At 62.9% G+C, this 114,948-nt stretch carries 107 protein-coding genes (1 of these 107 only partly in view); 53 read left to right on the top strand and 54 right to left on the bottom strand.

The window, feature by feature from the left end:
* On the top strand, positions 1-16 hold the end of the coding sequence (locus tag DM806_RS10790; protein ID WP_179043232.1) for a UrcA family protein. It extends 254 nt beyond the left edge of the window; 16 of the gene's 270 nt are visible here — the last part of the coding sequence; its start codon lies off the left edge, out of view; it ends in the stop codon at positions 14-16.
* Between the two features lie 61 nt (positions 17-77).
* On the opposite strand, the gene DM806_RS10785 is transcribed toward DM806_RS10790, so the two are convergent.
* Positions 78-251: a hypothetical protein gene (locus tag DM806_RS10785; RefSeq protein WP_179043231.1), complete on the bottom strand. Its 174-nt coding sequence runs from the start codon at positions 249-251 to the stop codon at positions 78-80.
* On the opposite strand from DM806_RS10785, the gene DM806_RS10780 reads away from it, so the two are divergent.
* On the top strand, positions 244-837 hold the full coding sequence (locus tag DM806_RS10780; protein ID WP_179043230.1) for a hypothetical protein: 594 nt from the start codon (positions 244-246) through the stop codon (positions 835-837). The two genes, DM806_RS10785 and DM806_RS10780, sit on opposite strands and share 8 nt — an antisense overlap.
* A 24-nt stretch (positions 838-861) precedes the next feature.
* Positions 862-1,431 carry an OsmC family protein gene (locus DM806_RS10775; RefSeq protein WP_179043229.1) on the top strand — a complete coding sequence of 190 codons (570 nt, stop codon included), beginning with the start codon at positions 862-864 and terminating at the stop codon, positions 1,429-1,431.
* Between the two features lie 84 nt (positions 1,432-1,515).
* On the opposite strand, the gene DM806_RS10770 is transcribed toward DM806_RS10775, so the two are convergent.
* The 14 genes from DM806_RS10770 to DM806_RS10705 form a co-directional block, all read right to left on the bottom strand.
* On the bottom strand, positions 1,516-2,151 hold the full coding sequence (locus tag DM806_RS10770) for a hypothetical protein (RefSeq protein ID WP_179043228.1): 636 nt from the start codon (positions 2,149-2,151) through the stop codon (positions 1,516-1,518).
* 217 nt (positions 2,152-2,368) lie between these two features.
* Positions 2,369-2,749 (bottom strand): PaaI family thioesterase, encoded by a 381-nt coding sequence (locus tag DM806_RS10765; protein ID WP_179043227.1) that lies wholly within the window; start codon positions 2,747-2,749, stop codon positions 2,369-2,371.
* Positions 2,746-3,174, bottom strand: coding sequence for a PaaI family thioesterase (locus DM806_RS10760; protein WP_179043226.1), 429 nt, complete (start codon positions 3,172-3,174; stop codon positions 2,746-2,748). Before DM806_RS10760 ends, DM806_RS10765 begins: the two co-directional genes overlap by 4 nt.
* 14 nt (positions 3,175-3,188) lie before the next feature.
* The gene (locus tag DM806_RS10755) at positions 3,189-4,367 is read right to left on the bottom strand and encodes an acyl-CoA dehydrogenase family protein (protein ID WP_179043225.1); all 1,179 of its coding nucleotides are present in this window, start codon (positions 4,365-4,367) and stop codon (positions 3,189-3,191) included.
* The gene (locus DM806_RS10750; RefSeq protein WP_179043224.1) at positions 4,364-5,422 is read right to left on the bottom strand and encodes an acyl-CoA dehydrogenase family protein; all 1,059 of its coding nucleotides are present in this window, start codon (positions 5,420-5,422) and stop codon (positions 4,364-4,366) included. The genes DM806_RS10755 and DM806_RS10750 overlap by 4 nt, the downstream gene beginning before the upstream one ends.
* 261 nt (positions 5,423-5,683) lie before the next feature.
* Positions 5,684-6,169 (bottom strand): Lrp/AsnC family transcriptional regulator, encoded by a 486-nt coding sequence (locus DM806_RS10745; protein WP_179043223.1) that lies wholly within the window; start codon positions 6,167-6,169, stop codon positions 5,684-5,686.
* Entirely contained in the window at positions 6,166-6,645 is a 480-nt protein-coding gene (locus DM806_RS10740) for an Lrp/AsnC family transcriptional regulator (protein ID WP_256869232.1), read from the bottom strand. Before DM806_RS10740 ends, DM806_RS10745 begins: the two co-directional genes overlap by 4 nt.
* Before the next feature lie 8 nt (positions 6,646-6,653).
* Positions 6,654-7,958, bottom strand: coding sequence for a spinster family MFS transporter (locus tag DM806_RS10735; protein WP_179043222.1), 1,305 nt, complete (start codon positions 7,956-7,958; stop codon positions 6,654-6,656).
* A gap of 10 nt (positions 7,959-7,968) precedes the next feature.
* On the bottom strand, positions 7,969-8,727 hold the full coding sequence (locus DM806_RS10730; protein ID WP_179043221.1) for an SDR family NAD(P)-dependent oxidoreductase: 759 nt from the start codon (positions 8,725-8,727) through the stop codon (positions 7,969-7,971).
* 1 nt (position 8,728) lies between these two features.
* Positions 8,729-10,261 (bottom strand): amidase, encoded by a 1,533-nt coding sequence (locus DM806_RS10725; RefSeq protein ID WP_256869231.1) that lies wholly within the window; start codon positions 10,259-10,261, stop codon positions 8,729-8,731.
* A gap of 4 nt (positions 10,262-10,265) precedes the next feature.
* Positions 10,266-11,345: a Rieske 2Fe-2S domain-containing protein gene (locus DM806_RS10720; protein ID WP_179043220.1), complete on the bottom strand. Its 1,080-nt coding sequence runs from the start codon at positions 11,343-11,345 to the stop codon at positions 10,266-10,268.
* Between the two features lie 17 nt (positions 11,346-11,362).
* Positions 11,363-12,232, bottom strand: coding sequence for an amidohydrolase family protein (locus DM806_RS10715; RefSeq protein ID WP_179043219.1), 870 nt, complete (start codon positions 12,230-12,232; stop codon positions 11,363-11,365).
* Between the two features lie 14 nt (positions 12,233-12,246).
* Positions 12,247-13,896: a class I adenylate-forming enzyme family protein gene (locus DM806_RS10710; protein ID WP_179043218.1), complete on the bottom strand. Its 1,650-nt coding sequence runs from the start codon at positions 13,894-13,896 to the stop codon at positions 12,247-12,249.
* Between the two features lie 12 nt (positions 13,897-13,908).
* Positions 13,909-14,781, bottom strand: coding sequence for an SDR family NAD(P)-dependent oxidoreductase (locus tag DM806_RS10705; protein WP_179043217.1), 873 nt, complete (start codon positions 14,779-14,781; stop codon positions 13,909-13,911).
* Between the two features lie 363 nt (positions 14,782-15,144).
* On the opposite strand from DM806_RS10705, the gene DM806_RS10700 reads away from it, so the two are divergent.
* Both DM806_RS10700 and DM806_RS10695 read left to right on the top strand, forming a co-directional pair.
* The gene (locus tag DM806_RS10700; protein ID WP_179043216.1) at positions 15,145-15,918 is read left to right on the top strand and encodes an SDR family NAD(P)-dependent oxidoreductase; all 774 of its coding nucleotides are present in this window, start codon (positions 15,145-15,147) and stop codon (positions 15,916-15,918) included.
* A gap of 172 nt (positions 15,919-16,090) precedes the next feature.
* Entirely contained in the window at positions 16,091-18,634 is a 2,544-nt protein-coding gene (locus DM806_RS10695) for a TonB-dependent receptor (RefSeq protein ID WP_179043215.1), read from the top strand.
* A 217-nt stretch (positions 18,635-18,851) separates the two neighbouring features.
* Here the strand turns inward: DM806_RS10695 and DM806_RS10690 are convergent, their stop codons facing one another.
* From DM806_RS10690 to DM806_RS10675, 4 genes are all read right to left on the bottom strand, one after another.
* Entirely contained in the window at positions 18,852-19,607 is a 756-nt protein-coding gene (locus DM806_RS10690) for a glucose 1-dehydrogenase (protein WP_179043214.1), read from the bottom strand.
* 24 nt (positions 19,608-19,631) lie between these two features.
* The gene (locus tag DM806_RS10685; RefSeq protein WP_179043213.1) at positions 19,632-20,150 is read right to left on the bottom strand and encodes a nuclear transport factor 2 family protein; all 519 of its coding nucleotides are present in this window, start codon (positions 20,148-20,150) and stop codon (positions 19,632-19,634) included.
* 63 nt (positions 20,151-20,213) lie between these two features.
* Complete coding sequence (locus DM806_RS10680) at positions 20,214-20,978, bottom strand: SDR family oxidoreductase (RefSeq protein ID WP_372859481.1); 765 nt, start codon at positions 20,976-20,978, stop codon at positions 20,214-20,216.
* A gap of 198 nt (positions 20,979-21,176) precedes the next feature.
* Positions 21,177-22,640 (bottom strand): FAD-dependent oxidoreductase, encoded by a 1,464-nt coding sequence (locus DM806_RS10675; RefSeq protein WP_179043211.1) that lies wholly within the window; start codon positions 22,638-22,640, stop codon positions 21,177-21,179.
* 134 nt (positions 22,641-22,774) lie between these two features.
* Between DM806_RS10675 and DM806_RS10670 the strand changes: the two genes are divergently transcribed.
* Positions 22,775-23,857, top strand: a complete 1,083-nt coding sequence (locus DM806_RS10670; protein ID WP_179043210.1) for a helix-turn-helix transcriptional regulator — start codon at positions 22,775-22,777, stop codon at positions 23,855-23,857.
* 5 nt (positions 23,858-23,862) lie between these two features.
* Here DM806_RS10670 and DM806_RS10665 read toward each other — a convergent pair whose 3' ends face one another.
* Positions 23,863-24,495: a TetR/AcrR family transcriptional regulator gene (locus DM806_RS10665; protein ID WP_179043209.1), complete on the bottom strand. Its 633-nt coding sequence runs from the start codon at positions 24,493-24,495 to the stop codon at positions 23,863-23,865.
* A 172-nt stretch (positions 24,496-24,667) separates the two neighbouring features.
* Between DM806_RS10665 and DM806_RS10660 the strand changes: the two genes are divergently transcribed.
* The 9 genes from DM806_RS10660 to DM806_RS10620 all read left to right on the top strand — a co-directional run bounded on the left by DM806_RS10660 (position 24,668) and on the right by DM806_RS10620 (position 35,722).
* The gene (locus DM806_RS10660) at positions 24,668-26,827 is read left to right on the top strand and encodes a TonB-dependent receptor (RefSeq protein WP_179043208.1); all 2,160 of its coding nucleotides are present in this window, start codon (positions 24,668-24,670) and stop codon (positions 26,825-26,827) included.
* 56 nt (positions 26,828-26,883) lie between these two features.
* A complete protein-coding gene (locus DM806_RS10655; RefSeq protein ID WP_179043207.1) occupies positions 26,884-27,660 on the top strand; it encodes an SDR family NAD(P)-dependent oxidoreductase in 777 nt (258 codons plus the stop codon).
* A gap of 4 nt (positions 27,661-27,664) precedes the next feature.
* Positions 27,665-28,822: a tyrosine-protein phosphatase gene (locus DM806_RS10650; RefSeq protein WP_179043206.1), complete on the top strand. Its 1,158-nt coding sequence runs from the start codon at positions 27,665-27,667 to the stop codon at positions 28,820-28,822.
* A 76-nt stretch (positions 28,823-28,898) separates the two neighbouring features.
* On the top strand, positions 28,899-29,732 hold the full coding sequence (locus DM806_RS10645) for an SDR family NAD(P)-dependent oxidoreductase (RefSeq protein ID WP_179043205.1): 834 nt from the start codon (positions 28,899-28,901) through the stop codon (positions 29,730-29,732).
* A gap of 173 nt (positions 29,733-29,905) precedes the next feature.
* Positions 29,906-31,051 carry an LLM class flavin-dependent oxidoreductase gene (locus DM806_RS10640; RefSeq protein ID WP_179043204.1) on the top strand — a complete coding sequence of 382 codons (1,146 nt, stop codon included), beginning with the start codon at positions 29,906-29,908 and terminating at the stop codon, positions 31,049-31,051.
* A complete protein-coding gene (locus tag DM806_RS10635) occupies positions 31,048-31,827 on the top strand; it encodes an SDR family NAD(P)-dependent oxidoreductase (protein WP_179043203.1) in 780 nt (259 codons plus the stop codon). Before DM806_RS10640 ends, DM806_RS10635 begins: the two co-directional genes overlap by 4 nt.
* Complete coding sequence (locus tag DM806_RS10630; protein WP_256869230.1) at positions 31,827-32,264, top strand: nuclear transport factor 2 family protein; 438 nt, start codon at positions 31,827-31,829, stop codon at positions 32,262-32,264. The genes DM806_RS10635 and DM806_RS10630 overlap by 1 nt, the downstream gene beginning before the upstream one ends.
* A 73-nt stretch (positions 32,265-32,337) precedes the next feature.
* On the top strand, positions 32,338-33,249 hold the full coding sequence (locus DM806_RS10625; RefSeq protein ID WP_179043202.1) for an NAD-dependent epimerase/dehydratase family protein: 912 nt from the start codon (positions 32,338-32,340) through the stop codon (positions 33,247-33,249).
* Positions 33,250-33,370: 121 nt separating this feature from the next.
* Complete coding sequence (locus DM806_RS10620) at positions 33,371-35,722, top strand: TonB-dependent receptor (protein WP_179043201.1); 2,352 nt, start codon at positions 33,371-33,373, stop codon at positions 35,720-35,722.
* Positions 35,723-35,799: 77 nt separating this feature from the next.
* Here the strand turns inward: DM806_RS10620 and DM806_RS10615 are convergent, their stop codons facing one another.
* Positions 35,800-36,288 (bottom strand): Lrp/AsnC family transcriptional regulator, encoded by a 489-nt coding sequence (locus DM806_RS10615; RefSeq protein ID WP_179043200.1) that lies wholly within the window; start codon positions 36,286-36,288, stop codon positions 35,800-35,802.
* Entirely contained in the window at positions 36,285-36,767 is a 483-nt protein-coding gene (locus DM806_RS10610) for an Lrp/AsnC family transcriptional regulator (RefSeq protein ID WP_179043199.1), read from the bottom strand. The genes DM806_RS10615 and DM806_RS10610 overlap by 4 nt, the downstream gene beginning before the upstream one ends.
* A gap of 281 nt (positions 36,768-37,048) precedes the next feature.
* Between DM806_RS10610 and DM806_RS10605 the strand changes: the two genes are divergently transcribed.
* Positions 37,049-38,017, top strand: coding sequence for an aldo/keto reductase (locus DM806_RS10605; RefSeq protein WP_179043198.1), 969 nt, complete (start codon positions 37,049-37,051; stop codon positions 38,015-38,017).
* Positions 38,018-38,041: 24 nt separating this feature from the next.
* On the opposite strand, the gene DM806_RS10600 is transcribed toward DM806_RS10605, so the two are convergent.
* From DM806_RS10600 to DM806_RS10565, 8 genes are all read right to left on the bottom strand, one after another.
* Entirely contained in the window at positions 38,042-38,998 is a 957-nt protein-coding gene (locus DM806_RS10600) for an alpha/beta hydrolase (protein WP_256869229.1), read from the bottom strand.
* A 5-nt stretch (positions 38,999-39,003) separates the two neighbouring features.
* Positions 39,004-39,885: a sugar phosphate isomerase/epimerase family protein gene (locus DM806_RS10595; protein WP_372859477.1), complete on the bottom strand. Its 882-nt coding sequence runs from the start codon at positions 39,883-39,885 to the stop codon at positions 39,004-39,006.
* 61 nt (positions 39,886-39,946) lie between these two features.
* Positions 39,947-40,990 (bottom strand): 4-hydroxy-2-oxovalerate aldolase, encoded by a 1,044-nt coding sequence (gene dmpG, locus DM806_RS10590; RefSeq protein ID WP_179043195.1) that lies wholly within the window; start codon positions 40,988-40,990, stop codon positions 39,947-39,949.
* Complete coding sequence (locus DM806_RS10585) at positions 40,987-41,934, bottom strand: acetaldehyde dehydrogenase (acetylating) (protein WP_179043194.1); 948 nt, start codon at positions 41,932-41,934, stop codon at positions 40,987-40,989. Before DM806_RS10585 ends, dmpG begins: the two co-directional genes overlap by 4 nt.
* Positions 41,935-41,946: 12 nt before the next feature.
* Positions 41,947-42,741 (bottom strand): fumarylacetoacetate hydrolase family protein, encoded by a 795-nt coding sequence (locus DM806_RS10580; protein ID WP_372859476.1) that lies wholly within the window; start codon positions 42,739-42,741, stop codon positions 41,947-41,949.
* Positions 42,738-43,238, bottom strand: coding sequence for a flavin reductase family protein (locus tag DM806_RS10575; RefSeq protein ID WP_179043193.1), 501 nt, complete (start codon positions 43,236-43,238; stop codon positions 42,738-42,740). The genes DM806_RS10580 and DM806_RS10575 overlap by 4 nt, the downstream gene beginning before the upstream one ends.
* On the bottom strand, positions 43,231-44,046 hold the full coding sequence (locus DM806_RS10570) for an alpha/beta fold hydrolase (RefSeq protein ID WP_179043192.1): 816 nt from the start codon (positions 44,044-44,046) through the stop codon (positions 43,231-43,233). Before DM806_RS10570 ends, DM806_RS10575 begins: the two co-directional genes overlap by 8 nt.
* Positions 44,047-44,057: 11 nt before the next feature.
* The gene (locus DM806_RS10565) at positions 44,058-45,254 is read right to left on the bottom strand and encodes an acyl-CoA dehydrogenase family protein (protein ID WP_256869227.1); all 1,197 of its coding nucleotides are present in this window, start codon (positions 45,252-45,254) and stop codon (positions 44,058-44,060) included.
* 309 nt (positions 45,255-45,563) lie between these two features.
* Between DM806_RS10565 and DM806_RS10560 the strand changes: the two genes are divergently transcribed.
* Genes DM806_RS10560 through DM806_RS10470 form a run of 19 tightly spaced genes read left to right on the top strand, consistent with a single transcriptional unit; the run spans position 45,564 to position 62,865 of the window.
* Positions 45,564-46,481: a VOC family protein gene (locus tag DM806_RS10560; protein ID WP_179043190.1), complete on the top strand. Its 918-nt coding sequence runs from the start codon at positions 45,564-45,566 to the stop codon at positions 46,479-46,481.
* A gap of 4 nt (positions 46,482-46,485) precedes the next feature.
* Positions 46,486-47,364: a CoA transferase subunit A gene (locus DM806_RS10555; RefSeq protein ID WP_256869226.1), complete on the top strand. Its 879-nt coding sequence runs from the start codon at positions 46,486-46,488 to the stop codon at positions 47,362-47,364.
* Positions 47,365-47,378: 14 nt separating this feature from the next.
* On the top strand, positions 47,379-48,167 hold the full coding sequence (locus DM806_RS10550) for a CoA-transferase subunit beta (RefSeq protein ID WP_179043188.1): 789 nt from the start codon (positions 47,379-47,381) through the stop codon (positions 48,165-48,167).
* A complete protein-coding gene (locus tag DM806_RS10545; RefSeq protein WP_218647454.1) occupies positions 48,167-49,072 on the top strand; it encodes an enoyl-CoA hydratase in 906 nt (301 codons plus the stop codon). The genes DM806_RS10550 and DM806_RS10545 overlap by 1 nt, the downstream gene beginning before the upstream one ends.
* Positions 49,072-50,160, top strand: a complete 1,089-nt coding sequence (locus DM806_RS10540; protein ID WP_179043186.1) for an NAD(P)H-dependent flavin oxidoreductase — start codon at positions 49,072-49,074, stop codon at positions 50,158-50,160. The genes DM806_RS10545 and DM806_RS10540 overlap by 1 nt, the downstream gene beginning before the upstream one ends.
* Positions 50,161-50,172: 12 nt before the next feature.
* A complete protein-coding gene (locus DM806_RS10535) occupies positions 50,173-50,922 on the top strand; it encodes an enoyl-CoA hydratase family protein (RefSeq protein ID WP_179043185.1) in 750 nt (249 codons plus the stop codon).
* On the top strand, positions 50,922-52,067 hold the full coding sequence (locus tag DM806_RS10530) for an acyl-CoA dehydrogenase (protein ID WP_179043184.1): 1,146 nt from the start codon (positions 50,922-50,924) through the stop codon (positions 52,065-52,067). Before DM806_RS10535 ends, DM806_RS10530 begins: the two co-directional genes overlap by 1 nt.
* A gap of 14 nt (positions 52,068-52,081) precedes the next feature.
* Positions 52,082-53,113: an acyl-CoA dehydrogenase family protein gene (locus tag DM806_RS10525; RefSeq protein WP_179043183.1), complete on the top strand. Its 1,032-nt coding sequence runs from the start codon at positions 52,082-52,084 to the stop codon at positions 53,111-53,113.
* Positions 53,106-54,257 carry an acetyl-CoA C-acetyltransferase gene (locus DM806_RS10520; RefSeq protein ID WP_179043182.1) on the top strand — a complete coding sequence of 384 codons (1,152 nt, stop codon included), beginning with the start codon at positions 53,106-53,108 and terminating at the stop codon, positions 54,255-54,257. The genes DM806_RS10525 and DM806_RS10520 overlap by 8 nt, the downstream gene beginning before the upstream one ends.
* Position 54,258: 1 nt before the next feature.
* On the top strand, positions 54,259-54,882 hold the full coding sequence (locus tag DM806_RS10515) for a phenylacetic acid degradation protein PaaY (RefSeq protein WP_179043181.1): 624 nt from the start codon (positions 54,259-54,261) through the stop codon (positions 54,880-54,882).
* Positions 54,879-55,322 carry a nuclear transport factor 2 family protein gene (locus DM806_RS10510; protein ID WP_179043180.1) on the top strand — a complete coding sequence of 148 codons (444 nt, stop codon included), beginning with the start codon at positions 54,879-54,881 and terminating at the stop codon, positions 55,320-55,322. Before DM806_RS10515 ends, DM806_RS10510 begins: the two co-directional genes overlap by 4 nt.
* Before the next feature lie 2 nt (positions 55,323-55,324).
* The gene (locus DM806_RS10505) at positions 55,325-56,230 is read left to right on the top strand and encodes an SDR family oxidoreductase (protein WP_179043179.1); all 906 of its coding nucleotides are present in this window, start codon (positions 55,325-55,327) and stop codon (positions 56,228-56,230) included.
* The gene (locus DM806_RS10500; RefSeq protein WP_179043178.1) at positions 56,230-57,306 is read left to right on the top strand and encodes an acyl-CoA dehydrogenase family protein; all 1,077 of its coding nucleotides are present in this window, start codon (positions 56,230-56,232) and stop codon (positions 57,304-57,306) included. The genes DM806_RS10505 and DM806_RS10500 overlap by 1 nt, the downstream gene beginning before the upstream one ends.
* On the top strand, positions 57,303-58,094 hold the full coding sequence (locus DM806_RS10495; protein WP_179043177.1) for an SDR family oxidoreductase: 792 nt from the start codon (positions 57,303-57,305) through the stop codon (positions 58,092-58,094). The genes DM806_RS10500 and DM806_RS10495 overlap by 4 nt, the downstream gene beginning before the upstream one ends.
* A 3-nt stretch (positions 58,095-58,097) precedes the next feature.
* Positions 58,098-58,556 carry a MaoC family dehydratase gene (locus tag DM806_RS10490; RefSeq protein ID WP_179043176.1) on the top strand — a complete coding sequence of 153 codons (459 nt, stop codon included), beginning with the start codon at positions 58,098-58,100 and terminating at the stop codon, positions 58,554-58,556.
* Between the two features lie 6 nt (positions 58,557-58,562).
* The gene (locus DM806_RS10485) at positions 58,563-58,937 is read left to right on the top strand and encodes a steroid Delta-isomerase (protein ID WP_179043175.1); all 375 of its coding nucleotides are present in this window, start codon (positions 58,563-58,565) and stop codon (positions 58,935-58,937) included.
* 3 nt (positions 58,938-58,940) lie between these two features.
* Complete coding sequence (locus tag DM806_RS10480) at positions 58,941-60,143, top strand: acetyl-CoA C-acyltransferase (protein WP_179043174.1); 1,203 nt, start codon at positions 58,941-58,943, stop codon at positions 60,141-60,143.
* Positions 60,143-61,303: an acyl-CoA dehydrogenase family protein gene (locus tag DM806_RS10475; protein ID WP_179043173.1), complete on the top strand. Its 1,161-nt coding sequence runs from the start codon at positions 60,143-60,145 to the stop codon at positions 61,301-61,303. The genes DM806_RS10480 and DM806_RS10475 overlap by 1 nt, the downstream gene beginning before the upstream one ends.
* The gene (locus DM806_RS10470) at positions 61,300-62,865 is read left to right on the top strand and encodes a FadD3 family acyl-CoA ligase (protein ID WP_256869223.1); all 1,566 of its coding nucleotides are present in this window, start codon (positions 61,300-61,302) and stop codon (positions 62,863-62,865) included. Before DM806_RS10475 ends, DM806_RS10470 begins: the two co-directional genes overlap by 4 nt.
* Positions 62,866-62,957: 92 nt before the next feature.
* Here the strand turns inward: DM806_RS10470 and DM806_RS10465 are convergent, their stop codons facing one another.
* The 3 genes from DM806_RS10465 to DM806_RS10455 are packed head-to-tail and all read right to left on the bottom strand — an operon-like array spanning position 62,958 to position 65,639.
* Positions 62,958-64,031, bottom strand: coding sequence for a DUF1214 domain-containing protein (locus DM806_RS10465; protein WP_256869222.1), 1,074 nt, complete (start codon positions 64,029-64,031; stop codon positions 62,958-62,960).
* 22 nt (positions 64,032-64,053) lie between these two features.
* Complete coding sequence (locus DM806_RS10460) at positions 64,054-65,127, bottom strand: alcohol dehydrogenase catalytic domain-containing protein (RefSeq protein WP_179043171.1); 1,074 nt, start codon at positions 65,125-65,127, stop codon at positions 64,054-64,056.
* Positions 65,124-65,639 carry a nuclear transport factor 2 family protein gene (locus DM806_RS10455; RefSeq protein WP_179043170.1) on the bottom strand — a complete coding sequence of 172 codons (516 nt, stop codon included), beginning with the start codon at positions 65,637-65,639 and terminating at the stop codon, positions 65,124-65,126. Before DM806_RS10455 ends, DM806_RS10460 begins: the two co-directional genes overlap by 4 nt.
* Before the next feature lie 118 nt (positions 65,640-65,757).
* Here DM806_RS10455 and DM806_RS10450 point away from each other — a divergent pair, with 118 nt between their 5' ends.
* Complete coding sequence (locus DM806_RS10450) at positions 65,758-67,899, top strand: oxidoreductase (RefSeq protein ID WP_179043169.1); 2,142 nt, start codon at positions 65,758-65,760, stop codon at positions 67,897-67,899.
* A 104-nt stretch (positions 67,900-68,003) separates the two neighbouring features.
* Here DM806_RS10450 and DM806_RS10445 read toward each other — a convergent pair whose 3' ends face one another.
* Both DM806_RS10445 and DM806_RS10440 read right to left on the bottom strand, forming a co-directional pair.
* Positions 68,004-70,400 (bottom strand): TonB-dependent receptor, encoded by a 2,397-nt coding sequence (locus DM806_RS10445; protein WP_256869221.1) that lies wholly within the window; start codon positions 70,398-70,400, stop codon positions 68,004-68,006.
* Between the two features lie 285 nt (positions 70,401-70,685).
* Positions 70,686-71,204 (bottom strand): SRPBCC domain-containing protein, encoded by a 519-nt coding sequence (locus DM806_RS10440; RefSeq protein ID WP_179043168.1) that lies wholly within the window; start codon positions 71,202-71,204, stop codon positions 70,686-70,688.
* Positions 71,205-71,389: 185 nt separating this feature from the next.
* On the opposite strand from DM806_RS10440, the gene DM806_RS10435 reads away from it, so the two are divergent.
* The 6 genes from DM806_RS10435 (at position 71,390) to DM806_RS10410 (ending at position 78,757) form a co-directional block, all read left to right on the top strand.
* Entirely contained in the window at positions 71,390-73,003 is a 1,614-nt protein-coding gene (locus tag DM806_RS10435; protein ID WP_256869220.1) for a GMC family oxidoreductase, read from the top strand.
* Positions 73,004-73,020: 17 nt separating this feature from the next.
* Positions 73,021-73,815, top strand: coding sequence for an SDR family NAD(P)-dependent oxidoreductase (locus tag DM806_RS10430; protein ID WP_179043166.1), 795 nt, complete (start codon positions 73,021-73,023; stop codon positions 73,813-73,815).
* Positions 73,816-73,838: 23 nt separating this feature from the next.
* Positions 73,839-74,693 carry an SDR family NAD(P)-dependent oxidoreductase gene (locus DM806_RS10425; RefSeq protein WP_179043165.1) on the top strand — a complete coding sequence of 285 codons (855 nt, stop codon included), beginning with the start codon at positions 73,839-73,841 and terminating at the stop codon, positions 74,691-74,693.
* Positions 74,694-74,737: 44 nt separating this feature from the next.
* A complete protein-coding gene (locus DM806_RS10420; protein ID WP_179043164.1) occupies positions 74,738-75,274 on the top strand; it encodes a nuclear transport factor 2 family protein in 537 nt (178 codons plus the stop codon).
* A 72-nt stretch (positions 75,275-75,346) separates the two neighbouring features.
* The gene (locus DM806_RS10415; RefSeq protein WP_179043163.1) at positions 75,347-77,617 is read left to right on the top strand and encodes a TonB-dependent receptor; all 2,271 of its coding nucleotides are present in this window, start codon (positions 75,347-75,349) and stop codon (positions 77,615-77,617) included.
* Between the two features lie 66 nt (positions 77,618-77,683).
* The gene (locus DM806_RS10410; RefSeq protein ID WP_179043162.1) at positions 77,684-78,757 is read left to right on the top strand and encodes a helix-turn-helix transcriptional regulator; all 1,074 of its coding nucleotides are present in this window, start codon (positions 77,684-77,686) and stop codon (positions 78,755-78,757) included.
* 79 nt (positions 78,758-78,836) lie between these two features.
* Here the strand turns inward: DM806_RS10410 and DM806_RS10405 are convergent, their stop codons facing one another.
* On the bottom strand, positions 78,837-79,700 hold the full coding sequence (locus DM806_RS10405) for an SDR family NAD(P)-dependent oxidoreductase (protein WP_179043161.1): 864 nt from the start codon (positions 79,698-79,700) through the stop codon (positions 78,837-78,839).
* Between the two features lie 13 nt (positions 79,701-79,713).
* Positions 79,714-80,793, bottom strand: a complete 1,080-nt coding sequence (locus DM806_RS10400) for a Rieske 2Fe-2S domain-containing protein (RefSeq protein WP_179043160.1) — start codon at positions 80,791-80,793, stop codon at positions 79,714-79,716.
* A gap of 507 nt (positions 80,794-81,300) precedes the next feature.
* Here DM806_RS10400 and DM806_RS10395 point away from each other — a divergent pair.
* Together DM806_RS10395 and DM806_RS10390 are read left to right on the top strand one after the other, a co-directional pair.
* Positions 81,301-82,089 carry an SDR family oxidoreductase gene (locus DM806_RS10395; RefSeq protein ID WP_179043159.1) on the top strand — a complete coding sequence of 263 codons (789 nt, stop codon included), beginning with the start codon at positions 81,301-81,303 and terminating at the stop codon, positions 82,087-82,089.
* A 198-nt stretch (positions 82,090-82,287) separates the two neighbouring features.
* Positions 82,288-83,430: a sulfotransferase family protein gene (locus DM806_RS10390; protein ID WP_179043158.1), complete on the top strand. Its 1,143-nt coding sequence runs from the start codon at positions 82,288-82,290 to the stop codon at positions 83,428-83,430.
* Positions 83,431-83,524: 94 nt separating this feature from the next.
* On the opposite strand, the gene DM806_RS10385 is transcribed toward DM806_RS10390, so the two are convergent.
* On the bottom strand, positions 83,525-85,213 hold the full coding sequence (locus tag DM806_RS10385; RefSeq protein ID WP_179043157.1) for an FAD-binding protein: 1,689 nt from the start codon (positions 85,211-85,213) through the stop codon (positions 83,525-83,527).
* A gap of 174 nt (positions 85,214-85,387) precedes the next feature.
* Here DM806_RS10385 and DM806_RS10380 point away from each other — a divergent pair, with 174 nt between their 5' ends.
* Positions 85,388-86,149, top strand: a complete 762-nt coding sequence (locus DM806_RS10380) for an SDR family NAD(P)-dependent oxidoreductase (RefSeq protein WP_179043156.1) — start codon at positions 85,388-85,390, stop codon at positions 86,147-86,149.
* Between the two features lie 299 nt (positions 86,150-86,448).
* Entirely contained in the window at positions 86,449-87,180 is a 732-nt protein-coding gene (locus DM806_RS10375; RefSeq protein ID WP_179043155.1) for an EthD domain-containing protein, read from the top strand.
* A 325-nt stretch (positions 87,181-87,505) separates the two neighbouring features.
* Here DM806_RS10375 and DM806_RS26970 read toward each other — a convergent pair whose 3' ends face one another.
* From DM806_RS26970 to DM806_RS10360, 4 genes are all read right to left on the bottom strand, one after another.
* Entirely contained in the window at positions 87,506-88,936 is a 1,431-nt protein-coding gene (locus tag DM806_RS26970) for a TonB-dependent receptor (protein WP_256869239.1), read from the bottom strand.
* Positions 88,884-89,990 carry a TonB-dependent receptor plug domain-containing protein gene (locus DM806_RS27250; RefSeq protein ID WP_256869219.1) on the bottom strand — a complete coding sequence of 369 codons (1,107 nt, stop codon included), beginning with the start codon at positions 89,988-89,990 and terminating at the stop codon, positions 88,884-88,886. Before DM806_RS27250 ends, DM806_RS26970 begins: the two co-directional genes overlap by 53 nt.
* Before the next feature lie 84 nt (positions 89,991-90,074).
* Positions 90,075-90,971, bottom strand: coding sequence for a FecR family protein (locus DM806_RS10365; RefSeq protein WP_179043154.1), 897 nt, complete (start codon positions 90,969-90,971; stop codon positions 90,075-90,077).
* Complete coding sequence (locus DM806_RS10360; RefSeq protein WP_179043153.1) at positions 90,971-91,546, bottom strand: RNA polymerase sigma factor; 576 nt, start codon at positions 91,544-91,546, stop codon at positions 90,971-90,973. Before DM806_RS10360 ends, DM806_RS10365 begins: the two co-directional genes overlap by 1 nt.
* Before the next feature lie 124 nt (positions 91,547-91,670).
* On the opposite strand from DM806_RS10360, the gene DM806_RS10355 reads away from it, so the two are divergent.
* Positions 91,671-93,176 (top strand): alkaline phosphatase D family protein, encoded by a 1,506-nt coding sequence (locus tag DM806_RS10355; RefSeq protein WP_179043152.1) that lies wholly within the window; start codon positions 91,671-91,673, stop codon positions 93,174-93,176.
* A 98-nt stretch (positions 93,177-93,274) separates the two neighbouring features.
* Complete coding sequence (locus DM806_RS10350; protein ID WP_306294751.1) at positions 93,275-94,054, top strand: enoyl-CoA hydratase-related protein; 780 nt, start codon at positions 93,275-93,277, stop codon at positions 94,052-94,054.
* On the opposite strand, the gene DM806_RS10345 is transcribed toward DM806_RS10350, so the two are convergent.
* Positions 94,055-95,386 (bottom strand): spinster family MFS transporter, encoded by a 1,332-nt coding sequence (locus tag DM806_RS10345; protein WP_218647452.1) that lies wholly within the window; start codon positions 95,384-95,386, stop codon positions 94,055-94,057.
* A gap of 221 nt (positions 95,387-95,607) precedes the next feature.
* Here DM806_RS10345 and DM806_RS10340 point away from each other — a divergent pair, with 221 nt between their 5' ends.
* From DM806_RS10340 to DM806_RS10330, 3 genes are read left to right on the top strand one after another with little or no spacing between them, the layout of a single operon-like run.
* Positions 95,608-96,807 (top strand): CaiB/BaiF CoA transferase family protein, encoded by a 1,200-nt coding sequence (locus DM806_RS10340; RefSeq protein ID WP_256869218.1) that lies wholly within the window; start codon positions 95,608-95,610, stop codon positions 96,805-96,807.
* A 28-nt stretch (positions 96,808-96,835) separates the two neighbouring features.
* A complete protein-coding gene (locus DM806_RS10335; RefSeq protein WP_179043148.1) occupies positions 96,836-98,374 on the top strand; it encodes an acyl-CoA synthetase in 1,539 nt (512 codons plus the stop codon).
* A gap of 23 nt (positions 98,375-98,397) precedes the next feature.
* Positions 98,398-99,711, top strand: coding sequence for an amidohydrolase (locus DM806_RS10330; RefSeq protein ID WP_179043147.1), 1,314 nt, complete (start codon positions 98,398-98,400; stop codon positions 99,709-99,711).
* A 48-nt stretch (positions 99,712-99,759) separates the two neighbouring features.
* On the opposite strand, the gene DM806_RS10325 is transcribed toward DM806_RS10330, so the two are convergent.
* The 9 genes from DM806_RS10325 to DM806_RS10285 all read right to left on the bottom strand — a co-directional run bounded on the left by DM806_RS10325 (position 99,760) and on the right by DM806_RS10285 (position 110,919).
* Positions 99,760-100,164 (bottom strand): nuclear transport factor 2 family protein, encoded by a 405-nt coding sequence (locus DM806_RS10325; RefSeq protein WP_179043146.1) that lies wholly within the window; start codon positions 100,162-100,164, stop codon positions 99,760-99,762.
* The gene (locus DM806_RS10320; protein ID WP_179043145.1) at positions 100,161-102,347 is read right to left on the bottom strand and encodes a 3-hydroxyacyl-CoA dehydrogenase NAD-binding domain-containing protein; all 2,187 of its coding nucleotides are present in this window, start codon (positions 102,345-102,347) and stop codon (positions 100,161-100,163) included. Before DM806_RS10320 ends, DM806_RS10325 begins: the two co-directional genes overlap by 4 nt.
* A gap of 37 nt (positions 102,348-102,384) precedes the next feature.
* Positions 102,385-103,587, bottom strand: coding sequence for an acetyl-CoA C-acetyltransferase (locus tag DM806_RS10315; RefSeq protein WP_179043144.1), 1,203 nt, complete (start codon positions 103,585-103,587; stop codon positions 102,385-102,387).
* Positions 103,584-104,648, bottom strand: coding sequence for a CaiB/BaiF CoA transferase family protein (locus DM806_RS10310; RefSeq protein ID WP_179043143.1), 1,065 nt, complete (start codon positions 104,646-104,648; stop codon positions 103,584-103,586). The genes DM806_RS10315 and DM806_RS10310 overlap by 4 nt, the downstream gene beginning before the upstream one ends.
* Positions 104,649-104,656: 8 nt before the next feature.
* On the bottom strand, positions 104,657-106,822 hold the full coding sequence (locus DM806_RS10305; protein WP_179043142.1) for a TonB-dependent receptor: 2,166 nt from the start codon (positions 106,820-106,822) through the stop codon (positions 104,657-104,659).
* A gap of 108 nt (positions 106,823-106,930) precedes the next feature.
* Positions 106,931-107,839 (bottom strand): SMP-30/gluconolactonase/LRE family protein, encoded by a 909-nt coding sequence (locus DM806_RS10300; RefSeq protein ID WP_179043141.1) that lies wholly within the window; start codon positions 107,837-107,839, stop codon positions 106,931-106,933.
* A gap of 23 nt (positions 107,840-107,862) precedes the next feature.
* Positions 107,863-108,630 (bottom strand): SDR family NAD(P)-dependent oxidoreductase, encoded by a 768-nt coding sequence (locus DM806_RS10295; RefSeq protein ID WP_179043140.1) that lies wholly within the window; start codon positions 108,628-108,630, stop codon positions 107,863-107,865.
* A 16-nt stretch (positions 108,631-108,646) separates the two neighbouring features.
* On the bottom strand, positions 108,647-109,912 hold the full coding sequence (locus tag DM806_RS10290) for a hydroxymethylglutaryl-CoA lyase (protein ID WP_256869217.1): 1,266 nt from the start codon (positions 109,910-109,912) through the stop codon (positions 108,647-108,649).
* Entirely contained in the window at positions 109,909-110,919 is a 1,011-nt protein-coding gene (locus DM806_RS10285) for a phosphotransferase family protein (protein ID WP_218647450.1), read from the bottom strand. Before DM806_RS10285 ends, DM806_RS10290 begins: the two co-directional genes overlap by 4 nt.
* A 110-nt stretch (positions 110,920-111,029) precedes the next feature.
* Between DM806_RS10285 and DM806_RS10280 the strand changes: the two genes are divergently transcribed.
* On the top strand, positions 111,030-112,193 hold the full coding sequence (locus DM806_RS10280) for an acyl-CoA dehydrogenase family protein (RefSeq protein ID WP_179043139.1): 1,164 nt from the start codon (positions 111,030-111,032) through the stop codon (positions 112,191-112,193).
* Positions 112,194-112,281: 88 nt separating this feature from the next.
* A complete protein-coding gene (locus tag DM806_RS10275) occupies positions 112,282-112,803 on the top strand; it encodes a MarR family winged helix-turn-helix transcriptional regulator (RefSeq protein ID WP_256869236.1) in 522 nt (173 codons plus the stop codon).
* Here the strand turns inward: DM806_RS10275 and leuD are convergent.
* Together leuD and leuC are read right to left on the bottom strand one after the other, a co-directional pair.
* On the bottom strand, positions 112,794-113,399 hold the full coding sequence (gene leuD, locus DM806_RS10270) for a 3-isopropylmalate dehydratase small subunit (RefSeq protein ID WP_179043137.1): 606 nt from the start codon (positions 113,397-113,399) through the stop codon (positions 112,794-112,796). The two genes, DM806_RS10275 and leuD, sit on opposite strands and share 10 nt — an antisense overlap.
* A gap of 109 nt (positions 113,400-113,508) precedes the next feature.
* Positions 113,509-114,948 (bottom strand): 3-isopropylmalate dehydratase large subunit (leuC, locus tag DM806_RS10265; protein WP_179043136.1); only part of this gene is annotated, 1,440 nt, incomplete at its 5' end.

Raw genomic sequence — 114,948 nt, 5'->3', positions numbered from 1 at the left:
CTATCGCAGGATGTAGGTTTCGCAGTTCGCGCCATGTCCTCCGTTACCGGTCCAGCTGTCAGCGAGCATTCCGATCATCAATCCAGGAAGGATCGGATGGCATTTTCCGGCGAGGCGGACAGGCGCTGGAGATCGTTGAACCATTCCACCTCGGCCGGCAACGCGGCAGGGAAGAAGAGGGACGAGAAAAGCTGACGAAAGGCAGGATTATTCCGGCCCCAGCCGGTCCGCGTCAGGGTTATCATGGCCAAGCATATTCACCTGTTCCGCCGGTTCCGTACCGCATTCCTGCGCGGTTTCGGGCAGGAATGCGCGGTGATCGGGCCGGCGGACGCGATCGGGGCCACTGTGCTGGCGCATGATCCGCTGGCGGTGGCGCTGCTCATTCTGCAGCTCGAATGGATGACCCAGGCGCATTATCTCGACTCGGTTCGCGACGATGGCGAGCTGGAGCCGCTGTTCAAGAGCCTGCTGCGCCACCACTGGATGGAAGAGGCGCAGCATGCCAGGCTCGACGCGCTGATGGTGGAAGCGCTCGGCGAAGGGCGGTCCGAAGCCCAAATTCATGCGGCCTTCGACGGCTATTGCGCGATCGGCGCCTTTCTCGATGATGGGCTGCGCGCGCAGACCGAGATGAATATCGTCGCGCTGGAGCAGCGGACCGGACGCGCCGTGCCCTCCCACATCCGTGCAGCTCTGGTCGCCCAGCAGCATCAGGCCGCACGCTGGACCTTCATCGGCTCGGGCATGGCGCATCGCAGCTTCCGTGCGAGCCTCGCGCGGCTCTCCCCCACATTGATCGGCCGGCTGGACGCCATCGCGCCGATCTATTCCTGAACCGGATTATCAAGGAGAATGACGATGAACGAGACCATCCAGATATCCGCCTCGTCCCTCAACGGTATCGATCTGTCGGCGCTTGCCGCATTTGTCGATCAGGTGAAGGCGGATCCGGCGAAAGCTGCCGTTCGCTTTCGTGTCACGACGCGCTGGTCCGGCCAGACGCGGAGCGAAACGACCGTGGAAGGCTACGAGCTTGGCGGTCAATTTATCGAGCGGCGCTTCAAGATGACCGCCGACGAGCCTTTGGACCTGCTGGGCACCGACAGCGCCCCCAATCCGCAGGAACTGCTGATGACGGCGCTGAACGCCTGCATGGCGGTGGGCTATGTGGCTCAGGCTGCAGTCCACGGCATCCAGCTCGAACGGCTGGAGATTGAAACGAGCGGCCGGCTCGATCTGCGCGGCTTCCTCGGTGTGGATGACACCGTGGCGCCCGGCTATCGCCAGCTCGACTATACGGTGCGGATCGGCGGCAACGGCACGGCGGAGCAGTTTCACGACATCCACCAGGCCGTGATGAATACCTTGCCCAATTTCTTCAACCTGAACCAACCGATCTGCATGAACGGCAGGCTGGAATTGGTCTGAGCAAATTCCGTTCGCTCCCGCCCGTTCCCAGGTGCGGGAGCGAATATGAAGCCATGGCTTCAGCACATGCACATTCTCAAATGATTATGCGATGTCCGACTGAACGGACGACGAACCGGCTTGGGCGCGTTCAGACCGTGCCTGCTCGATCCGCTCATAGGCGCCGCCCATGAGGCGCGTCACTTCCTCCTCGCTCAGCACATATTGCGGCTCATAGCTCAGACCGCGCTGGCGACTTTTCTGCCATTGGTCGACATAAAGAGCCTTGTTCGGTCCGAACACCAGATCAATATGGCGACTGAGGCTGGCTGGCCCGAACCGGGAATAGGCGGTCCGAAAGATCGAGATGTCGGCGATATGGGGACCGATCATCACCCAGACATGCCCGTGCCAGTCGGGGTTGGGCGAGCCGAAAATAACGTGGCCGTCAAAGGGCATCCGGTCGCCGAAAACCGGTTCGCCCTCGACGCACAACGTCCCGGCAACAACCTGGACGGGCGCCGTCAGCACGCGTTCGAGTTGTACGGCAAACGCTGCGCTCATCAGCGCACTGGCGTTCGGCACCAGGGGAAAGACATCCAGAAGGCGGACCGCGCATGCGGCAATCCCGGCGCGATCCGTGTCGCTCATCCCGTAGGATTTGAACGCTTTGGCGGCGGCCCAGCCATGGGTAGCGGCAACGAGTCTGCCGAGATGTACGAGGTCTTTTGCTGTCGACATTCCGCCTCCTAGCGTCGCCCCGTTGACGAAGCCAGCCCATCGCTTTCCCAAAATCGACTTGCGCGGGGGGCAATGGACGCGGAGCCTGCTCGACAGTCGCGCGACGCGCACCGGTAAGTTACACCCCTTCCAACGGGTGTCTATTACAGACGCCGATCCCAGCACAGCGCTGGTCAGCATATGCTGCGCATATTGAGCAGCCCTGGAACAACCATGCCTACCCGCCCAGCAGCAGATGCATCCGTCCGGTGGCCATTGGCCGATTCCTGTCCGCCTGCCAACAGATGGCGTCGGCATGGACGATGCGACGACCGACACGGCTGAGCCGCGCCTCCGCAAAACTGTCGATCATCAGCCCTCCGCGCAGGAAGTCGAAGCTCATGTTGATCGGCTTGGGCCGTCCGGCGGCGTCACCCCGGTCCTGCGCGATCGCGTCCAGACAGGCAAGTTCCAGCAGGCTGGCGATGACACCACCATAGAGGAAGCCCGGCCGTCCCTCCAGTTGCGCGGTCGCGGGCATCCGAAGCGCGACCATGCCTGGTTCGGCGGCCATGCTCTCGATGCCCAACATCTGCGCATAGGGCGTCCGGGCGATCATGACGTGCCGGTAAAGAAGAAACGCGCCGTCGCAAAGGCGATCCGGCTTGCCGCATCGCCATCATGCACGTCACAGCGGATGAAGGCGACCTTGTGTGTCACATGATGGCAGGTGGCGCGCGCATGCAACGCCTGCCCGGCGCGAGCCGGTCGAAGATAGTCGACATGCAGATCCAGCGTGGCCATTGGCCGCCACTGCCGCGTCCGCGCAATGATCGCCGCGCCTGCGGCCGCATCGATCAGCGAGACGATCGGTCCCGACGCTACCAGCCCAGCCTCGGGGTCCATTAGGAAGCCGGGCGCGAAAGGACAGGCCAGTTCCGCCCAGTCCGATCCCCTGTCCACCGTATATATGCCAAGCAGGGCATGATGCCCGCGCGGCGGCAGGTGTTTCAGCCGTTCGAAGGGATCTTCATCCTCCTCCATCACGCCTCGGACTTTCAGACCGACCCGCGCGGTTCGCGCGGCATGCCCAGGCCCCGTTCCGCGATCAGGTTACGCTGGATCTGATTGGTACCGCCATAGATGGTGTCGGATCGCGAGAAGAGGAACAGATTGGGCAACGTGTCCCATTCATAATCCCGATGGTCGCTTATCTCACCCTCCTGCCCCAACACGTCCATCGCCAGTTCGCCAAGGTTCCGACGCCAGCTCGCCCACTGTATCTTGTAAGTCAGCGCTGCGCCATCGATCCTTGCATGGTCCGTCTGCGACAGCATCCGCAGTGCGCCATAGCGCATCAATCGCAGGCCGATCTCGGCCTTCGCCAGGCGCTGGCGGATCAGCGGATCCCTGGCCGCGCCATTGCTCCGGGCCGCCGCGATGATCTCGTCCAGCTCGTTGCGGAACCCCATTTGCTGACCCAGCGTCGAAACGCCGCGCTCGAACGCCAACAGGCCCATGGCGATGCGCCAGCCGTCACCGACCGCACCGATCAGGCTGTCCGCAGGGCAGCGCGCGTCGGTAAAGAATGTTTCGTTGAACTCCGCATCGCCGTTGATCTGGCGAATGCCCCGAATGTCGATGCCGGGCTGATCGATCGGCATCATCAGGAAGGTCAGCCCCCTTGGTCCCTGCGATCCTTCTTCCGTGCGGGTAACAACGAAAATCCAGTCGGAAATATGGGCCAGGCTGGTCCAGATCTTCTGGCCGTTGACGATCCACTGATCGCCCTCCAGGCGCGCTTTCGTGCGCACGCTCGCCAGATCCGACCCGGCATTGGGTTCGGAAAAGCCCTGACAGAAGATGGTCTTGCCCGCCGCGATGCCGGGCAAAAAGCGCTGCTTCTGTTCTCGCGTGCCGAATGTCAGGATGGTCGGCCCTGCCAGTTCGATGCCGATATGATTAACCCGCCCCGGTACGCCTGCGCGCGCATATTCCTCGGCAAAGATCACCTGCTGCGCCAGCGTTGCATCGCGTCCACCCCATTGGCTGGGCCAGCCGATGCAGGACCAGCCATGCGCGGCGAGCTGCTGTTCCCATTCCTTGCGCCGTTCCGGGCTGCCGGTCAGCTTGGTGACACCCCTGATGTCGCGAAATTCGCCTGCCATCTGGCCGCCCAACCAGTCCGCGCATTCCTGCCGGAACAGTTCATCCTCGGGAGAAAAACCGAGTTTCATGCTGCTTCTCCCAAAATCATCGCGGCAATTTTCTCACGGTGCCAGTTGCCGCTGCCCAACATGGTCTGGAGCGATCGCGCACGCTTGAAAAAGAGGTGCGCGTCATGCTCCCAGGTGAAGCCGATGCCTCCGTGCAGCTGGATCATGTCCCCGGCGCAGCGGAAGAAGGTGTCGGCGGCGAAGCTCTTGGCGGCGTGGACTGCCATGTCCGCCTCGCCCGCTCCCTCGTCCACTGCGCAGGCAGCCCAATAAACCGCCGAGCGTGCCTGTTCGATCTCGATCATCATGTCGGCCAGCCGATGCTTATAAGCCTGGAAGGAGCCGATCGGGCGACCGAACTGAATCCGCTCCTTGGCATAGGCGACGGTGCGGTCGAGGCAGGCCTGCGCACCGCCCAGTGCTTCGGCTGCCACCACGATGAAGGCCGCACGCTGTGCCGCACCCAGCGCCGCGCCCGGATCGGGCAAGATCTCGCCCGGCGCGTTTTCCAGCATGACATGGGCGAAGGGACGGGTCTGATCCATGCTAGTCTGCGCCGTCACGGTAACGCCCGGCGCATCGGCGCGGACCATCCACATCTGGCGCATATCGGTGACGACGAAAAGATCGGCGATCGCGCCATGAGCGACGAAGCGCGATCCGCCGGTCAGCCTGCCGCCGCTCGCCAGCATCCTGTCGTCATGGAAATAGCCTGCGATCCGATCGCCTGCGATCAGCGGCGGCACCCATTGCGTCCGCTGAGCTTCGCTACCGCCCGCCGCGATCGCCTGTCCCGCCAGCGCCAGACTGCCCAGCATCGGCAAGGCCGCAACTTGGGCGCCCGCCGCTTCGGCGACGATCGCCAGTTCGACCAGGCCCAGCCCCGCGCCTTCTGCACTTTCGGGAATGCCGATACCCGACAGAGCCAGTTCCCGGCAGAAGGCACGCCACAGCGCGAGGTCGATGCCCTCGCCGGCCATCGCCCTGCGCGTACGCTCGCTCGTCGCATGTTCCGCGAAGAAGGCACGGGCCGTCTCTGCGATCATCTGTTGTTCGTCGGTAAATGCGAATTCCATCTCGGGTCGCCCTCAAATCCAATATGGGGCCTTGCCCTCGCAAGCCGTTTCGCCGCGCAGGACAAACATGATGAGCCGACCATGGGTCCAGCACATCCAGCTCCTATCATCGGCAGAACAGCAATATTATCTCGCTGAATCTTTCCGCCTGATATTGTGCTATATCATGCAAAAATCAGTTTCAAGCGATCATTTGCGTAATTTTGCAATTTATCAATTACGCATATTGCCGCCAACACCATGCCCGGCGCGGCACCTCGGTCAAATGGCGCCGTCCATCGGCGCATCGGTGATCCGCACTACCCGGTTGCTGAACTTCACCGTCCTGACCGCCAGCGATGTTTCGACATGTTGGACGCCGGGCATCTGCAATATCTGCCCCGACGCCATGGCGTGGAGATTGTCCAGATCGTCGTATAGACAAGTTGCCATGATGTTGAACGGCCCCAGCACGATCATCACGGATTTGACCAGCGGAATATGCGCGATATCACGGGCAATCCGACGCGCCTGACTCACGTCCGCCTGCACCGCGACAAAGGCGATGTTGGTCGCCTTTTCCAGTTTCAGGCCGGTTAGCGCGGTAAAGGCAATCAGCCCATCCTGCTGCAAGCGCTTGATGCGCCCCCGCACCGTGCCCTCGTTGACGCCCAGATCGCTGGCGATCTTGCGGTTGGAGACACGCGCGTCCTGCGCCAGGATAGAAATCAGCTGGTGGTCCAGCTCGTCCAGGTCGGGCCTGCTCATGCGAGCCTCCTGCTGTCGATCGGTGCAGTGTCGAGGCCATATTTGACGATGTCGAGGCCGATCGCCGGGATCATGGCGCGGACGCCGGGCACCTGCGACAATTTGTCAGCAATGAGCGGCGACAGCTCATCCATGTCGCGCAGCGTCAACAGCAGGCTGATCTCGTAACGGCCGGTGACGAGATGGACCGCAAAGACTTCGCGAAAGGCGGCCAGTTCCTCCGCCACGTCGAGCGCGGGGCGGCCGCTGACCTCTACAGCCAGATGGATGAGAACATGAAAGCCGTGGACCGCGAAGTCGGATACGGCGACAACGCGCAACATGCCCGCATCCTCCATCCGGCGGATGCGGGTCGACACGGTCGATGCGATCAGATTCAGGGACTCGGCAATCTGCTGGTTCGTCGCCCGTCCATTTTGCCGCAACTGTTCGACAATCCTGCGGTCAGTTTCATCGAACGCGAACATGTCACTCATAGACGGCTTCAATCCCTTTCCGTTGCCGGTCTTGCCAGCAAAGGGTCGGCAGGTCGAATCGAAAGCGCGTCGTGCAATGCCGACCGATCCCGCTCAACCCATCCACTCGCGGCCCAGCCGAGCAGCGCGGCCAGGAAACCGAAGGGAATGACGATGCTGAGCGCCATGCGCAGCGCAGCGGCATCATGCCCCATCATTTCGCTCAGGGCGCCCGCCGCCCATGGACCCACAAAAAAGCCGAGCAGCGTCGTCACCGCCAGAAACAGCGCCGTCGACGCCGCCCTGATACGCGGCGGCAGCATATATTGCAGGCTGGCGAGGAAACCGACCGACCAGCCGCCGCCCAGCAATCCGGCGGGGATAGCCGCCAGTCGCGCCAGAGTGAAGCTTCCCGCCCAGGTCGCGAACAGGATGGCGCAGGTCGCCGCGCCCAGCGCCAGGGCCGAAAGGCGCGCCGGCCAGACCATGCTGCGCCGTGCCAACCGGTCGGACAAGGCCCCGAACAGCAACATTCCGACCAGTCCCGATGCGCCAAAATTCAGTGCAAAGGTCGATTTTACCGCCACGGGATCAAGGCCATAGCTGCGGGTAAAAAGCTCCGGTCCCCAATAGCCGAAGGCGACCCCCGACAACACGCCAAAGCCAAAGGCGAACATCATGCAGCAATAGGCTGGACTGCGGACAAGGCGATGCGCCAATTGGCCGAAGGGTATGGCGTCGACCGGGCCTTCCCCGCCGCCGCTGCAGCGCGGTTCCCGGATCAGCAACAGCGCACAAAGACCCAGCATCAGTCCGACCGCGCCCATGCTGTAAAAGGCCATGCGCCAATCATGATGGGCAGCGATCGCGGGGCCACCCGCCTGGCCAGCAATCTGCCCGACATAGGCCGCAAGGCCCAGGATCGCGAAGGCCAGGCCACGCCGCTCGGGTCTGAAATAATCGGACAACAGCGAATAGGCTGGCGCGACGAAGGCTGCCTCCCCCACGCCGACCGCGACGCGCGCCAGAGTCAGGCCGATCGGTCCATGGGCAAGCCCGGTGGCGATCGTCGCCCCGCTCCACAGCACGCAGCCTGCCGCTATGATCTGGACGCGCGATGTGCGGTCCGCCAGTCGTGCAAAGGGCACGCCAAGGATGACATAAAGCAGAACAAAGGCCGGCCCCATCAGCATTCCGACCATCGCGTCGCCAATACCGAACTCAGCCTTGATCGGCCCGATCAGCCCGGTGATGAGGTAGCGGTCGGCATAGTTGACGATATAGATCAGCAACAGCGTCGCGAGTACGACCCAGGGATTGGATGCAGGACGCATGACCCTTCCTTCAGTCACGCAGCAGTGACCCGCCATTGACGTGCCACAGCTGTCCGTTGACCCATTCGCCATCGTCGGACGCAAGAAAGGCGACCGCCCCTGCGATATCGTCCGGCTGGCCAAGGCGGCGGTGCGGCAAGCCCTCCAGCATCGACCGGACATAATCGTCGGTCAGATGCTGGGCTACGGCTTCCGTCAGGACCAGGCCGGGGCAGATGCCATTGGCGCGGATGCCCAGCTTGCCGAATTTCCGCGCGACATGGCGGACCAGCGCATGGAGGGCATTCTTGGTCATGGGATAGGCGACCTGCAAGGGATTGCCCGAAATCGCTGCCCCCGATGACGTGTAGATCATCGCCCCGCCGCCTCGCTCGATCAGTATCGGCAGAGCCGCCTGGGTCGCGAGGAAATGGCTTTTCGCATTGATGGCGAAAGAACGATCGAGCACCTCCTCACTGCAATTGAGTATATCGATATCGCCATCGGTGCCACCCGCCAGATTTGAGTGATAGAAGTCCAGCCGACCGAACTCGGCCAGCGCAGCCTCGACTATCGCGGCCTGCGATGCGGCACTGGTTCCATCAAGCGGCACGCCGATAGCCTTGCCGCCTCCCTCGCGAATGGCATGGGCGGTTTCGCTCGCCCAGTCGCCCATGATGTCGCCGATGACGATGCAGGCGCCCTCAGCCGCCAGCCGCCGCGCCGTCGCCGCGCCAATCCCGCGCCCGCCGCCTGCGACGATCCCTGCCTTGCTTGCCAATCCTCGCATCTTATTCTCCTTGCAGCGCCGGTCGCCGGTCTTGCCACGGCGTCGCCTTTTCCAGCTGTCCAGCCAGCCGGAACAAGGTCGCCTCGTCCCCATAGCGGCCCATGAACATCACGCCGATCGGCAATCCCGTCGAAGACATAGCGAGCGGTATCGACATGGCGGGCTGCCCCGTCATGTTCGCAATCTGGGTGAAGGGCGAGAAGGCCGCCGTTCGCTGTCCCCAGGCCATGAAATCGACGTCGGGCGTCAGGTTGATCCGGCCCAGTTCCAGCGGCGGGGCCGCCAAAGTGGGCGAGAGGATCAGGTCATAACGCGCCATGAATTGCGCCATGGTGATGGCGGCGGCTTGCAGCGCATTGTTCGCGCGCACGACATCCATGCCCGCCACCTTCTCGCCATAGCCGACGAAGCCCAGCGTGATCGGCTCCAGCACATCCGGGCCGATGGCGATGCCGGTCGCCCTGGCGCGATCGAGCATGTCCGCCGCGACCGACGCGCCGATCAGCGCGAATCCCGCCGCACCGATCGCCGCCATATCCAGCTTGGGCGCGGCTTCCTCGACATGATGACCCAGACTCTCGCACAGTCTCGCGGCCTTTCGCGCGGCTTCGATGCATTCAGGATCGACCGGCGATCCCGCCGGCGCATTCAGCATCAGCGCGATGCGAAGCCGCCCCGGCGCCTTACCGACCTGCGCCAGAAAACTCTCCGCCGGCGTTGGCGCAGCGTAGCGGCTGCCCGGCTCCGGTCCCTGCGTCGCGTCGAGGATCGCCGCGGAATCCCGCACGCTGCGGGTGATGGCGTGATGGACCGACAGTCCGCCCCAGCCTTCGGTGCGGGGCGGTCCCATCGGCACGCGGCCCCTGCTGGGCTTCAGCCCGAACAGGCCGCAGCACGACGCCGGGATGCGGATCGATCCGCCGCCGTCCGTCGCATGGGCCGCCGGTAGCACGCCCGCCGCCACCGCCGCCGCCGCGCCGCCCGATGATCCGCCGGTTATATGGCCGGGATTCCACGGATTGCGCGTGTCGCCCGTCAGCTTGTTCTCGGTCGTACCGGTGAGGCCGAGTTCCGGCACTGTCGTCTTGCCGAAGATGACGAAGCCGGCCTTCTCGATCCGCCGAACCAGTTCGGACGTCACCTCAAGCTTGTAGCCCTTGAAGAAGCGGCTGCCATTCTCCGTCGGTAGCCCGGCGATATAGGTGTTCAGATCTTTGAGCAGCCAGGGCACGCCGCTGAACGGTCCCGGCGGCAAGCCCCGCGCGATCGCCGCGCGGCCATAATCATAATGTTTCTGGGCGAGGAAGTTGAAGCGCGGATTGAGCGCCTCCGCCCGACCGATCGCTGCCTCCAGCAATTCGCCGGGCGAAACCTGCCGCTTGCGCACCAGTTCCGCCAGGCCCATGGCGTCATGGCTGTCCAACGGATCGCTCTGCGTAGCCGCAACCGCCCTCGATGCGCCCACCATACCCAGTGCTGCCACGCCCGCAACGACCTCGCGGCGGGTGACGCCCGCTTCCTCTGTAATCGCCAAGGCCTCAATCCTTCACATAATAGCGCTGATAATATTTGCGGAATTGGGGGATCGGGCCGTCGCCATCGCAGATGATCGGATTGGGTTCGAACTTCTGCCGGTCCCATACAACCTTGTCCTGATCGAACTGCTTGCAGATGTCGCGAATGATTGCCTTGGCAACGCCTGCCCGTTCGCCCTCAGCCTGCGCCTTGGGCTGGGTGAAGCAGAAGCGGACGTGGACATGGTCCAGTTCGACTGGCGCCAGGCAGGCCATCAGCAAGGTTTCGGAAATGCCGGTGAAGCGCGTCCAGCTCTGCCCCGGCCCCATCGTGTCATAGCTGATCAGGCCATCGACCTCGCCCCAAGGTGTGCCCATTTTCGCCTTGACGTCCGCGCCCCGGCCCCATTCGCCCCAACGCAGTTCGCCCAGCGGCACATTGGCCGTGCCGTGGATGAAGCGGAAATGGGCGACATCCACGCCATTTTCGGCCATATTCTGGATCGAACCCCAGACATTCCATTCATGCACCTCGAAATCGGTCCAGTCGGGATCGCTCGCCTCCGGCAACACGGCGACGTCGAACAAAGGCGCTTCATCCTGTGGATGATACCAGGCCCAAATCCAGCGATTGACTTCGCTGATATGCCAGTTGCGGGTACATTTGCGCTTCACCTGTGGCGGGATGACGCGGGCATACGGAATATCCCTGACCGCTGCCTCATCGCCATCATAACGCCAGGCGTGAAAGGGGCATTCCAGCAGATTGCCATGCACCTTGCCGCCATGGCCCATATGCGCGCCCAAATGCTTGCAATAGGCATCGAGCATGCGCACCTTGCCATCCTCTCCGCGCCAGATGGCGAGGTCTTTCGAAAAATAGCGCAGCGGCTTCACCTCTCCCACCGAAAGTTCGGACGAGAGCAGGACCGGATACCAGCCAAAGGGAATGCCGATGTCGAGATTGCGTTCCTGAATGGAAGCGCGACCTTCCACCTCGGCCAACCGCCAGTCGGACAGATCCTGTCCTTTCAGTTTTTCGAGGATCTGCCAGACGGCGACGGGAGGCGTGCGCGCGTCGGTCGCGGCTTGCGGTTCGATCATGGAAACTCTCCGTCCAGTTATTTGAGGTCAAAGACCTTGAGCGCGTTCTCGCGCAGGAATTTCGGCCAGACATGCCCCTTGAACGGGACATTCTCCATATCGCTGAAGATGCGTTCGAGGCTGAGGCCCATCGGGAAATAGCCGGCATAGATGATCTTGTCTGCGCCTCGCGTATTGGCGTAGTCGATGATCGCCTTGGGATAATGTTTGGGTGCGAAGGCGCTGGTCGAATAATAGAGGTTCGGCCATTTCAGCATCAGCTTGACCGCCAGCTCTTCCCACGGCTCCGCGCCATGACGCATCACGACCTTCAGATCGGGGAAGAACCAGCAGACCTCGTCCAGATGTTCGACCCTCTGCGTCTCCATCGGAATACGCGGCCCCGGTATCCCGGCGTTAAGCAACACCGGCAGCCCCAGCTCCGCCGCGCAGGCATAGAGGGGGAACATATATTTATGATTGATCGCCACCTGTGGCAGCGTGCCCGCCGGAAAGATGCTGATCGCGGACAGGCCGACCTCCGCATGAATGCGTCTGATACGACGCACTTCGTCCATGCCGCGGTTCGGGTCGCATGGCAGATCGAAGAAGAAGCGATCGCCGAACATTTCCTTAGCGCGGTAAGATGTCGCATTGTCGTTCCATCCGACCAGCGCCTTGTCGATACCATATTGATCCATCTGATCGACGGTCCAGCTCACGAAATCGTCGGCCTTGCCGGTCTGCGGAATGTCCTTGAACATATACTGCGCCGGCATGGCGAATTGCTGGAGCGTCTGCTGATCCTTGATGAGCGGGCGGAAAGGCGCGAACCATTCGGAGCGGTCTTCGGCCTCCGGAATGCCCAGCATGCAATCGATAATCTTGATATCCTTGGGCATCCCCATGGAAAACTCTCCTGTCAGCTATTGGGAAAGAGCTGCGGCCACAGGGCACGCAACGCCACCTTGTCGATCTTCTCGGCTTGATTGCGCGGCAATGGGCCGCGCAGAAAGGCGACATGGGCTGGCGCCTTGTAACGCGCCAGCCGCTCCGCCACCCAGTCAATGATTGCGCGTGCGTCGAGGCCGTCGGCTTGCACCACGGCGACCAGCAATTCACCCATCCGATCGTCCGCGATGCCGAAGGTCGCGCATTCGATGATCTGCGGCATTTCACTGAGAACGCGTTCGACTTCAGCGCAATAGATATTCTCGCCGCCGGAAATGACCATATCCTTCGCCCGGTCGACGATGAAGATATAGCCATCTTCATCCTGATAACCGATATCCCCTGTGCGCAGCCAACCGTCGGGCGTGAAGCTGTTGGCTGTATCCTCGGGACGGTTCCAGTAACCGCTCATGACCATGGCGCTGCGCACAACGATCTCGCCGGTTTCACCCGCACCACAAATGGCGCCATCGGGCCTTTCGATCCGCAGATCGACGAGCGGAAGAACCCGACCCGCCGATGCGCGCGCGCGCAGGAAATCCGCGCCCACCGCCTGCGCAATCGCGCCCGATGTTTCGGTCATGCCATAGCCGACCCCCATCATCGCATGGGGGCACAGTGCCCGCACCTCTTCCAGCAGGTTGAGCGGCAGCGCCTGCCCGCCCGACCCGATATTGCGCACCGAGCCAAGGTCCGCATCGATCTGCCGCGCATGATTGACCATGTCCCACAGCATGGTGGGCACGGTCGCGAGTTGCGTTATCTTTTCACGCTCGATCAGACGCACCGCTTCCTGCGCGTCCCAGCGGCGCATCACGACGATCTTGCCACCGGACAGAAGAGGCGCGAGGAAGCCAGCGCCCAGCCCGGAAATATGAAAGAGTGGCGCGACCAGTAGCAGGGCCTGCGCGGGTAGCTGCGCCATCACCTCGTCGACCGACAGGCCATGTTGCAGCGCCATATTATGCATCACCATCGATCCGGTGAGCTGCGTGCCGAGCAAGCCGGTTATGACGGCGCGATGGGACAATATGGCACCCTTCACCCGCCCGGTCGTGCCGGAGGTAAAGAGGATAGCGCAGGGATCGTTGGGACCAGCTGCCTGACCATTTTCCCGCGCCACGCCGGTCTCTGCCAAGGGCCCAGTGATGTCCAACAAGGGGCCACCATAGCCGCCCTCGCGGATCAGCGCCGCACGGTCGCCATCGGCCAGGATGAGCGTGGGCATGACTTCCCCGATCATAGCGACGAGTTCGGCGGAAGACCCTCGGCTATTGAGCAGTACGGCGACACCCCCGGCCCGAATGACAGCGAGGAACGCAACCATCCATTCCGCCCGGTTGCGCGTGCAGATGGCGACACGGTCGCCGCGCCGGATATTTACATGGCCGATCATCCGGTCGCGCCACGCGAACACCTCCGCAAAACTCAGCCGTCGCTCGCCCTGCGGTCCATCGAAGTCGACGATGGCAGTCCGGTCGCCGAAACGGCGCGCCGTTTCGACCAATTGACTGAGATCGGACGGCGCTTTGACAAAAAAACGCATCCCGTCCTGCTCTCCGATTTCAAAGGGCGTGCCCGGTGCAGTAACGGCGGCGAAAATGGGATCAATCTTGCTCATGACTTCCCCGGATCAATAAACGGCGGCGGGATTTTTCGGCCGGGGACTGCCCAGCATCTCGCGATAGGAAGCACGATCCCGGCCGCGGTCGCGCACGCCTAGTTCACGTGCGATTTCCGCACCGATCAATGTCTGCCCCGACAAGGCATCACGGTCAGGCGACCGGTCGATCGCGTCGATAATATGCGCTGTAAATTCGGGATTTTCCGCACTTTCGATGAACGTTTCATATTGTTCAGGATGGGTTTCACGCGCAATAAGCGACCGCTCCGTTATCAAGGGACCCATCCAGATCGACACCGCGATCACGCCTGTTCCGCGCAGATCATGCTCCATATCATGGGCAAATTTGTCGATGCCCGCCTTCTGCGCGCCGTAGGCCGGCCCATGCATGTAGCAGGAGCTGCCAAAAGACGACCCGAACGCGATGACACCGCTCTCTTTCGGCACCATCATCTGCGCTGCATGCCAGCTTGCTACATAGGCTGAGCGCAGGCCGACGTCGAGAATGCGAACCGCATCCAAGTCCTTTTCCCAGAACGGCTTTTTTTCGATCAATTGATCATGGATGAAAGTGGCATTGTTGACGAGAATGTCGAGCTGGCCCGTCTCCGCCTGAACTTGTGCGAACAGTGCGGCCACTTGCGCATCGTCGCAATGGTCGCAGATCACCGGCACGCCCCTACCCCCGGCTGCATCGACTGCCGCAGCGGTCTCTGCAACGGTGCCGGGCAGGATAGTCCCATCCCACCCCCGTGCATGGCCGATCCGGACAGACCGACCGGTAACATAGACGGTGTAACCCAGTTCGCCGAAGCCGACGGCCATGCCGCGTCCAGCGCCCCGGCTGGCCCCAGTGACCAGAGCCACCTTCGATCCGGACATCCCAATTCCTTCGATTCGTATTCTGTTCTCGATGACACGACTCTATTCTTCCATATGCGGAATTCAATAGGAAAGTTTTTACGCATTTTTTGGAAAGTCCCGCACCAAGAAGCACAGCACGCGCTTTACGTCCCAGAGGATAAAAATCGGCTATAAATACATATATTAGCGAAATATTCTGAGATATAGCCGCAACATCAACCGGAATGATGCACTCTCGGGAAAAGTGATATCGATATCCGCGACGATGCATATTCGTAATTTATAATTTTACAAATTACGCATTTTCAACAATCCTGAAAGCATGGCGCCCGGCAGACGAGAATGCCGGCGCTTTCATCGCATGGAGAGGTTGAAGAGCGAATGACTCAGGATTTCGAAGGACGCGTCGCCATCATTACCGGCGGCAGCGATGGCATCGGGCTGGCCACTGCCTCCTTGCTAGCTCATCGCGGCGCGCAGGTTGTGATCTGCGGACGCAGGCAAGCCTTGCTCGACCGCGCGCGAGACATGATCGAATCAAATGGCGGCAGGGTCGACGCCATCCAGCTTGACGTATCCGACGACGCAGCGCTCACCGCCATGATCGAAAAGGTCGCTCACAGCCATGGTCGGCTCGACATGCTGGTAAACAATGCGATGTCGACCCATTATGCACCGATCAGTAGGTTGACGCTGGACCATTGGCGCAAGGACTTTGCCGTCAACGCCGATGCTGCCTTCGTCAGCACCAAGGCGGCAATGAAAATAATGGCTGCGGCCGGCCGTGGCGCCATCGTCAATATAGCCTCTACCTGCGGCATTCGCGCCACCGTCAATATGGCGAGCTATTCGGCGTCAAAGGCCGCTCTGGTGCACTTCACCGCCGTAGCGGCAATGGAAGGCGCGCCGCTGGGAATTCGCGTCAATGCCATCATACCCGGACAGGTTCAAACGGCGGGAACGGAAGAATTCTCAGCCCGCACACCGGACGTCGCGGCGCGGACCACTGATGCCATTCCCATGGGCCGGGGAGGCCAGCCCGATGAACTGGCACAGGCCATCGTCTTCATGCTCTCCGATGCCGCAAGCTATATCACCGGCACAGCGCTACCGGTCGATGGGGGCAAGGCGGCACAACTTTACATGCCGGCCTAAGCCAAGCGATCAGCCTGCAAAAGCAAACGCGAGGATCGGAATCTTTTTATAGAATTTTCGCGCCATAAGACGGTAAAAGGCCGAAGCAATGGTGTTTTGCGTATTATATATTGACTTTAATTCCGCATTATTTCATTCTGACGCTCAGAAAATCAAGATGGGGAGATATTGGATGTCGAAAAGCGACGCACATATGGCGCTTCAACTGCTGATCAGCGCGAGCAGTCTGGCTCTCGCGGGCCAGGCCATGGCTCAAACTGCTGCTGCGTCGCCGGAAGCAGGCCTTGATGAAATCGTCGTCACCGCCCAGAAGCGCACGCAGAATCTTCAAGACGTGCCGATTGCAATCAGCGCCATCGGCGCGGAAAAAATCGAACAACTCGGCATCAAGGATAGTCGTGACCTGAGTGGCCTCGCTCCTAACGTCGTAATAACGCAGGGCACGGTCAGCAACAGCGCAGCCGTCTTCTCCATGCGCGGCATTTCCAATGGCGGCAGCGAGAGTTTCGGGATCGACGCCGCCAACGGTCTATATGTCGATGGCGTCTATATCGCACGCGGCGGGGCTATGGGCCTCAGCGTCATGGATACCGAACGGGTCGAAGTGCTGCGTGGCCCCCAGGGTACATTGTTCGGTCGCAACACTACTGGCGGCGCCATCCATTTCATCTCCCGCGCCCCCTCCTCCCAATTCCGCCTGAAGGCAGAGGCGGGTTATGGCAATTTCAATGCCTGGAATGGCAAGATCAGCATCGATCCGGGTGAGATTGCTGGCATCTCCACCAGTTTCTCCTATAGTCACAGCGAACGCGACGGCGTGATCGACAATATCGAACAGCCCAGCAAGTCCAAAGACCCAGGCGCGCGCAAGTCCGACGCGCTCCGCGCCGCGGCCCGCATCGAATTGGGCGGCACCGGCAGCATTCAGTATATTTTCGACTGGGCGCGGATCAGCGGGACCCCGCTCCCCTTCATCCTGACCAACGTGGCAGATGGCACCTACCGCCCGCCGATCACCATTGACGGTCAGTCAGTCGTGGTCACGCAGCAGGCGCCAGTCGCCCAATATCTGGCCGGTGCAACCTTCGCCAACCCAGAATGCACCGCGCTCGCGGCTCCGGCACGCATCTATCGCCACAAGATATGCAACAATATACTCAGCCATGCGCTCGACAAGAGCTGGGGCCATAATTTGCAGGTCCTGAATGACTTTGGCGACTTCAAGGTCAAGTCAACGACCGGATATCGCTTCTGGAACAGCGACTATGTGACCGACCTGGACGGCATCGGGGCGTTCAGCGGCCCTGCCTTCTCCAATGCCAGCCTGTTCAACGGAATGCCGGTGTCGCTGCTGCAATATATACCTTCTATCCCAGCCGCAGCCCGCCCGTTCATCGCCGCCGCTGCGGTGCCGACGATCAGCCAGGATCTGTTCGACATCGACAACAAGCGGCGCCACAAACAGTTCAGCCAGGAAGTCGAGATTTCGGGCGATACCAGCACGCTCGACTGGGTCGTGGGCGGCTTCTATTTCTGGGAGAAGGGGTCGGAAGACGGCTATCAGAATAGCGGTTTCATCCTCGACACCAACAATATCTTCCTCGCCAATTTCGGCGCGCTCGGTCCGGCGTTCGCCGCCGCCAACCCCGCACGCTATCGCCTGGTGCAGACTCTTGCCCGGCTTGCCTATACGACATCGAGCGAAAGCACGGCGCTCTATGGCCAGGCCACCTTCTATCCCGGCGGACGCGACAGCGGCATCCGGCTGACGGCGGGCGGGCGCTATACCTGGGATGAAAAAAAGATGTTGCGCGTCCAGAATGGCGCAGCACCGCTTGCCGTTCCGGAATCGGGCGATGCCAAGTTCCGTAAATTCACCTGGAGTCTGATGGCCGGTTATGATGCCGCAGACGGCATCAACCTCTATGCACGCGCCGCGACCGGCTACCGCTCGGGCGGCTTCAACTCGCAGGATCCGGCGATTACGGGTACGAACCAGCTTGGCAGCTTTCGCCCGGAAAAGGTAACATCCTATGAAATCGGCCTGAAGAGCGAGCTGTTCGACCGCCGTCTGCGCTTTAATGTCGCCGCCTATCATAATATCTATGATGATCTGGCCGTACTTGGTCCCGTCACCAACGCACCGGTCGGGACTTTCGCCACCCGGATCATCAATGCAGGCAAGGTCAACTATACTGGCATCGAGGTCGAGACGCAGGCGATCATCAACGACAATTTTTCACTCGACGGCAGCCTGGGTTATATCGACATAAAATATAAGGAATTCCTGGCTGGCCAATCGCCCACCGCAGGCGCGCCGCCCGTCAATATCGCATCGGTCGTGACACCGGGATTCACGTCGCCGCTGACAGCCAATGTCGCACTCAACGCGCAATTCCCGCTCAATTGGGGCAACGCAGTCCTGCGCGGCCGCATCGGCTACACCCATGAGGACGGCAAGTATAATTTCTCCAGCTCGGTAGGAGCTCCTTTCAACGAGCAGATCAAAGGGGATGACATCGATCTGGTCGACGTACAGATCGGCATTGACGGCATCCCGCTCGGCGCCGGCGCGGGCGAGGTCCGACTGTGGGTCAAGAACCTGACCAACGCCAAGGATTTCGTGCGCAGTATCGACTATGGCCCACTCGGCTTTGCCGGCGGCTATTATGCCGATCCCCGGACCTACGGGATTACGATCGGTATGAAATTCTAGGATAGATCCGCTACGTCCTTCTCGACATCAGAATGTGCCCCGCCTTCCCAGGATGGCGGGGCAATTTCGTGTCGCCACCCTCTGAATTGCAGACACAAAAAAATGCGCTGCCAGGAGCGCTGCATGCAATGATTCCGGTGGAGCATGGCGCTCCATCATCGGGCCATGATGTACATAGGAAGCAAGGCGGACATGACGGCCCGCCTTGCTTCCTGCCTCAGATGGCGGTCGCGCCGCCGTCTATGACCATCGGATGCCCGGTCACGAAGCTGGCGGCATCGGAACAGAGCCAAACCACCGCCTCGGCAATCTCCTCCGCTTGGCCCATACGGCCCATGGGCGTCATGGAATCGAGTACTTGCCGCATGTCATCATTGGCGACCAGCGGTGCGGTCATGGGCGTGACGATCACGCCCGGGCAGACCGCATTAACCCGGATCCCTGCCTTGGCCCAGCGCAGAGCCCCATGGCGGGTGAGTCCCACCACGCCATGCTTGGTGGCGACATAGGCCGGCTGGCTGGGATTGCCGACAATGCCGTTGATCGATGCGGTATTGACGATGGCGCCTCCACCTTGTTTCAGCATGACTTCGGCTTCCTCGCGCATACACATCATCACACCGCTCAGGTTGATACCGATAGCCCGCTGCCACACCGCGTCGTCATATTCGCTTGCCGCCAGATTGGTGATCCCGGCATTATTGAAGGCGCAGTCGAGACGACCGAACCGTTCAACCGCCGCAGCGACCATCGCCTTCACCTCCATCCCTTCACTGACGTCGCAGTGCTGAAAGGTAGCTTCCCCGCCTTCCGCTTCAATCAGGGCGACGGTTTCACGACCCCCCTCGTCATTCACATCGCTTACCAGTACGGCGGCCCCCGATCGCGCAAAGGCCAGCGCAGCCGCCCGGCCGATCCCGCCCCCCGCGCCCGTGACCAGCGCGACCCTGCCCTGAAGGCGATAGTCGATCATCTCATTCTCCTGTTTTTTGCCAGGTCAGGCGACGTCCGCGGGCATGGGCGGAATTTCGCCCCAGACAGTATAGCGCGATACGCCATCATCGCCGATCTCTTCCGCCAGACAGGATGTGATGCGGCTAGCCGTTTCAGCGATCCACCAACGTCCGTCCCGCTTACGATAGACATCGTCATATTCCACCGCTAGGCGCGTCACCGATCTGGTCGCGAGCAAAATGGTGCGGAAATTGAGCGACCACAGTCCATGTGCTTCATCCGCGCCATTCAGGGTGATTTGCGCATTCGCGGCATGGTGCAGGTCAAAGACGCCGCCCTGACAAGCCATCTCCTCGAACACCCGCACGAAATCGTCGCGATGGGTGAACAGGGGGAAATTCTGATAGGCGATCCGTACTGCGTCTGGAAGGAAGCAGGCGCGCACCTCCTCTACCAGCTTGAGATCGCAGGCGCGCAGATAGCGTCCCTTCAACTGGCGAATGGCGTCCTTGTCTTCCAACGCCACGACTCGCTCTGCGAGCTGTTCCAGACTGAACGACATCCTTTTCTCCTTTGGCAAATGATCGAGGCTTGGTCGGGTATGGAGGCCCATGCCTTTTGCCCCTCACTGGCCCTGTGCTTCCTGCTTGACGATTTCCAGGAACAGAGGGCGTTCGCCACCGCCATGGACTTCAAGCCGGGCGCCGCTGATATAGGCTGCACCCGGCGATGCCAGGAACAGAACGGCTTCCGCAATATCCTGACCACGCCCCATTCGACCAAGCGGCAGAGAGGCGGAGATACGTTGCTGCGCATCATAGCTGCCATAGGTGAATTCGGACTGCTCCGTCTCGATCAGGCCGACAATGATGGCGTTAACGCGAACCTGAGGCCCCCATTCCTGCGCCAAGCTGGTCGTCAGGCTGACCAAACCCGCCTTGGCCGCGCCATAGATCGCCGTATCGGGCGACGGACGGACGGCAGACACGCTTGCGACATTGACGATGGAACCATGGACTGCGCGCAAGTGCGGATAGGCCGCCTGCGAAACATGCAGCGGCGCCAGCAGGTTCAGTTGCAGAATGCGCTCGGAAAAGCGCGGGCTTGCGGTCGCGGCATCGGCCTGCGGAGAACCACCGGCATTGTTGACCACAAGGTCCAGCCGGCCATGGCGCGCAACCACGGCGTCGACCCAGGCTGTGACGGCGGCCGGCTCCCTGATGTCGCAGGCGTCAAACTCGGCCTCCTTCCCGTCGATCGCGATTGCCGCCGCAGGCGGTGTGCGCCCGCAAATGACGACAGTATAGCCGTTCGTCAGCAAATGGCGCGCGATCGCCGCACCGATACCCCGCGTACCGCCCGTAACGATTGCGACCTTCACCTCTGTCACCCGTGCTATCCTCTTTGCCTGCTGCCGGGGCTCCGATGCATTCAACTCCAGCTTGGAACCCATATTATGCATTATTTTTATGGATTTTATACGCATATAGATATTTATTTTGCAATAAATATCATATTTGCGTTTTTAATAAACAATTTCATCTCATTCCCTTGTAAACGGGAGTTGGACGTAAAAAAATGGGCTGCCTTATCCGGCCAACGCTGCTCTGCGACCCGCCCGGCGGCCGAAAAAGGTGCAATCGGCAAGACTTAATCCCGAACTATAGCCATGGCCCCAGGCTGGCAAACCAGACGTGCAGCGCCCCGCCGCGAAAAGGCCGGGAACCGGCACGCCCGCCCGATCGAGCACTTCCCCATCGATCGAAGTGCGCAGCCCCCCCAATGTGAAGAAACTGAAATAGCTGTTCTGGAAATGCAGTTCCAAGGCGATGAACGGACCTTGATCCAGCGGCGTCAAAATTGGCGGTCGCTTGCCGAATAACGGATCGCACCCTTCATGGGCATGCGCATTGTAGAAAGCCATAGTATTGCTGAGCGTACCCATGGGCATTCCCAGTTCCTGCTCCACTTCGGTCCAGCTATCGCCGGTCCCGGCAACGCCGATACCCGCCATATCGAGCGGCTGCGAGAAATGCGCATTATCGAGCAACAGATAGACCCGGTCACCCAATTGATCGATTGCGTGTCGGCTGACCCGGCCATGATAGCAATCCTCATTGATGAAGCGCTGGCCGGACTGATTGACGAACACGCCAAAGGCGTGGGACTGAGGCATCGTCCATGGGCAGGTAGTGAAGAATTGCTCCATATGGATCGCGTCTCCACCCGCACCCATGCCCAGTTCAATGCCCGACCCGTCATCCTGGTCGCCGATTGGGCTGTTAATGCGGAAGGTGTCGGGGCAATAACGACGCCGCATCGCTTCATTCATGACGAAGCCGCCGGTGCACAGGATCACGCCTTTCACCGCTCTTACGAAATGGTCGGCATTATCGATGCGCAGCACCGCACCTATGATCCGATCGCCATCGCGCACCAGCGCCACGGCGCGGGCATCGGAAACGATTTGAACACCCAGATCACGCGCGCGCGCCTCCAGCAAGTCTACAAGCGGACGGCCTCCGCCCCAGCCTATGTGCTGGATCACATGGCCGCGCGGGGCGGGCCGAGCGATCTCGCAAAAGGGATAGGCCGCTTCGCTCCCGGACCAGATCAGAGTTGAATCGTCGATCGGCTCGATATGCTTGCCCGGCAGGAAATTGCCGCGATAGGGTACACCCTGCGCCTTGAGCCAAGCATAATGGTTGAGAGACTCGCGAGCATAGACGTCGCATTTCGCTTCGTCCGCGCAAGGACCACCCGCTTCCTTCAGATATGCGGCCATGTCCTCAGTGGAATCCTCGAACCCCGCGGCGCGCTGCGCATCCGTGCCGCCGCCACCGCCGATATAGATTTCGCCGCCTGACAGCGCCGACGCGCCTCCACTGCCCGATCCGCGTTCGAACATCATGACCTGAGCGCCACCCTGCGCCGCCTCGATTGCCGCACAGGCACCCGCCGCGCCGAAACCGATCACCGCGACGTCTGTCTCGAAATCCCATTGCGCGACTCGATCGGCAGGAAAGGGCCGATGCAATGATATGTCCGTCACGCGAATGTCCTTTTCGATGTTTGCCAGGACTATCGCGTCCCGTCGTCCTGCCTGACTTCGATGCTATCGGCCGACTCTTATCTCTTCTTTCCCTATTGGCGCAGCACTGAAAATGCCGGATTAGCGCAAAGGTCATGACAAAAAGGCTCAACAAGCATCTCTCCCGCCCCGCGCCCGGCCAAGTATCGATCATGATCGCGCGCGATCTTCTGCGGCTGGTCGATCAGTTTGGAGAGGACCCACTGGCACTGCTCCAGGCCGCCGGCCTGACCAGGCACGCGACATTGCTGACCGCACCGGGACAGGATGATCACATGCTTTCCCATGACGACTTTACGCGCCTCTATGCCCATTGCACCTTGCTGCTCGACGAACATGCCGCTCGACAGGAGGGGCGCGATCCGCTGACGAAATCCGGTTTCGACCTGATGTGCCAATGCCTCATCACTTGTCAGACGCTGCGCGACGTGATCGATCGGATGGATCTTTTTGCGATGCTGCTCTCGCCACGGCTTGGACGCCTCATTCTCAAGGTCGATGAGGGCGTCGCGCGGTTGGACATGCCGGTGCAGCGCAAGGTGCGCAATGCCTGTGCCTATCTGTCCGACCTTACCGGCCTGTCGACTTATGCCCGGCTATATGGCTGGCTGATCGGGGAGGAATTGCCGCTGCTGGGAGCAGCCATGCGTTATCCGCCGCTGCTGGACATGCGCACCATCGCTCATCTGATGCCTTGCCCGATCCGCCATGGCGCGACCGAGAATAGTTTCCGCTTCCCGGCCACCTATCTCGACCGGCCGGTGATCCGCAGCCACCATGAACTGGAAAGCCTGCTGGAACATTTTCCATTCGATGTCGAAGAGCCCCAATCGAAGGAGGCCCCGCTTTCGGAGCGCATCGCTCGCCTGCTCGGCGCTATGCTCGCCAGCGGCGAGCCGCCATTGACCGCCGCCGATCTGGCCCGGCGGTTCAGCATCAGTGTGGCGACCCTCAAACGCAGGCTGGCATCGGAAAATACATCGCTTGCCCAGATCAAGGTCTGTGCGAGACAGCAACTGGCAATGCGATTGCTGGCAGATCCGCGCCTGACCGTCAGCGAAGTAGGACGGCGCGCGCAGTTCAGCGACACTGGCGCATTTCGCCGCGCCTTCCACCAGTGGACCGGCCAGTCACCCACGGCATGGCGGGCGGCAAACCGCATCGACGGGGTCAAATAGAGCGATCAGCGATCGGGGGTAACTGCTGCTCTGGCAAGCCGGTGGATCATGGTCCGGAACTCAGCAAGTTGTTCGGGCGCCGCCGGATCATAGGAGCGGGCCGGCCCCAGTTGATGCGCATTGCAGACATACAACAGCGCACCCCCTGCTACGGTGTTCAGGAGCACCATGGCCGACACAGGCTGAAACTGCCCGCTCATGACACCAGCCGTCACGACATCCTCGATATCCTGCAAGGCGGTTTCGGAGAAGCGCACAGGATTGTCGCCATAGGCTGCCGAATCCGCGATGAGCCGCTGGATGATACGCGCGGCGGTGGGACGGCCGACAAGGAAATCGAGCCAAGCGTCGAGTAACGCCAGCAGCCGGGTCATCGGTTCGCTCACCCCTTCCATGCGCTTCATGACGAACTCGTGCATGGACGCGAAAATATCTGCCTCCACCTCATCGTAAAGCGGCTGCTTGCCGGAGAAATAATAGAGAATAGAGGGACGGCGGATACCGACCGCTTCGGCAACATGGTCCAGCCGGGCCGCCGCATAGCCGATGTCGGCAAAAATACGCTCCGCGACATCCAATATCTGGCGACGGGTCGCATCACCTCTGGCCTGGCGTGTCGGCGGTCTAGTTGCACTCATGATCCAGCTCTTATGCGCTGCTCTCCCGCTCATGCAACGGCGATTGCATGATGCCTGATCAAAGATGACATATTGCTTCTTGAAATTCTACTAACTCGTAGGTAGATTTTATGGGCATTTGAGGAAAAGAGCCGTACAGCGGCTGCAAGTGCATGATTTTTGGGGAGGATATATGCCGAATCATCTATTGTCCGGGGCTGCTGCCACCGTGTTGATGGTCGCTACCGCGATACCGGCGCTGGCGCAGGACCGGGCGAGCGACGCCATTGAGGAAATCGTCGTCACCGCCCAGAAGCGCGAGGAATCGCTTCAGGACACGCCGATTTCGATCGCCGCGTTCAGCGCCAGGGATCTGGAGACCAAGGGCATCAATGGCCTTACCGACCTTCGCGCCAATGTGCCCAATCTTCAACTTACGCCATTCCCGAACAATGCAGCTACGACGCAGATCTTCATGCGCGGCGTGGGTCTGGCCGACGACCAGATCACGCAGGATGGCGGCGTCGCGGTCTATATGGATGGTGTGTATGTCGCCCGCAGCCAGGGGCTGGCGATGGAAGTCGCCGATCTCGACCGGATCGAGGTTCTGCGTGGGCCACAGGGCACGCTTTACGGCCGCAATGCGACCGGCGGCGCGATCAATTTCATCACCCGCAAACCCGATCTTGGCGATTTCGGCTTCAAGGGGCAGGTGACGCTGGGCAATTACGATAATCGCCGCTTCAAGGCGGCGGTCAATGTCCCGATCGGCCAGACCATCGCGGCGCGGCTATCCTATGTGAACCAGCAGCAGGACGGGTTCATTCGCAACGCGGGTACCGGCATCAAGCGTTGGGGCGACGAAGACCGGCAGGCGATGCGCGCCGATGTGCTGTGGCAGCCTTCGGATGGGCTGAGCCTGCGTTACAGCTATGACCGCACGGACATCGACGATACGCCCACCTATGTCGCCTTCTCTCCGCTCCACCCGCTGGTCATCGACCGGCCGAAAGCGGGTAGCCCGCTGGTGCGCGATGTCCTTCCCAATGACATCACCGCGCAAGGGCACAGCCTTACCGCCGAATGGCAAGCCAGCGATGCGTTTACCGTCCGGTCGATCACCGGCTATCGCAAGCTCGATAATTTCCAGAATCAGGATTACTTAACCGGCGCCATCGGACCGTTCCCTCTGCAAAAGAACAGCAGCCATGCGAAGCAGGACCAGTGGAGCGAGGAGTTGCAACTGGTCGGCGACGGGCTGGACGGCCGACTGCAATATGTCGCGGGCTTCTATTATTTCTCCGAAAGCGGCGACAATGTCAGCAACAGCTATAGCCCGCCGACGCTGACGCGGAGCTTCACCACAGCGACGATTGACAACCGATCCTACGCCCTGTTCGGTCAGGCGACCTTCACGCCAGAAGCGCTCGACCGTCGGCTGCATGTCACGATCGGCCTGCGGCAGAGCTGGGACAAGCGCGAAGCGACACTCGCTCGCCAGACCCAAGTCAACAACGGCCCGATCGTCACGGTTCCCGGTCTGGGTGATGGAAGCCGCAATTTCACCGACTTCAGCCCGAGTTTCATCATCGCCTTCGACGCATCGGATGACGTCAATCTCTACGCCAAGGCAGTGAAGGGCTATAAAAGCGGTGGCTATAATGTTCGCGCGAGTTCCATCGCCCGATTCGACGAAGGCTTCGGCCCGGAAACGCTCTGGTCCTATGAAGCGGGCATCAAGAGCCAATGGCTCGACAATCGCCTGCGCTTTAATGCCGCAGGCTTCATTTCCAAATATTCGGACATTCAGGTCAATGTCCAGTCGGACCCGACCAACATCCGCCTGACCGACGTGCTCAACGCAGGCAAGGCCACGGTCAAGGGACTGGAAATGGACCTGACGATGGCCCCCACTCGTGATCTTCGGCTATCGATCAATTATGGCTATCTGCTTGCGCGCTATGATGAGATCATCGACGCGACCGGCGCGAATATCGCCGGCAATTACCGTTTCACCAACGCGCCCCGGCACACGATCGCGCTGGACCTCAACTACGACCTGCCGCGCCTGCCGGTCGGTCGGCTGAGCGCCAATTTCAACTATACTGCCCAGAGCGACAAATATACCAATGCGACCATCAGTGGCGGCAAATATATCATCGGCGACTATGGCCTGCTGAACGCGCGCCTGACGCTGGCGGACATTCCCGGCATCAAGGGCGTGCGTGCCAGCCTGTGGGGTCGCAACCTGACCGACAAGAATTATTATGTCATGCAATTCAATGTCGGCCGGCCGGGCGCCCTGTTCGGGGAACCGCGCACCTATGGCATCGACCTGAGCGTCGAATTCTGACGCATCGAGGCCAATCAGTTTCCCTCCCTCCTTCTTCCGATCGAAAGGATGTGCCGATGACCCTTACCCCCACTCTCGCCTCCCCTGCCTCTCCGGTCATCATCACCGGCGGCGCGTCGGGCATCGGCCTCGCTTCGGCCGAAGCGCTGGCCGCGGTCGGGCGCCCCGTAGCGCTGTGGGACATTGACGGCGCCAAGGCGTCAGCGGCCGCGCAGGCCATTGCCGCCGCGCACGGTACGGCCGCAACCGGGATCGCCATCGACCTGCGCGATCTCGGTGCGATCGAGCCGGCGGTGGCGGCGACGCGACAGGCGATCGGCGCGCCGGGCGGGCTGGTCCATGCCGCGGGCGTCGTCGACACCGCCTCGCTCGATGGTATGACGGCGGAAAGCTGGGACAGCGGGATCGCCATCCATCTGCGCGCGCTGGCCTTCATCACCCAAGCCATCCATGCTGATCTTGCCACCCAGCCGGGCGCGGCGATCGTCGCGATCGCCTCGATCAACGCGACGCTCGGCAATGCGGTCAACCCGATCTACAGCGCCGCCAAGGGAGGCATCCTGTCGCTGGTCCGGTCGCTCGCCGACCGGCTGGCCACGGACGGCATCCGCATCAACACAGTGTCACCCGGCCAGATCTTGACGCCGATGCTCCGCCCCAGCGTCGATGCCCTGCCCGACGGCTATTTCGAGCGGCGCATCCTGCTCGGCCGCCTCGGCGACCCACAGGAAGTCGCGCGGGTGGTGCGCTTCCTGCTGTCCGACGAGGCCAGCTATGTCACCGCGGCGCAGATCGTCGTCGATGGCGGCAATATCTCGTCGCAGCGCAGCTGAGGCAATGATGGACAGCCCCCCGTTCGATCGTCGCCAGTTCCTGTCGGGCACCCTGTTGACCACATTTGCCGGGCTGGCCGGATGCACAGTGCCCAGTCTGCGGGACGGATCAGCAGCGAGGAGCATTCCATTCAGGGTGGCTACGGCCCGCCGGATCGACGACGCGGGCAACATGCGCATCTCCTGGCAGGCGCAAGGGGCACGACGCATCACGATCTACGCCAGCGAAGGCCCAGAACCTGTGATTACGGGCCGGACTGTCGGTTCGGGAGGCGCAACCGGCAGCATTCTGGCGGAGGGCCTTGCCCCAGACCGGCGCCATTATTTCACACTGGTCCCGGATCATGGCGGTCCACTGACAATCGCCGATCGGGCGCTGCATCTGCCCAGCATTCCCAATCTGCGCGACATTGGCGGATATCGGACGACCGACGGCCGTTGGGTGAAGATGGGGCTGCTCTATCGATCCGATCAACTCGACCGCATCGATGACCAGGACATGGCCGCGATCGAACGGCTGGGTCTGAAGCTGGTCGTCGATCTGCGCACCCTGAGCGAACGCAGCCGCGAACCCGATCGCCTGCCGCGGGGAAGCCGGCCGCTGATCCTGGACGTCGCCGCCGACAGCCAAGGATCGCTGGGCGGCGACATGCGCAAGGCGATGACCGCTATCGCAGCGGGCAAGGGGGCCGAACTGCTGATGGAGGCCAATCGCGATTTCGTTTCGCTCGGCAGTGCACGCCGCGCCTATGCCGGGTTACTCAACCAATTGGCCGAAGCGCAGCCCCAAGCCCTGCTATATCACTGTACTGCCGGCAAGGATCGCACCGGATGGGCGACGGCCGTCATCTTGACACTTCTGGGCGTCCCGCGTGAGACGGTGATGGCGGACTATCTGGCGAGCAATGCGTTTCTTGAGAAAAAGAACGAGGCTACGATCAAAGCGCTATCGCAATCGACCAGCCCGATCGCCCCCGCGTCGCTGACGCCGGTTCTCACGGTGCGTCCCGAATATCTGGAATCTGCCTTTGACGAGGTTGATCGGCGCTATGGCAGCTTCGACGCCTATCTCCATATTGGTCTAGGCCTGCAGCCGGAGGACCGGAAAGCGCTGCGCGACCGCTTCCTGACGGGCGCGTCCAACGAAAGAGATAGCGCCTAGTCCAAATGGACCATGCAGTGCCGGGCCTCCCCTCTACCGTGCACCCAACGGCACAATGCCGACGCGAGGAGGGATCATGAACGGCATCGATTTCACGGGGCGAACCGTCCTGATAACGGGCGGCGGCGCAGGTATCGGGCTGGCCTGCGCACGCGCCTTTATCGCTGCGGGCGCGCAAGTCATCATTGCGGAAACCGACGAGACCCGCTGCGCCAAATTCGCCGCAACTTATCCGCAGGCGGTGGCGATCCGCTGCGACGTGACCCGCGGAGCGGACGTGGAGGCGCTGGCCGACGCGGTTCGCAAACTAGACAACAAACTGGACATACTGGTCAATAATGTCGGTCATTTCCTTCACAGCAAGGCCTTCGAAACACTGACCGATGGGGAAGTCGACGATATATTGGACATCAACTTCCGCCAAGTCGTGCGTGTCACCCGCGCCATGCTGCCACTGTTGCGCGCAGCGGCGCCCGGCTCCAGCATCGTCAACATCACATCGATCGAAGCCTTTCGCGGCATACCCCATTGCGCCATCTATGGTGCGGGCAAGGCGGCCGTCACGGGCCTTACCCAGTGCCTGGCGCTGGAACTGGCGCCTGCGGGTATCCGCGTGAACGCCATCGCGCCGGAAACCACCGACACGCCGCAGGTACCGCTGGATTATATGATCCCGCCGCAAAATCGCGCGCATATGGACAAGTGGATCCCGCTCGGCCGTTTCGGCATGCCGGAAGATAGCGCCGGTGCCGCCCTCTATCTGGCCAGCCCGCTGGCCGCATGGGTTACTGGCACAACCATCCATGTCGATGGCGGCGCACTGGCGGCCGCAGGCTGGATGCGAGCGCCCGATGGCCAGTGGACCGTCGTGCCGATGATCAGCGGCAATGGCATCGAGCTGGGCGCATAACTCGTCCAATAGCGCATTAATTTGCGCATAAGATACGCATATTACCTATATTTAATGATTTATATTCATAATATGCGTAGATTTTTCCTACATCTCATCCAAATGGATGATGAATGTCATTTGCCTCTCAATAGGATGCCCGAAACAACCGGCAACAGGCCGTAGGAGAGGTCATGAAATTCTCGATCATCTACGAAGCGCAGATGGCCGATCCATCGCCAGCGTCCGAAGTACGATGCTTTCAGGAAATCGTCGAGCAGGTCGTGCTGGCCGAGGAAGTCGGCTTCGACAATGTCTGGTGCGTCGAACATACCGCGCTGACCCAATATGCCCATATGTCGGCGCCCGAAACCATGCTCGCCTACCTGGCGGGCCGGACGCGCCGCATCGGCATCGGCCATGGCGTCGTCTGCCTGCCGCCCGCGATGAACCATCCGGTCAAGGTAGCCGAGCGCATCGCCACGCTGGACATATTGTCGGGCGGCCGGGTCCATTTCGGCATGGGCAAGGGCGGTACGCAGCAGGAAGCAGGCACGTTCGGCTATGATCTGGCCGAACTGCAACCGATGATCGATGAGTCCATGTATCTGATCCCCAGGATCATGACGCAGGAAGAGATCGAGCATGACGGGCAATATATCAAGATCCCGCGCCGCCCGATCCATCCCAAGCCGCTGCAAAATCCGCATCCCCCGCTCTATTACGCCTGCACCCGCGAGGCGACGCTGGAACTGGCCGGCAAGCGCGGCATAGGCGCGCTGGTGCTGGGCTTTTCAGGGCCAGAGGAAATCGCGCGCAAGAACGCCATCTATCGCGAAAATTTCCGCAGCAGGAAGATCGAGGATCAGGTTGGCCTGGCGCCGACCGAACATCTCGCCGCCTTCTGTGCCGCCTGCGTGTTGGACGATCGCGAGGAAGCGCGTCGCATCGGGCTGCGCGGCCAGCGCTTCTTCGCCGAAGCCATCGCCCACTGGTATCAGGGCGGACCGAAGCCCAGCACTGACGACCTGTCTGCCGAGGAGCAGGAAGCGGCGCTGAGCCAAGGCAAGGAGGCGGTCGTCGCCTATCTGTCTGAAGAGCATATCCCTGTCGGCGACGAGCATGTCAGCAACTATGCCGTGGCGCAGGATGCCTATGGCGACGCCGACGACTGCATCCGCTATGTAACGCGGTTGCAGGAGGCCGGCGCCGACGAAGTGCTGTTCCTGTTCCAGATGGGCACTGTGCCGCACGCGGCGATCATGGAGACGATCCGCAATATCGGCGCCAAGGTCATTCCGCATTTCCAGTCTCGACTGGTGCAGGCGGCCGCGGAATGAGCGCGCCTACCTTCAACGACAAGGTGGCAATCGTCACCGGAGGCGGATCGGGGATCGGCCGGGCGGCCTGTCAACGTCTGGGGATTGAAGGCGCGCGTGTCGTGGTGGCCGATATCGACCTGCCCGGCGCCGAGCGGACGGTCGAATTGATTGCCGCACGGGGCGGTCAGGCGGTTGCCGTCCGCGTAGACATTGCAAACGAGGCAGACAATCAGACGATGTTCGACCTGGCCGAGCGCCGGTTCGGCGGCATCGACGCGGTGTTTCTGAATGCCGGCATGATCCAGCCCTATGGGCCGCTGGAGACGCTGGAGACCGACGTCTTCGACCGGATCATCGCCGTCAATCTGCGCGGCACCTATCTGGGGGTGCAGCAGGCGCGGGCGCGGTTGCGGCCCGGTGGAAGCTGCGTCGTCACCGCGTCGCTGTCCGGTGTCATCGGCTTTGCCGAGGCGCCTGCCTATTCCGTGTCGAAACATGGCCTGGTCGGACTGGTGCGGTCGTCGGCCGCAGCCTTTGCGGCGCGGGGCGCGCGCATCAATGCGCTCTGTCCCGGCATGGTGCTGACCGGCATGACCGGCAATGGGGGGCTGGAAGCGATCGAGGAGCCGGACGCCATCGGTGATCCCACCTATCGCGGCGCACTGACGGCCCAGCAGATTGCGGAAGTCGCCCTGTTCCTGCTCGGCCGCCGATCGGCCGGGATCAACGGGCAGGCGCAGAATGTCGATGCCGCGCTGCTGTCCGCCTTTCCGCCGCTCGCGGAGATGCTGTGATGACCGACCTGGTGCAACAGATGATCGACCGGAGCCTCTTGCGGCAGACGGCGGAGCTTTACGCCGCCGGCGCCGACCGCAGAGACAAGCAGCTCTGGCGTCCGCTTCTGGCGGAGGATTGCGTGATCGAAGGGCCGGGCTTTGCCAGCGAAGGACGGGAAAACTGCCTGCTCTCGCTCGACGCCTTGGGCCAGATGTTCCGCGGCACTGTGCACCGCATCCATCAACAGGTCGTGGCGATCGATGGCGATCGGGCGACGGGCGAAACCCATTGTACGGCCGACCATCTGCTGCGGGACCGGGACGCCATTCTCATATGGACAATCCGCTATCAGGATATGTGGCGAAGGGACGCGGGCATGTGGCGCTTTACCCGTCGTCGGCTGATCGTCGACTGGACGGAAACGCGCTCCGTGACGGTCGGGATCGGCGCATGAAAGCGCTGGCGGGGCGGAGCGCCTTCATCGCGGGGGCATCCGGCGCCATGCCCGAGGGAAAGGAACTGGAAGGATGAAGCTACTCATAATCGGCGGCACCGGCGCGCTGGGCGGTCATGCCGCCATCCATATGGCGGCGCAGGGACATGAGGTCAGCATCGCCGGCCGCAATGCCCCCCATGCGGCCACGCCGATGGCGTCCATGCCCTTCCTGAAAGGCGATTATGTCGCCGGCGATTTCTCGCCGGATCGGCTGGCAGGCTTCGACTGGGTGATTTTCGCCGCCGGCAATGATCCCCGCCATGTGCCGCAGGGAAGCGATTTTGACGCCTTCCTGCTCAAGGCCAATCATGAAGCCGTGCCCGCCCTCTTCGCCACCTGCCGCGAAGCGGGCGTCCGGCGCGCAGTCCAGCTCGGCAGCTTCTACCCCCAGGCTAAGCCGCGCCTGCTGGAAGACAATGCCTATATCCGCTCACGCAGCGCCGCCTGCGAAGGCGCACGCGCGCAGGGCCGGCCGGGGTTCGATGTCATCAGCGTCAATGCCCCGTTCATGGTCGGCACCGTGCCGGGTCTGCCCAGCGCGATCTTCGAACCCTATATGCAATGGGCGGAGGGACTTATCCCGATCGAGCCTTACGCCCCGACAGGCGGGACCAATTTCATGTCCTACCAGTCGCTGTCGGAAGCGCTGCATGGCGCCCTGATGCACGGCGAGCCGGGCAAGGCCTATCTGGTCGGCGACGAAAATCTGTCGTTCCGGGACTATTTCCAGCTCTTCTTCGACGCGGCCGGCCGAGACATCCCGGTCGAGGAACGCGACATGGAACAGCCGCTGCTGCCCGACGTCGCCATACCACAGGGCCGGGGCAACTGGATCCGCTATGAGCCGGACGCCAGCGAGGTCGCCCTGCTCGGCTATCGCCGCAACGACATCCGTGCCGCCGTAGCGGAGATCGCCGCCCAGTTCGGCAGTGTAAAGGCATGACAAAATCCGATCGGCCTGTCCCCGGCATGATGGCGGGACAGGCTGGTCGACAATCGATCGGCAGCCTGTGGGAGCATAAGACATCCCGCCGCCTGCCCAATAGCGGGGAAGGATCTGAGAGTTGAGCAAGCAATGGCGTTATCTCATGCTGGGCGGAGCAGCCCTGGTTTTCGGCGCCCATCCGGCATGGGCGCAGGACGGCCGGGCACAGGCCGGTCAGGCGCAGGGCAGTGATGCCGAAGGCGGCGGACAGGGTATTGCAGACATTGTGGTGACTGCGCAGAAGCGCGCGGAGAATCTGCAATCCACACCGATCGCCGTTACCGCGCTCAATGCCGACATGATCCGTGACAAGGGCATCGCATCGGCGGCGGACCTGACCGCGGTCGCGCCCAGCCTGTCGGTCACGACGTCGCCCGCCTCCTCGACCAATATGCAATTGTTCATTCGCGGCATCGGCGACATCGACCCGATCCTGACATCGGACAGCCCGGTCGGCATCTATGTCGACGGCATCATTCTGGGGCGGGCCGCAGGCAGCGCGTTCGACATATTGGATCTGGAGCGGATCGAAGTGCTGCGTGGACCGCAGGGTACGCTTTATGGCCGCAACACGATCGGCGGCGCGGTCAACCTGATCACCGCCAAGCCGGCGGATGATTTCCACGCAAGCGTCGACGGATCGGCAGGCAATTACGGCTATTACAGCCTCAAGACCTCGGTCGACAGCGGCAATATCGCCGACAGCGGCCTGAAGGGACGGCTGACCTATCTCCACAAGGAGCGGAACGGCTATGTCGACGATCTGAACGCGCCCGACAATCGCGATCCGGGCGCCTATGTGCTCGATGCCGTCCGCGGCGCCCTCAGCTTCCGCACGGGTTCGCTCAAGCTTGACTATGGTTTCGACTGGTCGAAGCGCGAAAGCTACGCGCCCGCATTCCAGTTGACGGTCGTGCGCCCCGATGTGCTGGCTTATCTGCAAGCCTCCTCGGCGCTGGGCGGCAATGCGCCGGTCGTGTCGACCGACCGGCTGGATTCGATCCGTCTCAACCAGGGCAAGATGACCGACCGGGTAATCGGCCATACGCTGACGGCCGAACTGGATCTGGGTGGCGTGACGCTGCGTTCGCTGACGGGTTTCCGCCGCTGGGCCAACCGCAATGCGCGCGACGATCTGGACGGCAATTCGGGCCTGGTCGGCTTCACGGTGAGTCCGGAGATTTTGGCTCCGCCCTATAATTTCAATCCGCTGGGCGTCACGCCGATCGACCTGTTCAGCACCCGCAACCGGCGCCGCCAGCATCAGTTCTCGCAGGAAATCAACCTGCTCGGCAATATCGGCGACCGGTTCGAATATGTTCTGGGCGGCTATTATTTCAACGAACATTCCGCCGAATATAATCCGCAAACCTTCTTGCTGGTCCTGCCTTCTCCAGTACCGATTCTGCTGACGCCGACCGTGACGCTGAATAGTTTCGGCGTGCAGCTGTCCTCGCTGACCGACTATGACCATTATAACAAGTCGGCGGCTGCCTTCGCGCAAGGCACATACAAGTTGACCGACACACTGAGCGTGATGGGCGGCATTCGCTATACCCATGACAAGAAGCATCTGGTGCAGCGCGCGCCACTGGTGCGCGAACTCAACGCCAGTTTCCAGCGGGTGAATTATGCCTTCAGCGTCAACTGGCAGGCGACGCCGTCGATGCTGGTCTATGCCCGCACGGCATCAGGGTACAAGGCGGGCGGCTTCAACGCCCGGTCGATCAATTCCGGCTTCGACCCGGAATCGCTGACTTCCTATGAGGCGGGCATCAAGTCCGACTGGCTCGACCGGCGGCTGCGGCTGAACCTGACCGGCTTTTACGCCAGCCATTCCGACCTTCAGCTCCAGCAGTTCCAGGCGGGAACCGGCGGCGCTTCCAGCATCACCGTCAATGCGGGCAAGGCACGCTATTGGGGTATCGAGGCCGAACTGACGGCAAAGCCCGTGGATGCCGTGACGATCGGCGCCAATCTGGGCTATACCAACCGCAAATATAAGCAGTTCCTGATCCTCGACCCGACGACCAATCAATTTGTCGACGTCAAGGACAGCGCCCGTTTCCTGGTCGGCGCGACAACCACCATCAGCGCCTATGCGCAATGGGATATTGCGGACCTGTCGGTCGGACGCCTGTCGATCCGGGGCGATTATGATTATCGCGGCAAAGTCTATTATCATCCCACGATCGTGGGTACGCCCTATAATGACGAAATTGCGGGTGCGCCCAGGCATCTGGTGAACGGCAGGATTTCCCTGACCGACATCGACCTTAACGGCGCGAAGGCGGAGCTGGCCTTCTGGGGGAAGAATATCTTCAACGAGAAATATCGGCTGTTCGGCATCGACTTCGGCAGCATTGGCTATGCCGGCAACACCTATGGCGAGCCGGCGACTTATGGCGTCGATTTCCGGCTGAAGCTCTGACCGGCTGGCCGAGCCGGGCCACCGTTCCCGGCTCGGCAACAGCGAAGCGCTGCTGCCGAGCCGCCGGAGGGAAAGCGTCAGTCGATCACGGCCGCGGGGGTGATCTTCGCCACCCCGGCCTCATATTTCAGATTGTGGACCGAAATAGAGGTTTCCACCCGTTGAACACCCGGCAGACTACGGATCTGCTCGACGATCAATTCATTGAGCTGCTCAATATTGGTGAACAAACCCATCGCCAGCAGATTGTAACGGCCGAGCATCAGCACGACACAGCTGATCTCCGGCATCTGCTTCAGCCGCTCCGCGACTTCGGTGACACGCGACGGATCGGCATCGATGCCGAGCATGCACAGGTTGGGCGATCCGGCCATGCGGAAATCCGTGACCACGGTAAACTGGATCAGCCCTTCATTCTGCAAGCGCTTGATGCGCGTGCGGATCGTGCCCTCGGTCACGCCGAGTTCGGCCGCGATCGCGCGATTGGAAATGCGTGCATCGAGCGCAAGTTTGGCGACGATCTTGTGATCGAGCGCATCCAGCCGTTGCCAGTTCGCATCGGTCATAGCGGCACCACATTGAATTCATATTTTGCAATATCTACGGCTATGCCGGCATCGATCTGGGCAACGCCGGCGATGCTGGCGATATGATCATAGAGAAATTGCTGCACTTCCGAGAAATCATGCAGCGCGACCATCAATTCGATATCGCAGGGGCCATTCATGACGTTGACGCTCAGCACTTCGGGAAATTTGGCGAGATCATGGCCGACCGCCTGAACGCCACGCCCCTGCACCTTCACGCCGACGGCAATGATGACATTATAGCCCAGCGCCGCGAAATCCGTGACGGCGACCACGCGCATGGCGCGCGCATCCTCCATCTTCTGCAAACGTGCCGAAACCGTCGCGGCCGTCACCGACAATTGCTTGGCAATATCCTGATTGGTCGTGCGGCCATTGGTACGCAGAATATCGATGATGCTGTTATCAAGGGCGTCCAAGATCGGCGGTGTCTGCGACCGCCCGCTTCTGATCTGCATTCCGTACCGCCTCCATTTCCGGGCGGGACCATAGCGTGCAGAAATGGGGGGCGCCAGACGTCATGGCACAAAAGCCGCGAAGGACCGTTTCGATCGTCGCGCAGATCATTCATATGCGTATTTTATATCATAAATATAATAGTATTATGCATGAAAATATCGATACAATCTCAGATATGCGCATATAGATGGCACATCACGACCCCGGAAATTTGCCGTTCGAGCCGGTCGTTCTGGCAGAATATGCATAGCGGAGCCGCAGAGCCAAGCAGGAGACAGTCATGCTTTCAAAGGTAAAGATCGCCCATACCGACCTGACGGTCAGCCGCCTATGCTATGGCACCAATATGCTTGGTACAGCTATCGACCAGCAGCGGAGCAATGCGATCCTCGACCGCTTTTCTGCATTGGGCGGCAATTTCATCGATAGCGCACGATCCTATGGCGACTGGGTTCCCGACGCACCCAAGGGCGCAAGCGAACGGGCGATCGGCGCCTGGCTGAAAAGTCAAACCCGCGACGACTTCGTCATCGCGACCAAGGGCGGTCATTTCGACATGCGGGCGGGCGATTATCGCAATCGCGTCGATCCCGCCAGCATCGCCAGCGACCTGAACGAGAGCCTGGACCATCTGGGCATCGACCGGATCGATCTTTACTGGCTGCACATGGACAATATGGAAACGCCGGTCGATGAATTGATCGATTTCCTGCACGAGGCCAAGATGGCTGGAAAAATCCGCTGGTTCGGCGCCTCCAACTGGACCGCCGCACGCGTGCTGGAGGCCAATGCCTATGCCAAGGCCAGCGGCAAGACCGGCTTCGTCGCGGTCGAACCATTTTGGGGTCTTGCCAAGCCGCATGAAATGAACGCCCTGCAGCAAGGTTATCAGCTCTATTTCGAGGATCATGCCGGCGCACTCAGGGATGCCGACCTTGCGATCATCCCCTATTGTTCACAGAGCCGGGGCTATTTCGCCATGCTGGAACAGGGCGAGGATGCGATATCCGACACACTCAAGGGCTTTTACGACAATCCGGTCAACAAGGCGCGCTTTGCAGCAGCCAGGGCGGTCGCCGCGCGCCATGGCGCGACCGTGCCAGAGGTCGCGCTTGCTTATCTGATGAACCAGCCGCAACAGGTGATCCCGATCTTCGGCGCGTCCAGCCCGGCGCGGGTCGAGGAGAGCGTGAAGGCAGCCGCCCTTACCCTGTCGGCCGACGAACTGGCGGAGTTGCGTGCCGCATGATCGCGGCACGCAACGACGGGGCGATCAGGCCGCTCCGTCCTCTCCATGCAAGGCCCGGCGCAGGGCGGCGACGGCATCCCGCTTCATCCGCATGGAGACCGGTGCATCGGGCAGTATGTCAAAGCCATGATAGGCGCCGGCGTGGACATGAAGTTCGGTGGCCACGCCAGCCTCGATCAGGCGACGGGCATAATCCATGTCCTCGACCAGGAACAGGTCGAGCGCGCCGACCGCGATGAAGACGGGCGGCAGACCGGTCAGGTCGCTTGCGCGGGCGGGCGCGGCATAGGGCGATATGTCGGCACCGCCCGGTGCCTGCCCCAGCAATGAACGCCAACCAAAATCATTGGCCTGCGGGGTCCAGACAAAGGCGCCCTGATGATCGGCCAGCCGTGTGATGCAGGTTCGGTCATCGAGCATCGGATAGATGAGGTTCTGATGCACGATCGCCGGACCGCCCCGATCGCGCGCCAGCAGGCAGAGCGCTGCCGCAAGGCCGCCGCCTGCGCTTTCGCCGCGCACTGCGATGCGCGCCGGATTGACACCGAGTTGCGCCGCCTGATCGTGCAGCCAGCGTAGCGCCGCATAACAATCCTCAACCGCACCGGGTGCAATCGTTTCGGGCGCCAGCCGATAATCGACCGATATGATCACTGCCCCGGCCGCGCTCGCCAGCACCAGATTGGAGGCGTGGTTCATGGCGACCGAACCCGTCACATAGCCACCGCCATGGATGTGGAGGATGGCCGGCAATGCAGTGGAAAGCCCCGTTGGCGTATATATGCGCACCGATATATAATGACCGTCCGTTGTCGCCACGCGATCCTCGCGCCATGTGACTCCGGCGCCTTCTGGCTCCGGGGCCATAGCCGCCATCTGCTCCATGCCCTGGCGGATGGCTGGCAGGCTGTTCCCATTGAGTTCAAGCGCCGGCATCAGGTCCAGGCCGGGCAAGAGGGCCGGATCAACGAGGTCACGCATCATCTTCATCCTGTTCGATCATGATTTGTTGTCCGCACGGGATAGCGCCGGTCGACGGCATCGTCATCGTCCGATTGGAGGAGGCAGGTGCGGGTCGCTTCCACCGCTGCGCGGGCGCGTTCCAGTACGGACATGCCAGCGTCGAGGGCCGACTGCCGCGGCGCTTCCACGCTGAGCGGAACATGCGGCGCAAGGGCGGCCGTGAAAGCGCGAATGTCAAAACTGCCTTCGCCCGGCAGTTGCCGCTGGCGGCCCGCTTCCCATTCGATCCGGTCGGTCGGCATCTCCGCCGGTCCGTCGGAAAGCTGCGCCATGCGGATCGAAGGGTGCGAAAGCAGGGCCATGCTGGCCGCAACATCGCCGCCGCGCATGATATGCAGCAGATCGACGATGACGCCGACATCCGCTCGCCCGATCCTCTCGATCTCGACGAGGGCCTGACCGAGAGTGCGAAGCTGCGAGGGCGGATAGAATTCGATGGCAAGGCCGATGCCGTAGGGCGCGGCAAGTTCGGCCAGTTCCACCAGTTTCTCGGTGCGCCGGGCAGGTTCGCGATCATAGCAGAGGATATTGGCGAGCGGCGCGCCGAGTTCCGCTCCCGCCTCCAGCACGGGCGCGAAATCGGCAACGACCGTGCGCCCCGCCATGGTGAAAGGGTAGACGAGGTCGACCGCGATGCCAGTCGCCGTCAGCGCATCGCGGGTCGCGCGGCGCGCGGCGCGATCGGCGACGAGATTGTAGCGCGGCATTGCGGGCAGCACGTCCATCGCATAGAGGAAAGGACAGATGCCGGTGCATCCCGTCGCGGCGGCAAGCTGCGCAAGGCGCCACGGTGTCGTGTCGGTTACGGTGATATGGTCGAGCGACAGGCTGTTCCGGGCCGCCACGCGCCTCTCCTCCTTCTCTATCTGTCGATCCGGCCGGACCATATCGCCCGGCCGGCTGGAGTCAGGCGGTTTCGCGTGCCTTCAGCATGTCGAGCGCGACGTCGACGATCATGTCCTCCTGCCCCCCGACCATCTTGCGGCGCCCGAGTTCGACCAGGATGGTGCGCGTGTCGAGGCCGTAGGTTTCGGCCGCCTTTTCCGCATGACGTAGGAAGCTGGAATAGACACCCGCATAGCCAAGCGCGAGGGTTTCGCGATCGACCCGCACCGGACGGTCCTGAAGCGGTCGCACCAGATCTTCAGCGGCGTCCATGAGCGCATTGACATCGCAGCCATGGTTCCAGCCCTTGCGATCGGCGGCGGCGATGAAGACTTCGAGCGGCGCATTGCCCGCGCCAGCGCCCATGCCGGTCAACGATGCATCGATACGCACCGCGCCACCCTGCGCTGCCACGATCGAATTGGCCACGCCCAGCGCGAGATTATGGTGGGCGTGCATGCCGCGCTGGGTTTCGGGCTTGAGTACCCGGTCATAGGCTTCGAGCCGGGCCTTCACCCCGTCCATGTCGAGCGCGCCGCCGCTATCGGTCACATAGACGCACTGTGCGCCGTAGCTTTCCATCAGCAATGCCTGCTGCGCGAGCTTTTCCGGCTCGATCATGTGGCTCATCATCAGGAAGCCGGCCACGTCCATGCCCAAGTCGCGGGCGATGCCGATATGCTGCCTGGACACGTCAGCTTCGGTGCAATGGGTTGCGACACGGACCGAGCGCACGCCGATATCATAGGCGCGGCGCAGTTCGTCAACCGTGCCGACGCCGGGCAGGATCAGGGTGGTCAGGACCGATCGGGTCAGCACCGAAGCCACCGCCTCCAGCCATTCCCAGTCGGTATGCGCGCCGAAGCCATAGTTGAAGCTGGCGCCGTTGAGGCCGTCGCCATGGGCGACCTCAATCGCGTCAACACCGGCATCATCCAACGCCTTGGCGATCGCCGTCACATGGTCGATGCCGTACATGTGGCGGATGGCGTGCATGCCATCGCGCAAGGTCACGTCCTGGATATAGAGCTTGTCGCCCTTTTCCACATTGAACTTTGCGGTCATGCGGCCACCTTCTTTCCTTCGCTGATGCGCTGCGCCAGCAGCTCGCCGGTCGCCTTGGCGGCGGCGGTCATGATGTCGAGATTGCCCGAATAGCTGGGCAGATAGTCCCCTGCCCCTTCGACTTCGAGCAGGATCATCGTCTTGATTCCGCTAAACTCGCCGCGGCCGGGAATCTTGAGCTTGTTATTGTCGCCGAAGCGCTCGAACTGCACCTCCTGCTTCAGGCGATAGCCGGGGACATAGGCCTGCACCTTCTTCACCATCGCTTCGACCGAGGCGCGGATGGTGTCCTCGTCAGCGCCTTCGGATAGGGTGAAGACCGTGTCGCGCATGATCATCGGCGGTTCGGCGGGGTTCAAAATGATGATCGCCTTGCCCTGCGCTGCGCCGCCGACCTTTTCGATAGCCCCTGCAGTCGTGCGGGTGAATTCATCGATATTGGCGCGGGTGCCGGGACCTGCCGAGCGCGAGGATACCGACGCCACGATCTCGGCATAGTGGACGGTCGCCACCTGGCTGACGGCGGCGACCATCGGGATCGTCGCCTGCCCCCCGCATGTCACCATGTTGACGTTCCCGGCATCCAGATTGGCTTCGCCGTTGACGGTCGGGATGGTGTACGGGCCGATGGCTGCCGGGGTCAGATCGACCACCTGCTTGCCGTCGGCGCGCAGTGCTGCGTCATGGACCTTGTGGGCATAAGCCGATGTGGCGTCAAAAACGATGCCGATTTCGGCATAGCCCGGCATGGCGCGCAGGCCGTCCAGCCCTTCATGGGTTGTCGCCACGCCGTGCTCGCGCGCCATGGCGAGGCCTTCGGATGCCTCGTCGATGCCGACCACGGCGACAAGTTCCATATTCTGCGGATATTTGATCATCTTGATCATCAGATCGGTGCCGATATTGCCCGACCCGATAATCGCTGCCTTGACCTTGCCAGTCATGAAGCCTCCCTTTTAAACGAAGCGCGCAGTGCAAGCGCCCACGCCATGCAACTGCATTTCAAACACATCGCCGGCCTTCGCCGGTTCCAGCGGCACCAGGCTGCCCGACAGGATCACGTCGCCCGCCTCCAGCGTCACGCCATAAACCCCCAGCGTATTGGCGAGCCACGCCACTGCCTCAGCCGGGGAACCCTGAACGGCATGGCCATAGCCTTCCGACAGTGGCTCACCATTTTTGGTCACGGTGACGTGGAGATTGGGCAGGTCGTACGCGCGCGGATCGGCGCGGGCCTCGCCCAGTACATAGACGCCACAACTGGCATTGTCCGCCACCGTGTCGACAATGCCGATCTTCCAGTCCTGGATTCGGCTATCGACGATTTCGAAACAGGGGACGATCGCTTCGGTCGCGGCGATCACCTGTTCCGCCGTGACCCCTGGCCCCTTCAGCCTGTCCTTCAGGACAAAGCCGATCTCCGCCTCGGCTCGTGGCTGGATCAGCCCATTGGCCTTGATGTCGATGTCGCCGTCCACGAACATGCGGTCGGTCAGGAAGCCGAAATCGGGCTGGTGCACGCCGAGCATGTCCTGCACCGCCTTCGAGGTGACGCCGATCTTCTTGCCGACGATGCGTTCGCCATCAGCCTTGCGTCGTTCGAGCGCGCCCAGCGAAATCGCATAGGCGTCATCGATGGTGAGGCTGGGATACCGGTCCGTCAGCGGCGGGACCGTGCGCTCTTCCCGCAGCGCGAGGTAAAGCTCGTCCGCCAGCAGGTCATTCCGGCTCTGCGATACTGTGTCGCTCACAAATAGACTCCATCCTGATAGATGAGGGGTTCGATCGTTCCGCCCAGGCGCACGGCCTCCACGCGCGCCACGACGATGCTGTGCGTGCCGAAAGGCGTGATGCTGTCGATCGCGCAGGACAGATTTGCCTGCGCTTCGTCCAACATAGGCAGGCCATGACCATCCAGTGTCCATTGCCCGACCGCGAACCGCTTTTCCCGCGCCACCGCGCCACCGAACGCCGCCGACACGATCTGCTGATGGCGCGAGAGGATATTGATGCTGATCGGGCTGCCCGGCGACAGGGAGGAATGGATCCCGGCCGACTGGTTGACGCAGACCAGCACAGCGGGCGGGTCCATGGTCAGCGAGGTGATCGACGTCGCCGCCATGCCGACCGGAGCGCTGTCGCCGTGGGCAACGACGATCGCGACGCCAGACGCCAGACGGCGCATCGCACCGCGAAAGCCGGTAACGACATTCTCCACAACCAGACCGATATCGGATATGCTAGCCATGGAGGAAATCCAGTGCATAGCGGTTGAATTCCTCGGCACGTTCGACCTGAACCCAATGGCCGACCTTGTTGAAGGTCACGCAGCGCACGTCCTCACATGCCTCGAAAAATAGATTGATCCCCTCCAGCGGCATGAAGCGTTCGTTGAAGCCCCAGAAGAGCAGGATCGGCATCTTCAATTCGCCAAGGCGGGGCGCCAGGTTGGGCGTGCGCATCCGCATGATGACATCCTTGGGCTGGGTCCGGGCGACGGCAAAACGTTCCTTGACCAGCGCATCCGTGACATGGACAGGATCATGTACCAGATTGGTGATGAGACGGCGTTGCTCTTCCTCGTTGAAGTCGGGACCGCCAAAGGAACTGACCATGCCGGCAATGCCGGGCATTCTGAAATAGTCTTCCCGCTCATGAATGCAACCTGGCGCCATCAAGATGAGCCGATCGACAAAGTCCGGATGGTCCAGCGCCATCTGGAGCGCGATGCCACCGCCTAGCGAATTGCCGACCAATATGGCCCTTTCGACGCCATGTGCCGTCAATGCTTCATGCAGGGTATCCGTGAAAAGTCCGAGCGTATAGTCGATGCCCTCCGGCTTGGACGACTGGCCATAGCCGATAAGGTCGGGCAGGATCACCCGATAGCCGCCATCGACAAATGCCTGCACATTCTGACGAAAATTGGACGCGCCCGATGCGCCGGGTCCGCTGCCGTGGACAAACACGATAACGGGTCCAATCCCCACCTCTGCCACCGAAATGCAATGCCCGCCCGTGACGCCATATGTCTTGCGGGAAAGTTCCTGTGTCATGACGGCTCCTCTCAAATGAAAGTGAAGGCGGGCGGTTCGCCCTGCATGGTGCCGATCACATCACTGGTGCGGTTCGCCGGATCATTGGCGACATGCGCGCGGGCGGCGTGCAGGTCGAGCCACGGCTGGAGGATCGGGCTAGACATATAGATGGCCCGTCCGCCGAGCAGTTTCACCATATCGTCGGCCAGATCTGCCATGCGACGCACCACGCTGGCCGACTGGTATGCGAACAGGGCGCGACGCTCCATGGGAATTGCTTCGTCCCGTTCGGCATAGTCCATCAGTTCGTTGAAGGTCGCGCGATGGGCCAGCTCCATTTCGTCGGTTTCCGCGATCGCGCGGGCAATGGCGGCGTGCAGATTCGGGTCGGCTTTCGACGCCTTGCCGGTGTTGGTCGAGACGCGATTCTGCATGATCTCGATCGCGGCCCGAATCGCGGCGCGCGCGCCGCCAAAGGCCGCGGTGGACACCGAGCGGGTAAAAAGCTGCGCCCAGGGCAGGCGGTAGAGGGGAGAGTCATTTTCCTTCTGGCCGGGATTGGAGCAGGCGAAACCATCGGCAGCGCGATGGGTGCGATATTCGGGCACGAAGACACGCTCGACCAATATGTCGAAACTGCCGGTACCCTGAAGCCCGAACGTGTCCCATGTCCCTTCGATCACCCGATAGTCGGAACGCGGCAGCAGGAAGGTGCGCATGTCCGGCGCCCCGCCATCGGTGTCGAAATTGATCGCACCCAGCAAGACCCAGCCGCAATGGCTCGAACCGGAGGAAAAGCCCCAGCGCCCAGACAGGTAAAAACCGCCATCGGCCTTTTCCACCTTGCCGACCGGCTGATAGGTCGAAGACACCAGCATGTCGGCATCGTCGGCCCAGACGTCCTTCTGCGCCTCGTCATGGAACAGCGCCAGTTCATAAGGATGGCACCCCAGCACGCCATAGATCCAGCCGGTCGACATGCAGCCTTCGGCCAGCGCCTTCTGAATCTCGAAAAAGACATTGGGGTGCATCTCATAGCCACCCCAGCGCCGGGGCTGGAGGACGCGGAAGAAACCGGCCGCCTTCATTTCCGCGACGGTTTCGACAGGCACGTCGTGGCCGAGCGTGCAGGCTCGCGACCGTTCGCGCAAGACCGGGATCATGGCCCGAGCGCGTTCGATGATGCTGCCGGGGGATGGCACCGGCGCCTCCACAGCTTCCGACATTGGACTCGCCATCGCTCCTGTCATCATCGTCTCCATTCAAAGCTTCAATAGCCATATCGGCCATATGCGTAGCTTATATAAATCTTCATTACGCAAAACGTCAAGAAGAACAGGACTTGCACATTTTGCGCGATGCATATAGGCGATTCACGAACGAATTGCCATTTTATCGGAAGGCAAAGATGATATGATCGCGGCATTTGCCGGATAATTATCACGCATCAGCATGTTTTGCGTAGTTAATTTGCCAGTTTTATAGCGCAAGATAAGATGGCGATGACGGAACAACGGATAGGGCGAGGCAGCGAAATGGCAGTAAAATCGCTAGGCTATGTGATTATCGAGGCGCACGATCTGTCCGCCTGGCGCGATTTCGCATGCAACATCGTCGGGCTGATGCCCGCACAATCGGATCGTGAAGATGTCGCCCTGTTCCGCATGGACGACCGGCCATTTCGCCTTTGGGTGCAGAAGGGCGAGCGAAACGCATTTGTCGCACCCGGATGGGAATGTTCGACTCGCGAAGATTTCGCATCGGTCCTGGCCCGTCTGGAAGCGGCGGGGCGTCCCGTCGAGCGCGCCGATGTCATGGAAGCGAGGGCGCGCAAGGTCTATGAACTGGCGCGATCGTCGGACCCGGCCGGCAACGCGATGGAAATCTTCTACGGTCGGTTCGTCGATTACACGCCCTTCATATCGCCGGCAGGCGTAAGCCGATTCATCACGGGGGACAATGGCGACATGGGATTGGGCCATGTCGTCCTGACGGCACCCAATTTCGATGAGGCACACACATTCTACAAGGATGTGCTGGGCTTCGGCGACACTGATCTGGGCCGCTTCTTTCTGATGGGGGGTGGACCGGACGATGCGGGCGTTGGTTTCGCCTTCCTGCATTGCAACGGACGTCATCACAGTCTGGCGCTGGGACAGATGCCTGAAAACCCAAATGGCGCTGTTCACATGATGCTGGAAGTCGCCGCGCTGGAAGATGTCGGCCGCGCCTATGACCGCGTGCTTAAAAGCAAAGGCAAGGTTCCATTATCGGCAACATTGGGGCGGCACGTCAACGACAAGATGACGAGCTTCTACATGCAGACGCCCAGCGGCTTCGACATTGAATATGGCTGGAACGGCCTGGTCATCGATCCCGCGACCTGGGTTCCCACGACCAGCATGGCGGTGAGCGATTGGGGCCACAAATGGGCTCACGAAAAGGATGACTGAAACTATGCTCGATAAACGCATGACCATGGAAGATGTGGTCGGGCAATTGTCCGATGGCATGACGATCGGCATTGGCGGCTGGGGGCCGCGCCGCAAACCCATGGCATTGATCCGCGCGATCCTGCGGTCGGACCTCAAGGATTTGACCGTGGTTGCCTATGGCGGTGCCGATGTCGGAATGCTGTGTGCAGCAGGCAAGGTGAAGAAACTGGTCTTCGCGTTCGTTTCTCTCGACACCATTCCGCTGGAGCCCTGGTTCCGCAAGGCGCGGGAAGCGGGCGCAATCGAGGTACTGGAACTGGACGAAGGAATGTTCCAGTGGGGTCTGAAGGCTGCCGCATTCGGTCTGCCCTTCCTGCCGACCCGCGTGGGGTTGGGTACCGATCTGGCGGAACTGGGCGGCCTCAAGACCGTGCAATCTCCCTATGCGGACGGCGAAACGCTGGTTGCCATGCCCGCGCTCAAGCTCGACGCGGCGCTGATCCATGTCAATCGCAGCGACTGGCGCGGCAATGTCCATCTGTTCGGCGCCGACAGCTATTATGACGAATGGTTCGCCAAGGCGGCGGCCAAGACCTATGTGTCCTGTGAGGAACTGGTCGACCGCATCGAGGATCATTACCCCGACGACGCGCAGCTCAATCTGTTCGAGCGCTGCTTCGTGAGCGGCGTGGTCCATATGCCCTGCGGCGCGCATCCCAGCTCCATGCCCCCGGCTTATGGCTGGGACATGAAGGCGTTCAAGGCCTATGCCGACGCCGCGCGCGAGCCTGGCGACTGGGCGGCGGTGGCCGACCGCTTCGTCGGCACGACCGAGCAAGCCTATCTGGAAAGCATTGGCGGAAAGGAGGCGGTGGCGGCTCTCCCGCTCCCGATATTCTGATGACTGACGTTACAATGACTGAGGTGACTCTGGCAGAACTCTGCATTTTCGCCTGTTCCGAAGCATTCCGCGCCAATGGCGAGATCATCGCCACCGGCGTCGGCCCCGTGCCGCGCCTGGCCGCGAGCCTCGCCAAGCTGACCCACAGCCCGGAACTGATGATGACCGATGGCGAAGCTTATCTGGTCGAGCAGCCGGTCCCCATTGGCCCTCGCGGCTATGACGAGCGCAAGGCTTCGGGCTACCTGCCCTTCTCGCGCTTCTTCGACAGCGCGGTGTGGACCGGGCGGCGCCATGCGATGGTGACGCCGACCCAGCTCGACCGTTTCGGCCAGATCAATTTGAGCTATCTGGGCGGCACCTATGACAAGCCCAAGACGCAGATGCTGGGCGTGCGCGGTTTTCCGGGCAACACCATCTACCACGCCAACAGCTTTTTCTTCCCGATGCACACGGCGCGGACTTTCGTAAGCGGCGAAGTCGATATGGTGTCGGGCGTGGGCTATAATCCGGCGAAGCGGGTTCCCGGCGGCAATTATTCGGATGTCGATCTGCGGATGATCGTCACCAATCTGTGCGTCATGGACTTTGGCGGCACGGATAATGCCATCCGCGTCGTGTCCCTGCATCCCGGCGTGACCTTCGAAGAGGTGCAGGAAGCGACCGGTTTCCGGCTGGAGAAGGGCGAGCTTACCGAAACGCCGCTGCCCGGCGCGCAGGCGCTGGAGATCATCGCCAGCCTCGACCCGCACAACATCCGCGCATCCGTCATCAAGGACAATCCACCTGCAAGGAGGGGATGATGAACGAAGCCGATCACCTGGTCGAACCGCAAAAGGTCGACATCGTTTATGAGACCGAGGAGCCCGTCACTTATGATGTGATCGACCATGTCGCATGGATCATGCTGAACCGTCCGGGCTTCAACAATGCCCAGAACGGACAGATGACCTATGCGCTGGACGACGCCTTCATGGCCGCGACGAACGACGACGACGTCCGCTGCATCGTGCTGGGTGGGAACGGCAAGCATTTCTCCGCCGGGCATGACATCGGCACGCCGGGGCGCGATCTGCACAAGGCTTTCGACAACCGGCTGATGGTGCCGCCCCATGTCAACAAGCCGGCAGCGGAACTGCTCTATACGCGGGAGAAGGAGCAATATGTCGGTATGTGCCGGCGTTGGCGCGATGTCGCCAAGCCGACCATCGCCATGGTGCAGGGGGCGTGCGTCGCGGGTGGGCTGATGCTCGCCTGGGTGTGCGACCTGATCGTGGCGAGCGACGATGCTTTCTTCCAGGATCCCGTCAACCGCATGGGCATTCCGGGCGTCGAATATTTCGCCCACGCCTATGAGTTGCCGCCGCGCGTCGCCAAGGAGTTCCTGCTGCTGGGCGAGCGCATGAGCGCCCAGCGCGCCGAGCAGTTCGGCATGGTGAACAAGATCGTGTCGCGCGAGGCTCTACGCGAGACGGTGGCAGCGATGGCGGCCAAGCTGGTGGCGCAGCCGCGCCTTGGCAACTGGTTGACCAAACAGGCAATCAATCATGTCGAGGAGTTGATGGGCAAGCGCAACGCGATTGAGGCCCAATATCATATGCACCATTTCGCTCACGCGCAGAACGACCTGACGATGGGCAATTCGATCGGTGGTCTCGACGGCAAGGCGATGGCGGCCGCTAACAAGAAAGAAGCAGGCGAAGGCTGATGGGCGACCCGCTGCACACCGTCATGACCGAGCGGCTGGGTTGCCGCTGGCCGATCATCCAGACCGCCATGGGATGGGTGGCGGAGCCGTCGCTCGTCATCGGCAGTTCCAACGCTGGGGCCTTTGGTTTCCTTGGCGCGGCGGTGATGACGCCCGATGAGGCGCGCGAGAAGATGCTGACGGTGCGGCGCGGGACCGATCGGCCCTTCGGCGTCAATTTCCATATGTTCCAGCCCGGCGCCGACCAGATTGTCGAGCTGATCCTCGCCAACAAGGATCAGGTCCGCGCGGTCAGCTTCGGGCGTGGGCCGAACGCCAAGATGATCGCGCGCTTCAAGGATGCGGGCATCCTCTGCGTGCCGACCGTGGGCGCGGTCAAGCATGCGCAGAAAATGGTCGAGCTGGGCGTCGACATGGTCAATGTGCAGGGCGGCGAAGGCGGCGGCCATACCGGATCAGTGCCGACCACCGTGCTGCTGCCGCAGGTACTGGACGCGGTGAAGGTGCCGGTAATCGCCAGCGGCGGCTTTGCCGACGGGCGGGGGCTGGCGGCAGCGCTGGCCTATGGCGCCGTGGGCATCGCCATGGGCACGCGCTTCCTGCTGACCCAGGAAAGCCCGGTGCCCAACAGCGCCAAAGCGGAATATCTGAAGGCCGGGACCGACCGCATCATCGTCACCACCAAGCTGGACGGCATTCCCCAGCGGATGATCGCTACCCGGCTGATGGAGCGGATCGAAAAATCCGGCAAACTGGGCATGTGGCTCCGCGCCATCGAAGCCAGCAGAACGATGAAGAAGCAGAGCGGCGCAAGCTGGCTGAACCTCATCCAATCGGCGCGGGGCATGACGGCGCATGGCGCGATGCCCTTGAAGCAGGCCATGATGGCCGCGACCATGCCGATGTTGATCCAGAAGGCGGTGGTCGATGGCGACATCGAGCATGGCGTGATGGCGACCGGCGTGGTCGGCGGGCGCATCAGCGAAATTCCAAGCTGCCAAGAGCTGGTCGACCGCATTGTGAACGAGGCGCACGAGCGTTTGGCCGTACTTGCAGCGCTGGGCCGCGAAACCGCTCCGGTGGTCTGAGGAGAGATAGAGATGCCGATTACATGCACCATCAAAGAGCGCGTCGCGGAAATCGTCTTCGATCATGCGCCGGTCAACGCTTTCGACAGCGAGACCTGGAACAGCCTGCCGAAGATCATCACCGATGCGGCGCGCAACGAGGACGTCCACTGCATCCTGATCCGGGCCGAAGGGCGCGGCTTTTGCGGCGGCGTCGACATCAAGGAGATGCAGGCCCATCCCGAACGCATCCCCACCCTCAATCGCGGCAACTACCTGACCTTCAAGGCGATCCATGAAGCCGAAATCCCGGTCGTGGTCGCGGTGCACAAGTTCGTGATCGGCGGCGGCATCGGCATTTGCGGCGCGTCCGACACGATCATCGCAGCCGACGACGCCTTCTTCTCGCTGCCGGAGATCGATCGCGGCGCGATGGGCGGGGCGAGCCACATGTCGCGCATGCTGCCGCTGCATAAGGTCCGCGCAGCCTTCTTCACCGGCGGCACTATCCCGGCGCAGGAAGCCTATCGCCTCGGCGCGGTTGAGAAGGTCGTGCCCCGCGCCGACCTCGAAACCGAAGCCCGTGCTTTCGCCGCGCTGATCGCGTCGAAATCCCGCAAGGCGCTGGTGATCGCCAAGGAAGCGCTGAACGGCCTCGAAGCCCGCGACGTCGATCGCGGCTACCGCTGGGAACAGGGCTTCACCCTCGAAATGTACATGCATGAGGACAGCCAGAAGGCGCGCGACGCCTTTGTGGAAACCGGCAAGGCGGCCAAGTTCTGATGGACCTGACCTACACTCCGCAGCAGCAGGCGTTCCGGGAGGAAGTGCGCGCATGGCTGGAAGCCCATGTGCCTGCCCAACCGCTGGAGCATTATGACGCGACCCGCGAAGGGTTCGAGGCGCATCGGGCATGGGAAAAGACGCTCCAGTCCGGCGACTGGGGCATGGTGACATGGCCCAAAGAATATGGCGGCCGTGGGCTGGACCTCATCCAGTGGCTGATCTTCGAGGAGGAATATGCGCGCGCTGGCGCGCCGGGGCGTGTGGGCCAGAACGGCATCTTCCTGCTGGGACCGACGCTGATCGAGTTCGGCAGCCATGAGCAGAAGCAGCGCTTCCTGCCGCCGATGGCGAGCGGCGAGGAAATCTGGGCGCAGGCATGGTCCGAACCGCAGGCAGGGTCCGACCTTGCCGGGGTGCGGGCGACCTGCGCGGCGGATGGGGACGACTATATCCTCAACGGCCATAAAATCTGGTCGAGCCGGGCGGTGTTCGCGGACTGGGCCTTCGGCCTGTTCCGCACGCCGGGAACGGAACGGCATAAGGGGATGAGCCTCATATTCTTCCCGCTGACTGCGCCGGGCGTGACGGTCAACCCGATCCGCAAGATCAACGGTCATGTCGGTTTCGCCGAGATTTTTCTGGAAGATGTGCGGGTACCCGCCTTCAACCGTCTGGGTGACGAGGGGCAGGGCTGGCATATCTGCATGGCGACGGCGGGGTTCGAGCGCGGGCTGATGTTGCGCTCCCCGGCCCGCTATCAGGTCGCGGCGGCGAAGCTCGCGGACCTGTGGCAGACACGCCGTGAAACCGCCGACCCCATGCTGGAGGCCGACGTCATCCGCGCCCATATGAATGCAGAGGCCTATGCGCTGTCTATCTACCAGACCGCCTCGCGGCTGATGGCGGGCGCGAGGATCGGCCCCGAAGCCAGCACCAACAAGATTTTCTGGTCGGAAATGGACATCCACCTGCACCAGACCGCGCTTTCGATCCTTGGGACGGAGGCGGAGCTGATCCCGCCGCCGGGCGGGCACGACTGGCTGGACGATTATATCTTCTCGCTCGCCGGTCCCATTTATGCCGGGTCGAACGAGATCCAGCGCAACATCATTGCCGAGCGCATGCTCGGCCTGCCGCGCTGAAGGGAGGGGCGGACATGGACTTCACCCTGAACGAAGAACAGCTGATGTTCGCGGAGACGGCGCGCACGCTGTTCGCGGATAGCTGCACGCCCGATCATTGGCGCCGGATGATGGAAGCCGGGACAGCGCGTGACGATGCCCGCTGGGCGTCGATCGTGGAGACGGGCCTGACACTGGTGCTTCTGCCCGAAAGCGCGGGCGGCATTGGGCTGACCGAAACCGACTTCGCCCTGATCACGCAGGAAGCGGGCTATGTTGCGCTGCCTGAACCACTGGTCGAAAGCGCGGGCGTCGCCGCGCCCATGCTGGCCGCGCTGGCGCCCGATCATGTGGTGCTGAGCGATCCGCTGGCGACCATAGCCATCGCGCATCCGGCCAATCCCTATATCGCCAACGCCGACAGCGCGGCGGCGATCCTGCTGGAACGTGATGGCGAGGCCTATCTTGCCACGCCCGATCAGGTGACGCTGACGGCGCAAGCCAGCATCGATCCGTTCCGCCGCCTCTTCTCCATCGAGTGGAATGTGGAGAACGCCACTCCACTGGGTAAGGCGGACTGGGACTTGGCGCTGGACCGTGCCGCCCTGTTCAACGCCGCCATGGGCCTTGGCCTTGCGCAGCGCGCCGTCGATCTGGCGGTTGACTATGCCAAGGAACGCCAGCAGTTCGGCAAACCCATCGGCAGCTATCAGGCGGTCAAGCACCATCTCGCCTCCGCGCAGGTCGCAATCGAGTTCGCCAAGCCGGTCGTCGCAGCAGCCGCCGCCGAGATCGGCCATCGCGACGTGCAGTCCCGCGCGCGGATCAGTCATGCCAAGCTGGTCGCGCTGGAAGCCGCCGACAAGGCTGCCCGCACCTCGATCCAGGTGCATGGCGCCATGGGCTATAGCTGGGAAGTCGACGTCCATCTGTTCCTCAAGCGCGCGCTTGCGCTGACCCAGACATGGGGCACCCCCGCCTACCATCGCGCCCGGATCGCGGCGCGCCTCTTCACCCAGCCCATGGGGCCGGACCAGACTTTCGCCAGAGAGAGTGATAATGCCTGAAGCCTATATCATCGACGCCGTCCGCTCGCCCGTTGGCCGCAAGAAGGGCAGCCTCGCCGGCGTCCATCCCGCCGACCTTGGCGCGCATCCAATCCGGGAGTTAGTGAAGCGCACCGGGATCGATCCGGCCCTCGTTGACGATGTGGTCTGGGGCTGCTGCGACACGATCGGGCCGCAGGCAGGCAATATCGGCCGCACCGCCTGGCTGGTCGCAGGGCTACCCGAGGAAGTGCCGGGCGTCACCATCGACCGCCAGTGCGGTTCCTCGCAACAGGCCGTGCACTTTGCCGCGCAGGGCGTGATGAGCGGTACGCAGGACCTGGTCGTCGCGGGCGGCAGCCAGGCGATGAACGCCATTCCCATCTCCGCCGCCATGGTCGCGGGCCAGCCCTATGGCTTCGACAGCCCGTTCCTCGGTTCCAAGGGCTGGGACGCCCGCTATGGCGGTGAGGAAGTCAACCAGATCCGCTCCGCCGAGATGATCGCGGAAAAATGGGGCATCAGTCGCTTGGGCATGGAAGCCTTCGCCCTCGCCTCCCACCAGCGCGCGCAGGCCGCATGGGACAAAGGCTGGTTCGACCGCGAGGTCGTGGCCTTCGAAGGTCTGGCCAAGGATGAAACCATCCGCCCGGCGACCACGCTGGAGGGCTTGGCCGGTCTCAACCCGGTGCGCGAAGGCGGCCTCGTCACCGCCGGCGTCGCCAGCCAGAATTGCGATGCCGCCGCCGCTCTGCTGATCGCCAGCGAACGGGCCGTGAAGGAACATGGCCTCAAGCCCCGCGCCCGCATCCATCACCTCTCGGTGCGTGCCGCCAATCCGGTATGGATGCTGACCGGCCCGATCCCCGCCACCCAATATGCGCTCAAGAAGGCAGGGATGAGCATCAGCGACATCGACCTGTTCGAATGCAACGAGGCCTTTGCCAGCGTGCCCATGGCGTGGATGAAGGAACTCGACATCCCGCATGAGAAAGTGAACGTGCAGGGCGGCGCGATTGCGCTCGGCCATCCCATCGGCGCCACCGGCGCGCGGCTGATGACCACCTTGCTCAATGCCCTGGAACGCACCGGCGGCCGCTATGGCCTACAGACCATGTGCGAGGGCGGCGGGCAAGCCAACGTCACCATCATCGAGCGGCTGTAACATGCCCTGCTACGCCTATCAGGGGATCGTTCCCGTGGTCGACCCGACCAGCTACGTTCATCCGCTGGCGTCGCTGATCGGGGACGTGATCGTCGGACCGGGCTGCTTCATCGCGCCCGGCGCGTCCCTGCGTGGCGATTTCGGGCGGATCGTGGTGGAAGGCGATAGCTCGATACAGGATAGCGTGACCGTCCATGCCAACCAGCTGCGCGACACAATCATCCGGCGCGGCGCGACCATCGCGCATGGCTCGATCATCCATGGCTGCGAGATTGGCGAGAATGCGCTGATCGGGATGAACGCCGTGGTGTTGGATAATGCGGTGATCGGACCGGAAAATCTTGTCGCGGCCCTGAGCCTCGTCAAATCCGACACGCAAACACCGCCGCGCAGTCTGGTGGCGGGCAATCCGGCCAGGGTTATCAAGAGCTTCGAACCGCATCAGGTCACGTGGAAGAATGACGGCGAGGGCGAATATCAGAAGCTGGCCCGCGCCGCGCTGACGGACTTGGTCGAGGCGGAGCCGCTGATCGCACCCGAAGCGGATCGGCAGCGCATCTGGTCAGACGCTATCGCGGTTCGGCTAACAGGGCCGACAGCAGCTTTGCGGGAGAAACGGGCATGAACGACGCAGCCATCGCCATTCCCAATCTGCTCTATCTCTATGCCGAGTTGATCGACGCGGCGGATTTTCTCGGCGCGGCACGGCTGTTTCGTCATGGCGGCGTGATCGCCAGCGGCCAGCGGATTGTGGGCGAAGAAGCCATAGCCGCGATGTGGCGCGGCTGGATGCGCCTCTATGACGGCAAGCCGTGCACCCGGCATATCATGACCAACCCGATCATCCTGCTGAGCGAAGACGGTGAAAGCGCCACCAGCCGATCGCAATGGACGGTGTTGCAGGCAACCGAGGGCTATCCGCTCCAGCCGGTCGCGACCGGGCGCTATCATGACAAGTTCCGGCGGATCGAGCGCCAATGGTGCTTTGTCGAACGCGATTATGCGCAGGTCGATCTTAGCGGCGACCTCAGCGCGCATCTTTTGAAATCTCTTAAGGACGCTTGAAAATGGGTATCTGCGAAGGACGCGTGGCGATTGTCACCGGGGCGGGCAATGGGCTGGGCAAGGCCTATGCATTGGGTCTGGCGGCGGAGGGCTGCAAGCTCATCATCAATGACCTCGGCGTCGGCGCCCATGGCGAGGCTGGGCTAACCAAAGGCGCGGCCGAACAGGTGGTGGACGAGATTCGCGCCATGGGCGGCGAGGCCGTCACCAACACCAATGACGTGGCCGACTGGGACGCGGGCAAGCGCATGGTGGAAGCCGCGCTCGACAGTTTCGGGCGGCTGGACGCGGTGGTGAACAATGCGGGCTTCGTGCGCGACCGCATGTTCTTCACCTGTAGCCCGGAAGAATGGGATGCGGTGATCCGGGTGCATCTGCGCGGCCATTTCTGCACCGCGCGCCATGCCGCCGAATATTGGCGGGCACAGGCCAAGGCGGGCAATCCGGTCGATGCGCGGATCATCAACACGACCAGCGGCGCGGGCCTGCAAGGCTCGGTCGGCCAGTCGGCCTATTCGGCCGCCAAGGGCGGCATTGCCGCGCTGACCCTGGTGCAGGCGGCGGAACTGGCGCGGCTCGGCGTAACCGCCAACGCGCTCGCGCCCAATGCGCGCACCCGAATGACCAATACCGGCGCTTTCGACATGGATGTGAAGGCTGGCGGCTTCGACGTGTTTGCGCCGGAAAATATGGCGCCGCTGGTCGCCTATCTGGTGTCGGGCCAGTCGAAGGGCGTGACCGGCCAGATATTCGAGCTGAAGGGCGGCACCATCTTCCTGTCGCAAGGCTGGACCGACAGCCCCGCCCATGACAAGGGCGCCCGCTTCGAGGCGAGCGAGCTGGACCCGATCGTCCGCAAGCTGATCGAGACCCGGCAGCCCGCCAAGCCGGTCTACGGAGCGGCCTGATGGATTTCGCACTCAGCGACGACCAGCGCGCGATACAGGAAGCCGCCCGCGCCTTCCTGAGCGACGCCGCGAGTGCCGAGGCCGTGCGGGCTGCGGTCGAAGGCGCGAGCGGCTTTGACGGGGCGCTCTGGCAGGGCCTTGGCGACATGGGCTTTGCCGGGCTGATGGTGCCGGAGGCGCATGGCGGGCTGGGGCTGGGCGCGGTGGAGATGACGCTGGTTCTGGAGGAGATGGGCCGGTGCCTCGCGCCCGTTCCCTTTTTCGAAACAGCAGTTCTGGCGGTGCAGGCTGTGCTGGCGGCCGGGAATGAGGGGCAGCTTTCGACACTTCTCCCTCGTCTCGCTTGCGGAACGCGCGCCTGCTTTGCCGGGACAGCCGACCGCCCGGCCCTCTCAGGCGGTCGGCTGACCGGCAAAGCCAATTTCGTGACCTTCGCCCATGTGGCGGAGCTGATCGTCGTGGCAACCTCGGACAACAGCCTGATCGTGCTGGAGGCGGACGCGCCGGGCCTGACCATCGAGCCGTTGCCCAGTCTCGACCGGACGCGCCGTTTCGCGCGGCTGACCTTCGATTGCGTGATCACGCCGGACCAACTGCTTGGCACCCCCGGCAACGCCAGGGCCGCCATCGACCGCACCCTCACCATCGGCGCGGGCCTGCTCGCCGCCGAGCAGACGGGCGTGGCGCACTACAGCCTCGACGCCACAGTCGACTATGCAAGGCAGCGGGTGCAGTTCGGACGGGTCATCGGTTCCTTCCAGGCCTACAAGCATATGCTGGCCGACATGATGATGCTGGTCGAGGCTTCCCGCTCCGCCGCTTATTATGCCGCCGCCGCGATTGACGAGGATGGTACGGAACTGGCCGAAGCCTGCCATGTCGCGCGGGAATATGTCTCCGATGCCTGTCGCTCGGTCACGGGCGATGCGATCCAGTTGCATGGTGGCATCGGCTTCACCGGGGAACATTACGCCCATCTCTATTTCAAGCGCGCCCGCGCCACCGCAAGCTGGCTCGGCTCCCCCGACCAGCATCGCGAGGCGCTGGCCACCATACTCTTCGAGGACGCAGCATGACCCCGACATCCCCCGTTCCGCCCTACCCCACACCGCGCGGGTTGCTGACCGGCAAGACCGTGGTCGTCACCGCTGCCGCCGGGACCGGCATCGGCTTTGCCGTCGCCAAGCGCGCCGCTGAGGAAGGTGCGAAGCTGCTCATCAGCGATTTCCATGAACGCCGCCTTGGCGAAGCCGCCGACCGGATCGCTGACGAGGCGGGCGTGGAACGGCCAGCGACGTTCGTGTGCGACGTCACCGACGAGCAGGCCGTGCAGGGCCTGCGCGACGCGTCGCTGGCCGCGCTCGGCAGGGTCGATGTCCTCATCAACAATGCGGGGCTGGGCGGCGAGGTCGACGTCGTCGACATGACCGACGAGCAGTGGAACCGCGTGCTGGACGTGACGCTGACCAGCCTGTTCCGCATGACCCGCGCTTTCCTGCCGCACATGTATGCCAACAAGTCCGGCGTGATGGTCAACAATGCCTCGGTTCTGGGTTGGCGCGCGCAGAAGGGGCAGGCCCATTATGCCGCCGCCAAGGCGGGTGTCATGGCCTTCACCCGTTGCTCGGCGATCGAGGCGGCTGAGCATGGCGTGCGCATCAACGCGGTCGCGCCGAGCCTTGCCATGCACCCCTTCCTCGCCAAGGTGACGACACAGGAAGCGCTGGACCTTCTGGTCGAGAAGGAAGCCTTCAAGCGCCCCGCTGAAGTGTGGGAGGTCGCCAATGTGATGATCTTCCTCGCGAGCGAGCTGTCCTCCTACATGACCGGGGAAATCCTGCCCGTGTCGAGCCAGAAGGCCTGAGCCATGGCGGTCATCTTCGAAAGTCCGCGCGATCTGATCGGCAAGGACGGCGCGGCGTTGGACGCCAGCGACTGGCTGACCATCGATCAGGCGCGGATCGATGCCTTTGCGGACTGCACCGGCGACCGTCAGTGGATTCATGTCGACCCGGCGCGCGCCAAGGATGGCCCGTTCGGCGCGACCATCGCGCATGGCTATCTGACGCTCAGTCTCGTCAACTATTTCCTGCCGCAGATGATCGAGGTCCAGCGCTTTTCCGCCGGGGTCAATGTCGGGATGGACAAAACCCGCTTCCTCAGCCCCGTTCTCGTCGGCTCGCGCATTCGCGGGACAGGCGAGATCGTGAAGGTCGAGGAGGTGAAAGGCGCGATCCAGTCCACCGTCCGCGTCACCATCGAGATCGAGAGCAGCGAAAAGCCCGCCTGCATCATCGACACCATCAGCCGCTATTATCCGGAGTAAGCCCCCATGCCCGACGCTCAGAAAATGGAAGCCGCCGTCCACGCCTATGTCGCCGCGTTCGACGCGGGCAGCCCCGATCAGGCCGCCGCCTTGTTCGCTACTGACGCCACGGTCGAAGACCCGGTCGGCAGCCCGCAGCACAAGGGCCGCGAGGCCATCCGCGCTTTCTACGCCGCCTCCATGCAGACCGGCGCGAAACTCAAGCTCGAAGGACCCGTCCGCATCGCCGCCGACCATGCGGCCTTCGCCTTTTCGGTCAATCTCCACTGGGAGGGGAAGCAGCAGCGCGTCGATGTGATCGACATCTTCCGCTTCAACGAGGCGAATGAAGTGATCGAAATGCGCGCTTTTTTCGGCCCCACCAACATGCACGGATTTTAAGACATGCGTGAAGCAGCCATCATCTCCACCGCCCGCACCTGCGTCGGCAAGGCCTATCGCGGCGCCTTCAACGATACCGAGGCGCCCGTCATGGCGGCCCATGTCGTCAATGCCGCCGTCGAGCGCGCCGGCATCGATCCGGCCCGCGTCGACGACGTCTATCTGGGCGTCGCCAACCAGTGGAACACGCAAAGCTATAATTTGGGCCGGCTGGCCGTGCATGGGTCGGTGTTGCCCGACACGACCGCCGGCTTTGCGATGGACCGCAAATGCTCCTCGGGCCTTAATGCGCTCGCCTTTGCCGCGCGCTCAATCATGTGCGACGAGATCGACGTCGCGGTGGCGGGCGGGGCGGAGAATGTGTCGCTGACCATCGACAAACATTATCCCAATTTCCGCAACCGTTCCGAGTTCGTGAAGCAGCGCGACCCTTACGCCTATATGGCGATGATCGAGACGGCCGAGATCGTCGCGGACCGCTATGGCATCGGCCGCGAGGCGCAGGACCGCTTCGCCGCATTGTCGCAACAACGCGCCGCCGCCGCGCAGGCTGCGGGCAGGTTCGATGCGGAGATCGTGCCTATCGCGCTCACCAAGGCGCTGTTCGACAAGGAAGGCAAGGAAAGCGGCAAGGAAGAGCTGCTGCTGATGGCTGACGAAGGCATCCGCGCCGGGACGACCTATGAAAAGCTGTCGGAACTGAAGCCCGTGTTCAAAAATGGCGACGTCGTCAAGGAAGGCCGCCATGTGACGGCGGGTAATGCCAGCCAGCTGTCCGATGGCGCCTCGGCACAGGTCGTCATGGACCTGGCCACCGCGCAGAAGGAAGGCCTACCGGTGCTGGGTGTCTATCGCGGCTTCCAGGTCGCGGGTTGCGGCGCGGATGAAATGGGCATCGGCCCGGTGTTCGCCATCCCCAAATTGCTTGCCCGGGCGGGGCTGAAGATCGAGGACATCGGCCTGTGGGAAATCAATGAGGCCTTCGCGTCTCAGGCCGTCTATTGCCAGCAGAAGCTGGAGATCGACCCCGACAAGCTGAACGTCAATGGCGGCGGCATCGCCATCGGCCATCCCTTCGGCATGACGGGTTCGCGGCTGGTCGGCCATGCGCTGATCGAGGGCAAGCGCCGGGGCGTCCGCTATGTCGTGGTGTCGATGTGCGTCGCGGGCGGCATGGGCGCGGCCGGATTGTTCGAGGTCGCCTGATGCAACTCGCCTTCGCCCCTGAACTCAAGGCGTTCCGCGCGGAAGCGGCCGGCTGGCTGAACGATCAACTGTCCGGCCCCTTCAAGGCGCTGCGCGGCCAGACCAGCCAGATGGACCATGTCGAGGAACGCCGCGATTGGGAAACCGCGCTGGGCGAGGCGCGCTGGAGCGTCGTCGGCTGGCCGGAACAATGGGGCGGCAGAGGCGCCTCCATCGCGGAGCAGGTGATCTTCGCGGAGGAATATGCCCGTGCCAAAGCCCCTCCCCGCGTCGGCCATCTGGGTGTCGAGTTGCTGGGGCCGACGCTACTGGCGATGGGCACAGAGGAGCAGAAGGCGCGCTTCCTGCCCGACATCGCCCATGGCCGTGCGATCTGGTGCCAGGGCTATTCGGAGCCGGGCGCAGGCTCCGACCTTGCCAACGTCAAGACCAAGGCGCGGCGGGAGGGCGATCGCTACATCGTCGACGGACAGAAGATCTGGACATCGATGGGCATGATCGCGGACTGGTGCTTCGTGGTCGCCCGCACGCAGCCGGGGAGCGTAGGCAACAAGGGTCTCTCCTTCCTGATGGTGCCGATGGACCAGCCCGGCGTCACCCCCCGCCCCATCCGCCAGATGACCGGCGAGGCGGAGTTCGCCGAGGTTTTCTTCGACGGGGCGGAGGCCCTCACCATCGACCGGATCGGGGCGGAGGGCGAGGGCTGGAAGGTGGCGATGACGCTGCTCGGCTTCGAGCGCGGCGTGTCGACGCTCGCCCAGCAGATGCACTTCCGCAACGAGCTGGACGCCATCATCGCCGCCGCCAAAGCGAACGGTCAGGCCGCCAATCCGCTCATCCGCCAGCGGATCGCCCATGCCCATGCGGGCCTGAAGATCATGCGCTATAACGGCCTGCGGATGCTGTCGGATGAAACGCTGTCGGGCGCAGCCTACACCTACAAGCTCTACTGGTCACAATGGCACAAGGCGCTGGGCGAACTGGCGATGGATGTGCGAGGGCAGGAAGGCGAGATCGGCATCGACGAGGAGCGGTTCGACAGCCTCACATCCATGTATCTGATGAGCCGGTCCGACACCATCTATGCCGGCACCGACCAGATCCAGCGCAACATCATCTCCGAGCGCGGCCTCGGACTGCCAAGGGAGCCGCGCGGATGACCGAAGAAATGGGCACCTGGCCCCACACTATCCCCCATGCGGCCAAGGCGGCGGCGGAGCGCTGGCCCGACCAGCCGGGGATCATCGAGGGCGACCAGCATTGGAGCTTTGCGCAGGTCTGGGCCGATGCGCGGGCGGCCGCCTCCGCCTTCCTCGCCTGCGGCCTGCGCCATGGCGACCGCATCGCCATCTGGGCGCCCAATGACCGGACCTGGATATTGGCGGCACTGGGCGCGCAAAGCGTGGGCGCGGCCATCGTGCCGCTCAACACCCGCTTCAAGGGGCAGGAAGCCGCCGACATCCTCCGCCGCTCGAAAGCAAAGCTGCTGTTCGTGCCGGAACATTTCCTCGACACCGACTATCGCGCGCTGATCGCTGGCGAGGATATGCCTGACCTTCTGGAAAGCGTCCTGATCGACACCCAGTGGGACGCCTTCGTCGCGCGCGGCCGGGGCGCGGCCGATCCGGCCGTGGACGAAGCGCTGTCGCGCATCAGCGGCGGCGACATCAGCGACATCATCTTCACCTCCGGCACCACCGGCCGGCCCAAGGGCGTTCTGACTGCGCACGCGCAGGCCGTGCAGATTTTCGGCGACTGGGCGGTCCGCGTCGATCTGCGCGCGGGGGATCGCTATCTGATCGTCAATCCCTTCTTCCATACCTTCGGCTACAAGGCGGGCTGGGTCGTCTGCTTCACCCGCGGCGCGACGATCCTGCCGATGGCGATGTTCGACGGCGCCGAAATGGTCCGCCAGATCGAGCAGAACAGGATCAGCTTCCTGCCCGGACCGCCGACCATCTATGTGACGCTGTTGCAGGAACTGGCGGGAGAAAAGCCGCGTGACTTTTCCTCGCTGCGCGTCGCGGTGACGGGTGCAGCACCGGTCGCGCCCATGCTGGTCGAACGGATGCGACAGGAACTGGGCATGTCCAATATCGTCAACGGCTATGGCATGACCGAATGCGGCGCCATCGCCATGACCCGGCAGGGCGACGATTCCGACACGGTAGCGCACACGTGCGGCTATCCGCTGCCCGGCATCGAGATACGCTGCGTCGACGAGGCTGGCCGCGACCTGCGGCGGGGCGAGACCGGCGAATTGTGGATTCGCGGGCCTTCGGTGATGCAGGGCTATCTGGACGATCCGGCGGCCACGGCGGAGGCGATCGATGCCGACGGCTGGCTGCACAGCGGCGACATCGGGACGATCGACCCGCGCGGCTATCTGGCCATTACCGATCGCAAGAAGGACATGTATATTTCCGGCGGCTTCAACTGCTATCCCGCCGAGATCGAGAGCCTGCTCGCTGCCCACCCCGCCATTGAAACGGCGGCCGTGATCGGCATCGCCGACGAACGGCTGGGCGAGGTCGGCAAGGCGTTCGTCGTGCTGCGCCCGGGCCAGCAGGCGGACGAGCGTGCGATCATCGGCTGGGCAAGGGCGCATATGGCCAATTACAAGGCGCCCCGCCGGGTCGCCTTCATCGACGCTCTGCCCCGCAATGCCGGCGGCAAGGTGCTGCGCACCGCGCTTCGCGATCTGGAACGGCAGGAAGAATAGGAAGGACGCGGTCGGGCTGCCTTCCCGTTGCGCAGGTGGCGATGGCGACTCTCGCCGCTGGCACCTGCCACGGGAAGCCGTTCAGACGGTCGTCAGAGCTTCACCACCCGGCATTGCGGAACGGGATGCTCGCTCGCCTCGATCCAGCGCCACAGGCCGGTGCCACTGCGATGCCCCGACAGGTCAATCCAGTTGCCATAGCCCGGATCGCGATCGGCACAGACGAGGATGACGCTGCCATCCGCTTCATATATCGCCTGTGCGCCATTGACCCAGACCTTGCGGTTCACATGGTCCATCGATTCCATCCACCAATTGTCGATCTGGAAATTCCAGAAGCGGCATGGCGGCGGCGTGGCGGTGATGACCAGCGCCTCATCGGGCGCGAGGTCGTAATAGATGTGGCCGTACCATATTTTCGGATCGCCGCCCGCGCGCTGGTAGACCGTCTGGTCCTTGCCCTCATAGATGCGGTTGGGCTGCTCCATGAACCATTGAGCCCAATCAGCGAAAATGTTCGCTGTCCCCCGCACCCAGGCCGCCGCGCCACTCAGTTGCGCCTGGATCGTTTCCGGCGTCAGGATCGCGGGCACCGCAGGCCCTTCACCGATCCGTTCGACCCGCACATCGGCCGCAACTTCCGCCTTCTTGTCATTGAAGGTCTGGCGGATGATGAGCAATGTGCTGTCGTCGGCCATGGGCAGCCAGTTGCCGGGCTTTTCGGTCTTGCTTGCGATTATCTCGAACGTGCCGTCGGGACCGATGTCCATGTCGGCCAGTTCGATCTCGCCGGTCGAGGCCATGGTTCCGTCGATCGCATAGCGGTTCGCCTTCGACCCTATCGAGAAATAAGGAACGCTGTTGCACTGACCGGTGATGCGATAGTCGCGATCGCCGCGCACGACGATCTGCTGGTAAAGATTGTCGGGATTGTCCGCGCCGATCTTGATGGCGTCGTCGCACAGCAGGAAAAGGCGCGGGAAATCGGGATCGCTGGAGTCGACCAGCATATTGAGCGCAGTGCGCGTCAGCCGTGAGAGGTAGCGCAGCCCCTCGGCCTGATCGATCGGTGTGCCCGGCGCAGCCGACCGGTCGAGAACCTCTCCCGCCTGCGCCAGCCGATCGCAGAAATTACGCCAGGTTGCCGACAGTCGGACGTCTTCCATGGTCATTTCCTTCCTGATGAGGTCATAATTCGTGATCGACCAGGGCACGGGTGACTTCGCCCGCCTTGAGTGCAGCTATCGCCTCCCCAATCCTGTCCAGCGGCCAGACCCCACTCACCTGATCGGCAAGGTTCAAACGCCCGTCCCGCGCCTGGGCGATGAGGTCGGGATAGTCGCGGGCAGGCACCGCGCCGCCGTTCATCGTCGCGATCACCTCCCCACCCATGACGAAACGGTCGAGCGGCAGCGCCGCCTGCGATCCCGGTTTCGACATGCCGATCAGCACCACCCGGCCGCCACGCTTGATGCAGCGGAGCGCGGTTTCGATCGCCGCGACGGAACCGCTGCATTCGACCACGAGGTCGATCGGGCCATGCGCCGCCGCCAGCCTTGCTGCCGCATCGTCGCTGTTCTGCATTTGGTCGGCCAGAATGAAGCCGATAGCGCCGAACTGTCGCGCCACTGCCTCCTTCGCGGGATTGGCATCGACCGCAATCACGGCAGCCCCGCTCTGGACGGCGCCCTGAATAGCGTTGACGCCGATCCCGCCAACGCCGAACACCGCCACCTTGTCACCCGGACCTGCCCGTCCCAGCGTCCGCGATGCGCAGACCCCGGTTGACACCGCACAGCCGATCAGCGCAGCTTGTTCAAGCGGAAGACCGTCAATCGCGAAGATCTGCGATGCTTTCACCACTATCTCCCCGGCAAAGGAGGAGACGTTGGCGAAGGATGCGACAGGCCTGCCGTCCAGCATGAAGGGAAAAGCGGGGTCGACCCCCCAGTTGATATCGCAATTATGCGGCTCGCCGCGGCGACATTCGCGGCATTGCCCACATGGTGTCTGGGTGCCGACGGTAACAGGATCGCCCACCGCCCAGCCTTCGACCCCCGGTCCCAGGTCGGCGATCTCGCCCGCGGCCTCATGCCCCAGCACGATCGGCAGCACGGGAAGATGCGGCGTCATCATCGCAATGTCGCTATGGCAGATACCCGACCGCTGCACGCGGACGCGCACTTCCCCGGCCTCCAGCGGCCGCAGCGTCAGCCGGTCGCTGACGACCAGCCCGGCGCCGTCCCATAAGGCGGCCCTCATGCCGACAGCCCCGCCAGCAAGGGATAGGCGAAGGAGGGATCATCGCGATCCGCACGACCGTTGGGGGCATCGCGCCGCATCTGCGAGATTATGTCGACAGCGACCTGGACAATCGATCCATGGTCGAAAACCAGACTGCGATAGGTGAATTTCCAAACGCCATCGCGCCGCTCATAGCGATCGAGATAGCGGCCCAGGACGATATATTGCCGTGCATCCGGTCCTGATGTGCGATGCCAGGCCTCGACATAATGCTCGCCCTCCGCCCGGTCGCCATCGACCACGAACAGGCTGTTGCTGATAGTGTGGCGCATCATGTCCCACTGCGGCGTAACCTGCGCCAGCCATGTGACGAACTCGTCAGGTCCGCCGGTAAACATCGAACCATGGTCATCGATCGCATCGTCATGATAGAGCGAGCGGACAAGCGCGAAGTCGCGTCGATCGCATCCCCGGCAATAGCGCATCACCAGATCCTGCAGCGCGATCCGATCGAGCCATGCCTGCGACATATCCACCTCCAAAAACGCGCATATATCTACGCGATAGACTATTATTGATTGAGACTATCAACTTAAAACGTGATATGAAATGATAAAATTTACGCATATAATGATTCAGGAGAGACGAATGGCCGCTGCCCCCGCCCCCCGCACCGCCTCGGGGCATCCCACCCTGTCCAGTCCCGGCCGGATCGGTACGCTGACGGTCGCCAACCGCATCTTCGTGACTGCCATGGGCGTCAGCCTGGCCGAGGAAGATGGCACGGTCGGCCAGCGGCTGATCGACTATCATGTCGAACAGGCCAGGGGCGGCGCAGGCATGATCGTGACCGGCGTAATGGGCGTCGCCTGGCCTGTGGGCGCGGTGCAGCCCAGGCAGACCGCCATTTCCGACGACCATTTCCTGCCCGGCCTCAAGCGGCTGGTCGATGCCGTCCATGCCGCAGGCGGGCGGATCGCGACGCAGTTGCATCATGGCGGGCTGGTCGCCACCCATTCGGCGGGACAGGGCCATCCGCTCTGGGCGCCGGCCTATCCGCCGCCCTTCGCCGGGGACTTTCCGGACTATTTTCTGCCGGAAGAAATGGCCGCCTTTGCCGGTGGTACCGTTCCACAGATCAAGGTGCTGACCAAGGACGACATTGCTCTAGCCGTCCGGCAGTTCGCCGACGCCGCCCGCCGATCCAAGGCGGCGGGCTTCGACGGGATCGAGATCCATGGCGGTCATGGCTATCTCCTCTCCTCCTTCATGTCGCCCGCGACCAACACGCGCCCCGATGATTATGGCGGCGACCTGAAAGGCCGCGCGCGCCTGCTGCTGGAAGTGGTGCGTGCGGTGCGCGACGCCGTCGGCCCTGACTTCCCGATGTGGGTCAAGATCGACTCGCGCGAGATGGGCAAGAAGAACGGCATCACCATCGATCATGCCAAGGAACTGGCGCCGATGGTGGAAGCCGCCGGGGCCGACGGCATCACTATCACCGCCTATCATGACGTCGGACAGGGCAAGCTGCACTCCGCCTCCAACATCCCGCACGAACCGGGCATCCACCTGGAATATGCCGCCGCCATCCGGAAGGTCGTGACCATTCCGGTCATCGCGTCGGGCAGGGTGGAACTGGACCGCGGACAGAAGGGGCTGACCGACGGCGAGTTCGATTTCCTCGCCATGGGGCGCAAATTGCTCGCCGACCCGGATCTGCCGGTGAAGCTGGCCGAGGGGCGGGCCGACGACATCCGCCCCTGCATCTATTGCTATACCTGCGTATCGACCGCCTATCTGCGCCAGCAGGTGCGGTGCGCGGTCCGATCGGAAACCGGTTTTGAGGATCTGGACTGGTCTCCGGCCGTCGTGCCCGGTCATGTCGTCATCGCGGGCGGCGGCCCCGGCGGCATGGAGGCGGCGCGACGACTGAGTCAGGCCGGAGCCAGGGTGACATTGATCGAGAAGTCGGACCGGCTGGGCGGGACGCTGCGCTTTGCGGCGCTGGCCTATGAGCCCAATGAAAGACTGCTCGACTGGCTGCGGCGGGAGATCGGCAAGTCCTCGGTCGACATACGCCTCAAGACCGAAGCAACGCCCGCATTGATCGCCAGCCTGAAGCCCGACAAGGTGATCGTCGCAACGGGCGCGGTGCGCGACATGCCGCCAATTCCCGGCAGCGACCAGGATTTCGTTCTGTCGGGCGATGATCTGCGCGGCATGATGCTGGGCGAGGACAGCGCCTCGATCCGTCGCAAGACCAGTTGGACGACGCGCCTTGCGACCAAGGTCGGCGCCGCGACCGGCGCGACAGCCAATCTGGAACTGGTGCGCAAGGCGACGCATAGCTGGATGCCGCTGGGCAAGCGGGTGGTCATCATCGGCGGCGAACTGGTCGGTTGCGAATTGGCCGAATTCCTGATGGAGCGCGGTCGCGACGTGACGATCGTGGGCGATGCGCCGAAATTCGGCGGAGGGCTGCTGCTGGTGCGGCGGATGCGGGTGCTGGCGGAATTGCGCGAGCATGGCGTGGCGATGTTCGCCGGGGCCAACGACATCCGCATCGACAAGGGCGCCGTGCGCTTCACCAGTGCGTCCGGAGAGGCGCAGAGCGTCGCCGCCGACCATGTCGTCGTCGCCATGGGGGCGCATGGAGATTCCACGCTCGCCAATGCGCTGCGCGATGCGGGCCATGATGTGGTCGAGATTGGCGACGGTACCGGTGTCACCTATATCGAGGGCGCGATCCGGGGCGCGGCCGAGGCGGTTGCCGCCATGGGGCGCTGAGCATTTCGACAAGGGAGCGGATCATCTCCGCTCTCCTTCCGGCAACATAAAAGAGCGGGAGGCGAAGATCTTCGCCTCCCGCTCTTTTATGTTGCGCCCCTGCTTCAGAACTGGATGCGGGCGTCGATGCCGTAGGACACCGGCTTGTTGAAGGTCGCACCGGCAAAGCCCAGGGCGCCGAAGTCGATGCCATAGGCCAGCCGCTTCTGGTTGAGCAGATTGTCACCCCACAGGCCGATATCCAGCTTACCGCCGCCCAGGCGAATATCCTCGACCGACAGACGCGCCTTGACGTTGCTTTGCGACGGAGAGATCAGATTCCGGTTGAACGGAGCCGTATTGTCGAGCGCATTGAACCAGATTTGCGTGCGATGCGAATAGTCGCCGCGCAGGCGGACAAGTGCGTCGCCGACGGGATGCGAATATTCGGCGCCCAGATGGATGCTCCATTTCGGCGTATAGAGCGGCTTGGCCTGATCGGCGACGTCGAGGATCTGGTTGGTGGCGGGATCGCGGAACAGGAAGACCTTATAGTCGGTCTTCACATAGCCGACCGATCCATCGATCTGAAAACCGCGGAACGGCAGAGCTGTCACTTCCGCCTCGAAGCCCGACAGCCGCACCTTGCCCGCATTGACGATGAGCGACGTCGCGCCCCCGCTGCCCGCCGCGAATTGCTGGACCTGAAGATTGTCATAGTCGGTGATATAGCCGGCGAGGTTGAAGCGCAGGCGGTTGTTGAAAAATTGCGACTTGATGCCCGCTTCATAAGCCGTCGCCTTTTCCGGATCGAATGTGTTGATGACGTTGGCGCGCGGATTGATGCCGCCCGATCGATAGCCGGTCGATACACGGCCGTAGATCATCACATCCCTGACAACATCATAGGATAGCGACGCCAGCCAGGAGACATTGTCGAAGCTCTTCCGGCCGCGCTGCACCGGACTGACGTCGCCCGCGAGATAGGCAGTCTTGTCGTCGCCAGTGAAACGACCACCCACGGTGAGTTCCAGCTTGTCGTTCAGGCCCGAGGGTTTCCAGCTTGCCTGCCCGAACACCGCCATCGATTGAGAGGTGCCGCCAAAGGCCTGGACCGGATTGGCATTGACGCCGACCGTCGAGAGGCCGGGGTTGAGGGCGCTGATGCCATCCACCACCGCCTGCGGGAAGCCGATCGAGGTCAGGGCCGATACGGGCATGACCAAGGTCAGCGACTGGGCGTTATATTCCGACGCCTTTTCATAGAAATAATATATGCCCAGCAGGTAGCTGAGGTCGCCGACCTTGCCCAGCGCCTGCAATTCCTGGCTGAACTGCCACTGTTTCTGCGGGGCATTGTTGCCGGTATAGGGCGTGACCTGCTGGACCGAAACGAGCGTGGGCGCGGTGAAATCGACCACCGGGCCGCGCAGCACGCCATTGCCCGACAGGTTCAGGATCGTGTCCTGAAAGAATTTGCGATAGCCGGTGATCGACTTGATCGTCAGTTCCGGGATCGGTTCATAGCTGATCGTGAGGCCATGGCCCTGAACGCGGGTCTTGCTGCCATAACGGAAATTGCCGTTGCGATCGGTGAAGCCGGCCTGTTGCACCGTTCCCTGCCGCACCGGATCGACCAGGAAGGGCGCGCCGCCATAGCTGGGCGACTGCGAATAATAATCCTGCGCCAGCGGGGTCGCGGCGACGATCTGGAAGAAGGCAGGCGTGCCACGGCGGCTGTCATAATCGAAATTATAGTTGACGGTGATGTCGCCGAAATCGCCTTCCAGTCCGACTGCGACCGAATTTGCCCTGAGCGCGCCGGGATCCTGCGACGAGGGTGTGAGGCTGTTGTCCACATAGCCGTCGGACTCGCGATGCTGTGCCGAAATCGACGCCTTGACGACATCCCCGACGATATAGCCGGTATCCAGGCGCGCGCGCGTGTACCATTCGCTGAAGCGGCCAAATCCCGCCTTGGCAGTGACGCCCATGTCCTTGGCGGGCTTTTTGGAGATCAGCTGCAGCGCCCCACCGATGGTGTTGCGCCCGAACAGGGTGCCCTGCGGGCCGCGAAGCACCTCGATCCGCTCCAGATCGATGAGGTCGAATACCGCACCGGCCGACCGGGCCAGATAGACCCCGTCCAGATAGATGCCCACGCCCTGTTCGGACACTGACGACGGCTCCTGATTGCCGATGCCGCGTATATAGACGGTAGCGGCCGACAGGCTGGAGGGCTGCTGTTCGACGGTCAGGTTGGGCGCGAACTGGGGCACGTCGGCCGGGCTGGAAATATTCTGACGCTCGATAAAATCGCCCCCCAGCGCGGTGACGGCCACCGGGACATTCTGCAAGGTTTCCGCCGAGCGGCGCGCGGTCACGACGATATCGCCGAGATTGGCCGCCTGATCCTGCGGAGCGCCGACCGCCGGCAAATCCTGCGCCGTTGCCGCCGTTGCCGCCGTTGCGAGCGGCATCCCCGCCATGCCGGCAACGCCAGCCAGCCATATCGACCTCATCGCATCCTCCCTTTTCCACCCTATTCAGCAGATTTTTCGTTTTATATATTCTGATTTTATACGCGTTTTCCGCATAGTTTTTGACATAATATGCGTAATGCGGACTTATCTTGGATATCATATAACGATTTTGCGCGAACATGACAAGGCGTCGCCCCATATATGCGTATTATTTTTGTATTTATGATACGATTTGTGGCAATGTTTTCTGAAGAATTTGCGGCTTCGCAGAAGCAATTTGTGATTTTCTCAAGACGAACACCTCCCTTGCCGCCGTAACGGTTGTCAGCGCATGTCGCCCCGATACATGGCCTCCGCCCGCATCTTGAGCGCCCTGGCCGTGTCATTGAAGGCACGCGTCACCCAAGGGCCGCAAAAGCGCATGACATGGATGCCGTTGGGGCCGGTAAAGGCGTCGGTCGACTGGTAGCGACACCGTTCCGGTCCGAGCGCATCGATCATCTGGTCGCGCCGGGCCGGATAGGGCCAGGCTGCGCTGTCCCGCAACTCCCAGGACAAGAGCCGTCCCGGCTCGCAGGCGCAGACATATTCGCAATTGGGCGCAAGAGCGCCGGGATTGGCATAGTCGACAAGCCGCATATGAACGGGCGCGCCTATCTCCAGCGTCGATTGCGCCCAGACGCAAAAGGGATTCCATTCGCCATAGCGCGCCATGTCGGTGAGGATATCCCAGACCAGCATGGCAGGCGCCGCGATCTCGATCGGGTCGGACGCCACCAGGATATCGGGATCGTAAAGCGCAAACGGATCATATCGCGCAGCGACCGGACTTTCGACGGACATCGGCTTCTCCCTGACAGGCCTCACGCTCTACGCGGATAGCGACCATTTCCAGTATGATGACGACTTATTCAAGTTTTTACATGATTTCAATCTTGACTTGCGTATCATATGCCATAATTTAATACGCAATAAGCCAACAAAGATCAACAGTCGCAACGCGGGGAACGGCGCGCATGGAAAAGGGCATGGCCGACCGTTTCGATTTCATCATCATAGGCGGCGGCTCCGCCGGATGCGTGCTGGCGGGGCGTCTGTCGGAAGACCCGCGCAACAGGGTGTTGCTGCTGGAAGCGGGCGGCAAGGACGACAGCATCTTCATCCACGCGCCGGGCGGCCTGTTGCCTATCATGTATCGGGGCATGTTCCAGTGGATGCATGTCAGCACGCGCCAGTTCCACGCCGGGGGGCGGCAGATCTACACGCCGCGCGGCAAGGTGCTGGGCGGATCATCGTCCATCAACGGCATGGTCTATGATCGTGGCGCAGCGGCCGACTATGACCGCTGGCGGCAACTGGGCAATGAAGGATGGAGCTATGACGATGTGCTCCCCTATTTCCGCAAGCTGGAGGATTTTCAACCGGGCGGCGAGGATGGTTATCATGGACGCGGCGGCCCGCTGCTGGTGACGCGGCCGGGGATCAGGCACCCTTTGGCCAGGGCATTTCGCGACGCCGCGATCGCCGCAGGCCTCCCCTATAATGACGATCCCAGCGGATCCAGGCGCGAAGGCGTGGCGGCCGCCGACGTCACCGCGTCTGCCGGCCGACGCTGGAGCGCGGCGCGCGCCTATCTGAAGCCTGCCCGCAAAAGGCGCAATCTGCGCATCGTCACCGGCGCGCATGTCGAACGGATCATCTTAGAGGAAGGGCGCGCCACCGGCGTCGCCTGGCGTCGGAACGGACGGATCGAGCAGGCCAGCGCCGGTCGTGAGGTGATCCTGTCGGCGGGCGCCATCCATTCGCCCGCTATTCTGATGCAGTCGGGCGTCGGCGATGGCGATCATCTGCCGCAGGTCGGCGTGCCGGTCACTCATCATCTGCCCGGCGTAGGGCAGAATTATCGCGACCACGTCGCGATCAGCGTCAAACATTATTGCACCCAGCCCGTGTCCTTGTTCAACGTCTTTCATCCGCTGGTCGCGACGAAGGCGCTCGCCCATTTCCTGCTGTTCCGCAAGGGGCCGATGGCCGAGCCGCCGGCGGAAGTCGGCGCATATCTGCGGACCATGCCGGGCGCTGCGCATCCCGATGTGAAGGTGCATTTCGCCATGGCCCTGTATGAAGCCATGGGGCGCAAGCTCATCATGGAGCATGGCTATTTCGCGCATATCGACCTGCTCAGTCCGGCAAGCGTCGGGACGATCAAGCTCACCGGACCAGATTCTGCCGCGCCACTGGCGATCGATCCCAATATCCTGTCGACGCCCGGGGACATGGCGATGGGACGCGCCGCTATCCGGGCGGTGCGGACCATCTTCGCCCAAAGCCCCTTCGATCCTTTCCGGGGGGAGGAACTGGCGCCCGGCGCCGACATCCGGTCAGACGATGAACTGGACGCCTATCTGCGCGCGACCGCAACGTCAGACATCCATGCCGTTGGCACCTGCCGCATGGGGCACGATCCGATGGCCGTGGTCGACCCGCAATTGCGGGTCCGGGGGCTTTCCCGGCTGCGGGTGGTCGATGCATCAGTCATGCCGCGCGTGCCGGGCGGCAATACCAATGTGCCCACCATCATGGTCGCGGAAAAGGCGGCTGACATGATCCTGGGCAAAACCCATTTTTCGACAGCATTATAGGACAAGGAAGCATCATCATGGCCGGAAGGTTGCAGGGCAAGGTCGCCATCGTGACGGGCGGCGCGCGGGGCATGGGGGAGGCGACGATACGCCTGTTCGCCCGCGAAGGCGCGAAGGTCGTCATCGCCGATCTGCTGGAGGCCGAAGGCGCGGCGCTGGCTGCGGACATTGGCGAGGCAGCCATGTTCCAGCGTCTCGACGTATCGGACGAAGGCAGCTGGACGGGGCTGGTGGAGGCCGTCATGGCGCGCCATGGCCGGATCGATGCGCTGGTCAACAATGCCGCTGTCGTCGCCTTCGCGCCGATCGTGGGGCTGGCGGTCGAGCAGATCGACCGGGTGCTGGGGGTCAACGTCAAGGGCACCATGCTGGGTCTCAAGCATGTCGGCGGCGCGATGTGCGCGGCGGGGCGCGGCGCGATCGTCAACATCTCGTCAGTCGACGGCCTGCGCGGCGCCAATGCGCTCGCTCTCTATAGCAGTTCCAAATGGGCGGTGCGCGGCCTCACCAAGACGGCCGCACTGGAATTCGGCCATCAGGGCGTGCGCGTCAATTCGGTGCATCCCGGCGGCGTCAACACCGTCATGGGCAATCCCCAGGCGCTGGAAGGCGCGGCGAAGAATGTCGGCTATGAGCGCGTGCCGCTCCAGCGCATCGGCGAACCGGAGGAAATCGCCGCCGCCAGCCTGTTTCTCTGCTCCGACGACGCCAGCTATGTCTGCGGCGCGGAACTGGCGGTCGATGGCGGCTGGGCCGCGGGCTATTATCATCATTATCTGCCCGCCGCGCCCGCCGCGCTGGCGTCGATCTAACCCGGTCGCGGAGAGAGGCCCTCATGACCGAGGAAGAAAGAATCTTTACAGGCGGCGTCGCCGTCATCACCGGTGCAGGCGCGGGGATCGGCATGGGCCTGGCCCGCCGCTGCGGCCAGATCGGCATGACCGTGATCGTCACCGACATCGACAAGGCCAGGGCCGATGCGGTCGCAGCGGACATCGTCGCAGCGGGCGGCAAGGCCGAAGCGATCCAGGTCGATGTGGCGAAACCGGAGGCGCTGGATGCGCTGGCGCTGGACATATTCGACCGGCACGGCGCCGTCCGCCTGCTGGTCAACAATGCGGGCATAGAAACCGTCGGCTATAGCTGGGAAATTCCGATCGACCGCTGGGAAAGGACGCTCAACGTGAATATCCATGGCGTGGTCCATGGGGTTCGCTCCTTCGTGCCGCACATGCTGCGGGTGGGGAAGGAAGCCTGGATCGCCAACCTCGCCTCGATCGGTTCCTTCGGCATCATGCCGACGCAGGCAGCCTATATCATGAGCAAGCACGCGGTTCAGTCGTTCAGCGAATGCCTCTATCTGGAGATGCAGGTCGCAGGGGCGCCGATCAATGTCTGCTCGATCATTCCCGGCATGCTCAAGACCAGCATATTCGACGCCGAAGCGGGCAACGGCGAGCCGGAGGGCGCCGCCGCCCATCGCGCCGCCATGGCGCAGATGATGGCCAGTTACGGCATGGACCTGGACGAAGGCTGCCGCCATTTCGTCGAAGGTCTGGCCGCCCGGAAATTCTGGATTTCCAGCCAGCCCGACATGACGGACCGGGCGCTGGCGGAGCGGGTCGGCTTTTTCCAGAAGCAGGCGCCGCCCACGCTCAACGAACAGACCCGCGCCCTGCTGGGCGCCTGACGCCGGTCCGGCCGAAATATATTGCATTCTGATGGAGAGGATCGATGGCCTATACATTGCAGCAATTGAGCGATGTCGAGGATATACGCACGCTCAAGCATCGCTATTTCCGGGGCATCGATACCGCGGACATGGACCTGCTCGCCAGCCTGTTCACCGACGATATCGCCGTCGAATATCGCGGCGGCACCTATCGCGTCCGACTGGAAGGGCGCGACAATATGATGGAATTCCTGGCCAACAGCTTCAACTCCGACGCTGTCGCCATGCATCATGGCCATATGCCCGAAATCACGCTGACCGGCGAGGACAGCGCCGAGGGCATCTGGTATCTGGAGGATATTTTCATCAATCTGGAGCTTCAGCTCCACACGATCGGCAGCGCCATCTACCGCGACCGGTATCGCCGCGAGAACGGCGTGTGGAAGATCGCCCGCACCGAATATGACCGCGTGTTCGAGATGGTCCGTCCGCTCGCGGCCGATGCGCAAATCACATGTCATTATCTGGCCACCGCCGGGCGCAAGCGCGAAGAACGCCGCGACATCAGCCATCTGATCGAGTGGGAAGCCATTTCATAGACATCTTCGGGCGGTACGACGATGCCGCCCGCCCAATTCAGCCAAACAAAACATAATCCCAGGGGGAGCCTTATGTCCCGTATAGCATTTGCCATGGCATCGCTGGCCACATTGATGGCGCCATCACTGGCGCTTGCCCAGGCCGAGCCGAGCCGAATACCCGCCACAATGGCCGACGGCGACGACATCGTCGTTACCGCGCGCCGCCGCGAGGAGCGGTTGCAGGACGTGCCGATCGCGGTCAGCGCCGTCGATGCGTCTGCACTCAACAGCCGGGGTCTCGACAATGTCACGCAGATCAGCCAGATCGCGCCGAACATCCAATTCACCCCCGGCCAGGGCGGCAATAGCGGCGGCATCGCGCCCTTCATCCGCGGCGTGGGCGAGAATGACTTCATCATCACGTCCGACCCGGCGGTGGGCGTCTATATCGACGGCGTCTATGTCGCCCGCACCTTTGGCGCGACCACCGAATTGCTGGGCATTGACCGGATCGAGGTGCTGCGCGGTCCGCAGGGGACATTGTTCGGCAAGAATACGGTGGGCGGCGCGATCAACATCGTGTCGGCCATTCCCGGGCAGCAGCAACGGGTCGAGGCCGACCTGCGCTATGGATCGTTCAACACGGTGCGCGGGCGCGCCTATGTGGAAACGCCGCTGTCGGATCGCTGGTCGCTGGGCGTCGCGACGCTGGGCGAATTTGGCGAGGGCTGGCAGAAAATCCCATCGGGCAAGAATCTGGGCAATCGCAACGTCGTCGCAGGCAAGATGGCGCTCCATTATAACGGCGAGGGCCTGGACGCCGTGCTACAGGCTGACGGCCTGCGCCGCCGCCAGCACAGCGCGCCGCACAGCATGATCGCCTTCACCCCGACCTTCTTCTCGATCCTGCAATCGACCTTCCTCGCCCCCTGCTGCACGGTGCCGGGCGAAATCGACCGCACCGACAGCACGCCCGCCCTCAACAAGGACCAGACTGACGCTTTCAACACGTCGCTGACGCTGACCGCCGATCTGGGCGGAGCGACGCTGAAGTCGATCACCGCCTATCGCTATGTCGACGCCCTGTTCGGCCGTGACGGCGATGCATCGGCGGCCGTCAACTATGCCGGCGACATCCATGATGAAAAGGCCCGGCAGATCAGCCAGGAACTGCAACTGGCGCTCGATCTGGGCGGGCGCGGGACGTTGCTGCTCGGCGCCTTCGCCTATCGCGAGAGGACGCGCGACGATACCAGGCTGATCGTGGCCGACGGCCTGTATCCTGCACTGGTCGCGGCGGGACTCGATCCCTTCCCGGTGGCGCCCGGCATTGCCATTCCGGCGTCGTCGCTCGACTTCAACATCGACTTTCGCAACCGCCAGCGCACCGACAATCTCGCGCTGTTCGCCAATGGCAATTATGAGCTGGCGACCGGCCTGTCGCTGGAACTGGGCGCGCGCTATACCTGGGAGAAGAAGACATTCTCCCAGTCTGCGATCCGTATCTATTCGGGCGAGCCGCTGCTGGCGGGGACGCCCAGCTACAGGCTTGAAAAGAGCTGGGACGCCTTCACTCCGCGCGCCTCGCTATCCTACAAGATACGGCCGAACCTGATGACCTATGCGTCCTTTTCCAAGGGGTTCCGGTCCGGCGGCTTCAACGGCCGGCCGACGTCGCTGGAGGAAATCGGTTCCTATGATCCGGAGCATCTGACCGCCTATGAAGCGGGGATCAAGGCGGGCTTCGGTCGGCTCGCGACGATCAACCTCGCCGTCTTCCGCAACGCCTATCGCGACCAGCAGATCCTCGTCTCCACCGTCAGCCCGTCAAGCGGCCTGATCGTCGTGCGCAATGAAAATGCCGGTCGATCGCGCATCCAGGGCATCGAACTGGAGGGCAATTTCCACGTCACGCCGCGCTTCACCCTGACCAGCGCGCTCGGCCTGCTCGACGCCAAATATCTTAACTATGTGTCGGTCATCAACGGCGTGCCGACCGATGTCAGCAATCGCAGGCTGAAGCAGGCGCCCGATATCACCGCCAACGCAAGCGCCGTCTATCAGGCGCCGCTGGGCGATGCGATGGAGGCTGTTTTTCGTCTGGATGTGGCCTACAAGAGCGAGGTCTATGTCGATGCCGAAAACACGCCCCTGCTGCGCCAGCCCGATCACGCGATCCTCAACGCGAGCGCGGAACTGCGCTTTGCGGACAGCGGCCTGTCGGTACGGGCGGGCGTCGACAATATCACCGATCGGCGCGTCATCACGGCGGGTTATGATGCGTCGACCAGCTTCGGCTTTACCGAGGCCTATTATGCGCCGCCGCGCCGTTACAGCATTACATTGGCCTGGCGTCGCTGAGCGGACGGCATGTTTTGCGATGCTGGCCACATCCTGTCGTCCGGCATCGCACGGGCGGGTCGCCCGATGACGGACGACGACGCCTTCACCGGCCTGCTGGAACATCTCTATGGCGGCCTCACGCGTTCGCCGCCCTGGGAAGCGTTTCTACAGGCCCTGGCCTCTGCGACCGATGCGGCCTTCGCGACGCTCATCATCGGCCGGGGCTGCGCCGGTATCGATGCCCATGTGACGCCCGGCGCCAATCCCGACCTGACGCAGGAATATCGGGAGATTTCGGAAGCCGACCCCTTTGTCGGACTGCCGGAGGGGCAGGTCGTGTCCTTCAACGACTTCGTGCATCATATTCCCGCCCGCTTTCGCCACTGGATGGATGTGGCGCGCACCGGCCAGATATTGGGCGTCGACCTGCATCGGCCACCCGATACGGCCGTGCGCCTGCGCCTGACCCGCGACGATAGTCGCGCGGATTTCGGGGAAGACGAAAAGGGATTGCTCGTGCGTCTCATCCCCCATTTGCGGATCGCGCTCGACCTGCATGCCCGTCTCACCACCACCCAGGCCGAAAGCCAGTTGTTCAGCAGCGCCATGGCCGACCTGGCGGTGGCGACCCTGATCCTGGACCGCGACGGCCGGATCATGCGCCGCAATGCCGTCGCCGCGCGGATGCTGGAGGATGGCGCCATCATCGCGGATCGGAACGGCAGGCTGGAGCCACGCACAGGCGCCGCAACCGCCACGATCGCCCGCGTGCTCGCGACCCCGCCGCCCGCCGGCGAAGAAAGCCTGTTCGAGATCGCCACCACCAACGGTCCGGCGCTGCATGGCCGCGCCCGCGCCGTGCCTTCGCCAGCTTATGGCGACGGCGCCTGGCTGGCCCTGTTCCTGAGCGACCCAAGCCGTCCCGCCGGACCTTCAGGCGAAAGCCTGCGCGACCGTTTTCAATTGACCCGGGCGGAAGCCGCGTTGGCGGTGCAGTTGCTTGCTGGAACCGCGCTGGCCGATGCGGCGAGCGCGCTGGATATCGCCTACAATACGGCCCGGTCGCACCTGCGCGCGATCTTCGCCAAGACGGGCACCCATCGGCAGGTGCAGCTGGTGACGCTGCTGCGCAGTCTGGACAGCGATCTGGACAATTAGCGCGCAATCCGACGGATATCTATATAAATATTTGTTTTTAAATGTTTTTGGCGAAAATCCAAACCCCATCCTGCCGTCGTCAAGCGACGATGGCCGGGTGGGGAATGCGCGGTTCTCCCAATATGGCGCGGTAAGAAGGCGGCGTCCGCCCGCCCGCTTCGGTGATGCCGTAGCGCCGGGCGATTTCCGCGGTGATGAGCGTCTGGCCGTTCAGTTCGTCGCGGGCGGGATCGTCATGGATCGCGGCGATGACCCGGCCGTTAAATTCGGGCGTTTCCGCATCCGCCATGAATTTTTCATATTGGTCGGGATGATCGGCCAGCGTCTGGACGCTGCGTTCGGTCATCAGCGGCCCCATCCACAACGCGATCGTCGCAACCCCCGTACCCCGGAAATCGACGCCCATGTCGGCAGCGAACTTGTCCACCCCTGCCTTCTGCGCGCCATAGGCCGCGCCATGCATATAGCAGACCGACCCGAAGGAAGAGGTGAAGGCGACAAGGCCGCTGCGCGCGGGCACCATCATTCGGGCGGCATGCCAGCTCGCCAGATAATGCGAACGCAGGCCGACGTCCAAAATGTCGGCCAGCCCGGTCGATTTTTCCCAGAAAGGACCGGGCTTCACCAGATCGTCGTGCAGCGCAGCGACATTGTTGACGAGGATGTCGAGCCGTCCGCTTTCGGAGCGCACCCGATCGAACAGCGCGGCGATGGCGGCGGCGTCGCCATGATCGACCTGCACCGCCCGCCCTTCGCCGCCCGCCGCGTCGACCTGCGCCGCGGTCGAGCCGATGGTGCCGGGCAGGACCGCATCCCCTTCCCGAACCGAGCGGCCGGTCACATAGACGCGATAGCCCTTTTCCCCCAAGGCCACGGCGATGCCACGGCCTGCACCCCGGCTGGCGCCGGTGACGATCGCCACCGGACGGTCATTCGTCTCCATTCGACTGTCTCCTTCAGGCGGCGGCGCTGCTGTCCCGCTTATCGAGCGTCACATGCATGCCATTGGCGCGCTTCTGCATGTCCGGCGCCTTGTCGCGCGGATTGTAGAATTGCTTGTACCAGAGGCGGACCTTGCCATAGGGGCCATCATTGGGAACGACCATCGGATTGAGGCAGGCACGCTTGTTCTGCCAGATCTCGACATCCTGGGCGAAGGCGAGGCGGCTGCCTTCCTGATATTCCAGCGCGGCGGCGCGCAGATCGTCCGTGATCGGGGCCGATCCGTCATTCACCTGAACCATCAGGCCGTGCCACACCCGGATTCTGCCATCCTCGATCGGCGTATGGGTAATCATGATGAAGGAATTGAATGTTCCTTCCATTTCCGACTGAAGGATCGATGGTCCGGTATACCAGGTGTCTAGTGTCAGCACATCCTCTGGATTGAGCGTCAATGTGCGGTGGCCGGCGGCATAATATTGATGGACGATATGGTCCTTGAACTCATTGGCGAAGTAAACGAAGTCCTTGGCTCCATGGATGGGCACGAAATGGCCATAGTCGGCCATGTTGTCGACCACCTCGATCGGGTGAATATCGAGATCGCCCATATAGTCGATCTTCCAGTTGACCCAGCCGGGCGCATCGAAATGGCCGCCAAAGTCGGGAAGGTCGAAATTCGGTTCCCGTCCTTCGGGATCAAACCACATCCAGATGGTCCCAGCGCGTTCGACTACCGGGAAAGTCTTGAGCTTCGCCGCCTTGGGCACGAAATCGGAATAGGGAATATTCCGGCAGCCCCCGTCCGGCCCGAATTGCCAGCCATGGAATGGGCAGCGGATCGAATCGCCCTCGATCTGTTCCCCGTCGCGGACGATATAGGAGGTGGTATTCTTCGCCAGATGCGCGCCCATGTGCGGGCAATAGGCTTCCACCACATAGGGCGTGCCGCTTTCGCCACGATACAGGACCAGATCCTGGCCGAAATAGCGCATCGATCGCGGCGTCATCGTCGCCTCGGCGCTTTCGCCGACCATGAACCAGCCGCGCGGAAATTCGAACTCACCCAGACGATAGTCCGAAGACGTTGCCATGATAAAATCCTCTCGCTTTCGGTGACAACCTAACATGGCGAATGGCAAGATGCCAGCCCCTGGCGAGGCATTCATGCCACATATATCGCATTTTCCTACGCAAAACTGCATATCAGTTCATATTATATGCCAATAACGCGTGACATATTTTAGTTTTTTCACCTGCATCTGCTCGATCGGCCACAACCACAGACCCTCCCCGCTTGCCGGAGTTGCGCGGCCATCGCCCCGCGCGATGCGATATGGTCTTACACCCTACCCTCGCGATAAAAATGCGAACCGCACCATGGCATAGCCCGCGGCAAATTTGCGTAGAATATATCACATATTTTACGCCTTTTAATGATTTTATCAGTCTATGGATTTATTTTACGTATTGCATGCGTCATTTTTCGACTTTAGCCTATGATCCGCCGGTCCACAGACGCCTTTCAAAGGCGCATGATCGCGCGACGAAATGGGACAAGGCGCAAACGGAAGCCGCCATACCCTTCCGAGGAGAGACAGATGCTGCTGAAAGACAAGGTGGTGATTATCAGCGGGGTCGGCCCCGGCATGGGCCGGGCGCTGGCCCATATCGCTGCCGCGGAAGGCGCGTCGGTGGCCTTGGCCGCCCGCAACCAGACTTTCATAGAGGCAGTGCGCGACGATATTCTGGCTGCTGGCGGCAATGCCATAGCCATCCGCTGCGACGTGTCCGATTCCGACCAGTGCGTGGCGCTGGCGGAGCGCACGGCGTCCGCATTCGGTGGCCGCATCCATGGCCTGGTTAACAGCGCCTATTATCATGGCGACTGGAGCTTTATCGAGAATAGCGACGATGCCGACCTCGCCAAGGCGTTCGACGTCAATTGCCTTGGCGCGCTGCGCCTGACCCGAGCGTGCATTCCCTATCTTCGCGACGGCGGCGCGGTGGTGAATATATCAACCATGGCCACCGTGCGTCCCTTTGGCGGCGAACATGGCATGGAAATGGGCTATGCGGTCGCCAAGGGCGCGCTCAACACGCTGGGCAAATATATGTCGGCTGACCTTGGCCGCTTCGGCATCCGCGTGAACACCTGCCGCATGGGCTGGATTCATGGCGAACCGGTGGAAGGGCATATCCAGTCGCAGGTCGATACCGGCCTGATGCGCGACGACGTCATCGCCGGGATCACCCGGGATATCCCGATCGGCATCATCCCGCCGGAGGAGGATTGCGCCCGCGCGGTATTGATGATGCTGTCCGATTATAGCCGCGTCGTCAGCGGCGCGTCGATCGACGTCAATGGTGGCCATTGGATGGCCCCCTGACATGGAGAATGGCGGCGGCGCTTCCATCCTTTCCCAGGATGCCATGGCCATGCTGCTCGACGAAAGGGCCATCATCCGGGGCTTGTGCACGACGGGAGCGCGGACCTGATGCAGACCTGACTTTGCCGGACGCGACGGCGTGACGCCGCCCTGCTGGATGCGTCACGATCGACCGGAAAGAATATAAGGAGAAGGACAATGCTTGACCGCGAAACCTTGCTGCAACAGGCGCGGAACCGGGCGGGACTCGAGGATTTCGGTGATCTCTGGTTCCTCGAACCGATGGATCAATTTCTGCAGTCGTCCAATTGCGAAGGCAGGTTGACGCCTGACGGCTGCGCCGCCACGACCGAAGTCATCGTCAAGGGACTGGTCAGCCGCCTGCGGATGGTCGACGACATCAAGCACCATCCCGAGATACGGGACGAAAAGGTCGAAGTCGCCGGCATCATCCTGGGCCTGCCGCGCACCGGCAGCACCATTTTCCAGCGATTGCTGGCCAGCGCGCCGGGCATGACCGGCCTGCGCTGGTATGAGGCGCAGAATTTCGCGCCCTTCCCCGGCGAGGAGCGCGGCAATCCGGTCGAACGACGCGCCTATGCGCAGGCGATGATCGACGGCTGGCTGGAACTGGCCCCCGAACTCGCCTCCATCCACCCGCTCGACCCCGATGCGCCGGACGAGGAGATATTGGTGCTGGGGCAAATGTTCGTCAGCACCATGGTGGAAGGAATGAATTTCGTTCCAGCCTTCACCCGCTGGCTCAATGGTTACGACCAGTCACATGGTCATGAGGATTTGAAAACCATTCTCCAATATCTTCAATGGCAGGATCCGGCACGCCGGGGCGCAAAATGGATATTGAAGAGCCCGTCCAACCTGCCCTATGCGGAGCTGGCCGCAAGTGCGTTTCCCGACGCGCTGCTCATCATGACCCACCGCGATCCGTTGCAGACGGTTCCATCCTATGTCTCCATGCAGGCGGCGCTCTACAAGCTGAGCGCCACAGTGGCCGATAGCGAGGTCGGCGCATTCTGGTTGCCGCGCCTCACCGAATGGATGCGGATGTTCGAAGCTGCCCGCGCGCGGATCGGCGAGCATCGCTTCATCGATATCGACTATCGCGAAGTCGGCAGGGATCCGATGGCGCAGGCGCAGCGCGTCCTGTCCCGCATCGGCATCCCGGTGGATAATCGCCTCGAAGCGGCGCTCAGCGAATTTCTCGCAGGCAACAAGCGCGAACAGCGACCGATGCATGATTATGCGCCGGAACGTTTCGGACTGGACGAAGAAACGATCAGGCATGCCTTCGCCTCCTATCGCGAGCGCTATATCCTTTGACGGGCCGACCATAGCAACAAGACGTCCAGTGAGCGGATGGCAGGAAATAGGGGAAGGGCAAATATGCCCTTCCCCGCCATTTTTCGCGCTCTGGTCAGCCGTTGCCGCCGGTCATGTGCCGCGCCGCGACATAGCCGAAGGTCATGGCCGGCCCGATCGTGACGCCGGCGCCGGGATAGCTTTCACCCATGGCCGACGCCGCATTATTGCCTACCGCATAGAGGCCGGGAATGACCTTCCCCATCGCGTCGATCACCTGCGCATGAGCGTTGGTCTGCAACCCGCCATTGGTGCCGATGTCGCCCGGATAGATCGGCATCGCGTAATAAGGCCCCTTGTCCAGAGGACGCAGACAGGGATTGGGGCCATGGCGGGGATCGCCATACATTTTGTCATAGGCCGCTTCGCCGCGATGAAATTCGGGATCTTCGCCCGTTGCCGCATGCCGGTTGAAGCCCGCCACGGTGGCCGCGAGCGCCGCCGGATCGATGCCGATCTGCCGGGCCAGCGCTTCGATCGAGTCACCCCGCTTCAGGATGCTGCGCACAGCCTGGCTGTGAAGGAAGGTCGGCATCAGCGGGTAGAGCGGTCCCATCGGGAATTTGTGCCGATAGTCATGATCGAAGATCATCCAACTCGGCGAGGCGTCTCCATGCTCCGCCTGACGTCGCGCCATCTGTTGCCCGACAATATGATAGGAGGCCGCCTCGTTAAGATAGCGCGCGCCCTGCCGGTTCACCATGATGCAGCCGGGCAAGGCGCGCTCGACCGTGCAGAGCCGGCCGCGATCCTCCCCCGGAACATAGAAGACCGGCGCGGCCCAGGCAGACTGCATATTCATCGTCGCCGCACCCACATCCTCCCCCGCCCGGATGCTGTCGCCGCTATTGCTGGTCACGCCGCCGGAATAGCGTGCCGCAGGATAGAGCGGCGCATGGCTGTCCCGCATCGCCTGATTCTTGTCGTAACCGCCGGCCGCCAGCACAACGCCCTTGCGCACGCCGATCCGATAGGGCTTGCCGTCCCGCTCCACCACCGCGCCCGTGACCCTGCCGCCTTCCCGCACCAGATGCTTGAGCGGCGTTTCCAGCCATAGCGGCACGCGCTGCCGGTTGAGCGCCATGCGCAGCCCGCCGGTCAGCGCATTGCCGAGCGTCAACCGCCGATCCTTGCGCGAGGTCAGACGGAAGGGCAGGTCCAGCCAATATTTCCCCATGTTGACGACCAGATTCCGGATCCACCCCTTGGTTCGGTACAGCAGTTCATAGGTCTCGCTGAAATGCCAGTTCAGATAGCCGAACAGACTGGCCGCCGGCGAGGCAAAGCGCAGCGTGCGAATATCCGCGCCCAGCGGCTTGCCGTCGAGCGGCAGGGGCAGGTGGGTACGAAAGCCCTGCGCCGATCCACCGGGGTTTTCGGCATGATAGTCGGGATAGGGAAAGGCCATATACTGGACCGGCGTATGGGTCATGACCCAGCGCAACATCGGCGCGGCATTGTCGACATAGGCGCGGATATTCGCGTCCGGCACATTGTCCGCCGACAATGCGCGGACATAGGCGAAGGCGTCGTCAAGATCATCCTCGAAACCCGCCGCCTTCGCCGGGTCGCTCCCGGGAATCCAGATGCCGCCGCCCGATGTCGCGGATGTGCCGCCCCACAGGTCCGCCTTCTCGACGATCAGCACGTCGGCCCGGTCATGCGCGCCGACCAGCGCCGATACCATGCCGCCCGCACCCGATCCCACCACGAGGATATCGACCTGCTTGTCCCAGTTGCTCATGCTTGTCCGCTTCCGAATCCTGATCCCGCCGGCTGAAACGAAGGCGGCTGCGCCGCTTCATAGACCGTAACATTTTTACAATTTTCAAACGCAGAATGCGGTCATACTTGCCATAATGTCAACTTCATGCGTAATATGAGTTAAAATATTCTACGATCAATGCAGGGGAGTGAGATGGCGGCGTTGAAAGGCAAGGTTGCCCTGATTACCGGAGCGGGGCAAGGCATAGGCCAGGGGATTGCCCTCGCCCTGGCCAGTGAGGGCGTCGACCTGCTGCTCGCGGGGCGCACGCTGGACAAGGTCGAACAGACCGCGCGGCGGGCGCGGGAACGCGGCGTGCGCGCCATTCCGACAGCCTGCAACGTCAAGGACGCCAGCGACCTAGCGAGCGCGGTCCAGACGGCCGTGCGCGACCTGGGTGGCATCGATATCCTGGTCAACAATGCGCAGGAGGTGCCGCTCGGCCTGATCGACGAGGTGTCGGATGACGCTTTTGCAGCCGGATTCGAATCCGGCCCGCTCGCCTCCTTCCGCCTGATGAAACTGGTCCATCCCCATATGGCGCAGCGCGGCGGCGGCACCATCTTCAACTTTTCCTCCTCGGCGGGCATCCGCTGGGACATGGCGACCTATGGCTGCTATGGCGCGATCAAGCAGGCGACCCGCGCGCTCACCCGCGCCGCCGCATCGGAATGGGGGCGGGAGAATATCCGCGTCCTCACCATCGCCCCCCATGCCGAATCGCCCGGCCTCAAATGGTGGATCGAGAATAATCCGGAAGAGGCCGAAGCCTTTTTCCGCACCATCCCCCTGGGCCGCATCGGTCGGCTTGAAGAGGATATCGGCCGCGCCATCGTCGCGCTGTGCGGGGTGGACCTGTCCTATCTGACCGGCGCGACCATCCCGCTCGACGGTGGGCAGGCCAATTTCGGCTGAACGAGGCGAGATATGGAAAAGCTGATCTGCGACGGCGAAAGCCGTGGTGCAATATTGGCTACCGTCCGCCGCGGCACATAGCGGCCGGTTTGCAACATGGCTGGGAGCGGGATCGACCATCATCGCCAATGTTGACCATCCTCCTCAGCCGGGATCGCGTACAGGGGGCCGCGGCCAGGCCAGGCACTCAATCCAATCCGCCGTTACCGGCAGCCTGTGTCGGGCGGACAACCAAGGATCAGCAAAACCATTCCGCTGCAGGGCGGAGCCCGAATTTCTAAAAAGCGGAGCGCGTAAAAATGGAGAAGGTTATTGCCGCCCTGTGGGCGCCTGAAGGTGAAAATCGCGAAGCCTATGGCGCGCGCATCCTCGCCAGCCTGCCGCAGGCGCTACACGCAGGAGGAGCGCAGCATATCCGGCTCAACGTGCGCGATGAAAAGGTGGCAACAGCTGAACAACTCACCCAGCGTTGGCAAGCCCCGCAGCAGGCAGCGGTAGCTCAGTTCTGGATGCCTTCGAGCAACCGACGCTTCAGAGGAGCGGTGGATGCGGCCCTGGCTTCTCATAGCGCGCGCTTCGCCGCGTGGCTTGTGTGTGAGTCAACGATCATCGCCTCGGAGGCCAGTCCCGCATCGGCCAGTCCCGCATCGGCCCGCCCCGGACGTAACGCCGGGTGGGCCCAAGCGAGTTTTATCAGCTTCCGTCCCGACATAACGCGTGAGGCGGCGATCGGCCACTGGCATTCTCATCATACACGTGTGGCCATCGAAACGCAGGCCAATTTCGAATATATCCAAAACCTCATCGTCAAGCCGCTGACGGACGATGCCCCCGCCTATGACGCTTTTGTGGAAGAATGCTTTGCGATCGAGGCCATGACGGACCCCAGCGCTTTCTTTGACGCGGCAGGCGATGCGGAGAAGCTTGCCGCCAATCAGACAGCGATGATGGACAGCTGCGCGGGCTTTATCGACTTCGCACGCATCGACATCATTCCCACATCTCAGTTCGATTTCCACCATCCCAGCTGAAGGCGGATCAACTCTGCAATAGGCGTCGGGCAGAGGGGATTTGTTGTCTCTCTTCTTGGAACAATGCTCATGCTCCAGCTATGGAATGCGGCGCAGGCAGCGTTTGAAAACCTCCATCGCGCGCCGAGAATCCAGAATGCGGTTGAGCGATGGCTCTTCGCTGCTCTTAATCCGCAACTGTCACCAGCCGATGCTCGCGTCGATATACATCGACCCACATGCTGCAGCGAAAAGGCGCCACCCACCAGGGGACTGGCAGATGGCGCCGCACAGGACGACCCGAAGGCTGCGGCCCGTGCATACTGGATCCGTTTTCGGCCGGTTTTCAGAAGGTCATGCGAACGCCCACGGCATAGGTAGCCGGCGCGCCCACCATGCGCGATGCGCCGTTCATTTCGGGAAAATAGACTTCGTCAGTGATGTTGCGGCCCATCGCATAGACCGACCAGCCATGCGGCGATTCCAGTTCGATCCGGGCGTTGAGCAGCGTGTAGGCCGGCGAGATATTGCCGACGACCGCGTTCAGGCGATTCGATTCCTTGCCATGATGGAAGATATTGGCACGGCTCTTGAGCACCCAGCCGTCACCGAAGCTGTAGCTGTGGACGAGGCCGACCCGGCCGGTCCATTTGGGCGCGCCGGGCAGCGGATCGCCCACGGTGGCGGTCACATCGGCGATGCGGTTGGAATTGAACTCGGTGATCTCCGAATAGAGATAGGTGCCTGATGCATCGAAATCGAGCTTGTGCCCGCCGCTGTTCAGCAGGTTGAGGTTCAGCGCACCCTCAAAACCACGGGTCTTGGCCTTGCCGACATTGGTGCGGCCATTGGTGTCATTGTCGAGCCGCGTCGTTGCCTGCAGATTGTCAAAATCATTGGCGAAGGCGTCGAGCGAGAGGCGGACCGGTCCCCTATAGTAACGCACGCCCGCTTCATAGGCCCAGACCGTCTCGGACTGGAACGGCTCGGTCTCGGCCAGCGTCATGATCGACGTGCCGTCGAAGCCGCCCGACCGATAGCCGCGCGCGACCGAGGCGAAGACGTTCAGGTCATCGGTGATGAACCATTGCGCCGCCGCCCGGCCGGACACGTCATCATCCTTGAACTGCTTGTCCCACTGGAAATTGGGCGTCGTCGCGAAAAAGGTGGCGTAGTTGGAGATGCCCCAGGGGTTGTCGTCGATGTTGCGGCCCTGCGAATCCACGTCGTCCTTGGTGTAGCGCAGGCCCATCGTCAGCTTGACCTTGGGCAGCAGTTCATAATCGGCCTGGCCGAAGACGGCGGCGCTACGACGGCGCTGATTGTGGATATTATGGTAGATGGTGCGCGCGGCCCAGCTGGTCCATTGGCTCTGATAGTCGATCTTGTCGCTCATGTAGAAGCCGCCGACCAGCCAGTTGAAGCGGCCCTGCTGCTCGTTGCGCAGGCGCATTTCGAGCGAAGCCTGGCTCAGATCCTCGTCGAACAGATATTCATATTGGGGGTAGGGCGTGCCGTCGCCATTCCCGCCGATGTTACGCTGGCTGGACTGCCAGCCCGCCACCATGTCGAAGCGGGTGGCGTCGTTCAAGAGGTGCGAGAATTGGGCCGACGCGCCCTTGATATCGATCTTCTGCTGAAAATAGGCGCGCGAATAGAAGCTGTAGGGATCATCATCTTCGCCCGCGTTGAGGACGCTGCTGTCGTTCGCAGCGCTGATGCGGTCATATTGACGGGCATCGCCACGGTCGCGGCTGGCAAAGGCCTTCAGCGTCAAGCTGGTGTCCGGCCCAAAATCGATATCGACTGTACCGCGCGCCGCGAACAGATCCTTGTCGCCAAAGCCCTTGCGCGGACCGGGGTCGTTGATGGCGGGCACCTGGCTCTGGACCACGCCGCCGACGCTGAGTTGCGCACCGGCCAGATCGCCCGCCCCCTTGCCGTTCATGTAACCGCCCCCCCTGGTCGGTCATCACCGCCAGCCGCACGCGCATATTGTCGCTGACCGGACCGCCGATCGCCGCTTCGGCGCGCAAGCTGTCATAGCTGCCGTAGCGCACATCGGCATAGCCGTCGAATGTGTCGCCGCCGCCGCGCGTGATCGCATTAACGACGCCGGCCGTGGTGTTGCGGCCGTAGAGGGTACCCTGCGGCCCGCGGAGCACCTCGATCCGTTCCAGATCGAACAGCGGCATACCGAGATAGGCGTTGGAGCTTTGGTAGACGCCGTCGACATGCAGCGCGACCGAGGGGCTGCCATTGGGCTTGTAATCATCCGCGCCGCCGATGCCGCGAATGGTCAGCAGGCCATAGCTTTCGCCGCCGGTGCTGTAGTTGATGGACAGGCCGGGCACTTCGTCGACCAGACTGGCGAAATCGGTGATCTTGCGTTCCGATGCCTCCTCCCCAGACACGACGGTGATCGCCTGCGGCACTTTCGACAGGTCTTCGACCCGCTTCTGCGCGGTGACGATGATATCACCCCCGCCTGCGACGCCCGTGCCCGCTTCGGCCGCCGACAGTTCGGTCGGCGCCTTGGCGACGGCGAGCGAAATCATCGTTGCGCCCTCATAGGAAATGGCCATGCCGCGCCCGGCGATCAGCCGGCGCAGCGCCTCGGCGCGGGGAAAACGGCCCTTGAGCGCGATCGAGCGACGACCGGCGATGGCGTCATAGGGGAAGACCATCTGCACGCCGGCCTGACGACCAAATTCATTCAACGACGTCGCCATATTCTGCGCCGGAATGTCGAATGCGATTGCGCGATCGCTCGTCGCGCTAGCGGGTGCCGCGGCGAGGATCAGGGGTAGTGCGACCGAATGAAAACTCATTATTGCCCTCCGATGGAAGCGTCTCTCGGAGGATGGGATGAGTGGGCGGCATGCCACCGCCATCGCACCCGCAAAAAAATTTAATCAGCCTGCTGTAAGGGTAATGGCGCCATTTGCGCTGCGCTGCGATCGGATGCCGAAGGACGCATGCAGGGCAGTCAGCAGATCATTGGGGTTGGTAGTCGTAAAACGCCCCCCCAGCCGGATGCGCGACAGCGCCGGATCGGCGATGACGATTCTGGGGTCGAGATAGCGGTTGAATTCGGCGACGACGAAGTCGAGACTCTCACCTTCGAACACCAGCTGCCCGTCCTTCCAGCTGCGCGCACGGTCGAGCGTTACCGGATCGGCCGGACGGACGGCGACATTCTGGCCGATCACTCGCGCGATTGTCCCAGCTGCCAGTCGACCGCCCCGCACACTGTCGGCCGCGCCGTCCAGCACGAGAAAGTCGAAGGATTCAGGCTGCTGCCGTGCATTGAAGCTGCCAGCACCGAGTTGGAATCGTGCGTCCCCTGCCTCCAGCTCCAGCTTGCCGCGCAGCGCGGCCGGCACCGTAAGGCCGATCTCGCCCCGCTCCAGCCAGATGCGGCTGTGGCCCTTGTCGGTCCGCCAGCTGATCCGCGTGCCAGTGTTGAGTTCGATCCGGGTGCCGTCATCCAGCACCAGCGCACGCCGCTCGCCCACCGCCGTTTCGGCATGTTCGCGCGCAGTGGCCCGCACCGCCAGCAGCGCGCCGGCGACCGATGCGCTACCGGCCATCACGCCCGCGCGCAGCATCCGGCGGCGGTTGATCGGCGGAGACACAGGTTCAGCCGCGCGCTGCTCTACCGCGCGCAGACGTTCCACCTGCTCGAAGGCATCAGCGACCTGGGCAAAGGCGACCGCATGCCGGGGATCGGCCATGCGCCATTGCTCGAACGCTTGCCGTGTAACCGAACCGGCGTCGAGCGCCGCCAGCCAGCCGGCGGCTTCCTCCATCATTTTTTCTGTAGTCGGTGGCGTTGCCATAAGCGCGCGATCTGGGCTCCTTCTTCCTGCGGTGGCGCTTCCTGCATCGCATAGGCAAGAATCGCCAGCCCTTTGGCAAGATGCTTCTCTACGGTAGAGACCGACAAGCCCATCCGCACCGCTATCTCGCCGGGCAATAATCCTTCGATCCGCCGCATCTTCACCACCGCGCGCGGCTGGGGCGGCAATTTTTCCATCAGCGCAATCAGCCGCGCCAGCTCCAGATTGCCGGAAAGGACGGCGAACTGGTCGGGCGCACTGTCGACAATCTCCATCGCCTCCATGTCGGCCAGATGCTCGAACCGCACGACCGTGGCGCGGCGATGGCGTTCATGCGCCAGGTTACGGATAATGGTGAGGACGAAGCTGCGCGGATTGACGATTTCGCGATGGTGCGACGCATTGATCGCCCGGGCATAGGCCTCCTGCACCAGGTCCTCCGCCTCGACCCTCGGGACCAGCCGTGCCGCCTGCCGCCGGAACGCAACCCTGTGCGGCAATATCTCGTCAATGAACCAGCGGTCTACATCCCTCAACCAGGTCACGTCAGCGTCCCCCCTCGGCTGAGCGGGGCGGTTAGCCAGCGCAGATGACAAAATCGGGACATTGACGTCTTTCATTCGCGGATGCTGTCGCATTACTGTCAAACGCCGCCGATAGGGCCGCGCAATGCAGCAATTCCCCTGGCATCGCCGCGCCGTGCTTGGCGCCATGGCCGCGCTTGGCACCCGCCCGCTTACCGTGCTGGCAGCGCCCTTCACCCCGCAGGCCGATCCCTTTGCGCTCGGTGTGGCGAGCGGCGATCCCTCCCGCGACGGCTTCATACTGTGGACGCGCCTGGTAGGAGCCGGCGCGCAACCGCTTCGGGCCGGGGCAATCCCGGTGCGCTACGAGGTCGCCGAGGATGAAGCTTTTCGCCACCTCGTCCACGCCGGCGAAACGCGTGCCTATCCCGAGGCAGCGCACAGCGTCCATCTCGAACTGGCGGGGCTGCGGCCGGGACGGCCCTATCATTATCGCTTCCATGCGCTGGGCGCGACCAGCCCAGTCGGACGCACCGCGACCGTGCCAGACCGAGCCGAGCGCCTGCGACTGGCGCTCACATCCTGCCAGCATTGGGAACTGGGCTGGTTCAGCGCCTATCGCGACATGCTGGCGGGCGATCCCGATCTGATCGTGCAAGTGGGCGACTATATCTACGAACAATCCTATCCCGACCAGCCCAAGGTCCGCGATTTCGGCGCGCCCGAACCGCGCGACCTGGCCGGCTATCGCGCGCGCTACGCCCTTTATCGCACCGACCCGGACCTGCAGGAGGCGCATCGACGCGTACCCTGGCTGGTGACATGGGACGATCATGAGGTGCTGAACGATTATGCCGCGCTCGCTAATCGGGAAGGGCTGTCCCCCGACATCTTCGCCGCGCGGCGGGCGGCCGCCTATCAGGCCTATTTCGAACATATGCCGATCCGGCCCAGCCTGTGGCGTTTGATGGCGACCCCGCGCCTCTATCGTGGAGTCGATTGGGGCGAACTGGTGTCCCTCTCGATGCTCGACACCCGCCAATTCCGCTCCGGCCCGCCCTGCGCTGCACCCTCGGTGGCGCGCAATATCCGGCTAGACCATTGTACCGAGCGATGGCGTTCCGACAGGACCATGTTGGGACAAGCACAGGAAGCTTGGCTGGCGCAGCGTCTGGCCGCGGAGCGGCGGCCCTGGACCCTGCTCGCGCAGGGCGTGTTCTTCGCATCGCTTGCCCTCGATGGCACGGGCGAAGCCGTCTATAGTGACCAGTGGGACGGCTATGCCGCCGGGCGTGCACGGCTGCTGGAACAACTGGCGCGGCCCAATGTCCGCAATCCCTATGTCCTGAGCGGCGACGTCCATAGTTTCTGGCTGAACGACCTGCATCAGGCGGAGGGCAAACCGCTGGTGGCGACCGAAATCGTCACTTCCGCACTGGCCGCCCAATCGCCGCCAGCAGGGCGCTTCGGCGATGTTCGCGCCAACAATCCTCATATCCGCTTCAGCGACGTAAACCACAGCGGCTACGTCCGCATCGAGATCCAGCCTGATCGGCTGACCGCACAGTTTCGTGCACTAGATCTGAGATCGACAGACACAACGCCGAAAATCCTAAAAAATGTCGAACAGCAAGCAACCGTGAGCCGGTGAGCTATATCGCCCAATAGATAAATTCGAAAATTTTCGTCAATCAATTTGACATCATTAGGCGCTTGGCACATTTAGCTGGAGCGCATCGCGGCGCGTATATGAGGTCGGCACTCCAAATGGCTATTGAGCAAACCAGGCGCGGGGGGAGCGTCATCATCACCTTGGATCAGCCGGAATGCGCCAACGCATTATCCTGCACCATGGCACAAGATCTGGTCGCTGCATTTGACGATGCGGTTGCTAGCGGCGCACGAGCCATTTTGCTCACTGGCGCCGGACGAGCCTTTTGCAGCGGGGGGCAATTGTCGGACCCGCTTCCCGAAGATGCCGGTGCCATATTGGAAGAGACGATCAATCCGTTGATGCGCAGATTGGCCGGGTTGGACATCCCGCTGATCGTCGCCCTCAACGGGCCGGCGATTGGGGCGGGAGCGGCATTGGCGCTGGCGGGAGACATCGTGTTTGCCGGTCGATCGGCATGGTTGGGTTTCAGCTTTGCGCAGGTGGGTCTGGTCTGCGACGCCGGGACAAGCTGGCTGTTGCCGCGCACGCTGGGCTGGCACCGGGCGATGGCGGCGATGATGCTGGGCAAGCGGATCAGTGCCGAGCAAGCTGTGGAATGGGGGCTGGTCACGCAGGTCATCGACGACGACCGGCTGGAAGAGGAGGCGCTGGCGCTGCTTGATCGCTTCGCGACCGGCCCTACCCGCGCCTTCGGGATGATCCGCAGACTGGCGCGTCAGGCGCTGGAGTTGTCCTTCGAGGATGCACTGACAGCGGAACGCACCGCCCAATATGCCGCTGGCCTGACCAGCGATTTCCGGGAGGGCGCAACCGCCTTCAGGGAACGGCGCGCACCCCGGTTCGTGGGGCGCTGATCAGATCCCGTCCTGCTGGGCGCGGATGGCCGCCAGGATCGCCTTGCGCGTGGCGACCAGCGCGAGGAAAGCCAGCGTCAACGCAACGCCGCTGACCGTCGCCAGCGCTTTGCCGAGACCGCTCGCGCCACCGTAGAGATGCTCGCTGAGGGCACCGATCAGCAGCGGTCCAAGCCCCATGCCCGCAAGATTGACGAACAGCAGGTAGATGGCGGTCAGGCGCCCGCGCATATTGGCGGGGACCAGCAACTGCAGCGTCGCCGCCTGCAAGCCTCCGATCATCGAGGTTGCGGTCATGGCCAGCGCCATGAGGGTCAATGCCAGGGTCCGGTCCTGTACCAGAAAGGCGGCGATCAGCAGCGGGAGCTGGATGACGATCGACGCCATCACGACACGCACCGGCGCATTCGCCACACCGCGGCGCGCCAGCCGATCGGAGACCAGGCCAGCCGCCAGCAGTCCGCCAGAACCAAGCACCCCGGTGATGAGACCGAATTGCAGGCCGATCTCCGCCGGCGCCATGCCATGGGCACGGGCGAAATGGGCCGGTCCCCAGAGCAGGGCGCCATAGGCCGCGACCACCATCGCCGAATAGCCACCGATCACGCCGAGAAAGGCCGCTTTGCGTTGGCGCATCAAGGCGAACAGGGCGCGGATCGGCGGCGTGCTGGCGGCGACGGTCTGGCGTGGCGCCTCCCGCATGGTGGCCAGCATCAGCAGCGCGAGCGGCACGCCGAGCAATCCCACAGCGACGAACGCCATGCGCCACCCGCCCAGCACGAAGCCGCCAGGCAGAGCGAGAGCGACATGCTGCGTCCAGCCGACCAGATAGCCGCCGAACATCATCGCGACGCCGCCACCCAGCGACACGCCCATGGCATAGAGGCTGATGGCAAAGCCCAGACGCGAGGGGTCAAAACGATCCGCGATGGTCGAATAGGCGGCAGGCGACAACGTCGCCTCCCCGATGCCGACGAAAGCCCGGGCGGCGAGCAGGGTCATGAAGCCGCCGGCGAAACCGCAGAGCGCGGTCGCGAGGCTCCAGCCGACGAGGCCCAGCAGGATCAGATTGCGCCGATTGCCGCGATCCGCCCAGGCGCCAAAGGGGATTCCCATGACCGAGTATAGCAATACGAAGCCGAAACCGACCAGCAGGCCGATCTGGGTGTCGCCGAGTTGAAGGTCGGCGCGGATGGGGTCGATCATCAAGCTGACCAGCACCCGGTCCATGAAGGACAGCATATAGGCGAGGGTCAGGACAAGCACGACATAATAGGCGTAGCGGGTCCCTTCCCGCTTTTGGCCCCTGCTGCCGCCCTGCTGTTCTGTCATGCCGTGCATCCGCCCGCCCCTACTTTCACCTTGTTTATCAAATTATCTGACATATAATTTTGGCATCAGCAATCCACTTCGGCAATAAGATTACTCAATTTTTGTGAATATGAGCCGATATGACTTCTGTCATCTCGCTGATTGACAAGTCCGTCGCGCTGGTCAATATCGTAAGAAATATTGACGATATTAGGTGAGGAACTGGCTAGGCGCCGATGGATATGAGCGACGTGCAATCGACCGGCCCGCTGACGGGCATTCGCGTGGTGGAGATGGGGCAGCTGATCGCCGGCCCTTTCTGCGGCCAGTTGCTGGGCGACATGGGCGCAGAAATCGTGAAGATCGAACCACCAGCCAAAGGCGATCCCATGCGTGAATGGGGCCGCGGCGACCGGCCCAGCTGGTGGGCGGTGATCGCCCGCAACAAGCAGTCGGTGTCCGTCGACCTGCGCAGCGAAGCCGGGCAGGACATTGCGCGGCGGCTGATTGGCGAAGCCGATATCTTGATCGAGAATTTCCGGCCCGGCACGCTGGAGCGCTGGAATCTCAACCCGATCGAATTGCGCAAGCTGAACCCCCGGCTGATCGTGGTGCGGGTATCGGGCTATGGCCAGACCGGACCCTATGCTTCCCGCGCCGGCTTTGGTGGTATTGGCGAGGCGATGGGCGGCTGGCGCGCCATCGTCGGCGAGCCTGATCGCGCCCCTGCTCGCATGGGCGTGTCGATCGGCGATTCGCTGGCGGCGACCTATGGCTGCATGGGCGCGCTCGCCGCGTTGCACCATCGAGCACAGAGCGGCGAGGGGCAGATTGTCGATGCCTCCCTCTACGAAAGCGTGTTGCAGGTGATGGAGAGCCTGATCCCCGAATATGCGGTGGCAGGCTATCAGCGGACGCGCACCGGATCGATCCTGCCGGGCATCGCGCCGTCCAACGTCTATCCGTGCAGCGACGGCGAATATCTGATCGGCGCCAACCAGGATGGGGTGTTCGCCCGGCTCTGCGCGGCGATGGGTCGGCCCGAACTGGCGCAGGATGCGCGCTATGCCACCCATGTCGCGCGCGGCGCGAACCAGGGCGATCTGGACGCGCTGATAGGCGAATGGACGCAGAGGCTGACCGTCGATGCGCTCGAAGCGCTTATGGTCGAACATGCCGTGCCCGCCGGGCGCATCTATGGCGCCGCCGACATGATGGCCGACCCGCATTTCAAGGCGCGCGAGGCGATCATCGAAGTGGAAGACCCGGTGCTGGGCACGGTGCCGATGCAGGGCGTCTTCCCCAAGCTGTCGGCCACGCCGGGATCGGTGCGTAAGGCGGCACCGGCCGCGATCGGCGAGGATAATGCGGCGGTGCTGACTCGCTGGTTGGGCCTCGATCCCGACGCCATCGAAGCACTCGCCAAGAACAAGACAATCTGATGCTCGCCCGGAGGAGGGGCGTTTCCGCATGCGGGTAACTCACGCACTAGAAAGGGCGGCGATCGTCGCCGCCGACCGTCCCGCGACCATCGATGCGGACCGGTGTCGCAACTGGGCCGAGGTCCGCGACCGGGTCGCACGGTTCGCGGGCGGATTGCAGCGGTTGGGCGTGCAGCCGGGCGACCGGGTCGCGATCCTGGCGATGAATTGCGACTTTTTCTTCGAAGCCTATTTCGCCATTCCCTGGGCCGGGGGCGTCATGGTGCCGCTCAACACGCGGCTGGCTTTGCCTGAACTGGCCTTCCAGCTGGATGATGCCGGGGTCGATATCCTGCTATATGGGCGGGAGTTTGCAGAGGTCGCGGGGGCGTTACGAGCGCAGGGAACGGTGCGCACGCTGATCGGCATGGACGATGGCGAAGAACCGGCCGACCATGGCATGGACGCGCTGATCGCCGCCTCGCAGGCGGTTCCGGCCGCTCGGCAGGGGGATGCGGATCTTGCCGGCATCTTCTACACCGGCGGCACCACCGGCCTCCCCAAAGGGGTGATGCTGAGCCATGGCAATCTCTACGCCATGGCCGTCAATCTTTTGATGATGATCCAGTTCGACGAGGATTGCGTCAATTTCCATTCGGCGCCGATGTTCCATCTGGCTGATATCGGCATCCTGTTCGCAACCATGGCGGCGGGTACTCATGTCTTCCGCCGCAGCTTCGATGCGGGCGATGTGCTGGAGGCGATTTCGCAGCATAAGGTGACGCATTGCTTCACCGTGCCGGTGATGATCGAGCGGCTGGCCAAGCATCCCGAGCTGGAGCGGTTCGACATCGCCTCGCTCCGGATGCTGGGCTATGGCGGGTCGTCCATGCCCGCCGCCAGCCTGGACTTCGCCCGCTCGCGCTTTCCCGGTGTCGACTTCATCCAGGGCTTCGGCCAGACCGAGATGGCCGCCGCGACGATGTTGGGACCGAAAGCGCATCGGGCGGACGCTGATCCTGCGAAGCTGCGATCAGCCGGGCATGTCTGCCTGGGCTATGAGATCCGTGTCGTCGACGAGGATGGCCAGGAAGTGCCACGCGGCACGGTGGGCGAGATTGTCGGGCGCGGCGACAATGTGATGATGGGCTATTGGAACCGGCCTGATGAAACCGCCGAGGTCATGCAGGGCGGCTGGCTCCATACCCGCGACGCGGGCTATATGGACGAGGACGGCTATATCTACATCACCGACCGGCTGAAGGACATGATCGTGTCGGGCGCGGAGAATGTCTATTCGATCGAGGTGGAGAATGCGATTTCCCACCATCCCGCCGTCGCCGAAAGCGCCGTGATCGGCGTGCCCGACGCGCTGTGGGGCGAGCGGGTGCATGCGGTGATCGTGCTGAAAGCCGGGTCGGACGCGATCGACATTGCGGGCTTGCAGGCCTTTTGCAAACAGCGGATCGCCAGCTATAAATGCCCCAAGAGCATGGAGTTGCGCGACGAGGCCCTGCCGCGCAGTCCGGCCGGCAAGATATTGAAGGGTCCGCTGCGCGATGCCTGCGTCGCGCGGATCACGGATTGAACGGCTTTTAAAGGATGGTGTGTGTGAAGAAATGGGTATTGCTGGCCGCCAGCCTTCTGGCTTCTCCAGCCATGGCCGCCGATCCCAAAGCGGATGCCGCACGGATCGATGCGGTCTTCGACAAGGGCTATCCGCAACTGGAGATGCTCTACAAGGACATTCACCAGCATCCGGAAATCGCCTTTCATGAGGTGCGGACGGCGGCATTGCTGGCCGGGAAGATGCGCAAGCTGGGTTTCGAGGTGACGGAGAAGGTCGGGGGAACCGGCATCGTCGCGATGTATCGCAATGGCGCAGGCCCGACCGTGCTGGTTCGAACCGAGCTGGACGGCCTGCCTCTCCTCGAAAAGACCGGACTGCCCTATGCGAGCCGCTACACGCAGGAGATTGACGGCAAGGTCACGCCGACCATGCATGGCTGCGGCCATGACATTCATATGAGCTGGTGGCTGGCGACTGCGCAAGCCTTGCTGGCGATGAAGGATCGCTGGCACGGAACGCTGATGTTCGTCGCACAACCCGCCGAGGAAACGGTGGAGGGCGCCAAAGCGATGCTGAAGGATGAGGCTTTCAAGCGCTTCGCCAAGCCCGATTATGGCTTTGCCGCCCATGTCATGCCTTATCCTGCAGGCACGGTGCTACTGAAGGAAGGCGCGGTCACGTCGGCGGCGGACGCGGTTAAGATCGTTTTCAAGGGCAAGGGCGCCCATGGATCGATGCCGGCGGACAGCATCGATCCGATCGTGATCGGGGCGCATTTCGTGTCGGACGTACAAACGGTCATCAGCCGCGAACTGCCCCCCGGAACCTTCGGGGTGATCACGGTCGGCACCTTTCACGCCGGGACTGTGGAGAATATCATTCCCGACAGTTCGGAATTGCGCCTCACCCTGCGCTCGCATGACCCGGAGGTGCGCAAGCAATTGATGGCGGGCCTCCGCAAGACGGCGCTCGCCGCCGCGGCGATGGCGGGTGCGCCGGAGCCGGACATCGCCTATCTCTATGGCACCGGCGTTACCTTCAACGAGGTGAAGTTGACTGAGACCGTGGCGCGGAAGCTGAAGGTCGCAATGCCGGAGCAAGTTACCCTGGAACCGGACTATAAACCTGCCGGGTCGGGAAGTGAGGATTATTCCGAATTCGTCAATGCCGGCATCCCCTCCGTCTTCATCGGCATTGGCGGATCGTCGCAGGCTGTGCTCGATCAGGCGAAAGAGGAAGGCCGGAAGCCGCCCGTCAACCACTCGCCCTTTTTCGCGCCGGACCCCGAACCGTCAATCCGGGCAGGCATGAAGGCGCTGACGCTTTCGGTGCTGTCGGTTGCAGGCGTGGAGTAGGGACCGCCTCCCGTCACCCCGGATCAAGTCCGGGGTGACGATGTTGTTTCAGCCCACGTCAAACCAGCCGGTGAGCGCGGCGGTGTCGAAATATTCGTCGAGCCGGGTGATCTGCTCACCCTCGACCTTGCAGATCACGCAGGCGGGCATGGTCAGGACAAAGCCATCATGACGCACCGCGCGCACGACATGCTGCTGGACGAAACCGCCAGCGACAAGGTCCACCCGGCGTTCCAGATAGCGCCGCTCGGGCGCGCGCTTTACGAAACCCGCCAGCGTTTGCAGATTGGTTTCGCGGCTTTTTTCGAGGCCATCTATGTTGTGCCAGATGACGACATCGGGGTGGTAGCATTGCTTCACCCCTTCGATATCGCCCGCCTCGACTGCCGCGAAAAAGCGGTCGGCGACGGCACGAATACGTGCCGCCGTCTGGTCCGGGGTTTCGCTGCTCATGCCGCCCTGGTCTTGGCGGGCGCGGGGTAGAAGCTTTCCTCTGCCTTCGCCATGCGGCGCAACAGCGCAGGTGGAGCGAAGCGGGGACCGCATTCGTCCGCCAGCGCGTCGCAACGCTCGACGAAGGTGGCGACGCCGACCTGATCGATCAGGCTCAGCGGCCCGCCGGTCCAGGGCGCAAAACCCCAGCCAAGCAGCGCGCCGACGTCGCCGTCGCGGGCCGAGGTCAGGACATTCTCATCAAGGCAGCGGGCCGCCTCCACTGCCTGGCGATAGAGCAGCCGCTGGCGCAGTTTCTCGACCAGTTCGGGCGTCGACCGGGCGACCTTGACCGGCGTGATGTCGGCCAGACCGCTCCACACGGTCTTCGTGCCACCGGCCGGATAATCGTAGAAGCCTTTGCCATTCTTGCGGCCGAGGCGATCATGTTGCGTCACTAGGTCGTGGAGCAGCCTGTCATTGCCGCCGGCCGGGATTTCCGGCTCGCCCCGGTCGATGCGCGCCTGGCGCCGCACGCGATCGACCAGATCGATCGCGACGTCGTCAGTCAGTTCCAGCGGCCCGCGCGGCATCCCCGTCATGCGTCCGACATTGTCGATGATCGCCGGAGCAATGCCCTCCAGCAGCATTTCGAACCCTTCGGTGAGATAAGTGTCGAAGCAACGCGAGGTGTAGAAACCGCGCGAGTCATTGACGACGATCGGCACCTTGCGGATCTTCAGGCAGTAATCGATCGCCTTGGCCAGTGCCTCCTGGCTCGTTTCCTTGCCCACGATCACCTCGACCAGTTCCATCCGGTCGACCGGCGAGAAGAAGTGGATGCCGATGAAATTGGCGGGCCGCTTCGACGCCGTCGCAAGGCCGGAAATCGGCAGGGTCGAGGTGTTGGAGGCAAAAACGGCGGTGTCGCGCAATTGCGCTTCAGCGCTGGCAGTGACGTCGGCCTTGAGGGCGCGATCCTCGAACACCGCTTCGACCACGAGATCGGAACCCTCGACCTTGGCATAGTCGGTGGTCGCTTCGATCCGGGCGAGCAACGCGTCGGCCTTGTCCTGCGTCATCGCCCCCTTGGCGACGGCCTTGGCCACCAGCTTTTCCGAATAGGCCTTGCCCTTGTCGGCGGACGCCTGGGCGACGTCGATCAGCACCGTGTCGATCCCGGCGGCCGCCTGCACATAGGCGATGCCCGCGCCCATCATGCCAGCGCCGAGCACCGTGACCTTGTTCGCCGCATAGGGCGCGAAACCCTCGGGACGGGCCGCGCCTTTGGCGAGCGCCTGTTTCGAGAGAAAGACCGAGCGGATCATGGCCCGGGCCTGTGGCGTCTGCTGGGTGGCGAGGAACAGCCGTGCCTCGACCCGCAGGGCGGCGTCCATCGGCAGGCTGACGCCTTCATAGACGCAGCGCAGGATGTTGGTCTGGGCCGGATAATTATGCGCGGTCTTGGCCTGAAGTTGAGCGGCGGCGCCTGCAAACACGCCATTGCCGCGCGCGGTGAAGGGGCCATCGGGAGCGCGCCAGTCCTTGCGGTCCCAGGGCTGCACCGCCTCGCCCCCGTTCATTATCCATGCCTTGGCCGCCGCAACCGTCGCGCCGGGGGCGACAACGGCATGGACGATACCGAGCGCCAGCGCTTCATCGGCAGCGACGGGGCGGCCGGTCAGCATCAGCGGCAACGCCTTTTCGACGCCCGCGAGGCGCGGCAGACGCTGCGTGCCGCCCGCGCCGGGGAGCAGGCCGATGGTGGATTCCGGCAGGCCGAGCTTCAGCTTGGGGCAGCGTGCCGCCGCCCGATAATGGGCGGCGAGGACAAATTCGAGGCCGCCGCCCAGCGCCAGCCCTTCCAGCGCGGCGGCGATCGGCTTACCGATGGTTTCGAGGCGGCGCAGTGCCCGGCTCATGCGCGAGGATTTCTGGAGCGCTTCGGCAAGGATCACGGGATCGCTTTCCTGCGCGCCCGCCGTCTCGCCCAGTTCGCCGAGGTCAGCCCCCGCGCAAAAACCATTGCTCTTGCCCGACGCCAGCACCACGCCTTTGATGGCGTCGTCGGCCGCTATGCGGTCGGCCAGCAGGTCGAGATCGGCCACGGCGCTGTCGGAGAAGGTGTTCATCGTCCGGCCGGGCACGTCGAATTCGACCAGAGCGATGCCGTCGGCATCCACGGAAATTCGGAAATTCTGCATGGGATCAGTCCCTTATTCGCAAATCTAGGAGAGGCGCTCAGACGCGCTCGATGATGGTCGCGGTGCCCATGCCCGCGCCGACGCAGAGCGTGGCGAGGCCGACCGTCTTGTCGCTGCGTTCCAACTCGTCGAGCAGCGTGCCGACGATCATCGCCCCGGTCGCGCCGAGCGGATGGCCCATGGCGATGGCGCCGCCGTTGACGTTGAGGATGGCGGGATCGAGTTCGAGTTGCTGGAGATAATAGAGGCAGACGCTGGCAAAGGCTTCGTTCAGTTCGAACAGTTCGACATCGGCCAGCGTCATGCCCGCGCGGCGCAACACCTTCTGCGTCACGGCGACCGGGCCGGTCAGCATGATCGAGGGTTCGGAACCGATGGACGCGGCGGCGCGGATGCGGGCGCGGGGTTTGAGTCCCATCGCCTCCCCCGCCTCGCGCGTGGCGAGCAGCAGGCCCGCCGCGCCATCGACGATGCCGGAGCTGTTGCCGCCATGGTGGACATGATCGATCTGCTCCAGTTCGGGATAGCGCAGCTTGATCACCGCATCGAAGCCGGCCGCGCCCATGGCGGCGAAGGCGGGCTTCAGTAGGCCAAGCGTTTCCACCGTGGTTTCGGGACGCATATGTTCGTCGCGGTCGAGCACGACCACGCCTTCATGCGTCACCGGCACGATGGTCCTTGCGAAGCGGCCTTCCGCCCAGGCGCGGGCGGCGCGCTTCTGGCTTTCGACCGCGAAGCTGTCGACGTCGGTGCGGCTGAAGCCATGGAGCGTCGCGATGGTATCTGCGCCGATGCCCTGCGGCGTGAAATAGCTGGCGAAGGCCGAGCGCGGATCGACCGACCAGGCGCCCCCGTCCGATCCCATGGGTACGCGGCTCATGCTCTCGACGCCGCCGGAAATGGTGACGTCGGCCTCGCCCGCGATGATCTTGGCCGCGGCGATATTGGTGGCTTCGAGGCCCGATGCGCAGAAACGCTGGACCTGTACGCCTGCCGCCGTCTGGGCATAGCCGGCGGTGATCGCGGCGACGCGGGCGATGTCGGACCCCTGCTCGCCGCAGGGCGACACGCAGCCCAGCACAATGTCATCGACCAGCGCAGTGTCGAGGCCATTGCGGTCGCGCAGCGCCTCCAGCGTCTGGGAGGCCAGCGCCATGGCGGGGATTTCGTGCAGCGCGCCCTTGGCGTTGCCCCGGCCGCGCGGCGTGCGCACGGCGTCGAAAATATAGGCTTCCCTCAACGAGATTCTCCATGGGGTTGGGGCGCATGGGGCGGACAAGCCGGCGTGCGCGAAAAGCGGGGAGCTGGCGCGGGCTGGACCACGCCATTGACTTCGACAAAGCCCTGACGGCCCGCAATGTGCGGGTGACGCGGCGCTTCATCATAATCGAGGACCGGAGCGAAACAGGCGTCGCTGCCTTCCAGCAGGCTGCACCATTCGTCTCGCGTGCGGGTGCGGAAGATGGCAGCGAGCCGGTCGCGCAGAGCATCCCAGCCTTCGCGGTCATTCTGCGGATCGAACATAGGGTCGTCGGCTATGCCCAGACGTTCGCGCAATGCCGCATAGAATTGGGGTTCTATGGAGCCGATGGCGATATATTTGTCGTCGGCGGTTTCATAAGTATCGTAGAAATAGGCGCCGCTATCGAGATAGTTGGTGCCGCGCTGGTCGTGCCAGATGCCTTCGGCGCGGAAGCCCCAGATCATGCTCATCAGCAGCGACGCGCCGTCGATCATCGCGCAGTCGACCACCTGGCCTTCGCCGCCATTGCGCACGTTCATCAAGCCCGCGAGCATCCCGAAGGCGAGCATCATGCCCCCTCCCCCGAAATCGCCCACCATGTTGATCGGCGGCGTCGGCTTCTCGCCCTTGCGGCCATAGGCGTTGAGCGCGCCGGTGAGCGCGATGTAATTGATGTCGTGCCCGGCGGCATGGGCGAGCGGCCCCTGCTGGCCCCAGCCCGTCATGCGGCCGATCACCAGCCTGGGATTGTCCGCCAGCAATATCTCCGGCCCCAACCCCAGCCGTTCCAGCACGCCAGGACGAAAACCCTCGATCACCCCGTCGGCTTCGCGGCAGAGGGCGCGGGCCTGCGCCACGCCTTCCGCCGATTTGAGATCGAGCGTGACGATCCGGCGCGAGCGCGCCAGCACGTCGGTCCGGTCGATCACGGTGCCGGGCCGCTCGATGCGGATCACCTCCGCACCATGATCGGCCAGCATCATGCCCGCAAAGGGTGCCGGACCGATCCCGGCAAATTCAACGATGCGGATGCCCGCAAGCGCGCCCGGTCCCATCATGTCGTCCCTCAGAATTTGAAACCGATATCCACGCCGATCTCACGCGGCGGCTGATACACGCGCAGCGCCATCAGATTGCCGACCGCAAACGTGTTGTTGATGATCCGCTCGTCTGTGATGTTGCGGCCCCAAAGGCCCAGATGCCAGCGGCCATCGTCCAGATCGAGGCCAATGCTGGCATCGACCGTCGTGTTGGCGGGGCGAACCGTCAGGTCCGACAGCAGGTTCAAGGGCGTGAAGCTGGTGTAGATCTTGCTCGCATGGCGCATGCTGGCCTGCGCGGTCAGTTCTCCCAAGCCAATATCGGTCTTGTAGGCGCCAGTCAGGCTGGTCGACCATTTGGGCGCATAGGCGAAGGGCAGGTTCGACCGATCGATCGTGCCCAGACCATCGCCAAGATTGGCGACAAACTTGTCGAACCCCGCGTCGAGATAACCGAGCGTGCCATTGAGCGTGAAACCACGCACGATGTTCAGCGTCGCTTCGCCCTCGAAACCATTGATCGTTGCACGGCCGACATTGCTGACTACTGTCTGATTGACATTAGTGCCGGGAATCAATTCCTGCACGCTTTGCTGCATATTCTTATATTTGGTGGTGAAAGCCGCCAGATTCAGGCGCAGCACGCGGTTGAACAGGTCGGTCTTGATGCCCGCTTCATAGGAGTCGACATTTTCCGACTTATAGGGACCGACCGCCGTGAAGGCCCCCGCACGCCCGTTGAAGCCACCGGCGCGGAAACCGCGCGAATATTGCGCATAGGTCATGATGTCGGGCGTCCAGGCATAGCTGATCCCGAATTTGGGCGAGAAGTCGTCGAATCTCGCCTTGAAGGTCTGCGAACTGGTGGCGAACAGCGGCTGGATCGTGAAACGCTTGGATTCGTCGCTATAACGCGCGCCAGCGGTCAGGGTGAGACCATGGATCACCTCATAGTCGATCTGGCCGAAAATCGCGCCTGCCTTGGCCCGCTGGCCTGCGAACAGGGTCGAGCCGGCCGTCGGGCTACCAAAGGCCAGACCATATTGATGCACGCCGATATCATAGCGCTGGGTCATGAAATAGCCGCCGATGACATAGGTAAGCGGCCCCTTCCCAGTAGAGCCGAGGCGGATTTCCTGACTCCACTGGTCATGCTGCTCGATGCGGCCCACATTGAGGAAGGGAATATTCTCGCCGTCAAAGTCACTCAGGACATTCGTATCGGTATCGCGATAGCCGCTGATAGAGGTCAGTTTCACCGGCCCCAGATCCCAGTTCATTTCCAGCGTGACGCCGGTGCTTTCCAGCCGCGAATGATTTTGCGTATCGACGCGGGTCAGATAGGGCTTGCCGTCATCGTCGGCCGTATAGCCCAACTGACCCAATATCATGGTCGGCAGGCTTGCATTTTCAAAGGACGGGCCAGTGCCACGATCGCGGGTATAATCGCCGATCAGCGTGGCGTCGAAATTGCTCGACGGGGTGAAGGCCAGCGTGCCGCGCACAGAAAGGACATTCTGCTTTCCAAAGCGGCGGCCATCCTCATTGCGGAGATAGCCGTCATAACCCTTGGCCAGCACCGAAACCTTCGCCGCGAGCATATCCTTCACGATCGGCGCTTCGACGGCGGCGCGGATTTCGCGGCGGCCATAGCTGCCCAGCGTGCCTTGCGCGCGGACGCCGAAATCGCCGGTGGGGCGCTTGGTCCGGACGCTGACGACACCGCCGATGGTGTTGCGACCGTAGAGCGTGCCCTGCGGCCCACGCAGGACGGTCACGCCCTCCACATCGAAGAAATCCTGCACCGCGCCGACATTGCGCGACAGATAGACGCCGTCCAGTTCGACCCCGACCGAGGGTTCGAAGCTGGATTCGACGTCCGAAAAGCCCAGACCACGAATGAAGAAGGCGCTGGCGAAGGGATAGGCCCCGACCGGCGCAAGCAGGACGTTGGGCATCTTGCCATCGAGATTGACAAGGCTGTCGACCTTGCCCGTGGTGAGGCTTGCTTCGTTGAAGGCGGAGACGGCGAGCGGCACATCCTGAAGGCGCTGTTCGCGACGCTGGGCTGTGACGACAATGTCGTCCACCGCTGGCTGGGCTACAGCCCCATCCTGAGCGACCGCTGCCATCGGCATCATCGCGAAGGCAAGCAGCGCCGCGCCCGTCTGCAACTGGACAGAAACCTTCATCTTCACCCTCTCTTATTTGCCGTGTCGGCGTTGTGGATGGAGAAGTGCATTTTGTAAAATTATTTGTCAATATATCTGACGAGATTAATCTGGAGATCAGACGTTATTTTAAGCGGATTGATATTCCAGCGGCAGTCCAGCGCGCGGCCAGCGGGTGCGATAGAGGCGGCCGGAACTGGAGGCCGTCGCCCAGACGTCGCGCATATCCGCACCGCCGAAGCAGAGATTGGTGATAGCCAGTTCCGGGAAAGGGAGATGCTCGCTGGCGCCCTGCGCGTCGAAAATCGTGATGCCGCCGTTGATCAACGTGCCGACGCAGACATGGCCGTCCGCCTCGACCTTCAGACTGTCGAACATCTGATAGCCCGGCATGGTCGCGATAAGACGCGCGGGCATCCAGGGCGCGGGCGGCGCGCCAAGTCGGCCGGGTGCAGCCACATCGCAGGCCCAGAGCCGCGCAGTCGGCGTCTCCGCGAAATAAAGCGTCCCACCGTCAGGCGACAGGCCGATGCCATTGGGACCGTGCAACCGGTCGAGGGCGCAGATAATGGCCGATCCGTCGGCCTTCGCGTAGAATATCCGGCCATGGTCATGACCATCTGGCGTCGCCTTGCCATGGTCGGTGAACCAGAAGCCGCCATAAGAATCGAACACCAGATCATTGGGGCCGCGCAGCGGCCGCCCTTCGCACTCGGTGTAGAGCGTTTCGACCACCCCCGATTCACAATGCACGCGCTGAATCGAACCGCCGACATAGTCCGCCGGCAGATCACCGGGGATCAGGGCGCCGCCATGATCATGCCACTCAAAGCCGCCATTGTTGCAGATATAGACCCAGCCATCCGGGCCAAGAGCAGCGCCATTGGGGCCGCCGCCCAGTTCGGCGACGACGCTGACGCTGCCAGAAGGCGCGACGCGGATCAGCGTGCCGCGCTTCGTTTCGACGATCAGGACCGATCCATCGGGTAGCGCAACCGGACCTTCTGGAAACAGCAATCCCTCCGCGACTACCTTCATATGGCCGCCTCCAATATTGTCAATTATATCGACTGACCGTCATCGACCACGATGGTCGCGCCCGTCGTATGCCCGCCATCCGTCGATGTGAGGTAGAGCAGCGAGGGATCAAGCGCTTCAAGCGGCATCAGCCTGCGCCGGGGGAAATGCTGGATCATCCGGTCTCCTGCCGGAGTACCGAACCAGTCCTGGGTGATTTCGGTCAGCATGAAGCCGGGGCAGATGGTGTTGACGCTGATGCCATAGCGCGCCCATTCAACCGCCAGCGCGCGGCTCATCATCACCACCGCCGCCTTGGAGGAGCAATAAGCGGCAAGGCCCGGCTGCACCTTGGTCCCGCCGATCGAGGCGATGAAGACGATGCGCCCTTCGGCCACGCCTGCGGCGATCATCCGCCGGGCGCCTTCGCGGGCCGTGTGGAAGGCGCCGCGCACATTGACCCGCATGATCTGGTCGAAGGCGTCATCCTCCAGCGTCAGCGCCGGACCTTCGCTGTTCACTCCGGCATTGGCGATGACGGTGTCGATCGGTCCCAGCCGTTCCTCCGCCACGGCATAGGCGGCGCGGATCGAGTCGGCATCCTCGACATCGACCGGCACCGCTATGGCCGTGCCGCCCGCCGCCTCGATCTCCTCGACCAATCCGGCGATGCGGTCGGCGCGACGCGCGCCCGCGACGATGCGGGCGCCAGCCGCTGCCAGCAATTTGGCAGCATGGGCCCCCACGCCCGAAGAGGCACCGGTGATGAAGATGGTCCGTCCGGCATGGCTCGCCGGTGCGTCATAGCTCATTTTTCTGGTTCCTGATTCAAGAATTGTTGAAGTCGCCGGCATGGGCAAGCGAACTCTCAGAAGCCTTGCCCAATTGCTGCGCAAGCCAGCCCGCGGTCTCGATCAGCACGGCAAGATCGAGGCCTGTTGCGCCGTCGGTCGCATAGACGACATCCTCGCTCGCGACATTGCCGGCCGCGCCGGGGGCAAAGGGACAGCCGCCCGTGCCGCCAATGGCTGCGTCGACCGTCCGCACGCCCGCCGCGATCGCCGCAACTGCATTGGCGACGCCGGTACCGCGCGTGTCGTGGAAATGCACACGGAGCGGGAGGGCGCCGGTCTCCGCCTGCACCTTCGCGATCAGCGCGGTGACTTCGGCGGGGCGGGCAACGCCGATGGTGTCGGCAAGGGCGATCTCCCGCGGCGCGAAGGCGGCGAGCTGGCGCACAATATCCACCACCCGCGCCGGATCGGTGCGCCCGGTAAAGGGGCAGCCGAAAGCCACAGCGACCGTCACCTGCGCCGATCGGCCATTATCGCGGGCCAGACGCAGGACATCACCCGCCGCCGCGATCGATTGCTCCACCGTCTGCCCTTGGTTGCGCTGACCGAAGGCATCGGACGCCACGCAGACCATGCCGATCTCATCGACAGCCGTTTCCAAAGCACGCAAAGCGCCGCGCTTGTTGAGCACCAGCCCGATCGTCTCGACATCCGGCATCTTCGGCAGGGCGGCAATCACCGCCTCCGCATCGGCCATTTGGGGCACTTTGCCGGGGTGGACGAAGCTTGCCACTTCGATCCGCTTCACCCCGGCCGCGACGGCGCGGGAGATCAGTTCCACCTTGGCCGCAGTGGGCAGGATCGTCTTTTCATTCTGAAGCCCGTCGCGCGGCGATACCTCAACCAATGTCACCGGATGAGCAGGCAGCATGGCCTCCGTCGTCGGCGCGGCCAGTGCATGGCGATAGCGCGGCTGATCGATGGCGATCATCGCCAGAGCGGTGCGGCTGAGATGATCCAGCAAGGCCGGATCGTCCGGCGCGATGGCGCCTGCCCGAATCCTGTCGACCAGCCCGGCGTTCAGCGCCTCGAAATCGCCGCCATGGCCCAGCAGTCCGGCCAATCGGCGTGCCGCCTCCGCTTGCGCCGCCCCGCCCTGCTCCAGCTCACGCTGGACGATCGACAGGGCGTTGATCGCCACGCGCACCATATAGGGGCTGCGCGCGGCGGCACCGTCCTGATCGGACAGCCAGCCGATTACGGCCTGGACCAATTCCGCGGCGCCCGGCTGCCTGATCATGCGACCTCCTGCATCAGCGCGAGCAGATCGACCTCGCACTCGCTCAAGCGCCGCCCGATCGCGGCGCGCTCCATCGTTCGTTCCTCGCCACTGGCAAAGGACTCATACATCATCAGACAGACGATCGCCCATTTGAGCGAACCGAGCATCTGCCAATAGCGGACGCGCGAGACCGGCGGCGAATCGCCTCCCGCTGCGCGATAGGCATCAAGCAGCGCCTCCAGCGTTGCGAAGCCGCCCACCGGCAGCGCCGTCTCGCCAAAGCGCCAGCTGTTGACGCACAGCCAGCCCAGATCCTCTGCCGGATCGCCCAGATGGGCCAGTTCCCAGTCGAGCACGGCCACCAGCCCCTTGTCGGGATCGACAATCAGATTGCCGTTGCGAAAATCGCCATGCACCAGTTGCGGCGCGACCGGCGGCGGCGCCTCCCGGTCGAGAAAGCGGAAGGCCGCCTCCAGCACCGGGCGCTGCGCGCCGATGCGACGGTGGATCGCCTCATAACGCGCCAGCGATCCACGCGCGTCGAGTGTTTCGAGCGGCGGCAGGCCCGCAGGGTCGATGCGGTGGATCGCTGCCAGCGCCTGCCCCGCCTGTGCGCCGAGCAAGGCGCGGGCGGGCGCGAAGCTTTCGGCCGCGACGATCCGGCGGCCCAGCGTCTCGCCCGCAATCCGCGTGACGATATAGGCTTCGCCCAGACCATCGGCCTCTTCGCAAAGCCTGACCAGTCCTGCAACCGGCACGCCAGCGGCGGAGGCACGCTCCAGCAGCGCCGCCTCGGTCGCCAGCGGCAAAGAGGTCGAAAAGATCGTATCCTCCACCGCATCGCGGCGACGCAGGATCAGCGGGCGCGGCCCCTGCGCGGTAGCAAGATCGAACGCCCACGTCTCCAGACTGGCGCCGCCGGTCAACCGGCTCAAGGCTGAAATCGCACCATCCTCCGGCGCCATCACCGGCCCCAGCCGGTCCAGCGCGAAGGCGACAGCCTGCGGGCCGAGGCCCTGCTCCATATCCTGTTTCTCTCCCATGGGGACGACATGCGGCAGAGAAGTCTTGATGTCAAATTATTTGACGATATATTCTGCTCCAGCAATTTTCAGAGATAAGAGGGCGCCTTTCCATGACCGATTCTCCGTTCCACGCCAACGCTTCGGACTTTACCGATGAGGATCTGGCGATCTACCGCGACAGCATCGCCAGATTTCTTGACGAACATGCCTCGGCGGAACGCAATGAGAAATGGCGGCGCGATAAGGTGGTGGAGCGGTCGGTCTGGCATGATGCGGGACGGTTCGGAATGCTCGGCGCCTCCGTACCGGCGCAATATGGCGGGCTGGGCGGCGATTTCCGCCATGAGCGCATCATCATCGAGGAATTCGGCAAGCGCGGGCTGGAAGGCTGGGGCGTACCGCTGCACAATATGATCGTTGCGCCCTATATCGCCGCTTTCGGAACGGAGGCCCAGAAGGCGCAATGGCTCCCCCGCGTGGCGAGCGGCGAAACGATCCTGGCCATCGCGATGTCCGAGCCGGGCACCGGATCGGACCTGCAAGGCATCCGCACCCATGCCCGCCGCGAGGGCGATGATTATATCATCAACGGGCAGAAGACCTTCATCTCCAACGGCCAGACTGCTGACCTCATCCTGGTCGTCTGCAAGACCGACAAGGAAGCCGGATCGCGCGGCATTTCGCTGATCGCGGTGGAGGGCGAACGGGCGGGATTCCGGCGCGGCCGCAATCTCGACAAGATGGGGCGCGAGGCGCAGGACACGTCGGAACTCTTCTTCGAGGATGTCCGCGTGCCTGCAGACAACCTGCTGGGCGGGATCGAGGGCAAGGGCTTTGCCCAATTGATGACAATGCTGCCACAGGAACGGCTGGGTATCGCCGCCATGGGCCTCGCGATCATGGAGCGGGCGATCGCGTTGGCGGTCGATTATGCGCGGGATCGCACCGCCTTCGGCAAGACGCTGATGGATTTCCAGAACACGCAATTCGTGCTGGCGGAAGCCAAGACCAAGGCGGTGATCGCGCGCAGCTTCATCGACAGTTGCGTCGATAAGCTGCTGGTCGGCACGCTGGACGCCACGACCGCCTCGATGGCCAAGCTGTGGATCACCGAGACGGAACTGGAGACGGTCAGCCGCTGCCTGCAATTGTTCGGCGGTTATGGCTATATGAACGAATATCCGATTTCGCAGCTTTACCGCGATGCCCGGATAGACACGATCCATGGCGGCACGTCGGAGATCATGAAGCTGCTGATCGCCCGGTCTCTTTGAGATAAGAGGCCATGGCAAAAGCCGGCCCGCTGGTATAGCTATGCACGAAATGACAGGGCCGATGGGCGGCCAAGGGGAAATATTGTCTATGGATGCCGTGGCCTATCTCATCGTGCCACTTCTTCAGAGCTTCGAATGGTTCGACGAGAGCTTGCAGCTCAGCCTGCGCGAAGGCGGCTGGCCGCAGCTGACACGGCCTGAATCTATGGTGATGATGCATGTCCAGCTCAACATCAACCGGCCGTCCGATATCGCGCGCAGCCTGCGCCTGACGCGGCAGGCGGTGCATTCGACCATCGCCGGGCTGGTCGAGCGCGGGGTGTTCGAACTGGTCGACGATCCCGACGACAAGCGGGTGAAGATGGTCCAGCTGACCGAGATGGGCAATGCGATGCGGCAGGATGCGCAGAAAATCGTGGTTGCGCTCACCGACATGCTCTCCAAACGCATCGGCGCCAAGCATGTGCGGGCGTTGCAGGCGGCCTTCGACGAGGATTGGGGCGATCCCATCATTTGCCGCGTGCGAGAGGGCAAGGCCGAACCGCTCCTCCCGCGCACCGCGCGTATTGCGCCGCTCGCCTCGACGCGGGCGCGCCGTAATCAGGCCTGAGGCACGAGCCAGGGCCTCAGGCCCGCATCCTTTGCCTCGAACGCGCTGATCATGCCCGCCTGTCCGAGCGTCAGGCCGATCTCATCCAGTCCGCCCAGCAGGCAATGCTTGCGGAAGGGATCGATCTCGAAGCTGAAGCGATCCTGAAACTGGGTCGTGACGGTCTGATGTTCCAGATCGATATGGATCGGGTCCGGCGTTCCGTTGATCCCCTGGGCTACCTCCAACAGGCGGTCGACCGCGTCCTGCGGCAGGACCACGGTCAGGATGCCGTTCTTGAACGCGTTGCCGGAAAAGATGTCGGAGAAGCTGGGCGCGATCACCACCTTGATGCCGAGGTCGCCAAGCGCCCAGGCGGCATGTTCGCGGCTGGAGCCGCAGCCGAAATTGTCACCCGCGATCAGGATCGGGCTGCCGGCATAGGCGGGATCGTCGAAGACGTTGCCCGGTTCCTTGCGCAGCACCTCGAACGCGCCCTTGCCAAGGCCGGAGCGCGAGATGGTCTTGAGCCAATGCGCCGGGATAACGATGTCCGTGTCGACATTCTTCATGCCGAACGGATAGGCCCGGCCGTCGACGACGTTCAGCTTTTCCATCAATGAACCTTCTTCGTCTCAGCCGCCGGCGTGTCTTCGGCGCGGCCCAGCGTCGCGGCCATCGCCGCGCTGGCGAGCGCACCCAGCGTCAGCAGCCAGAAAATCTTCTTCATGCGACCATCCCCTCTTTATCGTTCAACATCGCGCGAACGTCGGTCAGGCGGCCGGTGATGGCCGCCGCCGCCGCCATTTCGGGCGACACCAGATGGGTGCGCGATCCCGGTCCCTGACGGCCCATGAAATTGCGGTTGCTGGTCGAGGCGCAGCGTTCGCCCGCGGGCACCTTGTCCGGGTTCATGCCGAGGCAGGCCGAGCAGCCCGGCTCGCGCCATTCGAAACCGGCGTCGAGGAAGATGCGGTCGAGGCCTTCCTCCTCCGCCTGCCGCTTGACCAGACCGGAGCCGGGGACGACCATCGCATGCTTGATGCCCGAGGCGATATGGCGCCCCTTGAGCAGCGACGCGGCGGCGCGCAGATCCTCGATCCGGCTGTTGGTGCAGCTGCCGATGAAGACATGCTCGATCGCGACATCCTCCATCCGCTGCCCGGCGACGAGGCCCATATAGTCGAGCGACTTCTGGGCGGCGGCCTGCTTGGACGGGTCGGCGAAGCTCTGCGGATCGGGGACCACGCCGGTCACGGGCACGACATCCTCCGGGCTGGTGCCCCAGGTGACGTTGGGCACGATGTCGGCGGCGTCGATGACCACGGTCTTGTCGAAGACCGCGCCCTCGTCAGTGACGAGCGTCTTCCACCAGGCGACGGCTGCGTCGAAATCCGCCCCCTTGGGCGCCATAGGGCGGTCGCGCAGATAGGCGAACGTCTTTTCGTCGGGCGCGAACAGGCCCGAGCGCGCGCCCGCCTCGATCGACATATTGGCGACGGTCAGGCGCCCTTCGATCGACATGTCGCGGAAGACGGAGCCGCGATATTCCATGACATAGCCGGTGCCGCCCGCCGTGCCGATCGTGCCGCAGATCGCCAGCGCCACATCCTTGGGCGTGACGCCGGGCGCAAGTTCGCCATCGACGACGACCGCCATCGTCTTCGACTGTTTCAGCAGCAGCGTCTGGGTGGCGAGCACATGCTCGACCTCCGACGTGCCGATGCCGAAGGCCAGCGCGCCCAGCGCACCATGAGAGCTGGTGTGGCTGTCGCCGCAGACCAAAGTCGTGCCCGGCAGCGTGAAGCCCTGTTCCGGGCCGACGACATGGACGATGCCCTGTTCCGCATCAGCGTCGCCGATCAGGCGGACCCCGAATTCGGGCGCATTGCGTTCCAGCGCGGCCAGCTGCTGCGCGCTTTCGGGATCGGCGATGGGAATGCGATTGCCCTGCGCGTCGCGGCGCGGGGTCGTGGGCAGGTTATGATCGGGCACCGCGAGCGTAAGATCGGGCCGGCGCACCTTACGGCCGGCGAGGCGAAGCCCCTCGAACGCCTGCGGGCTCGTCACTTCATGGACGAGGTGACGATCGATATAGATAAGGCAGGTGCCATCGGGACGCCGTTCGACAACGTGCGCGTCCCAGATCTTCTCATAGAGGGTGCG

This window comes from Sphingobium lactosutens (genome assembly GCF_013393185.1).
In the GTDB taxonomy this organism is placed as follows: Bacteria; Pseudomonadota; Alphaproteobacteria; order Sphingomonadales; family Sphingomonadaceae; genus Sphingobium; species Sphingobium lactosutens_A.
Note: the sequence above shows the minus strand (reverse complement) of the source record. Positions and strands in the feature narration are given on the sequence as shown.

Coding starts and splice junctions, on each gene's coding strand:
- DM806_RS10780 (WP_179043230.1), top strand. CDS start 244: ATGGCCAAGCATATTCACCTGTTCCGCCGGTTCCGTACCGCATTCCTG.
- DM806_RS10775 (WP_179043229.1), top strand. CDS start 862: ATGAACGAGACCATCCAGATATCCGCCTCGTCCCTCAACGGTATCGAT.
- DM806_RS10770 (WP_179043228.1), bottom strand. CDS start 2,151: ATGTCGACAGCAAAAGACCTCGTACATCTCGGCAGACTCGTTGCCGCT.
- DM806_RS10765 (WP_179043227.1), bottom strand. CDS start 2,749: ATGATCGCCCGGACGCCCTATGCGCAGATGTTGGGCATCGAGAGCATG.
- DM806_RS10760 (WP_179043226.1), bottom strand. CDS start 3,174: ATGGAGGAGGATGAAGATCCCTTCGAACGGCTGAAACACCTGCCGCCG.
- DM806_RS10755 (WP_179043225.1), bottom strand. CDS start 4,367: ATGAAACTCGGTTTTTCTCCCGAGGATGAACTGTTCCGGCAGGAATGC.
- DM806_RS10750 (WP_179043224.1), bottom strand. CDS start 5,422: ATGGAATTCGCATTTACCGACGAACAACAGATGATCGCAGAGACGGCC.
- DM806_RS10745 (WP_179043223.1), bottom strand. CDS start 6,169: ATGAGCAGGCCCGACCTGGACGAGCTGGACCACCAGCTGATTTCTATC.
- DM806_RS10740 (WP_256869232.1), bottom strand. CDS start 6,645: ATGAGTGACATGTTCGCGTTCGATGAAACTGACCGCAGGATTGTCGAA.
- DM806_RS10735 (WP_179043222.1), bottom strand. CDS start 7,958: ATGCGTCCTGCATCCAATCCCTGGGTCGTACTCGCGACGCTGTTGCTG.
- DM806_RS10730 (WP_179043221.1), bottom strand. CDS start 8,727: ATGCGAGGATTGGCAAGCAAGGCAGGGATCGTCGCAGGCGGCGGGCGC.
- DM806_RS10720 (WP_179043220.1), bottom strand. CDS start 11,345: ATGATCGAACCGCAAGCCGCGACCGACGCGCGCACGCCTCCCGTCGCC.
- DM806_RS10715 (WP_179043219.1), bottom strand. CDS start 12,232: ATGGGGATGCCCAAGGATATCAAGATTATCGATTGCATGCTGGGCATT.
- DM806_RS10710 (WP_179043218.1), bottom strand. CDS start 13,896: ATGAGCAAGATTGATCCCATTTTCGCCGCCGTTACTGCACCGGGCACG.
- DM806_RS10705 (WP_179043217.1), bottom strand. CDS start 14,781: ATGTCCGGATCGAAGGTGGCTCTGGTCACTGGGGCCAGCCGGGGCGCT.
- DM806_RS10700 (WP_179043216.1), top strand. CDS start 15,145: ATGACTCAGGATTTCGAAGGACGCGTCGCCATCATTACCGGCGGCAGC.
- DM806_RS10695 (WP_179043215.1), top strand. CDS start 16,091: ATGTCGAAAAGCGACGCACATATGGCGCTTCAACTGCTGATCAGCGCG.
- DM806_RS10690 (WP_179043214.1), bottom strand. CDS start 19,607: ATGATCGACTATCGCCTTCAGGGCAGGGTCGCGCTGGTCACGGGCGCG.
- DM806_RS10685 (WP_179043213.1), bottom strand. CDS start 20,150: ATGTCGTTCAGTCTGGAACAGCTCGCAGAGCGAGTCGTGGCGTTGGAA.
- DM806_RS10670 (WP_179043210.1), top strand. CDS start 22,775: ATGACAAAAAGGCTCAACAAGCATCTCTCCCGCCCCGCGCCCGGCCAA.
- DM806_RS10665 (WP_179043209.1), bottom strand. CDS start 24,495: ATGAGTGCAACTAGACCGCCGACACGCCAGGCCAGAGGTGATGCGACC.
- DM806_RS10660 (WP_179043208.1), top strand. CDS start 24,668: ATGCCGAATCATCTATTGTCCGGGGCTGCTGCCACCGTGTTGATGGTC.
- DM806_RS10655 (WP_179043207.1), top strand. CDS start 26,884: ATGACCCTTACCCCCACTCTCGCCTCCCCTGCCTCTCCGGTCATCATC.
- DM806_RS10650 (WP_179043206.1), top strand. CDS start 27,665: ATGATGGACAGCCCCCCGTTCGATCGTCGCCAGTTCCTGTCGGGCACC.
- DM806_RS10645 (WP_179043205.1), top strand. CDS start 28,899: ATGAACGGCATCGATTTCACGGGGCGAACCGTCCTGATAACGGGCGGC.
- DM806_RS10640 (WP_179043204.1), top strand. CDS start 29,906: ATGAAATTCTCGATCATCTACGAAGCGCAGATGGCCGATCCATCGCCA.
- DM806_RS10635 (WP_179043203.1), top strand. CDS start 31,048: ATGAGCGCGCCTACCTTCAACGACAAGGTGGCAATCGTCACCGGAGGC.
- DM806_RS10630 (WP_256869230.1), top strand. CDS start 31,827: ATGACCGACCTGGTGCAACAGATGATCGACCGGAGCCTCTTGCGGCAG.
- DM806_RS10625 (WP_179043202.1), top strand. CDS start 32,338: ATGAAGCTACTCATAATCGGCGGCACCGGCGCGCTGGGCGGTCATGCC.
- DM806_RS10615 (WP_179043200.1), bottom strand. CDS start 36,288: ATGACCGATGCGAACTGGCAACGGCTGGATGCGCTCGATCACAAGATC.
- DM806_RS10610 (WP_179043199.1), bottom strand. CDS start 36,767: ATGCAGATCAGAAGCGGGCGGTCGCAGACACCGCCGATCTTGGACGCC.
- DM806_RS10605 (WP_179043198.1), top strand. CDS start 37,049: ATGCTTTCAAAGGTAAAGATCGCCCATACCGACCTGACGGTCAGCCGC.
- DM806_RS10600 (WP_256869229.1), bottom strand. CDS start 38,998: ATGCGTGACCTCGTTGATCCGGCCCTCTTGCCCGGCCTGGACCTGATG.
- dmpG (WP_179043195.1), bottom strand. CDS start 40,990: ATGACCGCAAAGTTCAATGTGGAAAAGGGCGACAAGCTCTATATCCAG.
- DM806_RS10585 (WP_179043194.1), bottom strand. CDS start 41,934: ATGACTGGCAAGGTCAAGGCAGCGATTATCGGGTCGGGCAATATCGGC.
- DM806_RS10575 (WP_179043193.1), bottom strand. CDS start 43,238: ATGGCTAGCATATCCGATATCGGTCTGGTTGTGGAGAATGTCGTTACC.
- DM806_RS10570 (WP_179043192.1), bottom strand. CDS start 44,046: ATGACACAGGAACTTTCCCGCAAGACATATGGCGTCACGGGCGGGCAT.
- DM806_RS10565 (WP_256869227.1), bottom strand. CDS start 45,254: ATGTCGGAAGCTGTGGAGGCGCCGGTGCCATCCCCCGGCAGCATCATC.
- DM806_RS10560 (WP_179043190.1), top strand. CDS start 45,564: ATGGCAGTAAAATCGCTAGGCTATGTGATTATCGAGGCGCACGATCTG.
- DM806_RS10555 (WP_256869226.1), top strand. CDS start 46,486: ATGCTCGATAAACGCATGACCATGGAAGATGTGGTCGGGCAATTGTCC.
- DM806_RS10550 (WP_179043188.1), top strand. CDS start 47,379: ATGACTGAGGTGACTCTGGCAGAACTCTGCATTTTCGCCTGTTCCGAA.
- DM806_RS10545 (WP_218647454.1), top strand. CDS start 48,167: ATGAACGAAGCCGATCACCTGGTCGAACCGCAAAAGGTCGACATCGTT.
- DM806_RS10540 (WP_179043186.1), top strand. CDS start 49,072: ATGGGCGACCCGCTGCACACCGTCATGACCGAGCGGCTGGGTTGCCGC.
- DM806_RS10535 (WP_179043185.1), top strand. CDS start 50,173: ATGCCGATTACATGCACCATCAAAGAGCGCGTCGCGGAAATCGTCTTC.
- DM806_RS10530 (WP_179043184.1), top strand. CDS start 50,922: ATGGACCTGACCTACACTCCGCAGCAGCAGGCGTTCCGGGAGGAAGTG.
- DM806_RS10525 (WP_179043183.1), top strand. CDS start 52,082: ATGGACTTCACCCTGAACGAAGAACAGCTGATGTTCGCGGAGACGGCG.
- DM806_RS10520 (WP_179043182.1), top strand. CDS start 53,106: ATGCCTGAAGCCTATATCATCGACGCCGTCCGCTCGCCCGTTGGCCGC.
- DM806_RS10515 (WP_179043181.1), top strand. CDS start 54,259: ATGCCCTGCTACGCCTATCAGGGGATCGTTCCCGTGGTCGACCCGACC.
- DM806_RS10510 (WP_179043180.1), top strand. CDS start 54,879: ATGAACGACGCAGCCATCGCCATTCCCAATCTGCTCTATCTCTATGCC.
- DM806_RS10505 (WP_179043179.1), top strand. CDS start 55,325: ATGGGTATCTGCGAAGGACGCGTGGCGATTGTCACCGGGGCGGGCAAT.
- DM806_RS10500 (WP_179043178.1), top strand. CDS start 56,230: ATGGATTTCGCACTCAGCGACGACCAGCGCGCGATACAGGAAGCCGCC.
- DM806_RS10495 (WP_179043177.1), top strand. CDS start 57,303: ATGACCCCGACATCCCCCGTTCCGCCCTACCCCACACCGCGCGGGTTG.
- DM806_RS10490 (WP_179043176.1), top strand. CDS start 58,098: ATGGCGGTCATCTTCGAAAGTCCGCGCGATCTGATCGGCAAGGACGGC.
- DM806_RS10485 (WP_179043175.1), top strand. CDS start 58,563: ATGCCCGACGCTCAGAAAATGGAAGCCGCCGTCCACGCCTATGTCGCC.
- DM806_RS10480 (WP_179043174.1), top strand. CDS start 58,941: ATGCGTGAAGCAGCCATCATCTCCACCGCCCGCACCTGCGTCGGCAAG.
- DM806_RS10475 (WP_179043173.1), top strand. CDS start 60,143: ATGCAACTCGCCTTCGCCCCTGAACTCAAGGCGTTCCGCGCGGAAGCG.
- DM806_RS10470 (WP_256869223.1), top strand. CDS start 61,300: ATGACCGAAGAAATGGGCACCTGGCCCCACACTATCCCCCATGCGGCC.
- DM806_RS10465 (WP_256869222.1), bottom strand. CDS start 64,031: ATGGAAGACGTCCGACTGTCGGCAACCTGGCGTAATTTCTGCGATCGG.
- DM806_RS10460 (WP_179043171.1), bottom strand. CDS start 65,127: ATGAGGGCCGCCTTATGGGACGGCGCCGGGCTGGTCGTCAGCGACCGG.
- DM806_RS10455 (WP_179043170.1), bottom strand. CDS start 65,639: ATGTCGCAGGCATGGCTCGATCGGATCGCGCTGCAGGATCTGGTGATG.
- DM806_RS10450 (WP_179043169.1), top strand. CDS start 65,758: ATGGCCGCTGCCCCCGCCCCCCGCACCGCCTCGGGGCATCCCACCCTG.
- DM806_RS10445 (WP_256869221.1), bottom strand. CDS start 70,400: ATGAGGTCGATATGGCTGGCTGGCGTTGCCGGCATGGCGGGGATGCCG.
- DM806_RS10440 (WP_179043168.1), bottom strand. CDS start 71,204: ATGTCCGTCGAAAGTCCGGTCGCTGCGCGATATGATCCGTTTGCGCTT.
- DM806_RS10435 (WP_256869220.1), top strand. CDS start 71,390: ATGGCCGACCGTTTCGATTTCATCATCATAGGCGGCGGCTCCGCCGGA.
- DM806_RS10430 (WP_179043166.1), top strand. CDS start 73,021: ATGGCCGGAAGGTTGCAGGGCAAGGTCGCCATCGTGACGGGCGGCGCG.
- DM806_RS10425 (WP_179043165.1), top strand. CDS start 73,839: ATGACCGAGGAAGAAAGAATCTTTACAGGCGGCGTCGCCGTCATCACC.
- DM806_RS10420 (WP_179043164.1), top strand. CDS start 74,738: ATGGCCTATACATTGCAGCAATTGAGCGATGTCGAGGATATACGCACG.
- DM806_RS10415 (WP_179043163.1), top strand. CDS start 75,347: ATGTCCCGTATAGCATTTGCCATGGCATCGCTGGCCACATTGATGGCG.
- DM806_RS10410 (WP_179043162.1), top strand. CDS start 77,684: ATGACGGACGACGACGCCTTCACCGGCCTGCTGGAACATCTCTATGGC.
- DM806_RS10405 (WP_179043161.1), bottom strand. CDS start 79,700: ATGGAGACGAATGACCGTCCGGTGGCGATCGTCACCGGCGCCAGCCGG.
- DM806_RS10400 (WP_179043160.1), bottom strand. CDS start 80,793: ATGGCAACGTCTTCGGACTATCGTCTGGGTGAGTTCGAATTTCCGCGC.
- DM806_RS10395 (WP_179043159.1), top strand. CDS start 81,301: ATGCTGCTGAAAGACAAGGTGGTGATTATCAGCGGGGTCGGCCCCGGC.
- DM806_RS10390 (WP_179043158.1), top strand. CDS start 82,288: ATGCTTGACCGCGAAACCTTGCTGCAACAGGCGCGGAACCGGGCGGGA.
- DM806_RS10385 (WP_179043157.1), bottom strand. CDS start 85,213: ATGAGCAACTGGGACAAGCAGGTCGATATCCTCGTGGTGGGATCGGGT.
- DM806_RS10380 (WP_179043156.1), top strand. CDS start 85,388: ATGGCGGCGTTGAAAGGCAAGGTTGCCCTGATTACCGGAGCGGGGCAA.
- DM806_RS10375 (WP_179043155.1), top strand. CDS start 86,449: ATGGAGAAGGTTATTGCCGCCCTGTGGGCGCCTGAAGGTGAAAATCGC.
- DM806_RS27250 (WP_256869219.1), bottom strand. CDS start 89,990: ATGAGTTTTCATTCGGTCGCACTACCCCTGATCCTCGCCGCGGCACCC.
- DM806_RS10365 (WP_179043154.1), bottom strand. CDS start 90,971: ATGGAGGAAGCCGCCGGCTGGCTGGCGGCGCTCGACGCCGGTTCGGTT.
- DM806_RS10355 (WP_179043152.1), top strand. CDS start 91,671: ATGCAGCAATTCCCCTGGCATCGCCGCGCCGTGCTTGGCGCCATGGCC.
- DM806_RS10350 (WP_306294751.1), top strand. CDS start 93,275: ATGAGGTCGGCACTCCAAATGGCTATTGAGCAAACCAGGCGCGGGGGG.
- DM806_RS10345 (WP_218647452.1), bottom strand. CDS start 95,386: ATGACAGAACAGCAGGGCGGCAGCAGGGGCCAAAAGCGGGAAGGGACC.
- DM806_RS10340 (WP_256869218.1), top strand. CDS start 95,608: ATGAGCGACGTGCAATCGACCGGCCCGCTGACGGGCATTCGCGTGGTG.
- DM806_RS10335 (WP_179043148.1), top strand. CDS start 96,836: ATGCGGGTAACTCACGCACTAGAAAGGGCGGCGATCGTCGCCGCCGAC.
- DM806_RS10325 (WP_179043146.1), bottom strand. CDS start 100,164: ATGAGCAGCGAAACCCCGGACCAGACGGCGGCACGTATTCGTGCCGTC.
- DM806_RS10320 (WP_179043145.1), bottom strand. CDS start 102,347: ATGCAGAATTTCCGAATTTCCGTGGATGCCGACGGCATCGCTCTGGTC.
- DM806_RS10310 (WP_179043143.1), bottom strand. CDS start 104,648: ATGATGGGACCGGGCGCGCTTGCGGGCATCCGCATCGTTGAATTTGCC.
- DM806_RS10305 (WP_179043142.1), bottom strand. CDS start 106,822: ATGAAGGTTTCTGTCCAGTTGCAGACGGGCGCGGCGCTGCTTGCCTTC.
- DM806_RS10300 (WP_179043141.1), bottom strand. CDS start 107,839: ATGAAGGTAGTCGCGGAGGGATTGCTGTTTCCAGAAGGTCCGGTTGCG.
- DM806_RS10295 (WP_179043140.1), bottom strand. CDS start 108,630: ATGAGCTATGACGCACCGGCGAGCCATGCCGGACGGACCATCTTCATC.
- DM806_RS10290 (WP_256869217.1), bottom strand. CDS start 109,912: ATGATCAGGCAGCCGGGCGCCGCGGAATTGGTCCAGGCCGTAATCGGC.
- DM806_RS10285 (WP_218647450.1), bottom strand. CDS start 110,919: ATGGAGCAGGGCCTCGGCCCGCAGGCTGTCGCCTTCGCGCTGGACCGG.
- DM806_RS10280 (WP_179043139.1), top strand. CDS start 111,030: ATGACCGATTCTCCGTTCCACGCCAACGCTTCGGACTTTACCGATGAG.
- DM806_RS10275 (WP_256869236.1), top strand. CDS start 112,282: ATGGATGCCGTGGCCTATCTCATCGTGCCACTTCTTCAGAGCTTCGAA.
- leuD (WP_179043137.1), bottom strand. CDS start 113,399: ATGGAAAAGCTGAACGTCGTCGACGGCCGGGCCTATCCGTTCGGCATG.